Raw genomic sequence first — 115,343 nt, forward strand, 5'->3', positions numbered from 1 at the left:
GCGGTTGTCGGCGGCGGCGGTGGAGCCGCAGGCGTGGACGCGCTGGATCCAGCGGTCGAGCGTCGACTTGCCGAGGTCGTACTCGCGCATCACCTCCGCGCGGGGCTTTCCGGAGTCCACCAGGGCGACTATCTGCCGCCTGAACTCCTCGGTGAACTGCCTGGGGTGCTTGGGGTCCCGCATGGGGCCTCCTTTCCTCGAAGGGCCCTCAGACTCTCATCCGACTGTCCAATTTAGTATAGCCACATCAGACATGGCCTCGGCGCAGCTGGCCAGCGCGACCGACCTCGCCTCGGACTCGAACGCCCCGAAGCCGCCGGGCCCCTCCCTCAGCATGTCCAGGAACGCGGCCTCGAACGCCGCCACGGCGGCAGGTGCGGTAAGATTCATCTCGGGTCTCCTCTTCCTCGAATCTCGACAATCCGAAGGTAAGGGAGGCCCGCCCTCATTTCAAACCAACAATAACTTTATGCCGTCCTTCGAGGGCGGCGTCGACTTCCTGTTCGCCGAGCTCGCAGCAGACGCAGAAGGTTCCGAAGTCGTTTGCGTAGTCGCTCATGCCCGCGTACTCCCAGTCGATGAGGTAGTACTTGCCCGATGCGTCGATGAGAAAGTTGAGCATGAAGAAATCGTTGTGACAAAGACAGGCGGGGGGCGTTGTCTGCCCGGATGAAAGCTTCGAGTCGATCGACCTTTGCCGCCATCTCGTGGTATCCGGGGATATCGATCGGGCCCTTTTCGAGTAGTAGACGCTTGTATCGCTTGGCCTCATCGTAGAAGTCGAAAGTGCGCTCCACGGCCACATCGCTGTCGTGCAGGGCCCGTGCCATCTGCATGGCATGGGCTACTTGCGCGCAATTGCGGGGATCGAGCTGCGAGCAGTCGGGGATGAAGCGGCTGATCTTCCAGCCGCGGGTGGGGTCTTCGTAGATGAAGGTATCATCAAGGCCGAGTTTCTTGGCGACGGTTTGCGCGGCGGCCTCGCCTTCGCGACCGATGAGGAGCTCCGTTCCCACGCCTGGATGACGGTACACGTATTCACCGGCATCGGTTCTAAAGTGGCAGGACAGGTTGGTGAGACCCTGCTTGAGTGGGTACACGTCGCGTATTTCTGCCTTCGTGCAGCCAAGAACCTGCACGATGCTGTCGAAGATGTCAGTATCGACGTTCTCTATGAAGTGGGGGTCGAACGCGCGCAGCTCGTCAAGGGAGTCGAATTCGTTGATGGCGTCTGTGGGGTATCTGCGCATGGTCATGGAGAATTCTTTGATATGGTCGATATAGAGCTCCTCCCACAGTTTGTCTTTTGTTGCAGGTCGATTGTATTCGGCTTCGAGGATTTCGACGAAACGCTTCGAGAATGCGCGATCGAAATAGACGTGGCCCAGCATATACCATGCATTCGATCCGCCGATTGAGACGGATTTGATGACGTCTTGGGCACCGGTGGTCATGCACCACTCCTTCGTGGCCCCTTCGGCGAACTGAGCGGAATAATATGCTGCGTAAACGTAGGGCTTGAAGGGGTTGATGATGAAGTAGTCATCGCTTGAGCAAATATAGGTGTTGCCGAGGCGCTCGCGGACTTTCATCAGGGAAGCATGGTTGTTACGCGATGCGTATTCGTCGTTGATGACGGTCGAGACGCCGTACTTGCTTTCAAGGTAGAAGAAGTATTCCTTTTTATATCCCACGACGATGGTAATGTTGTTGATGCCCGCTTCGCGCAGTTGCTTGATCTGGCGCTCGATGAGGATCTCACCCCGAACGCGAAGCAAGCCTTTTGGCTTCTCGTAGGAGATTGGAGCGAAGCGGCTTGAGAGCCCCGCTGCCATAATAATGGCGTTATCAACTTTGAAGGGATGGAGGGCTTCGAACCCCGCAGGGGTCACCGTGCCATCCTTCGTCAGGCCTTCGTCTTCGAGTTCCTTCACGATGCGGTTGACGGTTCCTAGCGAGGCGCCCGTCGCTTGGGCGATGGCACGCTGACTGGGATTTTCTGCAGTTCTTAGGACGTTTAGAACTTCGAATTGCTTCTTTGATATATTCATCGATGCCTCTTCGTGGTCATTGGTGTCCCGCTGCCTTATGGTGTTCGTTTTAGTACAACAAACGAATGAAACTGAACACTTCACAGGGCTGTTCCAAGATGTAGCCGCAAGGTGCATGTTCAACGCGTTTGTTTGGGGGATGGCTTGGGTTCCGAGCTTTCTGTAAAAGCCAATATGGCCTGGAACTCCATCGGTTCGCTCTTCTATTCGGGCTGTCAGTGGCTCACGACGGTCCTGATCGTGCGCCTTACAACGGGATATGACGCGGCCGGCGTGCTGGCGCTCGCCATGGCCGTCTCGAACGTCTTTGCCCCCGTGGCTCTCTATAAGATTCGCTCGTATCAGGTTTCCGACATCCATGAGAAGACTTCCAGCGGAGAATACGTCGGTTTTCGCATTGTAACCATCGGGTTGGCAGCGCTGCTTACCATAGGCTATATGGTTGCCACCTGTCCTGCGAACGCCTATCTCGCCATCTGCCTGTATAGCGCGTTCAGATTCATCGATTTGTTCATCGATGTCCTTCACGGAATCGACCAGCAACATGCGCGTATGGACTACTGCGGTAAATCGATGCTTGCCCGCAGTATACTGTTCACCCTGTCGTTTGCGCTCGCGTTGTATTTCACCAACAACCTTGAAATCGCTATCGCCGCCATGATCGTCTCGACGCTCCCCGTCATGTCCTACGATCTTCGCCGCGCGGGAAGCCTATCGTCGGTGGTTCCCGTGTTCTCCGGGAACGGTGTGCGGCGCCTGCTCGTCGAATGCTTCCCCGCGGTGCTTGGTACTGTCGCTTGCTCACTGGTCGTGACCGTGGCCAGGCAATACCTCGGCATGACGGAGGGGGAGTCGGCCCTTGGCATCTACGCTACGGTGTGCACGCCCATCGTGCTGATCCAGGCATGCTCTTCCTATGTCTACGCCCCGCTTCTGGGCATTTTTGCCTCCAAGCTTGATCGAGGGGATTTGACGGGCTTCGTAAAGCTTCTGGTACGGGTGTTCTGCTCGTTTGCAGTTATCTTTATTGGCGGGGGTATCCTTTTTCTTCTGTTCGGTGACGCATTTTTGCGACTGGTCTTCGGTAGCGCAATCGCCGAATACGGATTCTTGATGTATGCGGGTTTGGCGAGCTCTGCCTTCGCGGCATGCATCGCGTTCGTGACGGACCTTTTGATTGCGATGAGGGATATGAGGGGGACGCTCATCGCCAATCTTGCAGGGTGCGCCATCTCGCTGCCTGCCTCGGTTGTGCTCGTAGATGCATGTGGAATGAACGGTGTGAGCTATTCCATCGCGTTTGCATACTGCGTCGCCGTCATACTCTCTTGCTGGCGGATCGCGCACGGTCTTCGCGAGCTGCGTCAACGTACGGTCGATGCATAAGGAGTAAGTGTGAATAAGGATGAAGCGCTGAAGAAGCTACAGCTCAACGAGCTTGAAATTCTCAAAACAATCGCCGCACTCTGCGATGAGCACGGTATCGCCTGGTTCATCGATGCGGGAACGCTACTGGGGGCCGCTCGGCATCAGGGCTTTATCCCGTGGGACGACGACATCGACATCGCGATGCTCCGATCTGATTTCGATCGCTTCATCGAGGTCGCACGGGGCCATCTTCCCGATGGGTACTCGCTTCATACGTTCGGCAACACCCCCGGTTTCGCGGGGATGTTTGCGAAGGTCTACCGCGATGGTACCGTGTTCGCGACAAGGGAGACCCAGGAGGCGGGCTGCGACCAGGGTATCTTCGTCGATATCTTTCCCTATGACTTTCTTGAGCCGGATGAGCGCATTGAGGCGAAGCAGCGTCGCACGGCGAAACTATGGCAGTCCGCTTCGTACCTTTGGCATTCGAAGACCATTGTCGTTCCGCATGGAGGGGGGTTAGGTCGCATCGAGGCAGTGGGCTGTCGCGCGGTTCATTACCTTGTAAAGGGCATCTTCTCTCGTGAGGGCATCAAGCGGCGATTCGATCGTGCCATCGTGAGGAGGGAGTTGCATCCAGACGATGTCGTGCTGGAGTTGGCATGGCCCAATGTTCAAGGGTATCGGGTGGGGGATTTACTTCCCGTCTCAACTCTTTCGTTTGAGGGGATTGATCTTCCGGTTCCGCGAGAATGGGAGCGCTATCTCGTTCAGATGTACGGTGATTGGAAAAAGCTGCCCGAACTTGAGAACCGTCGCACGCATCTCCCGCTGCTGCTGCGATTCCCGGATGGGACCAGCTGGTCGAGCGAGTAGCGGTTTTTCTTTGCTTTTCAGAGTCCGCTCGTCGGTCTGAGTTACATCGGGGTTCGACGCTTCCAGGCGTCGTGCCCCTGTTGCCATTGAGGGGGCGAGCCGGCATGACGAGTGGAGTGTCGTGATTCTTGCTCCATCCGAGTCAGCCATCACCTACGGTCTAGACTTTTGCCAGGCCTGTGAGCACCGTTTTTCCCGTGATGCCTGCGTTTAGCGCCGAAGGGGGCCGCGACCTCCACGTCGGCGACAAGTTGATTCGATCGACGGACGGGGCTTCGTCGTCTAGGCAAAGGCCGGGCGAGGACTGCCAAAGCTAGGAGGCGATTGCGATGATCCTACGCTCCCGTTTTGATAGCTGGGATCTTGTTCTGGCTGCTGCTCGGTTGGGTCATTACCGTCACTTGGTCTTCTTCCAGGATGCCTGGTGCTCGCTATCATGCTCCCGCAGCGCAATCTCCTGCGTGAGTGCCGTTACCTTGCGGCGCAGCCTAATGAGGTCGCTCTGCAGCCTGAAGTCTCTGATGAGTAGCAGGGCGATCATCGCGAGAAAGATGAAGTTCGATGGCGACTGGAACCCAAGCATGTTGGAGAAGAAGAATGCGATCTCGGGGAAGGCGGCGAGCACGACCAGACTGGAGCTCAAGACGAACCAATACAGTGCGTCAGCGGTCTCGAATGCCGATTTCTTGATCTGCTTCGCTACGAATAACAGGACAACGACGGCGTTTGCAAAAAGGAAGATTCTGAGGGCGAGAGACATGCTACCTCCTAAACCAGAGTGAGAGCAGGATGCTGGAGCAGGCGACGGACATATAGCTGATCGATTTGGACAGGGTGAGATAGCTCTCACCGGCATGTCTGTCACGCATGGAAACCTGGCGCTCGACCACGTCCATACCGCAGCGCTTGATAAGGAACGCAAGCGTATCGGGCTCGGGCGATAGGTCGTCGCGGCTGGCGAACAGCTCGATTACCGAGCGGTTGTAGATACGCATGCCCGAAGTGGGGTCCTTGATGAGCTTTCCGGTGGTAAGGCGTATGAGCGCAGAAATAAGGTTCGATCCCAGCATCCTGAGCGAGGCGGGCTTGTTCTGTGTGACGAATCGTGAGCCGATAACGACGTCGGCGCCCGTCTGCTCCATATCGCGGACGAGGTTCTCGATATAGACAGGGATGTGCTGGCCGTCCGCATCGAACTGGATCGCATGGTCGTAGCCGTGGCGGTGGGCGTATTTCATTCCCGTCTGGAAAGCGCCGGTTAGGCCGAGGTTTGCGGGAAGGTCAATGATGTCGTATCCGCGCGCGCGACACAGTTCGGAGGTCCGGTCGCGCGACCCGTCGTTGATGATCACGTAATCGTATTGGGGCGCTTGTTCACGAAGCTCTTCGACCGTGGCTATTATCGATTCCTCTTCGTTGTATGCGGGGATGATGACGAGCGTTGACATTCCTAATGCAATCCTTTTTTTAATATTCCGTAAAGCGCAGTATTATATGATACGGCAGAATGTCGATGTGCGGGTGTACCATATGCAAAAGCGCAGAAGCGTGCATCTCTTTATTCGCGAATCGTTTCAATTCACCGGAAATGGGGTCTCTTTGTCGGCTTTCTGCATATTCTCTGCACTGTATGCACCAAGCATGGGTGGTGTTGAGCGCTTTACGCAAAGTCTTGCGATGGAGCTTGCGCACAGGGGGCATCGGGTCGTCATCGTGACGAACGATACGGGCGACCTGGGCCCCCATGAGCTCATCGACGTGCGGGGCGTTGCTGCGGCCGATGGCCGTGAGGCTCTCGACGGAGCGCCGCCGGATGGTCGCACGGGCCATATTGAGGTATTTCGCTTCCCCTGTATGTCGCTTCTAGGTGGCCGTTATCCCGTCCCCATCAAGAATGCTTGCTTCAGGTCCATCGTCTCTGCACTCGATTCGATGGCGTTCGACGGCGTTCTCGTGAATACGCGATTTTACATCCACTCCCTTCTCGGTACCGCATTTGCGCGTCGTCGCGGTCTTCGCCCCATTGTCCTCGATCATGGCTCGGCCTACCTCACTTTGGGGAGCAGCTTTGCCGATGCCGTGATAGCGCGTTACGAGGATGCTGTTACGGCACTGCTCAAGCGTCAAGGTGTCGATTTTTACGGTATCTCTCGTAAGAGCTGCGATTGGCTGCGTCATTTCGGTATCGAGGCTAGGGGTATCATCAGCAACTCGATCGACGCGGATGCGTACCGTGCCCAGGCGTCCTCGCGCGACTTTCGTTCCGATTTCGCCATTCCGCGCGAATCCATGATGGCGGCGTTCACGGGGCGCCTGATACCCGAGAAAGGCATCTTCGTCTTGCTCGAGGCCTTCAAGCTTCTTCAGGACTACGCCGGTGTTTCAAAGGACGGCGACGACGGAATTCCTCATCTGGTCGTTGCCGGCGATGGCCCGCTGCGCTCGGAGGTGGAGGGGTGCGGGTTGGACAACGTTCACCTTGCCGGCCGTCTTGATAGCGGCGACATCGCTGCGCTTCTGCTCCAGTCCGACGTATTCTGTCTGCCGACCCGCTCTGAGGGTTTTTCAACCTCGCTACTCGAGGCATCGGCTTGTGGAACCCCGAGCGTAGTTACGGATGTGGGGGGTGCGTTTGAGGTGATACCCGACGAATCCTGCGGCCATATCCTCAGGAAAGCCGATGCGGCCGAGCTCGCCGAGACGCTTCGGGGCATGTCCGGCGCACGCTCCGAGCTCGCTTTGATGGGGGAGCGCACGTACGCTCATGTTCGCGTCTCCTGCTCATGGGCCTCGACAGCCGATCAGCTGCTCGCGGCGTTCCGGGCTTGCGAGCCTCCTGTTCTATAATTCTGCAACTTGTTCGTTTCGTTCTTCGTCTGTGTATCGTCTGTGTATGGTGATGGGTTTGTCCTGGTTCGCATTTTTTATGCTCGTTGCTTTCGATATCGCGGTGCTGCTGATCCCGATGCTGTCTTTGCGATCCTTCGGGTTTTCGACCCCGGTATCCATCGGTGTCGCCCCCTTGGTTTCCATCACGGTCCTGTGTGCCATTGGCATCTTCTACGATGTTCTCGGTGCTCGCGTTTCTGCCACCGTGATGGTTGCGTCACTTGCGGTGGTTTGCGCCGTTGCCGGTCTGGTTGCCGTCGCCTTTCGCTGTGTCCGCTCGCGCAAGGGGCCCGTAGCGACTACGGCGGCGCAGTCCCTTTCGGGGACCCATTTCGCGTCTGAAGGGTCTCAAGTCGACGCTCCCTGCGAATATAGCACGCTGCCACGCGCATACACTGTCTCGCGCTGTCTGTCCGCTGGCCTTGGCGGCCGCCTGCGCTCGTCTCTCACGAGTTCGCGCGTCGACCGCTGGGGAGCTCACTTGTCGGAATTACCGCTCTACGTCGTTATCGGCTTCCTGGTATCGACGGTCATCTTCGTCGTGCCGCTCGATGGCCCAGAATCCTTCGTTCAGTATTCCGATAATCTCGCGCACATGGGCCGTATCGAGACGATGGCTGTAGACGGGCAGTATTCCATTCTCAATACGGGATACTATCCGCTCGATCTCCCGATAGAGTCGTGTCCCACGCCGGATAACCGAGGTTTCTATCCCGCCGCGTTCACGCTTTTCGCCGCTTTGGGCGTCGATTTGTTCGATTATTCCGTCACCGCTGCTGAGAACGCGTCGCTCCTCGCCTTCATGGCGTTCGTATATCCTGTGGGATCGTATCTGCTGCATTCGGTATTGTTCCGGCAAAGGCGGGGCATCATTCTTGCAGGTGCGTTCACGTCAATGATGTTCGTAGCCTTTCCGTTTGGCTTGCTGCTCTACGGTCCACTCTATCCGAACATGGCTTCGATGTGTTGCGCCCCCCAGGTCGCGTTTCTGTTCATCTCGACCTGGTCCCCGGCAAGACCGGTTGGGCAACGGTTACTGTATGCCTTCCATTTCGTAGTCGCATCCATCGCTTTGGCCGCATTGCAGCCCAATACGGTCTTTTTGCTTGCGGTCTTCCTCGCTCCGTTCTGCTGCCACGCTCTCTTTGGGTTCGCCTCGCGCGCGGTCAAGGGCGGCGCGTTCGCATCTAAGGGGGCCGGTGTTGCCGCGGCCCTCGCCTTCGCCCTTTTCACCGTTGCCATTTGGATCGTCTGCTTCAAGCTGCCTGCGTTCGAATCGGTCGTCACCTTCAACTGGGAGAGTCTGTATTCTGTCCCGTACGGAATTTGGACTCTGCTGAGCCTCGCATTGCGCCGCGACCTGCCCCAGTATCTGGCCGCTGCGCTCGTCGCAGTAGGATTCCTGCTCGCTTTCAGGCGGGACGACCGTTGGTTAGCCGTGAGTTATGCCATCATGGGCGCAATCTACGTTGTGGGAATCACCATGGAAGGTCCGCTCAAGCAGTTGCTTGCCGGTTTTTGGTATACGGACCCCCATCGCACGGCGGCGTCGGTCGCCTTGCTGGCGGTTCCGTTGGCCTCGTTGGGGCTGGGTTCGCTGACCGATGCACTCTATCGTGCTCTTCCCGAAAGGGTTAAGGCACCTCGCGCCGCGCGTTTCAGCGTGGCGATCCTGTTCGGCGTTGCCGTATCATATGCGAACGTCATGTTTCCGAATTTCGGCTATCCCCAGGGAGCGTTCCATGAGGCGTATGCGGAGCTGACCGCTGAGAACAAGCAGACGAAAAACAAGCTGCTGACGTTTGATGAGAGCGCGTTTCTCAAGCGTGTTGCCGAGGTCACCGGCGATGACATTGTCTTCAACAACCCCTTCGATGGTTCGGTTTTCGGCTACTCCCTTTATGACGTCAACGTCTACTATAAATCGTTCATGCTGGACGATGAATCGAGCGACTCGATTGTGCTTCATAGCAAAATTCACCAGTACGGATCGAACTCTTGCGTCCAGGAAGCGGTAGCGCGCACTGGTGCGCGCTATGTCCTTGTGATGGGCACCTCGAACTTCAAACCGTTCCAGGAGCATACGTTGTGGTCTCCCTATACCCTATATCCCTTCGTGCATTGGACCACCTTCGATAAAATTGATCCGTCGGATCCGCATTTCAAGCTCGTGCTCGATGATGGGGAGAACAAGCTGTACGAGCTGATGTGATGATACGCGCGGGACAATCGCCTCGACGATCGCCCCGCCGAGTTATTGGGACGCCTCGAGTCTGGAGAGCATGATGGCGCGTCGAACAATCTATATGGATGTGCTGAGCATCTTATCCTGTATGGCGGTGGTCTATCTCCATTGCTCAACCGTTGTCTTTTTGAACGAGGGCAACCTTCTGTGGTTCCTGTCCGTTATCGTCCAGTCGCTGTTCAGTTTTGCCGTTCCTGTCTTCTTCATGATGAGCGGTGCGAATCTGCTCAGCTATCGCGAGAAGTACGACACGAAGACATTTTTGAAAAAGCGTCTGAAGCGTGTGGTCGTTCCACTGGTGGGGTTCAGCTTGCTCTATTACGTGCTTTCCTGCTGCGCGCCGGGCGCATTCGGCCTTTCGGCTCGCGAGCCAAGTGTCTCGGACTTCGTAAGTGAGCTGCTGATGAATCAGATCTGCGATATCTATTGGTTCATCTATTCGATTATAGGGCTCTATCTAGTGACCCCGCTGTTATCCTACGCCGCGCGGGATAAGCAGCTCCTCCGCTATCTGCTCACGCTCAGCTTCGTCTCGACAGCCGTCATTCCGTTGATCAACCGGTTCGCGCCGACGCATACGTTGCTGAGTCTCTTTGCCATTCCGTATCTTACAGGACCCATCTTCTTCTATCTACTTGGGTATTACGTCCAACATCATGTCGAGATCGATAGGAGGGCACGTGGCGTCTCGGCTCTCGTCATCGTTGGGTCGCTTGCCATCATGGTCGGCATGACCTTGAAGACCAATATCGGCCATACGGTTGCTTCGGGCGAATTTGCAGACTTTGACAACTTCTACCTGAATATCCAGCACGTGTTCTGCGCCTGCTATTCCTGCGCGGTCTTCGGGCTGCTGAAGGGCGCCGAGCCGTGGTTCCAGAAACGCGGTGTATTCCGCAGCGCAGGCTTTCGCTTGCTTTCCTCCGTCACGCTGTACGTATACCTGATCCATATGCTCGTCATCAACATGCTTGATGTCTATGTGCCCCATAGCGTTATATGGGATCTTGGCGTCAGGCCCCCGGTCGTCGTCCTGGTCTCTGTGATGTTCGGGCTTCTTCTGGTCGCTGTTAAGAGTGTCGCCAACGGGCTTTGTGCCCGTTTTGAACGCAATGGTTAGGTGAAAGATGAAAAAGCCACGCGTATCAGTTCTTGTGCCCATCTATAATGTCGAACGTTATTTGCCGAAATGCCTCGATAGTCTTGAAGCGCAGACGCTGAAGGATATCGAATTCATCTGCATAAACGATGGGTCGACCGATTCTTCACTCGAGATTGCTCAGCGGTATGCCGCACGCGACGACCGATTCCAGATTATAGACAAAAGGAACTCGGGCTATGGGGCGTCGATGAACTGTGGAATGCGCGCCGCGCGCGGCCAGTACATCGGTATCGTCGAGTCGGATGACTTCGTCTCTCCCGATGCATTCGAGGAGCTCGTCGCGCGCTCTCGGTTCGGGATGCTCGATATTGTGAAGGCTGATTACTTTGAATATGACGGTGCTGATGTCCGTTCGTTCCCGTTTGCATCGTTTCCACACGGATGCGTCATTGATCCCCGCCGCTATCCCCAGATTCTGCGGACGGTGCCCTCGATCTGGGCGGCAATCTACAAGCGCTCGATGCTCGAGGAGAACGGCATCAGCTTTATCGAGACGCCGGGGGCATCGTTTCAGGACACCTCGTTTACGCTGCGCTCCTGGATGGCCGCACGGCGTGTGCGCCTTGTCGATGCAGCGTATCTACACTACCGCGTTGACCGTGTCGAATCCTCGGTGAAGTCGGACAACAAGGTGTTCGAGGTTTGCGGTGAATTCGCGTGCGCTCTGGAGTTCTGTCGTGCCGATCCCGCTCGATCTGCTGCCTTCCTCTGTGACCTCTTTGGACAGCAGTTCAGTACATATCGGTGGAATTACGACCGTATTTTCGCAGCGCACCATCTAGAATTTGCCGAGCGTTGGGCCGATGAGTTCCGAATCCCCTTTGAAAACGGGGAGCTCGATGAATCTAGATTCGAGCCTGGTGACTGGGCTCTTATGCTCGAGCTGTTGCGTGATCCTGCTGCCTTTGCGGTTTCACGCGGATGACATCGCGATCCGCGTGAAAGGGGATGCGGGCGGGTCGATCGGCCCGCCCGCTCTTTGCTTTAGCGGCAGGGCTCCTTGATCGCGCCCAGCCAAACGTCGGTTGGGTTGAGGATCGCCTCTGGTACGACGGGATGGTTGCGCTGCTCATTGCTGGTTGCCACTATGGCGGTGACATCGATCTCGAGCTCCCTGTCTTCGATGGGATGATCCGGATAACGGCAGGTTTCCGCCAGATAGCGCATCGTGTTCGGATAATGTGCATAACTCGCTGCGCATGCGTAAGATCCTGGGATGCCCAAGATGCTCGCGATGAGTGCGGAATGACGTTTGCACGAGAGGTAGATATCTCAGCTTGTGAGCGCAGGCTTCGATAGGCCCGTCTCGCCGTCCGTGATTTCGATACGATCCGTCAGCGTGTCGTCTGCCGCTATCTGGTCGAGAAGTCCGTGGTGATAGCGATGTCCTTCATGGCGCAGTTTGATGCAGGGTGCGAGTTGGATGTGGTGGTCGGCGTCTGCACAGCATGGGTCGGTGAGAGCCGCGGGGTAGTGCCCGCGCGTGGATTCGATGCGGAGCGCGACGAAGTCGATCGCGATGAGGCGGCCACCTTCTCGTCCGTCCTTTTCTCGCCGGGATGCTGTTTGCATGCGGTCGGAGCGAAACTGCTACAGCCCGTTGCTCGCGTAGGCTAGATTGTAACAGGGCTCGACCTTATCCATGTAGACCCTGCGTTGTTTTAGTGTCTCGATGGGTAGGAGGCCACGCAGCGAAAGGTTTCGCATCCCGTGTTGACGACTTTGAGTTTCCGTGCGAATTTCGACTCACCGAGGTCCTCGCTCGTGCTCATTTACAAGGATCTCTCCCGAGCTCGAGGAACGCCTGCAACGTCGCAATTTCGAGGTTCACGTATTGGGCGTCGTGTTTTTCAAATTCAAACCGCGCTTTGGTTTCGTTGGCCGCTCAATGCGTGCCGGCAATCGCCGCACGCTTTTTCGATGCGAGATCCATGTTCATCCGGGTATCTTGTTTGAGTCGATGAATGTGCGCTTGAAATGATCAGCTGGTAGGGGTGGCTGCATGAGTCGGTTGATGAATTCCATGGCTCCTCTGAGTCGACGCTCGATTACTTTATTCGGTTCATGTGCGGAGAGGCGCAGTGGTTCACCGCGCATCTGTCAATTGTCAGCGGTCTAGTACAATGGCGATGTCATCATCTCGTTCTTCATCTTTATGAAGTCGTTCAGCCTGGAGGGTTTTCGTGCCCCGATTCTCTATCTGCATAGCTTCATACAACGACGGGGACTATCTCTCCGACTGCCTTTCAAGCTTGTTTTCTCAGGATTTCGAGGATTTCGAAGTCGTGATCGCCAACGACGGCAGCATCGATGCGACTGAGTCCATCTTGATGGACGCTTCTGTCCATGACCGGCGCGTGGTGCCTGTCATGTTGTCAGAAAACCAAGGGACTCATTGCGCCCGAGCTGCAGCCGTCGAGCGCGCTCGCGGTGACTACATCTTGTTTCTCGACTCTGATGACAAGTTGCTGCCGGGGACGTTGACGGCGCTGGACGAGCGCCTGGCTCGGACGAATTCTGATTACCTTCATTTCGGTATGGAAATCGTTGCGTCTTTTGCGATCGATGCCGCTGAGGTCACTGACATGGAATCGCAGGCGAACGCCCGGCTGCACGTCGCAGACCGTACCGATATCCTTTCGCTCGCGTATACGCTCGAGGGTGGGTATCAGCTTGATTGGCGTGTCACGCAGCGCGTTTTTGCCGCGTCCACCGTGAAACGGGCTTTTGAATCTCTTCCCCATGAGCGCATTGGTTTCGCAGAGGACGGCCTCGAGCACTTCGCAATAGCTTTGCACACCAGCCGCCCAGTGATCGCGAACGACATCAAGGGCTACCGTTATAACTATTGCACCGGGGCGACCGGGTGCAAATCGTTCTCGTTGCCATTGTGGTCGCGGGTCGCCGCCTCCTTTGGCCTGGTGTCCCGGGTCTCCCGCCAACTCGCCGAGCAGCTTGAAGGGCAGTGCGATTCGCTTCTCGCTCGTGTGGCGCTCGATGCGGCGGACGGGTTCTCTAGCCGTCTAGGAGAGCTCCTTTTTGCCCAGTGGGACGTTCGTGACGACCCTGTCCTTTCTCAGGAGGTCTTCGAGCGGGCGTCCAGCGCTTTCGGGGTCGTTCCCACAGCGGCGCAAGTTATGAGACTCGTTCGCGATGAGGCGTACGCCGTCTGGGATGCTGGGGGTGTTCCAGGTGACAACAGACGGTTTCTCGCGTGGTACGCATGGGCAGAGCATGCGGTTGAGGTAGCTGGTGTCACTGCGACATCGGACGCGGCGTATCGGCTGTATCAAGAGTATCGCGATGTTGCGGCGGGCCATATTCGCGATCTTGGGCTTCGTGAGCAAGAGCTTAAGGCAGAGTTTTTTCCTCAATCAAAGGCTGAGGGCGATGAATCGGAGACATTGCTGCATCACGTGCTCTGCCGTCTAGTCAAGAAGATTCGTTGAGCTCGCCTTCTGAAAGGTATTATTTAAGTAACAATGTCAGTAATGGGAGGCTTTTGTGCCACGTTTTTCTGTTTGCATCCCCTCGTATAACAACGCTTGCTATTTGGATGCCTGCGTTAAGAGTGTTTTGTCTCAGGATTTCCGCGATATCGAGCTCATCGTTATCAACGACGGTAGCACCGATGATACCTGCATGCTTCTGAATCGGATTGCTTCTAGTGATGCCCGTGTGATCGCTGTCAATCGCGCCGACAACCGCGGGCTGCACCGCACGCGCGCTGAGGGTGTTGAGCTTGCTACTGGCGACTACACCGTGTTTCTTGATTCAGATGATGAATTCCTTCCTGGCTTTCTTACGAAGCTGGATTCCGCCCTTCGGGCGAATCCTGTTGATTTGCTGCATTTTGGTATCAAGGTGGAGGACTGCGGCGTAGGGACTTCCGAGGCCAGTCAGTTCGAGAGCTACATTAACGCGCCTCTCGAGGAGTTGACTGGTGAGGGCATCATGCGCGCCGTCTTCTCTCCGGGCGCGGGAGGTTATCGACAGGATTGGCGTTTCACGCAACGTGCATTTGCGACGCCGCTGTTGAAGCGCGCGTTCGATTCCATGACCGGGGCTGATTTGGGCCGTGCCGAGGATGCGTATGAGAGCTTCGTAACGCTTGCCATGGCGACCCGTTCGGTCACGCGGAACGATATCGTTGGACTGCTCTACAACTATGGCCGCGGGGTCAATTCGGGCTCCTCGCTTTCTATCGAGGACTTTGCCGAGGATGCTCATGAGTTCTGGTCCTCCGTCTGCGCAATCAAAAATCATGCGGAGCGTATGGGCACGACCGTTGCCAAGGAATGCTCCGATGGTGCTCGTTGGAAGCTTTTCGACTTGCTGTTCAATGACTGGTCGAATCGTGTCGCGGACTGCGATAAGGTCGAAGCGGCGCGTGTGGCTGGCGTCCGCTCCTCGTATATCGCTTGCGCTGTCCAGTTGATGCGTCTCGCCCGCGATGCTGCGTACTCCGCATGGGAGGCGGATGAGTCCCTGGACGAGGGCGCGTCGTTCCTCGAGTGGTACGAGGCCGCTCGGGAGCTTGCGGGCAACGAGGCGGCGCATTCACGCCGGTATCAGGCGTTTTACAACGCCGCCCATGGGCATATCGACGATTTGCGCCGTCGCACCAGGCTACGCACTTTCGATGAACAAGACGTTCGCATCTTTGTTTCCACCCATAAGCGCGTCGACCTTTTCGATAGTAAAGTCCTGCAGCCGGTACAGGTCGGTTGCTCCATGCGCGACATGCGCTACGATTGGGCTCTGCATGATGACGAGGGTGAGAACATCTCCACGCTCAATTCCATGTATTGCGAGCTCACGACTCAGTATTGGGCGTGGAAGAACATCGATGCACCCTATATCGGTTTCTGCCATTACCGTCGCTACTTCGATTTCTCCCCCGAGCTCCATGAGCAGAATTCGTATGGCGAGATCATGGATGGCCGCATCGACCAGGTTTCCCAGGCAAAGTACCATTTGGATGACGCGTCGATCTACAAGGCGCTCGAGGGTGTCGACATCGCGACCACGGTGGTCCAAGATATTCGTTCCTACATGGGTCCCGAAGCGACGCTGCGTTCCCAGTATGATGCCGCCGACCATCTCTACGTCGAAGATCTCGACCGTGTCGTCGACATACTGGTAAGGCGTCACCCCGAGTACTCCCAGGACGCCCGCGCGTTCCTCTCCGGTCATACGGGCTGTTTCTGCAACATGTTTATCATGAGGCGCGATATCTTCCGCGCTTATTGCGAGTGGCTCTTCCCGCTTCTCGAAGAATTCGTGAACACCACCGATATGAGCAAGTACAGCCGTGAGGGCGTCCGCACCCCTGGCCATCTGTCTGAGCGGCTTCTCAACATCTACCTGCTCCATCAACAGCGCATGCATCCGGAATTGTCGATTAAACGCCTGCAGTGTGTCCATTTCCAGGAGCCTGATTATAAACCGGGACTCAAGATGCCCGTGCGCCTCGACGACCTTCGCCAGATCGTTCCCGTGGTCTTCGCATCGGATAACAACTACGTGCCGATGCTCACTACGACAATTTACTCGATGCTGTCGAACGCCTCGAACAACTATCGCTACGATATCACCGTCTTGCATCGTGACATCTCCGGTGCGAACCAGGCGATCATGCGCGAATTCTTCTCAAGTTACGACAACGTCAACCTTGGCTTCTGTGATGTCTCGCAGGTTATCGAGAAATATAACCTCACGACGAATAACCCGCACATCAGCGTCGAGACGTATTATCGCTTCTTGATTCAAGATCTGCTGCCGTATTACGACAAGGTTCTGTATCTCGATTCCGACTTGATCATCAGGGGGGATGTCTCCGAGCTCTTCGCTACCGATCTGGGCGATTCGCTGCTGGCCGCCGCGCACGATATCGATTTTGTCGCCAACGTTAATATGAAGCGTGGCGATCGCCTCGCCTATGCCAAGGAGATCCTTGGCATGAAAGACCCCTATAGCTATTTCCAGGCCGGAGTCCTCGTCTTGAACACGAGGGCCATGCGCTCGCGTCACACGATGGAGGAATGGCTTGAGTTCGCCTCCGACGACCGATTCATCTACAACGATCAGGACGTCTTGAACGCGCATTGTGAGGGAGAGGTCGTATATCTCGATTACAGCTGGAACGTCATGATCGACTGCTTTGGCCGTATCAATAAGGTTTTTACCTTTGCTCCAGCCTACATGTTTGATGCGTTCATTGAGTCCCGTTCCAACGAAAAGATCGTTCACTACGCTGGTTTCGAGAAACCTTGGAAGCTGGCGGGATGTGATCGTGGTGAGCTCTATTGGCGCTACGCACGCGAGACGCCATTTTATGAGTCCCTTCTCCAGCATTCGATTGCGGGTAATCGTTCTGGCCGCCTACCTGATTACCTCATACATGAGCCTGCCCTATCCCCCAGAAGTCCTCTTCGTAAGATTGTTGACCCTATCGCGCCGTTGGGATCAGCTCGTCGAGAGCTTGGTAAAAGTATTATTCGCGCGATTCGGGGTATCCGTTAAATTGCTTGAGGCGACCCAGTTCCCTTTGAGAGGCGTGGGTCGCCTTTTATGGATATATGGTTGAACATCGGGCTTCTCGATGTGATGCAAACTGCGTTGGTAATCGCTCTTTATCGATGCTGGTCCATGGACATCAAGAACGAATTGAGTCGACTGGAGCTCGCTAATCAGTCTTCGCCAAAAGCGCCAGCGAAGTAAAGAATATGTGGAGATCCCTGATTCAGTTGGGTGCGAGACTCTCAAATAGTTCGAGTATTTGGGTGGTGCTCGTTTTATCATAATGAGACCAATTGGACAGTATGTTCGCTCGATGCGAAGGCGGAAAGATGCAAGCGACTCAAGCCAATCAACTCGTCTCGGTCATTGTGCCGATTTACAACGCGGAGAAGTATCTCGATCAGTGCTTAAGCAGCATTAGGGAACAGGCATATAGCAATCTTGAGATTATCTGCATCAATGACGGAAGCGCCGACGACTCGCTTGCAATTGTTGCAAAGCACGCCGCCCTGGATGATCGTATTCGTATCATCGACAAGGAAAACGCTGGATACGGTGCCGGGTGCAACCGTGGCATGGACGAGGCTCACGGGGAGTGGCTCGCAATCGTGGAGCCTGACGACTGGATTGAACCGGGCATGTATGCCGACATGCTTTCTTTTGCCAGCACATATGACGAGGCGATCGATGTCATTAAGACCCCCTGGTGGAACATCAATGATTGGGATCGATCGGACTCTGAGCAAACGCGCACAAGGTGTCCGTTGACGGTGCGCATGGGGGCGTCTTTTGGTCCCTTCACCTTGTCGGAGCATACAGTGCTTATAGAACATCATCCTGCGATATGGTCAGCCATATATAGGATTGATTTCCTCCGCGAGCATCATATTCGCTTTCCTGAATACCCCGGGGCTGGCTGGGCGGACAACCCGTTTCTCATCGACACGTTATGTCAGGCCCAGTCGATCGTCTATTTAAATAAGGCCTACTACTGCTATCGAGCCGACCTGCCCGGCTCAACCCGCAACCATGCAACCAATGCGGCGATTCGCCTCCCGTTTGATCGTTGGCTCGACATGCTCGGCTGCATGCAGCGAATCGGCGTGCGCGACAGTGCGATTATCGAGTCCCACTATATCCGGGGATTCAGATATCTAGACGGCGCTATGTACGACGACGGCGCTGACAACCCGGTCGTGCTGGAAGGCATGCGATCCATGTTCTCCGCCATGGATAAAGACATAGTGCTATCGAGCGTTAAGATCTCTCCAAAGCACAAGTGCTTGTTCTGCGAGACGCTTGGGCTTGACGCTCGCGTCACGTCGTCATTGGCGCACACCGCATACGCCGCCCGTGAATTCTGGCTGTCGCTGCGCACGCTTGGCGCATGTGGCGTCGCCAAGCGCGCGCGGTTTAAGCTGACGGGCAGGCGTTAACGGGTCTGCCCGCCTCGCTTCTGCACCCTTGCCACGACAAGACATGCCGCCAGTGCGGCGATGCTCGCCGCGCACCCGACCGTAAAGCCGGGCGACTGAAAGCGCATCTCAATACGGTGAGAGCCCTCGGGAACCTGGATTTGCGACATTCCGCCGCCGAAGGCAGGGGAGAGCGCGACCTCCTTGCCGTCGATTATTGCGCTCCAGCCTTTGTCATACGGGATGGACAGCACAAGATCGGTCTGCTTTTCCGCGTTGTATACGCCCTCGACATGCCCGTCTTCAAACACGTCAGGGGTAAACTGTCGCGATTGCAGCCGCTCGATGCCCTCCTCAAACACGTCGATGTTCAGCGCATAGAGCAGGCATTGGCTCTTGGGGGGAAGCTGGGTCTCAGGAGAGCCCTGCACCATGCTGATTTCATGCTGGGTGCTCTCGTCGCCGGACTCCCCAAAGGCGCGAACGTTGTGCGAGAAGCGCGTCGCCTCGCTGCTGATCATCTCGCCGCCAACGATCAGGCCGACGCTTTGGGACCAGTCGGACTCAACGCCGGTTTGCGCGTAGGTGTAACCGATGGTGTGCGCGGGCAGCTTGACGGCCCAGGTGATGCTCGCATCCGATCTTGCCTGCTCGACACCCTGGAGCTGCGTGTACAGCGGCCTGTCGATTCCCGTCAGTTCCGCGAACAGGGCGTTTTGGCGCTCAAAGGGGTCGTCGCCCTGGAGCGTCGACTCGCTGTTTGTACCATTCGCGCACGGATAGCCCAGCGAGAGCGCGTGGGGATTGTAATACACGGGCGAGGTGACATTCGAATGGGGCAGCGTCGTCTCAGTCGATGCGACCGGTTTGCTCCACGTTCCTATATACCGCACGCCCAGCAGGCTGTCCATGACGAGGTTGGGGGCGGCGTAGACGCTCGAGAACTCCCCTTCGGAGCTGTAGCCCAGCGAGTTGAGAAACGCGACGGCCTGGGGGTTGTTTGCCGAGGAGTACGTCGACAGCTGGTTGAATCCGTGCGATATGCCCTCGTTGAACGCGGCGCCGGCACGGTTGTATGTCTTATCGACCCGGTAGAAGGCGTCCGCGTCGAGTTGCTTGAGCTCGCGTACCTGCGTGTCGGCATCGTTGACATACGTGTCATGCGTGTCTTGCGGGTAGTTGATGTAGAGCTGGTTCCAGCACACGTGGGCGTTGAAGCCGAGGTCCGCGAGGACGAGCACGAGCGTACCAAACGGTGCGAGCTTGCGCGCGATGGGGGCGGCGCATGCTGACCGCCCGCCCGCCTCGGTCCACGAGACGGTGCGGGTGTTCGAACCTTCGGCGCGGCAAGCGGCCCGTCTCATGAGAAGGAACGCCGCTGCCCAAATCTCCAAAAAGCTCAACAGGAAAGCGATGCGGCAGTAGAACCCGTTGGGCTGGCGGAAGCCGCACCAGACGTACATGAGCGGCCCTAGCACCGAGCTCACGACGAGGAACCCGGCGAACACGAGCGTCAGCGCGCGAAGCCTCTTGTCGATGCGCTTCTCAAACAGCATGGAGATCGCCAACACAAGGGGGATCAGGCCCGTGTAAAACTGGGGGACGTGGTCGAGGTTCCAAGCTCCTGGAAGGAAGCCTCGAAACAGGGCCGTGGGGTAGGTGTGGAAATGGCTGAAGGCCTTCGTCGCCTCGCCGCCCATCATGGCGAGGATCGTCGGGACGAACGTCCAGGCGGAAAGCCCGATTCCGAGCAAGATCGCGGCGGTGAATCTTGCCGCCCTACCCGCGATCCATTTCCCGCCGGGGCGCTCGCCCTCGTCAAATACCATCACCGCGAGCTCGAAGAGGACGAACAGGCAGCAGAAGAGCAGCGTGATGTAGGCCATGTACCAGCAGGTGATGACGTCGGCGGCAACAAGGAGCGCTAGGGGGACGATCGCCCCTTTGCGAAGCAGCTGACGGCATCCCCAGGCCATGAGCGGCAGCAGGATGAGGGCGTCGAGCCACAGGGGATTGCGCAGGTTGGTCGCGGTCCAGGTGGACCAGGTGTAGCACAGGGCGAGCGCGAGCGCCCAGGTGCGCTGCAGGGTGAAGCGGCGACGGAGATACCAGGCCATCGCGGTGTTCATGCACGCGAGCTTGAGGGCGACGATGACGTAAATCGCCAAGGTGAGGTGGGCTTCGTCGAACAGCAGGATGATCAGGTTGAACGGGCTCGCAAGGTAGTAGCTGTACAGTCCCCAGGTGTTGGATCCCATGCCCTGCGCGAAGGAGTAGAACACATTCGCCTCGCCGGTGAGCACATGGCGAAACCAGGTGAAGAAGTCGATGTACTGGTATTTGAGGTCCTCGGTGAGGAACGATTCCGGCCCAAAGGGATATACTCCGCCCCATATGGAGAGGACAACCAGGATCATAACGGGTAAAGCAAGGCAGGCTGCCCAAAAGAGAGCCGTTTTCAGCCGATTGCTGGAGGCTGGGCGATGTAAACCATTATTCATCGAGGTTGGACTCCCTCACGATGTAGAGCGGGCGGTTCTTAGTCTCAAGGTACGTCTTAGCAAGGTACTGACCCATAATTCCCAAGCACAGCAGCTGCACCCCTCCAATAAAGATGATGATTGAGGCAAGCGACGGCCATCCATCGACGGGGTCACCAAAGAGCAGGGCCCGAACGACAATGAAAATCAAGGCGAAGAACGCCACGATGCAAAAAAGCGTGCCCATGACCGAGGCGATGGATAGCGGCACGGTGGAGAATGCAACGATCCCATCGATTGAGTACAGCAAAAGTGAGAAGAAGCTCCACTTGGTCTCGCCGGCGACGCGGTTGACGTTGACGTACGGCAGCCATCGGGTCTTGAAGCCGACCCATCCGTAGATGCCCTTGGAAAAGCGGTTGTATTCGCGCATAGATAGGATGGCGTCGACCATCGGACGCTTCATGAGGCGAAAATCACGGGCTCCGTCCACGATGTCGGCTTTGGAGATCTTGTTGATGATGCGGTAGAACATACGCGCGAACCAGGAGCGAATCGGCGGTTCGCCCTCGCGCGTTGTGCGGCGCGTGGCGACGTTGTCGCAATTCTCATCCTGCAAGATTCGATACATTTCCGGTAACAGCGATGGGGGGTCTTGCATGTCGGCGTCCATCGTCGCTACTAGATTTCCTGTCGCGTGTTCCAGTCCTGCGTAGAGTGCAGCCTCTTTACCGAAGTTACGCGAAAATGACACCCATTTAATACAATAATCATTGCAGCAGACGTTTGTCTGCTCCTTCATGATGGCAAGAGTACTGTCGCTCGAGCCATCGTCCACGAGCACTACTTCAAATTCCAGTGGCTTGGCGGCTCTCATGCTACGGACAACTTGGGCCAGTTCGTTTAAAAACAAGGGGAGGCTGGCTTCTTCGTTGTAGCAAGGGACCACGATGGAAATGTCGGGCGTTTGATTTGGCATGTGTCACTCCGGTGCTTGGCAGTGCGATGGTTCACTGTGGTTAGTTTAGTAGAGTTTTGCGGGGTCAGGATGGCAGCTTAAGGCTTCGGCTAAAATACAGGGTCGAATGCGACTGACATTGAGGAGGATAATCCAGCATGTCTGATATGGATAACCAATCACGAGGCCGTCATTTTAAGACGGAAGAAGAGCGGCATCCGGAGCCACTTCAGCCTCGGAATCCTTATGTTCCCAGCAGCGTCCACGATGCTTATGATTCTTCTTATAAGCCGGTCTATGGTCTGTCCTCTTCCTCTCATGCTCAGAGCCCTCGGCGCAAGGATCGCAAGAAGGCTCCTTTTGTTCTGTTGGGTGCAATCCTTGTTCTGATCGTCGCAATATCCGGTGTGGGCGTGTCCGCGTTTTTCTCTGCCAAGAATCTCAAAGCAAAGGCCTCGGGCGCGATGTCCGCAATTTCTACCATTACCGATTCGGTTAAGGCGCAAGATTTTTCTTCCGCCTCCCAAGCGGCTCAAAGCCTCGCCGACCTTACAAGAGAAATGACTGACGGCCTTGATTCTCCGCTTTGGACGGTGGTCTCTCTCATGCCGGTCTATGGCCAAGATATTACATCTGCCCGCACGCTCGTCGGCTCCTTGGACAAGGTCGCCACCGATGCTCTTGTGCCCGTGCTCGATGCTCTCGAGGCGAATCCTCCTGCGGAACTCATTTCATCTGATAAGACAATTAACGTGGCAGCAGCAACCCAGCTGTTCGAGGCGGTGGGGGACGCCGCTCCGTCACTCGCGGAATGCGCTGAGACCGTCGAGTCTCTTCCGCAGTTCGCGTTGCCGCAGCTGGAGGAGATTATGGGTCCGGCTCGCCAAAAGCTTTCTGAAGTTAACGCGCTTGTTCAGGGGGCTGCGGATTTCTCCCCGCTTGCTGCGCCCGTTCTGGGAGCCGAAGGTAATCGAACGTACTTAATTGTTGCTCAAAATTCCGCCGAGATGCGTGCTTCGGGCGGTTTTCCCGGATCAATGGGAACCCTGCGCATTCAGGACGGCAAGATCGAGCTCGACGAGTTTTCCAAGGTGTATGACGTTATGGAGGAGGCCACTCCCGCCTCCATGGGCATCACCGATGCCGAGCGTGCATTGTTCGGTGGTTTTATGGACGTTGCGCGCGATGCGGGTATGGATCCCGATTTTCCGCGCGTTGCGGCGATTTGGGCTGCTGCATATGAAGAGAAGACCGGCGTTCAGCTAGATGGTGTTATCTCCGTGACTCCTGCCGTAGTTCAAGATTTGCTTGCCATTGCGGGCTCCATCACCCTTGAAGACGGAACGGTTGTCGACGGTTCGAATGCCACAAAGGTTCTCCAGCACGACCTGTACTGGAATTATCTGTCTAAGGAGACCTCCGCATCTGGTAATGGCGACCTAACGGATGCGCTGTTTGCCCAGGCTGCCGACCTTGCATTCGAGAAGTTTTTCTCGGGCCTCAACTCCGGTACCCTCATGCAGTTTGCAGAGCTTATGGCCAAGGGCGTCGACAATCGCTCTGTCATGTTCTGGCTCTCCGATGAGACCGAGCAGGATGCACTGAGCGCTCTCGATTGCTCGGGCTCAGTGCTGACCGATGCTTCAGAGCCTGCAGTGGGCACGTATTTCTCGTTGTGGATTGGCTCGAAGATGGGCTGGTACATCGATATCGACAATCAGGTGCTCTCCTCGAGCGATAATGCCGATGGATCACGTACATATCACGTGCAAACGACCTTTGCGAATACCGCTACGTCCGATATTATCGAGACCGCAGGGGACTATATTTCGGGCTATTTAGACGGCTTCGATCGAGACAATCTTTACCCCGAACTGTACATCTATGCTCCTTCTGGGGGTTCCATCTCGACTCTTGAGGCGTCGAATGGAGCAGAGTTTGTAGAGGCTGAGCATGAGGGTCTGCAGGTTTTTCATGCCTCTCGACCCAACTTGCGCGCAGGCGAGTCAATCGTATGCACCTATGAGGTGACAACTGCGCCTGGAGCTGCTGAACTCACCTTCATGAGCACCCCAACACTCACGAAGTATCGCGAGTAGGCCTCATTCGTTTATAATCATCCCTGCCGCGATGCGGTTCATATGACGCGCCATTAGCTCAGCTGGATAGAGCACCGGACTTCTAATCCGATGGTCGAGGGTTCGAATCCCCCATGGCGCACCCTTACATCCAATGCCCGGATGCCATCACGGCATCCGGGCTTTTATCGGGTATGTGCGGGGGATTCGAACCCATTAGGGTCGCGAGACTGAGAAAACGCGTGAGCGTTTTCCAGCGAGCGTGCGAGGGCGCGTAGCGCCCGGAGCTGCGGACGCCGTAGGCGGACGCGAATCCCCCATGGCGCACCCTTACATCCAATGCCCGGATGCCGTCACGGCATCCGGGCATTTTGCGCTCTGAGGTCAAGCCCCGACCATTCCGCCTCACGATAAATCGTTTCATTCCAAACCTACTCCCCAAACTTCCGTAAAGGGTATACAATGAGCGAGTCGTGTTTTTGTGCCGCGTGGATAGTCATGCCGCGCGAGCATCACTCAAAGGAGTCAGGTTATGGTTTCTGAGAAGGCTACCCTCGTCAACCCCCAGGGTCTCCACATGCGTCCTGCCGGCCTCTTCGCCTCCACCATGGGCAAGTTCGCCTCCGATGTCACCGTTGTCGCCCCCGACAAGGAGGTCAACGGTAAGTCCCCGATGGCCCTCATGGCTGCCGGCATCCCTTGTGGCACCGAGGTCGAGGTCAAGTGCGACGGTGCTGACGAGAAGGAGGCCCTCGCTGCCGCCATCGAGCTCATCAAGAGCGGTCTCGGCGAGTAGTTCGCGCCCGCGAGCATTGTCTTTGATGACAGACATCTAATCATATAGGTGTAATTGCAGGTGTCCGCGAACTCGTGGGCGCCTGCTTTTTGTTTCCCTCGCGCACGGGAGGGAAACGGGAGAGAGGAAACGTAATGTATCAGGGAGTTAACGCTTCGGAGGGCATCGGTATCGGCAGCGTCATGGTTGCCGTCGATCCCGACCTCACGTTTGAGCCCCACGAGGTCTCCGACGTCGCCGCCGAGAAGGAGCGCTACCAGGCCGCGCTGGCCGTCTTCTGCGAGAAGACCCAGGCCCAGGCGGACCACATGAAGGTCGCCGTGGGCGAGAACGAGGCCGAGATCATGGCCGGCCACATCATCCTGGCCCAGGATCCGGGCATGACGGATGCCATCAACGGCGCCATCGACGGCGGCGCTTGCGCCGAGCAGGCCCTCGTCGACGCCAGCACCATGTTCGAGAACATGTTCCTGTCCATGGACGACGAGATGTTCCGCCTGCGCGCCGCCGACATCGCCGACATTCGCACCGGCATCCTCGCCGAGCTTCTGGGCGTCGAGGTCGTCGACCTCTCCGTCCTCCCCGAGAACACCGTCGTGGTCGTGCACGACCTGACTCCGTCCATGACGGCCACCATCGACAAGGACCACGTCGCCGGCATCGTCACCGAGACCGGCGGCCGCACCTCCCACTCCGCGATTATCGCCCGCGCCCTCGAGATCCCCGCTGTTCTCTCCGTCGCCAACAGCTGCTCCGCCCTGCGCAACGGCATGACCGCCATCGTGGACGGCTCCAAGGGCGTCGTCATCGCTGAGCCCGAGGCCGAGGTCCTTTCCGACTACCAGGCCAAGGCCAAGGCCTTCGCCGAGGAGAAGGCCGCCCTCGAGGCGTTCCGCGGCCAGGAGACCGTCACCGCCGACGGCATCAAGAAGATCCTCGCCTGCAACATCGGCAGCCCCAACGACGTCGCCAACGCCCTTGAGCACGACGCCGAGGCCATCGGCCTGTTCCGTTCCGAGTTCCTGTTCATGGATGCCGCCGAGCTCCCGAGCGAGGAGGAGCAGTTCCAGGCTTACCGCAAGGTCGCCTCTGCCCTCAAGGGCGCGCCGGTCATCATCCGCACCCTCGATGTGGGCGGCGACAAGGAGATCCCCTACCTCCATATGGAGAAGGAGGAGAACCCCTTCATGGGCTTCCGCGCCGTGCGCTACTGCCTGGAGAACGCCGACCAGTACAAGGTGCAGCTCCGCGCCCTGCTGCGCGCCGGCGCCTTCGGCGACGTCAAGATCATGATCCCGCTCGTGACCTGCGTCGAGGAGGTCCGTGCCGTCAAGGCGCTCGTCGAGGAGTGCAAGGCCGAACTCGAGGCCGAGGGCCTGAAGTACGATGAGAACATCGAGGTCGGCGTCATGATGGAGACCCCCGCCGCCTCCCTCATCGCCGACAAGCTCGCCGAGGAGGCCGACTTCTTCTCCATTGGCACGAACGACCTCATCGGCTACACCATGTGCGCCGACCGCGGCAACGACCACATCTCCAACCTGTACCAGGTGTACTACCCGGCCGTCCTGCGCTCGATCAAGAACATCATCGAGAGCGGCGTCAAGGCCGGCATCATGGTCGGTATGTGCGGCGAGGCCGCTGCCGATCCGCTGCTGGAGCCGCTGCTGATCTCCTTCGGTCTGGAGGAGTTCTCCATGTCCGCGCCGTCCATCCTTCGCGCCCGCAAGACCATCTCCCAGTGGTCCAAGGCAGAGTGCGATGAGCTTGCCGAGAAGGCGCTTGCCTGCTCAACTGCTGAGGAAGTCAAGGCGCTGCTCGAGGCCGCCGCTCGCTAAACGCGAGCAAATTTGCCGGCTGCACGCTCCACCACCGCGGTACGGGCTGCAGCCGGCCATCGTATATTTGCCGATAAATCGATTTATCACCTATGTGGCCGATGTTCTGCTTTCATTTGCGCTACGCTATGGAGGTCAGTGCGTCTGATTAGGAGGCTGTATGTTTTACACTCTGACTGCCAATCCCGCCGTTGACATGACGGTCGCCGGCCCCGCGCTCGTTCCCGATGAGAACGTTCGTGCGAACTCCGCCAGCTATACCGCCAACGGCAAGGGTCTCGACGTGTCGTTCGCCCTCAAGAAGTTCGGCGTCGACTCCGTCGCCCTCGGTTTCTTTGGCGGCTTCACCGGCAAGTTCATCGTCGAGGAGACCATGAACCTCGGCTGCCTGTGCCGTCCGGTCTGGATTGACGGCGTGACGCGCATCTGCGCCTATATCAACGACGGCGAGCACGAGTACGGCGTCCTCAACCCCGGTGCCCCGCTTACCCCTCAGTACGAGCAGGAGCTCTACGACATCCTCGACACCAGTACCGGCATGGACTGCCTGATCGTCTCCGGTTCCGTTCCGCCCCGCGCCTCCAAGGACTTCCTCGATCAGGTCATGGAGCATGCCCAGGAGCGCGGCGCCGACGTGGTCCTCGACCTCTCCTCCGACAAGCTCAAGACGCTTGCCTCCAAGAAGCCGTTGCTCATCAAGCCGAACCATCACGAGATGCGTGAGATCTTCGGCGTTCCGGTGAACACCGACGACGAGGTCCGCGTCGCCATGAAGCTCGCCCATGAGGCCGGCGTCCAGAACGTGCTGCTCACCCGCGGTAGCCGCGGCGACGCCTACTTCTCCAACGGCGAGGACATCTGGTACGCCAAGCGCGAGTTCAACATCAAGCTCGTGTCCTCCGTCTGCGCCGGCGACTGCACCCTCGCCGCCTTCCTGCTCAAGTGGTACAAGGATCGCGACAATGTCGAGGAGGCCATGAAGCTCGCCATGGCCACCGGCGCCAACGTCGCCGAGAGCGTTGGTCTGGGTGACTTCGGCCGCGTTGACGAGTACTCCAAGCGCGTCACTGTTCGCAAGCTCGAGCGCAAGTAATTCTCGACCTTGATCTTGCCTCTTTTGGGCGCCGTCGGCCTCTCGCCGGTGGCGCCCTTTTGGTTCAACTGGTGCAATTGGGGTACGCCCCCAATTGCACCATTAGATTGAGGATAATGGGGTCTTATGCTTGGTATACTGGGGCGCAGGAGCAAGGAGGACCATGCAGCATTCCACGGACATGTCTTTTGCGGGGAGCGCCCTTAACAGCGCGGTGCCGAGCGATGCCGCGGTCATGGTCTTGCGCACGCTCGAGGCTTCCGGTCTCGAGGCGTGGATTGTTGGAGGTTGGGTTCGCGACGCGCTTATGGGCACGTCCGGTCACGATATCGACATCTGTTGCAGCGGTTCGTGGGGGGAGAGCGCGGCGGCTCTGCGAGGCGCGGGGATCTCAGTAATCGAGTCGGGCATCAAATTCGGGGGCATCACTGCCGTCGTCGGCGGAGAGCGCATTGAGGTCACGGCATACCGTTTGGACGGATTCTATACGGATGGCCGTCACCCCGAGGATGTGCAACGAGTCTCCTGCGTTGAAGACGACCTGGCGCGCAGGGACTTTACCGTCAATGCGATGGCATGGCATCCCGAGCGAGGGCTGCTCGACCGCTATGACGGTCGTGGTGATTTAGAGCGTAGGCAGATTCGCGCGGTGGGGGAGCCCCGTCGTCGTTTCGAGGAAGATGCGTTGCGTATGCTGCGTGCCGTGCGCTTTGCCTGCCGCCTTGACTTCTCCATGGATGCTGCCACGGCGATGGCACTGGCGTCTTGTGCTCCGTTGCTCGACCAGGTGGCACGTGAACGTGTGGGTATTGAGCTCGAGGGGATTCTCGTTACTCGCCGCGGGGGTGACGCCCTCGTGCGGTATCCCGAGGTCATGTGTGCGGCGATCCCTGAGCTCGCTGCCGCGCGCGGATTTGACCAGCACACCAAATATCATGCCTTCGACGTGTACGAGCACGTTGCGCGCGTTCTCACGGTTGCAGGGGAGTTGTCGAGTTTTCGCATTGACGGCGGGGACCCCAATACCCCCGTCTCAGCGTCGCTCATGTGGGCGGCTCTGCTGCACGACATCGCCAAACCCCAGACGTTTACCCTTGACGACCGGGGGCGTGGACATTTTTACGGCCACCCGGAGCGTGGCGAGGTCATGGCAAAGACGATTATGCGGCGCCTCTCATGCGGCAACGATTTGATTCGCGACGCGACCCTTCTCATCCGGTATCATGATCAGCCGCTCAGGCCGCAACGCGTTGACTTGTTGCGCATGATGCAACGCTTCTCGGCACCGGGGGTCGACACCGCTCGTCTTATGGGCGAGCTGTTCGACCTCAAGCGCGCCGACACCCTCGGCAAGGCCCCGAGTTGCTTTTACTACGTGGACGAGATTGAGCGCATGCGCGAGATGTGCCGCGAGCTCATGGCGAATCACGAGGCATTTAGCATCAAGACGCTCGCTTTGACGGGCGGGGACCTCATCGCGCGCGGCATGACGCCTGGGCCGCACGTCGGGGCGGCGCTCAAGCGCGCCTTGGAGGCAACGATCGTCGGGACCGTTGCCAACGACAAGGCCGCGCTCCTCGAATTTCTCGGTCTGTAGCGGGATTTGCTGGGCCGGGTCGTGGCGGTCGAGTCGATCGGGCGGCGGGTTGAGGTGGCACCTCGGGTCTGCGAGGCGGCGAGGCGCCTCTCCATCTTTTCTCTCGAGGACAATCCATCAGTGGTATCATGGCACTTGCCAGTATTACGAATATACATATGCGTAACACTATTGAGGAGCTATCGTGACCCACCGCGCTTTGATTACGCCCCCTGCCCGTCCCGAGTTTGCTGATGGACGATGTCCGGTATGCAGCCGTAGGGGGCTTCTCGCCGGTTCCGCCGCTGGAACGGCCTTTGCCGTGGCGTGCGTGCTCGCGGGGTGCTCATCGTCCGATGAGACTACGGGGAGCGGCCCGTCCACCGATTCCAGTGGGCACTCGCAGGTCGTCGTCGCCATGAACGCGACGAGCGAGCCTGCCGCGGGATTCGATCCGCTCGTCTCGTGGGGCTGCGGCGAGCACGTGCATGAGCCGCTTATTCAGTCGACGCTCGTGACAACCGATGAACAGCTCAACATCGTGAGCGATTTGGCTACCGAGTACCTGTGCTCGGACGATGGCCTTGTTTGGACGTTCACCATTCGCGACGATGTCTTGTTTACGGACGGCGAGCCTCTTACCGCTCGCGACGTCGCCTTTACGGTCAACGGCGTTATCCAAAGCTCGGCCTCGGAGGCAGATCTTTCCATGGTCGACACCGCCGTCGCCGTGAGCGATACGGTTGTCGAGCTTCACCTCAACAAACCGTATAATGCCCTGCTGTACACGCTTGCCGTTCTCGGTATCGTGCCGGAGCACGCATATGGCGAGGGGTACGGTGCGCAGCCCATTGGATCGGGCCGGTATGTCTTGGAGCGTTGGGACAAGGGGCAGCAGGTCGTGTTCGCCTCCAATCCCGATTACTACGGTACGACGCCGACTATGGAGCGCGTGGTCGTGGTGTTCATGGATGAGGATGCCGCGCTCGCCGCGGTGCAGAAGGGCGAGGTCGACATCGCCTATACGTACGCCACGCATGCCCATCAGTCCTTTGATGGATATGAGCTTGTGGCGTACGAGACGGTCGACTCGCGTGGTGTCTCGCTTCCGACGGTGCCTTCCGGCCAGACCAAGGTGCTCGAGGGCGACATTGCGTATGAGATGGGCAATGACGTGACCTGCGACCTTGCGATCCGTCGTGCCATCAACTGCGGTATAGACCGTGAGTCCATGATCGAGCAGGTGCTAGACGGGTACGGCAAGGTTGCGTATTCGGTCGGCGACGGCATGCCGTGGTCGAGCGACGACATGCAGGTCGATTTCGATCGCGAGCAGGCCAACCGTCTGCTCGAGGAGGCGGGTTGGCTCCGCGGCGAGGATGGTGTTCGGAGCCGTGATGGCGTGCGCGCCGCCTTCGACATATGGTATTCGTCCGACGACTCCGTGCGCCAGGCGCTGGCGAATGAATTCGCCAATCAGATGAGCGAACTCGGCCTTGAGGTGACGCCTCGAGGCGGGAGCTGGGACGAGATCTATCCTCGGCAATTTAGCCAACCCATCCTGTGGGGCTGGGGCTCGAACTCGCCGGTTGAGGTCTATGAACTGCATTATTCCACGGGCTGGGGCAATTACAGCTGCTATGAGAACGAGACTGTCGATGCGTACCTCGACCAAGCGCTCGCGCAGACGGATGTCGAGGCGTCGTATGAGTTCTGGAAAAAGGCGATGTGGGACGGAACTGAGGGCGTGGCACCCAAGGGCGCCGCGACGTGGGCATGGATCGCCAACGTCGACCATCTGTATTTCAAGCGCGAGGGGCTGGATGTCGCCCATCAAAAGCCGCACCCCCATGGGCACGGCTGGTCGCTGGTGAACAACGTGGACACGTGGAGTTGGGCATAACGTGAGGCATCTGGATGTGAGCCTTGCGGGGCGGTTCGCTTTGCGCGAGGTGCTGAGGTTCTGCGCGCTGATGATTGCCGTCAGCCTCGTCACGTTCGCGCTCGTGGCGGCGTCTCCCATCGATCCGGTTCAGGCGAACGTGGGACAGCAGGCGCTCTTGGGCATGAGTGCCGCCAAGCGGGCCCAGCTCGCCGCGCACTGGGGGTCGGGCGCGCCGTTCTGGGAGCGGTATGTCCTGTGGGCTCAAGGCGTGGTCGTGGGTGATTGGGGCACGAGTCTTCGGTATAACGCGCCGGTCATCCACGTGGTAGGGGAGCGTTTCGCAAGTTCGTTCGTGCTCATGGTGAGCGCATGGTTGCTGTCGGGTGTCCTTGGCGTGACCCTCGGCATTGCGGCGGGCGCGCATCGTGACGGCCCGGTTGATCGAGTGGTCCGCGGAGCGTGCATCGCGCTCTCGTCCACGCCCGCTTTTTGGGTGGGAATCGTCGCGCTTATGGTCTTTTCCGTCGCCCTCGGATGGTTTCCCATTGGTTTCTCGGCGCCCATCGGCGCAAGCGTTTCGGACATCTCCCTGTTCGAGCGCGTGCGTCATGTGGCCCTGCCGGCGCTCACCCTCTCGGTCACCGGACTTCCCACCATCGCCCTCCATACGCGTGAAAAGGTCGTTGACGTGCTGGAGAGCGATTACGTTCGCTTTGCGCGCGCTCGCGGTGAATCGAGTCGCGATATTCTGCTACGTCATGGTTTTCGTAATTTGATCCTCCCCGCCCTCACGCTTCAGTTCGCCTCTGTTGGGGAGATTTTTGGAGGCTCGGTATTGGTCGAACAGGTGTTTTCCTATCCTGGGTTGGGTCAGGCGGCGGTGACGGCGGGTTTGGGCGGTGACGCGCCCTTGCTCGTGGGCATCGCGCTTGGTAGCGCCGCATTCGTATTCGCGGGCAATGCGATTGCGAACGTGCTGTATGCCGTTGTCGATCCGCGCATGCGAGAGGGGAAGCCCCATGCCGCCCACTGATACCTTGCGCACGGAGGGCTCGGGGAGCTCCCATCGCGACGGTCCGACCGTGTTCCATCGTCCCGCTGCGCGCGTAATGGACAATCGCGTGCGTCTTGTGGCAGCGTGCACGCTGTGTATCTCCGTACTGCTCGTCGTCGCCATTGCGGGGGGAGTGGTGGCCGCCCGAGCCTCCGTCACCGATTTCGCGTCTAAGATGCTGCCTCCGTCATGCGCACATCCCTTTGGGACGGATCAGATGGGCAGGGATATGCTGCTGCGTACCCTCGCAGGCTTGTCAACGTCCCTGTTCGTCGGGCTGCTGGCATCGGCTGTCACGACCTGCATCTCGCTTGTCCTGGCCGTACTCGCCGCCTTTGGGGGGCGAGCGGCCGATGCGGCCGTCTCATGGCTCACGGACCTCGTAATGGGCGTTCCGCATATCGTGCTGCTGTTGCTCATAAGTTATGCGCTCGGACGTGGGTTTTGGGGCGTGACGATTGGCGTCGCGCTCACGCATTGGCCGAGTTTGACCCGATTGCTGCGGGCGGAGTTGCTGCAGGCAAAGCGTGAACCGTATCTTGAGGCGAGTGCTGCCCTGGGCGTCTCTTGGTCGCGCGTGGTCGTGCGTCACCTCATTCCGGCGATTGCCCCGCAGCTCATTGTTGGGGCGGTTTTGGCGTTTCCTCATGCGATCTTGCATGAGGCATCTATCACGTTTTTGGGATTTGGCCTCTCGCCCGACCAGCCCGCCATTGGCGTGATCTTGTCCGAGTCGATGGGATATCTCACGGCTGGCGCTTGGTGGCTTGCGGTCTTGCCGGGTGCGGCGCTGGTTGCCTGCGTCGCCTTGTTCGATATGCTCGGCTCAAGCTTGAGGCGTCTCATCGACGCACGCACGTCGCAGGAGTAAGGGGGAGAGATGACCGACCAATCTGCCGCTCCGTGCTTGCGTCGCTCCGCTTGTCGGGAGGGCGGGAATTCGCCGTGTGGCACAGGAGAGCATGGGGAGCGCCATGCCGACACTGAGCGGCACCACAACCATACGCACGCACCGTCATCTCATCATCCGGGCAGCCACCATCTTCTCACGGTCGAGGGGCTAACGGTTTCATTTGACCGGTACGCCGCCGCTTGCGTTGAGACGCGCGATTCACGCGGTGAGGCTCGCGCGGGCAACTCGGGGCCCTCGTCCCGCCTGAGCCGTATCTTTTCTCAGCGTTCGAGGGGCGAAGTCCTTCATGGTCTCACGCTTTCCGTTCACGAGGGGGAGATGGTGGCGGTCGTGGGCGCAAGCGGTTCGGGAAAAACCGTGCTCGCCGATGCGCTACTGGGGCTCTATGAGCCAAATTCCACGGTCTCGGGTGACATCTGGTTCGATGGCGAGCAAATGAATGCCCGCTCGCTTGCACGTTTGAGGGGCAGCGGTGTAAGCCTCGTTCCTCAGAGTGTGTCGCATCTCGACCCGCTCATGCGGGTGGGCAGGCAGGTTCAGGGCGCTCCGCGAGGCGTTACGCGTGCGGAGCGGCTGCGCGACCGTTGCCGCCGCGAGGTTCGTCAGCGGGAACTGTTCGAGCTGTATGGCCTGGCACCCGAGGTCGAGCAAATGTATCCCCATGAGCTCTCGGGCGGCATGGCGCGTCGCGTACTGCTCATGTGCGCCCTTATGGAGGAGCCGCGCCTTTTGATTGCCGATGAACCCACGCCTGGACTTGACGTCGAACTTTCCGTACGGGCTGTCGATGATCTTCGGGCATTTGCCGATACCGGTGCGGGCGTCATCCTCATCACGCACGATCTTGAGCTGGCGGTGCGTGTTGCGGACCGCATTGCGGTGTTCAAGGATGGGCGCGTGGTTGAGGAGACTGCGGCCCGCTGCTTCGCCAACCCGCATTTGCTCGAGGATCCGTTTTCGCAGGCCTTGTGTCGCGAGCTCATTGCCCTCCATGGGGTAGGTGGGGGAGTTGGTGACCCGGATGACGCCGTGGGGGCTTCGTTGCCACCTGGGAGCCCCGATGCGGCAGAGCCGGTGCTTCTGGAGGCTCACGGTCTCTCCTTCGCATACGCTGCGAAGGAGCCGCTCTTTGCCGACGTTGAGCTTACGGTTCGCGCCAACGAGCGCGTGGCGCTTCTGGGGGCATCTGGTGCAGGGAAAACGACCCTCTGCCGCGTGCTTGCGGGGTATATGGAGCCCTCAGCTGGATCGGTGCGTGTCGAGGGGGCATCTGCAGGGGAGAGGGGGCGTTCGCCGCGGCGCGTGCAGCTCATCTCCCAGCATCCCGAGAAGGCCTTCGATCCCCGTATGCGCATGGAGGCATCACTTGCCGAGGCGGGTGATTTCGATGCTCCGTGGACGCAAGAGCTTCTTGAGCGCTTTGGAATTCACAGGGGCTGGCTCGACCGTCTGCCTCATGAGCTCTCTGGTGGGGAACTCATGAGGTTCTGCCTTGTGCGCGCTTTCATGACGCGCCCGGCGATTTTGATATGCGACGAATCGACGGCGATGCTCGATCTGGTGACGCAGGCGGAGCTGTGGCGTCAGATCCTGCATCTGCAAGTTCAGATGAGGTTCGGCTTGATTTTCGTCTCGCATCACCCCGCGCTCGTTCGCCGGATAGCCACAAGGTCGTATTCTGAGCTGCTGCGTTCGTAATACGTCCACAAACTCAAAAAACTTTGCGTTTGGGGCTTGCGCGAAGAGAGACGATTCCGTATAGTATTTCCTCGCGCTGAGGCGTGACGCGCATCACCTTGGGATGTCGTCTAATGGCAGGACAGCGGATTCTGGTTCCGTCAATGGGGGTTCGACTCCCTCCATCCCAGCCATATGCGCTGCTTGCTTCTCGCTTTTGGCCCGTTCGTCTAGCGGTTCAGGACGCCGCCCTCTCAAGGCGGAGATCACCGGTTCGAATCCGGTACGGGCTACCATGAGTTCTCGGGGCACTCGTAAGCCCCTCTACATAACGGCCCGTTCGTCTAGCGGTTCAGGACGCCGCCCTCTCAAGGCGGAGATCACCGGTTCGAATCCGGTACGGGCTACCAAACTTTTCTTTTGGCGAACCATTCTTTTGGTTCGCCAAATTTTTATTCCAACAACTCGTGTCCAAGCGTTCATCACGACCGCTATCGATGAGATCGTTCGCTTTTTCGGTGCAGGGATGCTGCCCGCCAACTCAGATTACAAAAAACGACAATGTGTACCAAAATCGCCGTCAACTTGCAGCTCGGAGCACGATTCTTCTGCTCCGACGGGCTATGTCAACGCTGATTATCGAAAAATAATGAACAAATGTCCTTGAACAGGTTCGCCGGCGCGCATGGATCAAACGAAGACGGTACACATAGTCGATATTTGTATGTGTGGCCCAGAATGTCTCACATTCTGGGCCACACAGGGGCTGATCAAGGTTCAGTTGCCGCGGGTTCTACACTCCCGGGCGATGTCACTGATATCGCAGGCACTCGACGGGATCGAGTTTGGCCGCGCGCCGCGCTGGGTAGTAGCCGAATACCAGGCCAATAAGTATAGATATGCCGACGGCAAGTGCGATGGCACCGGGTTCCACTGCGGGGGTTAGCGCCGCTCCGGTCGAACCCATCCCCGTCATGCTTCCCAGGTCGAAGCCAAGGGCGCCGGCACCGATCGCAAGTCCCCAGGCGATTCCGTATCCGGCGAGTGTGCCCAAGATGCCGCCGGCAACGCATAGCGTCGCGCTCTCTGCCAAGAATTGCAGCGTGATATCGCGTCCGCGGGCGCCGAGTGCACGGCGGACGCCGATTTCGCGAATCCTCTCGGTCACGTTGGTGAGCATCATGTTCATGATGCCGATGCCACCCACAAGCAGGGAGATCCCCGCTACAGATCCCATCATGAGTTGGAAGGACATCATGAACGTATCAAGCTGGTCGATCGATGATTTCATGGACCATACGGAGACCATCGATTCGCGGTCCTCCTCGGGGATGTTCTTGAGCGTAGCGATCTGCTCGCCCGTCTGGGCTTGGATGGTCTCGATGTCAACACCTTCGCGCGCTAGGCCCACGACGCTCGAAAGATATTCCCAGTCTTGGGAAAAATCCTGTAAGACGGTGGCCTTGGGCATGTAAATGTTGCAGTAGTCCGTGCCCGTCATGCCGTCGTCGAGGATGCCGAGCACCGTGTAGCTCTTGTTGTTGAGCTGGATGGTCTTGCCAACCGCTTCGGCACCCGGGCTGCCGAAGAACGCCTCGACGCCGTTGCGCCCAATGAGGGCCACGCGGCTGCTCGCGTCTGCCTCTGCGGACGTGTAGATGCGTCCCTCGGCGAGCTTGGAGGAAGCACCGGTCATCTCGAGGAATGTTGGGCTGGCACCCGTGATGCCCGCGCTCACGGTTTTATCGCCCACCTGCACCTGCGTATAACTGTCGCACGTCCCCTCAATGGCCTCGTAGTCGGGCATAAGGCGCTTGAGGTCCTCTAGGTCGTCGTCGGTGAGCGGATGGCCGCAATTGATGTAGACGATGCGAGCCGCATTGAGGCCCATGCCGCTTATGAGGCTGTTGCGCACGCCTCCGATGAGCGATGTCATGGCGATGACGGCGGCGATGCCGATGACGATGCCGAGGATGGTGAGCAGGCTGCGGCCGCGGTTGGCTTCGAGTGAGCGTAACGCCTCGCGCGCAAGGTCGGTGAAACTCATCGTGCACCTCCGATCTGAAGTGAGGGGGAGGAAGGGCTGGGCGAGGGGATATAGGCACCCTTGAAGATGCGCCCATCGCGGATTTGCACGGCGCGGTCCGCCTCGGCCGCGATGCCGGCGTCGTGCGTGATGAGCACGATGGTTTTGCCGACTCGTTTGAGCGCATGGAAGGTGTTCATGACCTGCCGCCCGGTGGTGGAGTCTAGGTTTCCCGTCGGCTCGTCCGCTAGGATGATCGCCGGGTCGTTTACGAGCGCGCGGGCAATGGCGACGCGTTGCATCTGGCCGCCTGAGAGCTCGTTCGTGCGATGGTCGTAATGGTCCACCGGCAGCCCCACGGCGCGCAGTGCATGCACGGCGCGCATTTCACGCTCGCGGCGCGGCACATCGGTATAGGAGAGCGGTAGCATCACGTTGTCGAGCACGGTCATGCGCGGCAGCAGGTTGAAGCTCTGGAACACGAACCCGATGCGCAGTGCGCGGACCTCAGCAAGCTCATCGTCGGTGAGCTCCGCCACGTTGAGGCCCTCGAGCAGATAGCGTCCAGAGGTGGGTGTATCAAGGCAGCCCAGGATGTTCATGAGGGTCGACTTGCCGGAGCCCGAGGGGCCGGTGATCGCCACGAACTCGCCGGGCATCACGGAGAGCGAGATGTCGTGCAAGATGTGCGCCAGCCCTGCGTCGCTTTCGAAGATGCGGTGGATATGGCGTATATCAATGACGGGGCGGACGGCCATTAGAGCACCGCCATTCCGCCGCCGGACTCTACCCCGTCAGCCATGACCTCGGGCATGCTCCCGCCTGCTATTACGAGGACATCACTGTCCGAAAGGGGAGATTCGGGCATGTCGGGGTTCTGGTCTGCAGGCGCGTCGGCGGGTTTGCCGATCACGGCGAAGTCGTCGTTCTTGGCGATGACTTCGACGTCGAGACGCTCCATGGCGTGTGTCTCGGGGTCGGTCTCGACGTTGACGTAGTAGCTCTGCCCGTCATCGGTGAGAAGGGCCGTCACGGGTACCATCACGACGTTGTCGAGTTGCTGCGTGGTGAGTGAGACCTCGGCGGTCATTCCCGGCTTGAGGCGCGCGTCGGGAGCATCTATGAGGATATCGACGGCGAAGGTGGGGGAGCCGCCCATGTCATAGGACATCGTCGATGTGTCGCCCGAGGCGATGGAGGCGATTGCCGTGACGCGCCCGGTGAGCGTGAGGTCGGTGAAGGCGGGACAGGTGATGGTCGCGGTCTGGTCCACGGCGACGCTCGCGATATCCTGCTCATCAACCTGGATAGTGACCTTCATCTTGGAGAGGTCGGCGAGCTGCATGAGGGGTCCGCTCGTCCCGTTCGTCCCGCCCAGGCTCTCGGCGACGTCGGCTCCCACCTGTGCGTTGAGCGCGACGATGGAGCCGCCTGCGGGTGCCTTCACCGTGCGCAGCGCGGCTTTGGAGACCGCGTCGTCGTACGCTGCCTGCGCAGCCTCTACGGCAGATCGTGCGCTGTTGACGGCCGACTGCGTGCTCGAGGTGTCATCGACGGAGGCCGCATTCGGATCATTTGTGGGTGCCGCGGCGATCTGGCTGGCCTGGTTGAGCGTCTGTTGGGCAAGGTTTAAGTCGGACTTCGCCTGTTTGAGGTTTCGCTCCGCCTCGGCGACGGCGCGGTCGAGGTCCGGGTTCTTGATGGTCATGAGGACGTCGCCCTCGTTCACGTGCTGCCCGGCGACGACGTTGATGGACTCGATCTGTCCGGTCACCTCGGGCGTGATGACCGTCGAGGACATGGGCTGCAGAGTGCCCTTTGAATCGATGACCGTGGAGAACGTGCCCTGCGTCGCGATGTCGGTCACGGCTTCCATGACCTGCTCGGGCTGTTGGTTGAGCACGTTCACGGCAACGACGCCGCCGATGACGAGGGCACCCGCTATGCCGGCGATGATGGCGCGGTGGATGAGCTTCTTCTTGCGGCGCTCTGCGCGCTTGGCCTTGAGGGCCGCGTATGCCTCTGCATCGGAGCCCTCAAGCGGCGTCGCGTCGGCGTCCTCAGCGTAGGGCGAACCGTCGCCCGTCGGCGCACCGGTTGTACCGCCGTCACTGCTCGGTCCGCGGTGAATCACCGGTATGACCTCGGGGAGCTTGAGTTTCCGCGTGGGCTGCGGAGCGTCTTCGAGCGTGCTCAGGAACTCGTCGGTGGGGTTGGTGTTCTCGGGCGTGGAATCGGACACGGTCGATCCTTTCGTCGTGTTGATACGGTCGTGGGGCGAAGGAGGCGGGTGCAGCCTGCGCATCACTCACATTTGAGGATGCGCGTGGAATGCTCGGCGCGCCCACCCCCGGCGCATCCCTCGCTCATTAGATGGCGTCCTCGCGCAGGGTCTGCACGATGGACCTGACACTTGACTTCCGTAAAGCGTAAATGGTCGAGACCGCGAGCACGAGCACGACCACGCCAACGGCGGCGAATACCCAGCCAGCGGGCACCACGAAGTCAAGCCCCGCAAAGCTCATCATCATGGCCTGGTAGATGAAGAACGTCACGATGCCGCCGAGTGCGAGCCCGAGGGCAAGCCCGCGCCATGCGTAGGACAGGCACTCGAGTGCGATCATGCGCCAGAATGCGCGGTTGCCCATGCCGATGCTCTTGAGCATGGCGAACTCGCGTCGGCGCAGGATGATCGAGTTCGTGAGCGTGTTGAATACGTTGGCCACGGCGATGGCGCTGGTGATGAGGATGAAACAGGTGATGAACAGCTGCACGGTCTCGGCCATGAGACGGGAGGTTCGCACGTTCTCGGCATTGTTGGTGAGGTGCGTGGTGTACCACTCGGATCCGCTTAAGTCGCTGGCGACCATCGTGTTCATCTCGGTCTCGGCGGCGCGCGAGTCCTCCGCGTCGTAGGAGAGGTAGGCGTACATCGCATTGCCGTACGACCCTTGCGCCGAGTGGAACGCGAAGGGCGCGGCGAGGCTGCCGGTGTCGACGTCGGTCTTCACGTCCTCCGTGTCGGCTGCCAGCGCGGGCAGGGCGCTCACGGGCAGCACGAGGGTGGGCCAGATGGACGCGTAGGACTTGATGGAGTCGGGGAAGGTCTTGACGATCGCGCCTACGGGCAGGTCGTACGAATCGAGCAGAACCTCTTCGAGCGGGCGGGTCACGTTGCGGAAGATCGGGTTGCCGTCTTCGTCGTAGCGCGCCTCGTCGCCGCTGCCGTAGCCCTCGTAGCGCACGATGGGGGCACCATCTTCGACTCCAACCTCGACGAGCGAGGTGTCCTCCACGGTCGAGATGTTCGTGAAGATACGCGCTGAGCCCGTGCCCTCGAACAGGTCACGCACCGAATAGCGCCTGCCGTCGTTGGATTGCGTACCGTTGAGCGCTACGGCCACGGGGCTGTCGGGGTCGTCGTAGCGTGCCTCGTCGAGCCCGTTGGCCTCGAGGATCTCGCGCCAGGAGTCCTCGTCGACGAACAGGGCCGAGGTGGGCGCGTACACGGTGCCGTCCGCCGTCTGCCCACGGTCGGGCATATCGTACTGGTCGCTTTGGCTGGACAGCTCGTCGTAGTCGATCATGCCGGCGTCGAAGCTGGCGAAGAGCGAACTCATGATCATGTAGCCGTTGCCGGTAGCGGTCTTCGCGCCGCCGAGCTCTCGATACGCCTGGTCTATCGCGGCGACGCCGTCAGCGGTGGTCTCTTCGTCCGTCAGCATGCGGCTGAGGTTCACCTCGATATCGCCACCGCCGCTGTCGACCACTTGGGTGAGAAAGCCGAGGTAGTGCGAGATGCCACCGGAAATGATGATGAGCGCGACGGAGACTGCGAGCGAGGCGACGGCGACGCGTGCCTTGGAGCTGGCACGCGTGAGGTTGCGATGGGAGAGCAGCGCCGGCACGCCGCCCATGCGAAGGCGCAGGCCGTCGAGGGTGCGCGCGATGGGGTGTGCGTGAGCTCCGGTGCGTGCGGCTCGTCCCATGCCGCGTATGCCGCGGCGTTCACGGCGGGTGAGGCGCACATCGCGGCTCGCGCGGATGGCGTCCACGGCGGACACGCGGCTCGCGCGCCACGCCGGAATGGCGGCACTGACGAGCACCGTCACGAGTGCCAGCAGGGCGCAGACGGCCAGCACGATGGGGTTCACGGTGATGGAGGTGAGACCCGTGTCGGCGAAAGCCTCCTGGTCGATGAGCATGCCTATGCCCTCGCCCGCGACGTTGAACACCACGAAGGTGCCTGCGAGCCCGACGGCCAGGCCTATGGGGATGCCAATGCCGGCGAGCATGAGTGCCTCGGCGTAGACCGTGCGGCGCAACTGGCGCTTACTGGCTCCGAGCGAGGACAGCAGCCCGAACTGGCGGGTGCGCTCGGACACCGCGATGGCGAAGGAGCTGTAGATGAGCGATATGGAGGCGACGATCACCACGGTTGAGAGGATCGCGGCAAGCGTGTAGAGGGTTCCCCAGATGGAGCGGTCGTCCGTCATACCCTGGTAGCGCAGGAGGGAGTCATGCGAATACGCGACGGTCTGGCCAGTTACGGTCATGTTCTCGAGGTCGCCCCGATTGCCGCCGTTGAAGAGGGCGTGGTCGAGGCCGGTGTAATCCACGATGAACTTGTCGATCGCGGCGCGACTGGTAAGGTTGGTGGTGAGGTACACGCTCGTCTGACGCACCGGGAGGTCTGACGAGGAGACGAAGCCCAAATATCCAGGCAGGGAGTAGCCCCACACGTCCATGGCTTGCGCGTTCTTGGGTGCATAGAAGCCCACGACCTTGTACGTCCGAGCGGGTTCGATGTCGGCCAGGTACTCACTGATCACATCGCCCTTATCGGTCGTGGTGGTATAGAGCGACTCGTCGTAGAGGCAGGGAATCTCCGTGCCGCTCTCGGCGTCCACGAACATACGCTGGCCGAGTGCAAGCTCAATGGTGCTACCGATCTCGAGGGCACCGTCCCAGCTGGCACGCGGGGCGTCAGCGTCCTTAACGGTCGAGGGCAGGGCGTCGTAGAGTTGTCTGCCGTTCTCGACGGTCATGCCCTTGAGGTCGAGGTCGAGGACGATCTCGTCGGCGGCCTCGGGCGCGCGGCCCTCGGGGATGGTGGGGAGCGGCTTGAGATCTCCCACGGCGTCCGCCGTGGGCCATTCCTGTACGCTCAGGTAGCGGCCCCAGTACCCCTCAAAGCTCTTGGGCATGAGGGCATCGCCGTATGAGATGCGATCATAGCTTTCCTCCACGCGCGTGTCGGCATGCACGGTGTCGAGCTCGTCTTCGGGCACGTTCACCAGTTCGACCTGCCAAGTGCCGTCAGTGACGATCTCCGCTTTGAGCAATCCCCCGTACAGGGTGACGACGCTCGTGAAGATGGCCGTGATGAGGGCGCACGAGAGGGCGATGCCGATGATGGAGACGATGGAGCGTGTGCGGTTGAGCTTGAGTGAGCGTGCGGCGAAGTGCCGAAAAATACCGCTGCGGGAACCGAGCGGGGAGGTGCCACCCTCGTTCGAGGGGGCGCGGGGGGTACGTGGCGCGTTCATGTTATGCCCTCCGCTCATCACTCACGACGCGGCCGTCCTCGATGGCGATCACGCGGTCGGCCATAAGCGCGACATCCTCGCCGTGGGTGATGACGATGAGGGTCTGCTTGAATTGTTTGTTCGAGGCCCTCAACAAGTTCATGATCTCGGCGGAGTTTCTCGAATCGAGATTGCCGGTGGGCTCGTCGGCGAGAACAACGGAGGGGGCGTTCATGAGGGCTCGACCGATCGCGACGCGCTGCTGCTGGCCGCCGGAGAGCTGGTTAGGAAGGTAGTGCTCGCGACCGGTGAGGCCGAGCGCGCGCATGAGCGCCGAAAGCCGCTGCTCGTTGATGGTGCGTCCGTCCATGAGGACGGGAAGCGTCATGTTTTCGACTACATCGAGTACGGGAATGAGATTGTAGAACTGGTAGACCAGTCCCACCTCCCGACGACGGAATACGGCCAGCTGCTCATCGCTACGGGCGAAGATGTCCTGCCCCTGCAGCTTGACGGTGCCGGAGGTGGGGCGGTCGACGCCGCCCATGAGGTGCATGAGGGTCGATTTGCCCGACCCCGAGCTGCCGATGATCGCGATGAACTCGCCTGCTTCGACGGAGAAGCTCACATCGTCGAGGGCGGTCACGGCCGTGTCGCCCGATCCGTATACGCGGGTGAGATGCTCGACTTCGAGGATGTTCATGGCCGTCCTTTCGCCTGGTGGATGCTTGTCTACGATACTGGACGAGTGTCCTTTCCATGCCATGACCGCGGGGTGACAGATATGTCACGTGCGCAATGATCCCGTGGCGTTGGGGGGCGGTGGCAGCAGGCATTGGGCGGTGTTGCATGTCGCAAGGGCGGTTCTTGAGCGAAGCGGTCCGTGACACAAAGCGTGTGGATCCGCAATCGCTCGTTGCCCCCTACACGACTGTCTTGAAGAAGACGATGGTGAATGCGGCCCCCGTGACCGCGCCTGCCTCATCTCGAACGTTCTCGGCGGTGAGGGTGCCTCCTTGGGCCGTGACGAGGCTTTTGGCGAGCGAAAGTCCGATGCCGACTCCCGCCGGATTCACCTCGGTCGAGGGCTCGTCTTCGGCACGACCTCGTTCCCCGCGGTAGAAACGCTCGAAGATGTGGGGAAGGTCGGCCTCGGCGATGCCCGGGCCGGTGTCCTCCACGCGTATGCGACACGCCAGGACATCTTGCGTGACGCACAGGGTCACGCGTCCCCCTGCCGGCGTGTGCTCCATGCAGTTCTTGAGTATGTTGCCGAGCGCCTCGATGCTCCAGGACAAATCGCCCTCGTATCCGGATCCCTCCTGAACGGATGAGGAGAAATCCACACCAGCGATATCGAAGGCGATGGCGAGGGGCTCAAAGCTCTTGCGCACAAGCTCGGAGGCGTCGACCGGGCCGCTCACGAGTTTGACGACGCCGGCGTCGATCCGCGCGAGCTTGAGCAGAGCGGACACCAGGTCCTCAACGCGCCCTTGGAGCCTTTGCACCAGACGCAGGCGTTCGACCATGTCACGTGCGTCCCCGCGTTCGGCCAGACGGTCGCGGATGAGCTCGGTGCTGATGGCGATGGAGGTCAAGGGCGTTTTGAGCTGATGCGAGATATCGGCAAGCGCGTCCGAGAGGGCGAGCTTTTCTGCCTGCAGCTCATCGACGGTGAGGTGCAGGCGTGCGATGACCTTGCCGATCTCGCTGGAGAGAATGGCGAGCTCTCCCTCGTTCATGTCGCGTAGTTTTATGTCGCGTTCCCCGGCGAGAACACGGTCCAGATTCTGCGCCATGCGTGCGAGCTCACGGTACCGATGACGGGTGGTAATGATGAAGACACCGGTGACCAGTGACCCCGTGGCGAGGGTGCAAAGCCCCGCCACCATGGCGATGGCTCCGGCAGATGAGGTGAACGTGATTGCGTTCGTTGTGCTCTCTTGCACTATGCCCGTCATGACAAGATAAGACTGACTCTGAATCTGTTTAACCAGGTGCAGCGTTCCCAGATACGCTGCAATGCTTCCCGCTATCGTCACGGTGAGGCAGACAAGGAGGGCGCATCTGACCTCTCGATTCCTCAACAGCATCGGTTACCCTTCCGCCTTGTAGCCCATGCCGCGGACGGTTTGGATGAGCCTGGGGTGGCTGGGGTCGTCTTCAATCTTGTCGCGCAGGCGCTTGATGTAGACGGAGAGCGTGTTCTCCTCGATGTAGGTCCCTGCGCTGTCCCAAAGGGCGTCGCGTATCTTGTCGCGTGTCACGAGCTTGCCAGGATTGGTGGCGAAGAGCAACAGCAGGCGATATTCGAGTGCCGAGAGCGTGAGCTCCTTGCCCGCCCGTTCGACATACGCACGATCGGTGTCGATACGTATGGGCCCGAGGCCCACGATGCGTCTGCTTGGCTGCGAGCGCCTAATGGTCGCGGCGATGCGGGCGAGCAGCTCGCGTGGGCGAAAGGGCTTGGCAACGTAGTCGTCGGCACCCATTTGAAGCCCGGTGACCGTGTTGAACTCATCGTCGGATGCGGTGAGGAAGATCACGGGGACGTCCGGAGTGTTCTCCTTGATGGCTGCGCAGACTGCGAATCCGTTGCCCTGCCTGAGCGTGACGTCAAGGAGCACGAGCTGATAGGGATGCAATCCCGCTGCGGGCACGGCGAGTTCGATGGCACGCTGCTGCGTGTCCGCGGTGTCGACGTGATAGCCCGACTCGACGAGGAGCTCGGTGAGAGCCTCGATGATGAGGGGGTCGTCTTCGACCAGGAGGATGCGGGTTGACAAGATGTGCCTCCAAATCGCGTTTGATGCGAACGGTGCCGGTGATTTCGGGCATGTGTCTCCATTGTAAAATCGCGCGGCACTAACGTTATGTGACACTTCTGTAAGTGGGGTTTACGCAAGCGATACCTCGCCATTTGCGAGCGATTGGCCTCCAGTTGTCGGTGCTCGTCTAAGCTATAATGGCTGCGTTCAGACAACGATTACCATGAGAGCTGATCTTCAAGATGAACACGCCACTGCAGAACATGCCATCGCCCATGCAAGAGAAGACGACCGTCATGTCACCGGTGTCACTTTCCCATGGTGCGGACGGACGATCGTTCGAGGGCGGGCGCGGGCCAGCGCATTCAGGCGGGGGTCACTGGCGCGACAAGCCCGCAAGCACGCCGAACGGCTCTCGCGGGCGCCGTGTTCTCATCGCGCTCGGCGTCGTTCTCGCCGTGCTCGTCATCGCCTATGGAGGCGGCGTCGTCTTGTTCGGCAACGTGTGCTACCCCAACACGGTCATTGCCGACACCGATGTATCGCTTATGACCCGCGACACTGCGATTTCACGCGTCCGTTCGTCCGCGGAGGGCTATAGGCTCACGGTTGAGGGCGATGGCTTTACCTGGACGTTCGATCCGGAGTCCGCCAGTGAGGTGATTGACGCGGAGGCCGCGGTCGATCGCACCATCGGTGCGAACGATCCGTTCGAGTGGCCGGTCCGCCTGGTTGAGGCGCTCTCCAATACTGATTCCAATGATGCCGTCGAGTCGAGTGCCGATGGTGCTGAGGAGGTCTCACTCGACCAGATCGACCTGCCGCAAGGATTCGACCGCGATGCCTTCCTCGCCGATTTGGATGCTGCCCTCGATGCATTTAATGAGACGCGCACTGGTACGTTCGACGCCGCGGGAGCGTATGACGCCGATGCGGGCAAGTTCACGCTGGAAAAGGCGCGTTCCAATCAAAGGCTCGACAAGGAGGCCATTGAGGTCGCCGCGTTGCGGGCGATTTCGACCCTGAGTAAAAGCGTGACGCTCGATGAGGGGAGCTTTGTTCCGCTCGCGGGCGGGGCATCGGAGTCTGAGCTGCAGGCCGCGATAGATCAAGCCAATAGCTTGATTGGAACCGATGTCGATTTGAAGATGGGCGGATCGGTGGTCGCTACGCTCGACGGGGCCACGTTTGTCCAGTGGATGACGTTCGACGAGTCCCTCAAGCCCACATTGAGTACGGAACCCCTTGCCCAGTGGGTGCGTGATCTTGCGGAGACTAAGCTCGACACCATCGGTTGCCAGAGGACGTATACGCGTCCAGACGGCAAGGTCGTCACGGTTTCGGGTGGCACCTATGGTTGGAATAGCGACGAGCAACAGTTGGTGACGCTCCTGCAGGAGGCCGTCGCGAACAAGCAGGTAGGCGAGATCGACATCCCGACGCTCCAGAATGCCGCCGTTTGGACGGCCAAGGGCGAGAAGGACTGGGGTGCCTACTGCGATATCGACCTCACCGAGCAACATTGCCGCTATTACGATGCGTCGGGCAATATCCTGTGGGAGAGTGGCTGCGTGACGGGCAACCCGAATGAGGGGGACGCCACGCCCACCGGTGTGTACATCTTGAATGCCAAGCGTCAAAACGAGACGCTCATCGGCATGGATATGGATAAAGACGGTGAGCCTGACTACCGTTCGCCTGTTGCGTACTGGATGCCGTTTGTGGGCAATCTCATTGGTCTGCACGATGCGAGTTGGCAGTCGCCCTCCGTGTTCACGAATCCGACTGCATATCTATGGGCGGGTAGCCACGGTTGCATCAATCTTCCCACGGATAAAGCGGGGGAACTCTACAACCTCATTCAAGTGGGCGATTGCGTGATCGTGCACAACTAGGCCATGCACATGCCGCACCGGTCGCAGGCACGCAGGGCGGAGGGAGCCACGGCGATGCCTCCCTTGGCCGTTTCACGTAGCGACGAGGGGAGGGCGTGCCCCACATTGAGCATGACCTTTGCCATCTCGTCAAGCGGCACGAGGGCGTGCACGCCCGAGAGCACGAGCTGAGCCGAGGTGAATGCTGCCGCGACACCGATGGCATTACGGTTTTGACAGGGCACCTCGACGAGCCCGCCCACAGGGTCGCACACAAGGCCGAGAAGGTTGGAAAGGGTGATCGACGCCGCATCGAGCGCCTGTGCGGGCGTTCCCCCATGCATTTGGACCAACGCCGCCGCCGCCATGGCCGCTGCAGATCCGACTTCAGCCTGACAGCCGCCCTCCGCACCCGCCACGCAGGCGGACGTTGAGAGGATGAGCCCTACTGCCGCTGCGCAATACAAGGCTTCCTCGATCATCGTGTCGATTGCATCCCGGTCATGTGCCAGCTTAGGCGCCACTGCGAGCACGCATCCCGGCACGACACCCGCGGAGCCGGCGGTGGGGGCTGCGACGATGACGCCCATGGTTGCCGAGCGCTCGAGCACCGCCATCGCACGCGCGACCGCCTCGGTTTGTGTCGAGCCAAGGAGGCTTGGGGCATGCAGCGCGCTTCCGAGATGGACACGTTGTGCTTCGCCGTTGAGGAAGCCCCCAAGGGAGCGCTGCGGATCTACGAGGGGTTTGGTCGTTTCCTCGCGCATGACATTAATCACGCGCTCCATGCAGCGACGCGCGCGATCGGCGCCAACCATGCGCTCTTCGCGCATGCGCATGACGTGTCCGATGTTCGAATCGTGCTCTACGCACGCTTGGAGCAGCTGCGCCGCGTCATCGAATAGATCGGGTACGGAGATTCCGGGGCCCAGGGTAGCGACCGAGCCGGGGAGCTCGATGAAGGTCGCGTAGGTCACCAGGTCGAGCGAGCGGACGATGGGAAGCACGCCATGCTGTGGTGCGCCATCGGTCTCAAAGACCGAATACGCATGCCCGCCCTGCTCCGTGCGGTACGTGCGGCAGAAGGCGATATTCATGTGGGCTTTCGCGAGGGCGCCGGTGAGCGCGGCGAGGGCCCCCGGAGCATCAAGGTGAGCGACGAAGAGCGTCGTGTACAGCCCCGAGATCTCAACGTGGACGCCATTGATCGCGCTGATGCGCATCTTACCTCCGCCAAGGCTCTCGCCGCGCACATTGCACGACGATCCCTTCGAGCTTTCGAGTGCAATGTCAACCGTATTGGGATGGATCGAGGGGTCGTCTCCGCCTATGACGAACTTGTAGTCGAGTCCTTTTCCTTTTGCGAGCGAGAACGCATCACGGATGCGTTCGTCATCCGTATCAAGCCCGAGGACACCTGCCACGAGCGCGCGGTCGGTGCCGTGGCCGCGGTACGTATGGGCAAAGCTGTTCCACAGGGTAAAGGTGACGTGTGTGGGCTCGCCCTCGAGCAAGGTCGCGGCAACGCGAGCGCATCGTAGGGCACCGGCCGTGTGCGAGGACGAGGGGCCCACCATGATTGGCCCTAAGATCTCGAACGCAGAGGTGGTCGCAAACGAAAGCGGCTTGGTGGGCATGGTCTCTCCTTGTCGACGGGCGCGCATGGGGTTTACGCCCTGCGCTCAGCTTCGCTTTGCTCAGAAATCGCGCAGGGCGTAAACCCCATGCGCGCCCTGACCATCACGAATCCGAACATCCAGCGTTCAAATCACGCAACAACAAAATAAGTGTAGCGAATCGTCGGGGCGAGCTGCACCGGAGCGATCGCGCCCGTCCGATGGCTTCGAGTGGGTAAATGCAGGAACCCCACACATCTTGCCTCGAAGCGATTTCTGAGCAGCGCGAAGCTGAGCGCAGAGGCAAGATATGTGGGGTTCCGGACAGGTTGACGGACTAGAGCGCCATCGGGCGGGCGCGGTCGATACGGGCGAGGCAGTCGTCGCGGCCGATGAGCGCCATGGTCTCACCGAGCGGGGGGCTCACCATGTTGCCGCATTCTGCCACGCGCACGGCGCCGAACACCAGGCGCTTCTTCACATCGAGTACCTCGGGTAGAGGCTCGAGCGCGCCGTCGATGTTCTCGGCCGTCCAGTCGGTCACGGCCTCAAGTGCGGTACGCGCGGCGTCGAGCACCGCACCCATGCCCTCCTTGGCGAGGCCCTTGGACACGGATTTCTCGTCGTACGCGAGCGTCTCGGCGGTGGCGAAGACGGGCGCGGCAACGGTCGCGGCGTCGGCTGGCATCTTGGTGCGCGGGCGAACGATCTCGGCAAGGGCGTCGAGCCATGCCGCATCGGCTTCGAAACCCTCCTTAATCAGCCCGGCCTTGAGCAGCTCCGGCAGCATGATCTGATCGGCGAAGTCGGCGTTGGACATCGCGTTGATGTACTCGGCGTTCATCCAGTCGAGCTTCTTGGGATCGAAGGTCGCGGGGTTCTTGGAGATGCGCTCCAGGCTGAACTGGCTTGCGAGTACGTCGCGCGGGATGACCGTGGTCTCGCCATCGAGCGACCAGCCGAGCAGCGCCAGGTAGTTCACGAAGGCGTCGGACAGGTAGCCGGCGTCGCGGTACTCCTCCACGGAGGTGGCGCCGTGGCGCTTGGAGAGCTTCTTGCCGTCGGCACCCAAGATCATGGAGATATGGGCGAACACGGGTACCGGGGCGCCCATAGCCTCGTAGACCATGACCTGGCGGGGGGTGTTGGAGAGGTGGTCGTCGCCGCGGATGACGTGGGTGATGCCCATGAGCGCGTCGTCCACCACGGTGGCGAAGTTGTACGTGGGGGTTCCGTCGGAGCGGAAGATCACGAAGTCATCGAGCTCCTTGGCGTCGAAGGTGACCTCGCCGTGGACGGCGTCGTTGATCACGACGTTGCCGCGATCCTCCGGCACCTTGATGCGCAGGACGTAGGGCTCGCCGGCGTCGATGCGCGCCTGGGCCTCCTCCGGCGAGAGGTCGCGGCAGCGGCGCTGATAGCCCTGGAAGGGGTCCTTGCGGGCCTGGGCGGCCTCGCGGTCGGCGGCCAGCTGCTCGGGCGTGCAGAAGCAGGGGTAGGCTTTGCCCTCGGCGAGCAGGCGCTCGGCGGTCTGCTTGTAGAGGTTCAGGCGCTCGGTCTGCGAATAGGGGCCGAAGTCACCGCCGACCTCGGGGCCCTCGTCCCAGTCGAGTCCCAGCCAGCGCATGGCGCGCAGGATGATCTGGGTGTTCTCGTCGGTGGAGCGGGTTGGGTCGGTGTCGTCGATGCGCAGGATGAAGGTGCCGCCATTGGCGCGGGCGAAGGCCCAGTTGTAGATGGCGGTGCGGGCGCCGCCGATGTGCAGCTTGCCGGTGGGCGAGGGCGCAAAGCGGACGCGGACGGAATCGCTCATTCTCGTGCTCCTTGTGGTTGCAGAAGGCATACGTTCAAACAGAGCCATTATAGCGTTCGCATGTTGTTCGCTTGACGATGCGCGCGAAAAGCGCATGCGCGGTACAATCGTTCAGCTACATGCCCGGCGGAATGGTAACGGTCGCCGGGCGTCTAAATGAAAGGGGCATCCATGCCAACTGAGAATCGTTCCACCATGGAACCGGCTCGCGCCGCCGACTTCGGCGCAGATTCCTTCGTCTTCACCTCCGAGTCGGTCACTGAGGGTCACCCCGACAAAATCGCGGACCAGATCTCCGACGCCATTCTCGACGCCATCCTCGCGAAGGAGGCCGAGCTCGAGGCTAAGGGCTATATCGCACCCAGCGGCCAGCCGGCCAAGCTCGAGAACGTCCGCTGCGCATGCGAGACCTTCGTCACCACCGGCACCGTGATCGTTGCCGGCGAGATCCGCACGGAGGCCTACATCGATGTGCAGAATATCGCGCGCGAGGTCGTTCGTCGCATCGGGTACGACCGTGCCAAGTTCGGCTTCGACTGCGACACCTGCGGCGTGCTTAACCTTATCCACGAGCAGAGCCCCGATATCGCGCAGGGCGTGGACGAGTCCTTCGACGCCCAGGCCGGCCGCACCACCGACCCGCTCGACCTCATCGGCGCGGGTGACCAGGGTATGATGTTCGGCTACGCGTCCAACGAGACGCCTACGCTCATGCCGATGCCGCATTATCTGTCCAGCCGCCTGGCGGAGCGCCTCGCCGCGGTGCGCCACGACGGCACGCTGCCGTATCTGCGCCCCGACGGCAAGACCCAGGTCACCGTTCGCTACGAAGGCGGGCGCCCCGTCGCGGTGGAGACCATCGTCATCTCCACGCAGCATGCACCCGAGATCGAGGACATGTCCGTCATCGAGGCCGACATGCGCGAGCACGTGATCGCACCCGTCATGGAGGCCGCGGGCATCCCGTGGGAGGGTGCGACCCTCTACGTGAACCCCACTGGCCGCTTCGTGGTGGGCGGCCCCATGGGCGACACCGGCCTCACCGGCCGCAAGATCATCGTCGATACCTACGGCGGCATGGGCCGCCACGGTGGCGGTGCGTTCAGCGGTAAGGATTGCACCAAGGTCGACCGCTCCGCCGCGTACGCCGCGCGTTGGGTTGCCAAAAACGTGGTTGCCGCGGGTCTCGCCGACCGCTGCGAGATCGAGCTCGCCTACGCCATCGGCGTGAGTTACCCGCTGTCCATCATGGTTGATACGTTCGGCACGGGTGCGGTCGACGAAGTCACCATCACCGAGGCCGTCAAGCACGTGTTCGATCTGCGTCCTGGCGCGATCATCCGCGACCTGGACCTGCGTCGTCCCATCTACGAGAAGACGGCCGCCTACGGCCACTTCGGTCGCGAGGACGAGGACTTCACCTGGGAGTGCACCGACCGCGTGGCAGAGCTCCGCGCCGCGTGCGGGCTGGCCGAGTAGCGGTTTTCGCATGGCGGGCCAGGAATCGCTCTTTCCCGAATTGAATACGGCCGATCAGGGGGCGTCTGCGCAAGCGGGCGCCCTTCGCCCCCTAGGAGGGGCCGTACCCGGTGGAGACGTGGCGCGGGCGGCCTCGGAGCCCGTGTTGGGCTATGTCTCCGTGGTGATCGACATCCCGGCACGAGCGCTGTCCGAGCCCTTCGCCTACGCAGTGCCTTCCGCGCTGGATGGTGGCTGCCGGGTGGGCACCACGGTGCTCGTGCCGTTTGGGCGCCGCGTTGAGGCGGGGTATGTGGTTGCGCGCGCGGGCACCCTGGGGGAGCTCCCGGGCGCGGAGGGCCTCGACCCCGCGCGCATCAAGCCGGTTCGTGACGTCGTTGCCGCTCCGGCGTTCTCCACCGCCTCCGCCGAGCTCGCGTTTTGGATGAGCCGCGAATACGTGGCGCCGCTCTCCGAGTGCCTGCGCCTGCTGCTGCCCCCGGGTGGCGCCGGCAAGGTCGTGCGTCAGGAGGACGGATCGTATGCGTATGAACCGCCGGCGGTGACGCCCGTCACGGCCCGCTGGGTGAGCCTCACCGAGGAGGGGCGTTCGTTCGAGCCGGCGGAGCGCGCCGTGCGTCAGCGCCAGCTCATCGAGGCGCTCTCCTGCGGACCCGTCACTACGCGTGAACTCAATCTCATGAACGGCGACCTGTCCGCCACGATCCGCGCGCTCGAGAAGCGCGGTGTGGTGACGGTGGAGGAGCGCCGCAGCTGGCGCGGGTGCGAGGGCTCGACCACGCTGTCTTCCGCGAACGCCGCGGCGCCCAAAGAGCTCACGGCGGGGCAGCGAAGTGCCCTCAACGCGATCGCGCGCGCGACCGAGACCGCATCCGGCGATGTGGTCCTGGTGGACGGCGTCACCGGTTCGGGTAAGACCGAGGTCTACCTCGCCGCCATCGAGCGCGTCCTCGCCCAGGGCTGCTCCGCCTGCGTGCTCGTGCCTGAGATCTCGCTCACGGCCCAGACCGTGGGCCGCTTCCGATCACGTTTCGGCGACGCGGTCGCGGTGTTCCACTCGCGCCTCTCTGCGGGAGAGCGCTTGGATCAATGGGACATGGTGCGCTCCGGTGCCGCCCGTGTGGTGGTGGGCGCGCGTTCGGCGCTCTTCTGCCCGCTTGCCGACCTCGGACTCATCGTCATCGACGAGGAGCACGAGCAGAGCTACAAGCAGGGGAGCAGCCCTCGTTACCATGCGCGCGAGGTTGCCGCCAGGTTGGCGCGGCTCCACGGGTGCGCCCTGGTGCTGGGGTCCGCCACGCCGTCGGCCGAGGCGCTTGCGCGATGCGAGGCGGGCACGTTCGGAGGCGCCCGCTGGACCCGGGTCGAGATGCCCGAGCGCCCCGGCACCGCGTGCCTGCCCGAGGTCATCGTTGCCGACCTGCGCCGCGAGTTCGCCTCCGGCAGCCGCTCCATCTTCTCAAAGCCTTTGCTCGACGCGCTCGATGAGGTTGTGGAGAAGCGCCAGAAGGCCGTGCTGCTCCACAACCGCCGTGGGTTCGCGAGCTTCCTCATGTGCCGTGAGTGCGGGTGCGTTCCCACGTGCAAGCACTGCTCCACGGCGCTCACCTATCATGAGCGCACGCACACGCTCGAGTGCCATACCTGCGGTTCCTCCTATCGCGTGCGGCCATACCCCGAGTACGGCAGCGCCTGTCCCAAATGTGGGAGCCGCTACCTCGCCAAAATGGGGCTGGGCACCCAGCAGGTCGAGGACGCCCTGCGCGCGCTGCTGCCCGGGGATGTGGCGGTAATCCGCATGGACGCCGATTCCACGCGCACCAAGGGCGCGCATCAAAAGCTACTTGAGCAGTTCGATGCAGCCGAATGCGCGGTGCTGCTCGGCACGCAGATGATCGCCAAGGGCCTGGACTTTCCCGAGGTGACGCTCGTGGGTGTGATCAATGCCGACTACGCCCTCAAGATGCCCGACTTCCGCGCGGGGGAGCGCGCGTTCGACCTCCTCGAGCAGGTCGCGGGTCGCGCCGGTCGCGGTGAGGACCCGGGTCGCGTGATCATCCAGACCTACCTGCCCGACGAACCCGTTATCCGTGCTGTCAAATTGCATAATCGGTCCTTGTTTACCGAGCATGACCTGGGCATGCGTCGTGAGGCCCTGTATCCGCCGTACGTGCGGCTCGCCAACGTGCTGGTGTGGGGAAGGGAGGAATGCGCCACTCGTGGCCTGGTCGTGCGTATCGCGGAGGAGCTCCGCGCCGAGTTCGGATTGGACGAGGCTCCCATGTTGCACCCGGCGGTCGAGATCGGCAGCGCCAACGGAGAGTTTTCGTCTCGCGAGCTATTGGGTCGTCCGCAGATCTTGGGACCCACACCGTGTGTGATCGAGCGGGCCAAGGACCGGTATCGTTTCCATATCATCGTCAAGGCGCCGCTTGGCTGTGATTTGTCCGGAGCCCTGAGCGCATCGGTCTCGCGCGCCGGCACGCGTCCCGGTGTGAGCATCGCCGTCGACGTCGATGCCTTCGACCTTATGTAGTGGGTCTCAATTGGGGACAGGTGCAAATTGAGACGTACGCGCCGGTGGAGATGCTTCGTGCGCACATATCGCCCATCACCTCGCAAGGCAATGCGGGTACTATAGAACACGGTGAATACGTGCGGGTTTGAGCCCGCGTACGAAAGGAAGACCATGGAGATCAACGGTATCGTGCTGTCGCCGGACCCGCGTCTGCGCCAGGAGTGCGCCGAGGTCGAGGAAATCAACTCCGACCTGCGCGCCCTCGTGGAGCGCATGAAGGTCCAGATGTTCGAGAACGGCGGCTGCGGCCTGGCCGCCCCGCAGGTGGGCGAGGCCATCCAGCTCGCCATCGTGGACACCGAGTATACCTCCGAGAAGGATTACGACCCCTACGTCCTCATCAATCCGGTGATCGTGGAGCAGTCCGACAACCTCGTGCCTTACAACGAGGGCTGCCTGTCCATACCGGGCATTAATTGCGAGATCAGCCGTCCCGATCACGTGGTGGTCGAGGCCTATAACCTCGAGGGCGAGTGCATTCGCTACGAGGCCGCCGGCGACCTGTTCTGTGTGTGCCTTCAGCACGAGATCGATCACCTGCACGGCAAGACGATGTTCGAGCGCCTGCTCCCCAAGCAGCGCATGCATGCTATGAAGCAGTATCAAGAGGCGCTTGCTCGTGGCGCAAAGCCGGGCGAGACGGAGTAGCCATGCGCGTCGTCTTTATGGGTACGCCCGCCTTCGCCGTGCCTTCGCTTCGCAAGCTCGCCGCCGCCCACGATGTCGCCTTGGTGCTCACGCGTCCGGACGCCGTGCGCTCGCGCGGCAAGAAGCTCGAGCCGTCGCCGGTCAAGGAGGCCGCGCTTGGGCTTGGCTTGCCCGTGATGGAGGCCAATCGCATGACGCCCGAGGTGCTCGACGCCCTGCGCGCTGCCGAGGCCGACATTTTTTGCGTTGCCGCCTACGGCTGCATCCTGCCCGATGAGGTGCTCACCATGGCCCCTCACGGCTGCGTGAACGTTCACGCCTCGCTGCTTCCGCGTTGGCGCGGTGCGGCTCCCATCCAGCGTTCCATCCTGGAGGGTGATGCCGAGACCGGCGTGTCCATCATGCGTATCGGCCACGGCGTGGACACGGGCGCGTATTGCGCTCAGGCGAGCTGCCCGGTCCCGGGCAAGTCCGCTGATGAGTTGACGGCCGAGTTGGCCGAGCTCGGCGGCGAACTGCTGGTGAGCACGCTTCCCGCCATCGCGGACGGTTCGGCCGTCTGGACCGAGCAGGATGAGTCGCTCGTGACGCATGCCGCAAAGATCGTCAAGGCGGAGTTGCGCCTCGATCCCACTGTGAGCGCCCAGAGTAACGAGCGTCGTGTGCTGGCATCTTCCGATGCGGCACCCGCACGCTGCATCGTTGCCGGTAAGCCGGTGCGCATCATGCGTGCCGCCGTCGCGAGCCACGCGCCCTGCCTGACAGGAGGCGTGTGTTTCATGAGCGATAAGCGCTTATCGCTCGCATGTGCCGACGACGTTCTCGAGGTCACCTCCATCAAGCCCGACGGCAAGCGCGAAATGGACGCTGCGTCTTTCTGCGCGGGCATACGAGAGGAGACCGCCGAATGGAGCAAGCTCGCCTAGGCGGTTTACGGGGTGTGTTAGGGGGGCGTGCCCCAATGGCGCGCGAAATTGACACAGTTGGGGACGTACCCCAATTGCACCATTGGGGTTGGAGATAAGGAGGAGAGATGGCACGGCTGTCACCGGCGCGACGCGTTGCGCTGACCGTATTGAGCGAAGCCGAGCGAACGGGTCGCTACGCCCGCGAGCTCCTGCCGCATGCCGCCGAGTCCGCGGCACCCGACCCTCGCGACGCCGCGTTCGCTTTGCGCCTTGCTTTGGGGGCAACGGCCACCGCCGGATGTCTTGACGATGCCCTTGCCCCTCATATCGCGAAACCAAAAGCGCTCGAGTCTTCTGTCCGCATGGCTCTGCGCATCTCCGCCTTCGAGTCCCTGTATCTCAATACCGCGCCCGAGGTCGTGGTAAGCCAGGGTGTCGAGCTCGTTCGGAGCGTCTCGCGCGGAGCCGCCGGACTCGCCAACGCCGTGTTGAGACGCGTGTGCGAGAACCGGCTCACTTTTCTGAGCGCCGAGGACGTTGCCGAGAGCCATCGCGAGACGGTTGCCCGCGCGCGCCGTGCCGGACTGCCCGTGTGGCTCGTGCGCAGGATCGTGGACTCCCTGGGTGAAGCTGACGCGCAGGATGTGCTGAATACCCAGCTTGAGTCGGCGCCCATATCCGTACACGTGAACCCGCTGCGCACCGATGCCGTGGCGGAAGCGCTTGGGGAGGACGGTGCCACCGCGCTGGGCCTTCCTGGTGCCATGTGCGTCGACCGTGTGGGAGCGCTTGTTCGTGCCGGCGCCTTTGAGCGGGGTGACCTGGTAGCCTCTGACTACCACGCACAGCTGATCGCGGCCGCCGCCACCCGTGAGGGAACATGTTTGGAGATCGGTGCGGGGCGTGGCACCAAGACCTTCATGATGATGGCTCATGCCAAACGGCGTGACTTGGACCATGATCACCTCGCGCTCGACTTGTACGAGGGCAAATGCCAGGCGAACGCCCAGCGCGTGGACCGCTCTGGTCTAGGTGAGATACGTTTTGTCGCCGGCGATGCGACCGATTTGGATGCCTGTTTGGCCGTGTTGGACAAAGAGTATCGCCATGCTGCTAGATTCGACACCGTGTTCGTCGACGCGCCGTGCTCGGGTACCGGCACCATGCGTCGCCATGACGAGATTCCCTGGCGCCTCACGCCGCAGGAGTGTGATCGCGACCTGCCTAAGCTGCAGCTCGCCATGCTCCGCGCCGCCGCAGACCGCGTGGCGCCCCACGGGGAGCTTATCTACGCCACTTGCTCGGTGCTGCGGGCCGAGAACGTCGGGGTCGTGACCGCGTTTTTGGCCTCGCCGGAAGGGGAGGGCTTTGTACCCATCTCGGTGTCCGATGCCCTGCGCGACGCGGGAAGTGCGTACGTAGCGGCAGCGCACGATCTCGCCGTATGCGAAAATGCTGACGGGCTATTCCAGAGCCATCCCACTCGCGATGGATTCGATGGCCACTTCTGTGCGCGCTTTGTCCGGAAGTAGCCCTGGCAACCTCAATTACGTATCTGTACTTAATTGAGGTCAACTTTCGCGTCTTGTCTTACGCGTGCGGGCAATTCTCGCAGGCGCAGCCGGAGGAGCTGGGCTCTGGCGCGCTCGTGGCCGGAGTTACCGACCCGCCGTTGCGTTGGTCGGTGTTGTAGAAGCCCGACCCTTCGAACTTGATGCCGCTTGCGCTGAAGACCTTGTCGGCCATGCCGCCGCATGCGGGACAGGCGACCGCGGGATGTTCGGTCATGCCGTGCTCAACCTCGAATACATTGCCACATGCGCTGCAGCGATAGTCGTAACGTGCCATTATTCTCACCCAAATCTCTCAAAGGCGCCCGCCGGTCTAAGCCTGGCGGGCGCAAAACGTGTACGCGGGATACTTTACCCCATCATGCCCACGATGTCCGAGTCTGCAGTTCAAGACATCCATAAATCGCACGCGCACGATATGCCAAAGGAGGGTCGAGGCGCATACCAGCGGTGTGAAGAGCGTGCCGAGGGCGGGCTCTAGATACCCCCCCTGGCCAAATGCGCATCCGAAGCGGCGCGGCGCAGGATCACCCGGCAAAGCGCCCCGTCTCGTTCATGACGATGGCCATGGGTTGCTCGTTTTCTACGAGGTCCGCCTCATCTGCCTGCCAGCTCCAGTTGCCCTCGGCGGTGCCGGGTACGTTCATGCGAGCCTCGTCGCCCAACCGCAGCACGTCCTGGATCTGCATCATAACCACGTCGGCATTGCTGCCGAGCGCTTGGTTCAAGATCTCGGTGGCGATGTAGCGCGAACCCTCCACGCTTCCGTCCGAGCAGAACGAGCGTCGGCAGAAGCCCACGAGGGTCGAAGTGTCATGCGTGGAGATGTAGAGCACCTTCTCCTTGTGCGGGTGAATACCCTGGCGCACGTCGTAGTCGGCGAACTCGAGCACGTCCATGCCGGGGAAGCCCGTGCTTGCCAGAAGGCCGCGCACGCCGGGTGTGAGGATGCCCAAATCCTCGGCGATGAGCGGCAATGGCCCCATTTCCTCGTAAGCGCGCTCGAACAGGTCGATGCCGGGACCGGGCATCCACTGGCCGTCCGCGCCGGTACCGCCGGCGGGGATGCCGAAGTAATTGTGGAAGCCAACGAAGTGGTCCAGACGCACGCGGTCATACAGCTTGAAGCTGCGACGCAGGCGCGCGAGCCACCATACGTAGCCGTCGGCCTTCATGGCGTCCCAGTGGTAGGTGGGGTTGCCCCACACTTGTCCGGTGGCGGAGAAGCGGTCGGGTGGGACGCCGGCGATCTCGTAGGGCATCCCGTCCTTGCCTAGACTGAACATATCGGGTTCGCTCCAGGCGTCGGCTGAGTCGTCGGCCACGTACATGGGGATATCGCCGATGATCTGGATGCCGTGCTCGTTGGCATACGTGCGCATCTCGGCCCACTCGCGCTCAAATCGGAATTGGGCGAAGGCGTGGAAGCGAGCGCGATCGGAGAAGCGCTGATCGGCGAAGATGGAAACGTTGTAGCGCCTCAGCTCGGCCGGCCATGTATGCCAGGAGGTGCCGCCCAGCGCATCTTTGACGGCCATGAAGGCGCAGTACGGATCGAGCCAGCTCTCGTTCTCCAAGGCGAAGTCAAAGAACTTCCTGCTCGTGAATCCGCCTTGAGATTTGAACTGCTTGTAGGCATGAGCGAGCTCGACGGCGGACTCCTCCAGCAGGTTCGCGTTGCCCGCGAAGGCCGAGGGGCCGGCGTAGGGCGAACCGAAGGCGTCGGTGGGGTTTACCGGCAGGACCTGCCAATAGCGCATGCCCATGGCCGAGAGGTGGTCGATGAAGCGCCGCGCGGGGGCACCCAGCGTGCCGGAACGTCCGCCCGTGTTGGGAATCGAGGTGATGTGCGCCACCACGCCTGCGCCGCGGTCGAGCGGCTTTTGCAGGCGTTGCGTGCGGTGCGCATACACCAAGGAGCTGCCGAGCGGCCACAAGCGCACCTCGGCGCAGCCGTCTTGCCCGCGCTCGAGGTCCGCGCCCGAGATGAGGTCCACGGCGCCGTCGTTTTCCACCGGCACGCGCACCGAGCGCGAATTGGAAAGGCTATGGTTGATGAGTAGCGAGACCACCTGGCCGTCGGCGCCGCGGCGCTTCACACACAGCACGTCATCGTTGAGAGCGAAGCTCTCGAGCGTACCGTCGATCAAAAACGGCAGCGCGCGACGGAGCATCGAAGTGTTGCGCACCATGGTGAGCATGTCGCGATCGCGCGCATCCTCGGGCGTGGGCAGCGTGCGGCGATTGCCGGGGTCGGAGAGGCCCTCAAGGCCGTATTCGTCGCCGTAGTAGATGGAGGGGACACCGGGAAACGTCATCTGCATGAGCGTGGCAAGCCAGAAGCGCCCTTTGGCGAGACCCATCGAGTTCTCGTCCAAGCGGAAGCGCCCACGCTCCTCCTCGGGCAGTTGAGACTCGTTGGGGCCGCCGCCCAGCACGGAGGCGATGCGCGGCTTGTCGTGGCTGCCGAGCAGGTTGAGGCAGCAGGAGAGCGCCTCAGGCGGGTAGTTCTCGCGGAGGGTCTCCAGACGCTCGGCGCATTGATGCGCGGTCTCGCCTCCCACAAGGAAGCCAAGGATGGCGTCGCGCAGTGGGTAGTTCATGGCCGAGTCGAGCTCATCGCCCAACAAGTAGCGGCGCAGCTCGCTGTAGCTCACCTTGTTCGAGGCGTCCTCCCACACCTCGCCCAGCAGCAGGCCATCGGGGCGCTCTTCGAGCACTGCGCTCTTAATCTCCGCGATGAGTTCATCGGACAGTTCGTCGGCAACGTCGAGGCGCCAGCCGCGCGCGCCGGCGCGTAGCCATGTGCGAATCACGCCGTCCTTGCCGAGCAAGAGATTGCGCACGTGTTCGGATTTCTCGTTGAGGGCGGGCATATTATCGATGCCCCACCATGAGTCGTATGTGCCATCCTCGTGCCAGCAGTAGGCGTCGCGCCAGGGCGAATCCTCGCTTTGCCACGCGCCCGTGCCGGGGTAGTTTCCAAAACGGTTGAAGTAGATGGAATCGTCGCCCGTGTGGTTGAACACGCCATCGAGGATGAGCGAGATGCCCATGGCGGCCGCGTCATCGGCAAGGCGGCGGAAATCTTCCTCCGTGCCGAGCATCGGGTCGATGCTGAGGTAATCGCCCGTGTCGTAGCGGTGGTTGCTCAGCGCTTCGAATATCGGGTTGAGGTAGATGGCAGTGATGCCCATGCCCTTAAGGCGCGGCAGGTCTTCCCTGATGCCTTCAAGGGAGCCGCCGTAAAAGTCCCAGCTGCGAATCGACTTGTCCTCGTTGCGGTCATAGACGGGAGGCTCCTCCCAGCGTTCGACCAGATGCTTGCCAGGTCCTTTGCGCGGTTTGGCAACGACTGCCTGCGCGCGCTCGCGCCACTTGGCGTCGCGGCGGTAGCGATCGGGGAAGATCTGATATACCATGCCCCGTTCGTACCACGAGGGGCGGTGCTCGCGGTGCTTGTATACGGTGATTTGGAAGGACGGAACGTCATTGCGGTCGGTGTACATCACGCCTTGACCGCCCGTTGAACCATCGCGCGCGCCCACGCGCACCTGGGCGCCATCGGAGGTGGTGACGATGAAGCTGTACCAGATGAGGCACGGCTCATGGCAGGGAATATCGGCGACGAGTGTGTTGTTGTCGCCGAGAGTCATGGGGATGAGCGCTTCGCCTCGGCCATCGACCCAGGTGCGGACTTCACCCTTGAGGAAGCTCGCATCTGCCTCCTCGACGCTGAGGGAGATGTGGACGGTCGTACCGACGCAAACGGCACCGAAGGGAACGCGGTGCTCTGAGCGGCGGGAGTTGTGAATCAGCTTCATGAGGGTAACCGTTGGGGATTCGGGAATAATGCGCGTACATTATACAGGTAGGAGGGGTCGTCTGGAATTGCGAGCGGCGCGGTCGGCGTGTGCTGGGCGCAAGGCCAGGGGCATTGGACGGGGGCGTTGTTGTGCCGGTGATGCCGCGAATGGGACGCGCGGCGAAGCAATAAATAGTGAGCCGGATGAAATCCGGCTCACTTGCTCGTGGAGTTGCAAGGGGGGGCATTAAGGCTACTTCTTGCTCCCACGGCGCGTCGCCTTGGGAACGGTCTTCATGGTCGGCTGGGAGGCCGGTTTTGCCGTGGTGGCAGCTGCGGCGGGTTTGGTCGCAGCAGTGGTTGTTGCCGGCTTGGCGGTGGTTGCCTTAGTCACAGTGGCGGCTGCGGCGGACGTGGTAGTGGCAGGCTTGGCCGCAGGGGCTGCCGCAGCCGACTTGGCCGCCGTCTTGGTCGCAGTGACCTTTGGGGCCGCGGATGTGGTGGCGCTGGCCTTCGAGGTGGCAGGCTTTGCTGCTGCCGCCTTTGTCGAAGCGGTCTTGGGGGTTGCTGCCCTCGTCTTGGCAGTCTTGGCAGCTGTTGCTTTGGCGACAGGTGCCTTCGTTTCGGCCGTCTTGGTGTTTGCCGTCGTCTTTGCAGCGGCGGTCGCCTTGGCAGTCGGGGTCTTGGTCGCCGGTGCCTTTGCGGGGGTGGTCGTCTTGGCGGCGGCGCTCGCTTTGGCAGCAGCGGCCTTGGTCGTCGTGGTCTTCTTGGTCGCTGTGGACTTGGTCGCGGCGGTCTTGGACGCGGCCGGCTTAGCGGCGGCCTTGCGTGTGGTGGCCTTCTTCGCCGGAGCGGGTTTCTCGGCAGACTCCTTCTTCACTTCCGTCTTGGGTTCAGCATCGGTCTCGACGGCGGGGGAGAGCTCCTGCTTGGGCTTTTCGACAACTTCGGACTGTGGCTGCGGCATCGGGATCTCGGGATGCAGGTTGTGATAGAGGGTGATGTAGGCGTCGGCGGAGCGCTTCCAGCTAAAGTCCGCCTTCATGGCGTTTTCGACCAAGCCGTTGAAGGCATCACGGTTATCCCAGAACAGGTGGGCGGCACGGAAGACGGCGTCAGCCATTTCGTCACCGTTGAAGTGGGTAAACGAGAAGCCGGTGCCCTCCCCGGTGTACTGGTTGTACGGGATGACCGTGTCTTTGAGGCCACCCGTCTCGCGTACGATGGGAAGCGTGCCGTAGCGCATGGCGATCATCTGCGATAAGCCACAGGGCTCGAACAGCGACGGCATGAGGAAGAGGTCGGCTCCGGCGTACATGCGCTGCGAGAGCGCGGGGTCGAATTGGATGCGCACCGCCATAGTGCCGGGGTACTTGCCCTCAAAATAGCGCAGGGCGTTCTCGTACTCGGTGTCGCCGGTGCCCAGAACCGCGACCTGGACGCCGCCAGAGAGGATACGATCGAGAGCGTAGGTTACGAGGTCCATGCCCTTCTGGCGCGTGAGACGCGTGACCATGACCATGAGCGGACGGTCGTCGCGTACCTCAAGGCCGAGCTCCTGCTGTAGGCGTGCCTTGCACTCCGCCTTGCCGGCACGGTCCTGAACGGAGTAGTTCGCGGCGATGCGCGGATCGGTCGTGGGATCGAAGGCGGTGGTGTCGATGCCGTTGACAATGCCCTGCAGGATGGGGGCGCGGCGGCGCAGGATGCCGTCGAGGTGCTCGCCGAAATCAGGAGTCTTGATCTCCTCGGCGTAGGTGGGGGAGACCGTGGTGATGGCGTCGGTGTAGTTGAGCGCACCCTGCATGTAGTTGACTGCGTCCGGCCCGCAGGTGAGCTGGAAGGCGGCGGCGGGGATGTGTGCGAGGCCGAGGATGTCGTTCAGGACCTTGGCGCTGTACTGGCCCTGGAAAGCGATGTTGTGGATGGAGAAGACGGTCTTTACGTTCTGGTACAGGGGCAGCGCCTGGTAGAACTCGCGCAGGAACACGGGAGCCATGGCGGTATGCCAGTCATTGCAGTGCAGCACGTCGCAGGTGAAGTTGTCGAGTGTGTGCGGAAGGTATTGCAGCGCCTCGACGATCGCCTTGGAGAAGTAGGCAAAGCGCTCTCCGTCGTCAAAGAAGCCGTAGGGGTAGCCGCGGCTGAAATAGCGCTCGTTGTCGACGAACAAGTAGTCGACGCCCTCGTGATTGAGGCGTTCGAGGCCACAGTACTCGTTGCGCCATCCCAAGGGCACGTAGAAATCGCACAGGTGCTCCATGCGGTCCTTGTATTCCTGGGCGATCGTGTCGTACCTGGGGACGAAGACGACGACGTCGGCGCCGGCGGCTTTGAGGGCATGGGGCAGGGAGCCCGCGACATCGCCCAGGCCGCCCGTCTTCACGAAGGGCGCCGCCTCGGCGCTGGCGAAGGCGATGTGCAGCTTGGATGGGGTGGTATCGGACATGGGGTAACCAATCTCCTTGATGTGTGCTAGCGCGGGGTCAAAGGCGCCCGTGCGGATACGCCGCCCGGGGGTGAATCCTCAAGGCGGCGTATCCATGGTAACGCTTCTGTGCGCTCAGCGCGTGTTGCGCGTTTTGCGGGGTTGTTAATTCTCGAGTGCGACCTTGGGAACTACGAGGACGTTGTCGGGAGTGCCGGTCATGACGGTACCCGCCTCGATGACGTTGTTCTTGTCCACGATCGCGTTCTCCACGCGGGCGCCGCGTTTGATGACGCAGCCCTGCATGATGATCGAGTTGGCCACGTAGGCACCACTCTCCACCACGACGTCACGGGAGAGGGTGGAGCCGCGCACGGTGCCGTCGATGCGGCAACCGGCGGAGATGAAGGAGTTCGTGGCGTTGGACCCGGAGCTGTACTTTGCCGGCGGGGTGTCGTGCGCCTTGGTCATGACCGGACGGCTGTGGGTGAACAGCTGGTGCATGACGTCGGGGTTGAGCATCTCCATGCTGCGACGGTAGTAGGTCTCCTCGTTGAACATGCCGACGGCGAGACCCTTGAACTCATAGGTGCACACGTCGATGCGACTGAAGTCCGGGCGGATGGCGTCGAACAGGTCGAGGTAGTCGAGCGTCTCATACTCCTCGCAGACCTGCAGGAGCAGATCGCGGTTGATGATGAAGCAGTCGAGGAACTCGTTCTCGCCGTAGGCGCAGCCAGAGCAGAGGTCGGTCACGCGGCCGTTGTTGTCGATATCGAGCTTCATGACATCGCCGAGCTGGCGGTCCGCCTTCTTATAGATCATGGTCACGCCCGAGCCGCTACGTTCATGTGCGTCGATGACATCGGAGAGATCCATGTTGAAGACGATGTTCGTGGCACTCATGACCACATAGGGCTCGGAGGCACGCTGGAACAGCATCTTGTTGGTGTTGATGTCGCGCAGGAGGAAGCGAATGCCCTTCTTTGCGGTGCCGTAGGCGCTGCCCTGCAGCAGGAACAAGCCACCCTTCTTGCGATCGAGCTCCCACTCGCGACCGCTTCCAAGGTGGTCGACGAGGCTGCGGTAGTTGCCGGGCAGCACGACGCCCACGGTGCGGATACCCGCGTTCATCATGTTGGAGAGCGGGAAGTCGATAAGACGATAGCGGCCCATGAACGGGACGGATGCGAGCGGGCGGCTCTCGAGCAGGGCGCTGTGCTGCTTGCTCGTATAGTTGGCAGTGATATAGCCGATGGCCTTACGGTTGATCATCGGATCATTCCCCCCTTCCGATGACGACGTCGTTTCCAACGACGGCGGTGTCCTTAGTCATGTCGACGCTTCCGAGCTTGACGCCCTCTTCCACGACGGCGTTCTCGCCCAAGATGGCACGCACCACATGCGCCCCGTCCTTCACGACGGCGCCGGGCAGCAGCACCGAGTCTTCGACGATGGCGCGCTCGCCGACGATGCAGTCGGTGGAAAGGATCGAGTGGCGCGCAGTGCCGTAGACGCGGCATCCGTTTGAAACGAGGCAGTCGTCCACGCGACCGTCGGGGCCGATGAAGTGCGGCGGACGAGTGGAGTCGTTGCTCATGACCGGGAAAGTCTTGTCGAATAGGTCGAACTCGGGATTCTCGCCGAGCAAGTCCATCGAGGTCTCGTGGAAGCTCGCGATCGTGCCGACGTCTTTCCAGAATCCGTGGAACTCATAGGTGTACAGGCGCTTGCCTTCGGCGAGCAGCTTCGGGATGATGTCGTTACCAAAGTCATGGCTGGAGCGCTGGTCGACGGCGTCCTCCTCGAGGGCCTTCACCAGAACGTCCGTCGAGAAGATGTAGATGCCCATGGAGGCGAGGTTCGAGTCGGGCACCTCGGGCTTCTCAGTGAACTTCTCGATGCGCCCATCGTCCGGGTTGGCGGTGATGATGCCGAAACGACTGGCCTCCTCCCACGGGACGGGCATGACCGAGACGGTGAGGTCGGCGCCATGCTCGATATGGCTCTCGAGCATCTTGCGGTAGTCCATGCGATACAGGTGGTCGCCTGAGAGGATGAGCACGTACTTGGGGTCATGACCCTTGATGTAGTCGAGGTTCTGCGTGATCGCGTCTGCTGTTCCAGCGTACCACGCACCGCCGTCCTGGGTGGCGTAGGGGGGCAGGATCGAAACGCCCGCTCCATGTTCCGCCAGATCCCACGCGCGCCCGGAGCCCACATACTCATGCAGCTGATAGGGGCGATACTGCGTGAGGACGCCGACGGTGTCGATGCCAGAGTTGGCGCAGTTCGACAAAGAGAAGTCGATAATGCGGAACTTGCCACCGAAGCTGACGGCGGGTTTGGCGATCTTCGAGGTGAGCGCCATCAACCTGCTGCCCTGTCCTCCTGCGAGGAGCATCGCGATGCATTCTTTACTTGCCATCAATCTCTCCCTTAAAGTCCGATGGGATGTATAGATGTCTAAGCGGGAAATCGGGACCGCTGGCGGCTTTCCCGTGCTCGCCGCCACCGTTGCATTCCTGGAATTCCGGCTGCGTTCCGGTGCGACCTGCCTCCTTTACGCGTGCCAGATCTCGTCACGATACTCGCGAATGGTGCGATCGGACGAGAACCAGCCGGACATCGCAGTATTGTGCAGGGCTCTCCTGTTCCAATCCTGCGCATTGGGATACGTAGCGGTGAGGGCCTCCCAAGTATCCACGTAGGAGTGGAAGTCCTTGAGCACCAGGTCGTAGTCGTTGTTGAACATGAGCTCGTGATGGATGCTCTCGAAGTTGCCCGAGAGGCCCGCGAAGGTGCCGTCGACGAACTGGTCGATGATGCGTCCCAGGCGGGCGCGATCGGAGTTGACGATGTCCCAGGCGAAGTATTGACCGGAGGCGCGCAGCTCCTCGACCTCGGGTGTGGTGAGTCCAAAGATCGCCTCGTTTTCGCGCCCGGCGAGGTCGACGATCTCGATATTGGCGCCGTCCATGGTCCCGAGGGTGATGGCGCCGTTCATCATGAGCTTCATGTTCGAGGTGCCCGAAGCCTCCTTGCCCGCCGTGGAGATCTGCTCGGAGATCTCGGCGGCAGGGTAGATAAGCTGAGCGTTGGATACGCGGAAGTTGGGGATGAAGCAGACCTTCATGATGTCGTTGACGCGGGGATCGTTGTTCACCACGTTGGCGACCCCGTTGATGAGGCGGATGACCTCCTTGGCGAAGGTATAGCTCGACGCCGCCTTACCGGAGAAGATGAAGGTGGTGGGTTGGATCTTGAAGTTGGGATCCGCCAGACGGCGGTTATAGAGATCCATCACCTTCATGATGTTCAACAGCTGGCGCTTGTAGGCGTGGAAGCGCTTGACCTGGACATCGAAGATGGTGTTCGGGTCAATGACGAGCCCGCACTCGCGCTTGACGTACTCCGCGAGACGAATCTTGTTTGCGCGCTTGGAGGCGCCGACACGCTCGAGGAAGGAGTCATCGCCTTCGAAGGCGGTGAGCTTTTCAAGTTCGGAGGCGTCATCGAGCCAGGCATCGCCAATCGCCTCGCTGACGAGCTTCGCGTAGGTGGGGTTTGCCTCGGCGAAGAAGCGGCGGTGGCAGATGCCATTGGTCTTGTTGTTGAACATCGCGGGCTTGAGGGCGGCAAAATCCTTGAGCGTGCTCGCCTTGAGGATATCGGTGTGGATCTTCGCCACGCCGTTGACCGAGTGGCTGCAGATGACCGAAAGGTTGGCCATACGCACCTCTCCGTCCCACAGGACGGCGGTGGCACGCAGACGCTCTGCGCTTTCAGGCTGAGACATGTCAAAACCTTCGCGCCAACGACGATTGATCTCATCGATGATCTGGTAGACGCGCGGCAGCAGAGCGGAGAACGTGGAGATGGGCCACTTCTCAAGTGCCTCGGGAAGGATCGTGTGGTTGGTGTAGGACACCGTGTTGGTCACGATATCCCATGCCTCATCCCAGCTGAGGCCCTTTTCATCCATGAGGATGCGCATGAGCTCGGGGCCGCACATGGCGGGGTGCGTGTCGTTGGTGTGGATAGCGACGTAGCGGGGCAGTTCATCCCAAACGTCACCATGCTCGCGCTCAAAGGTGTCGAGAAGCGTGCGGATACCAGCCGCGACAAACAGGTATTCCTGCTTGAGGCGAAGTAGGCGGCCATGCTCGCCGGCATCGTTGGGGTACAAAATGGCGGAAATTGCCTCGGCGTTGGCGCGGTCGCGGTCGGCACCCGTGTAATCGCCGGCGTTGAACGCGTCAAGATCGAAGTGCTCGTCGATGGGCTCTGCGCTCCAGCAGCGCAGTTTGTTCACCGTCTTGCCGCCGTAACCGACGATCGGGATATCGTAGGGGACGGCAAGGACGTCCTGGGTGTCCTCAACGGAATAAATCAGACGGTCACCTTCTTGACGGGAGACGACGTGCCCGCCAAAGCCGATGCGAACCGCCTTGTCTGGGCGCTTGACCTCCCATGGATAGCCCTTGGAGAGCCACTCATCGGCAACCTCCACCTGGCGTCCGTCAACGATCTCCTGCTTGAACAGGCCGTAGCGGTAACGCATGCCGTTACCGTAGCCCGCGATGCCCTCGTGTGCCATGGAATCGAGGAAGCAGGCGGCGAGACGGCCGAGGCCGCCGTTGCCGAGCGCCGGGTCGGGTTCCTGGCGCTCGATCTCATCGAGGTCGCCGCCCATGTCAGCGATCGCCTCGGCGACGAGGTCGCGGATGCCAAGGTTGAGCAGGTAGTTGTCGAGAAGGCGGCCGATGAGGAACTCGATCGAGAAATAATAGACGCGCTTCTTCCCTTCTACGCGATTGCGCTCGTCGGTCTGGGCGGCGATGACGCGCGAATCGCCCGCGATCATCTTGGCGAGAGCGGTGAACCGATCGATATCGCTCGTGTCCTCAAATTCCTTGCCAGAAAGAGCGCGCACATGCTGGCGATACTGCTCGGCGAACTCTTCTTTGCTTTGGTAGATCTTATCCATGGTTTCCTTTCGGGTTCGGGTTGGGTACGGGTATCCATTCCGCGCGGTCGACCCGGTGCGTGGAAGGCTATTCACGCGGGCTTCTAGTCGGGTTATTTGCTGGTCTTCGCACGCGATGACGCCGGCTTTTTAGTTCCACGTGTTTGTTTCTTTGTAGTTTTGGGCGTAGCCTTTAGCGGTTTGGGCGGCTTGTAGGAAGAAGTGCGACGGCGGCGGTACACCAATCCGGCAAGACCGGGGACACCGATCTCAATCGACGTGTCGCGCATGTTCCATGGTTCGGGCTTGGACGATGCCATCTCGATGACCGGGAATCCGGAGCCACCGTATGCGGGGTCGTCGGTGTTGAACACGAGCTCCCAATCGCCCTCGCGTGGGGTGCCGACGCGATACGTTTCATAGGAGGCGGGGTCGAAATTGATAAGCACGAGTAGGTCGTCGGCGGGTTTGTCACCATGGCGGACGAAGCTCACGATGGATTGATCCGAGTTGTTAGCATCGATCCATTCGAAGCCCTGCTCACTGTAGGCGTTCTGCCATAGGCCACGCTGCGACGTGTACAGGTGGTTGAGAGCCTCAATAAAGCGCTGCTGAGCACCGTGAGTAGCGTCGAAGTCCTTAGCGAGGAACCATTCGATGGCCTCGTAGTAGCGCCATTCGATTTGCTGGCCGATCTCGTTGCCCATGAAGTTGAGCTTGGCACCGGGATGGGTCATCTGATAGAAGGCAAGCGTACGCAGCCCGGCGAAGCGGCGCCAGTCGTCACCGGGCATGCGGCCTATCAACGAACATTTCCCGTTTACCACCTCGTCGTGGGAAAGGGGCAGTACGAAGTTCTCGGAGAAGGCGTACATGATGGAGAACGTGAGCAGGCTGTGGTTGCCCGGACGCCACGGGAAATCGCACTGCATGTAGTGCAGCGTGTCGTTCATCCAACCCATGTCCCACTTGAGGTGGAATCCCAATCCGCCGTCTTCGGCGGGGTACGTGACGAGGGGCCATGCGGTGGACTCTTCGGCGATCATCATGACGTCGGGGAACTCCCTGCCCACCGCGCAGTTGACTTGGCGGATGAAGGCGGAGGCGTCGAGGTCCTCCTCGGTGCCGTACTTGTTGAACTTTTTGTCTGCTGGGTTGTCCACGCCGAAGTTGAGGTACAGCATGCTCGAGACGCCATCCATGCGGATGCCGTCGACATGGAACTGTTCGATCCAGAACAGGACGTTCGACACGAGGAAACTGCGCACCTCGGGGCGGCCGAAATCGAACTTGTGGGTTCCCCAATTAGGGTGGACCTCACGTTCAAAGAGCATGTGGCCGTTAAACGTCGCAAGACCTTCGGCGTTTGCGCAGAAACCGCCCGGTACCCAATCAAGAATGACACCGATGCCCGCCTTGTGGCAGGCGTCGACGAAGTGCATCAGCTGCTGCGGCGTGCCGTAGCGCGACGTGGCGGCGAAGTATCCGGTCGCCTGATAGCCCCAAGACCCGTCGAAGGGATGCTCCATGAGGGGCATGACCTCGACGTGCGTGTAGCCCATCTTCTTGACGTACGCCACCAGCTCATCGGAGAGGTCGTCGTACGTGTAGTAGGTGCCGCGCTGGGCGGGGAACGGATCGCCGGGGCCCGGCCAGGTGCCGTCCTCGCGCGGCTCTCCCTGAGGTTCGTTTCCGTGGCGCTTCCAACTGCCCAGGTGCACCTCGTAGATGTTGAGGGGGCTCTTCATGATGTCGCGCTCCGCGCGGCGACGCAGCCAGGTAGCATCCTTCCAGGCGTAGCCGGAGATGTCCCATAGCCTAGAAGCCGTTCCGGGGCAGGTTTCTGCAAAGAACCCGAAGGGGTCGGCCTTCCACAGAAGTTCGCCCTCGTCGGACTTGATAGCATATTTGTAGAGGTCACCGAGCTGGAGACCGGGAACGAAAGCCTCCCAGATGTCGCTGTTGTCGGCGCGGGTGAGTGGCGTTGAGAGGGGATCCCAGCCATTGAAATCGCCTACGAGATGTACGCTTACGACCTGCGGTGCCCATACACGGAACATCCAGCCTTCCGTGCCATTCTGGACATCCCTGTGCGCACCCATTTTCTCCCAAGCGCGTTGCCACATACCGTTCGAGAAAAGATATATGTCATCGTTCGTGAGCATGAGGGAAGGTCGTTCGTCCTTGGTGCTCGAGGGGCGTGCTTTGCAGGGGGCATTCAATTTGGTTTTCGAGGGTGTCGATGATGCAGCCATCTGAACCTCTCCATCGTATGTATGGCGTTCTGCCATGGACCAACGATAACGTCTCGGGCTCTCGGCAAACGCAGGTCGATAGATGAGGACGCAGATGGCTCTGCGTTCGTCCACACACTGCGGCGCATGTGGAACCGGTGACGTACCTACCGTACCACTTGCACATCATAAAGTGTACAAAAATACCGTCACTGGCATGATTCGACCCCTAGATGAAATGAGTAAAATCATCCTTGACAGACGCCGTTGGAGCGTGAATGAAATGATGGGTTATATAATGTATCGATTTGTCGCCCTTTGGGCGCCGGGAGGTGAGCGTGCTCAATGGGAGTGCGGTTTGCGTCAAAGATTACCGAGGATTCGCTTTCGTACACGCTGATTGTTGGCGGTTCTCCGGAGGCAACAGGGGCTGAAATGCTGACAAGTCTCGCGCAGTCATGCGCGCACGTCGTCGCTGTCGACCGTGGCCTCGATTCCCTCATCTCAGCTCATGTCCCCTGCGACCTGTTTTGCGGCGATGCCGACTCGGTGTCCTCGTTTGGACGAGATCAAGTACAGGCGGCTTTGTCAGGCGCTGAAAGTCTGGTTGGCGAAGTCGAACGGTATGACCCGTATAAGGACTATACCGACTTGTCCCTCGCCCTTCGCGCTGTAGAGGGTCGTTGGGGTTCCGCCCCCATTCTCTGCACGTGCCTGTCTGGTGGCCGGACTGATCACGCGCTCGCGGCCCTTGGCTGTGTTGCCAGGTGGAAAGCGCCTATCGCTTGGATAGAAGATGCGTATTCCGCTCGCTTGCTCAAGGCGGGCGATTCTTGGGCTTTAGACGAATGCGAGGGCTCTACGTTTTCATTCGTGCCCCTGAGCCCCTCTGCGGTCGTCTCGGAAGAGGGGATGGAGTGGACACTGGACCATCGTCGTGTACAGCTCCTTGAGGATATTGGAATATCAAATGTTCTTCACGCAGGGGCTCGCATCATCTGCCACGAGGGCCTTATAGCCGCCTACCTCATCCGCTGACGTTGGATGACGTTTTTGGGTTGGTTTCGTCGACATCGACATAGGCAAAAGGGTCCCCGAGCAAGCTCGAGGACCCTTGGCCTGACGCCGTATGCGAAGGTGGTTGGGCTTTAGCCCTGGTAATCCACAACGTCGATCCAGCTCATGAGGAACTCGTCGTTGACATCGGTGCGCTTGCGAGAGAGCTCGGCTGCGGCAACGATGGACATCCACTGGCGGACGACCTGCATCGGGACGTCGGCGCGATCGCAGTAGAGCTCGAGGTAGGCATCGGCCTGCTGCTTGTCGGTGAGCGCGAAGAGCAGGTAGGTCATTGCGGCATCGGCTGCAGGAGAGCCCTGGGTGGCATGGGCCCAGTCGCAGACATAGAGCTGACCGTCCTCAGCCACGATCACGTTGCTGGGGTTGAAGTCGCCGTGGCAGATCTGGAACTCCTTCTTCATGCCATCGAGGCGCTCCATGAGGTTGTAGCGCGTGGTGGCGTTGATGTGGGGAAGGCCGTTGATCATGCGGGCGTACTTGTCGCGCTGGCGGTTGAGCAGCGGGGAGCGGTTGCTGTGGATCTCGACTTGAAGATCGACGAACTGCTCCAGATATTCGTAGAACTTGGAGGGCTCGGCGGCCATCTTGTCGGCAAGCGTGACGCCGGGGACCTTCTCAGTGAGCAGTGCCCAACCGGTGCCCTCGACCTCGGAAACTTCGAGAGGTTTGGGGGTGCGGATGCCAGACTCGGAGATGCGGGCGAGGTTCAGGGCCTCGTTGAAGACATCGGATGCGGGCTTGTTGGTGTTGAACACCTTGGCGATCTTGTCGCCGAGGTCGTAGACCTTCTTGTTGGAGTGCTCGACGAGCACGGTCTTGGACTCGGGAAGAATCATGGCGCTACCGTCCTTTCTCTTAGGTCTTGCACCATCGTAGAACGCCCGGGGCGCCGCTCGGCCGAGAATGGCGCGAGCGGCGTATATTGGGCGGGAAACGGGCGTGCCTACAGGACGGCGTAGTCCTGGGGCTCGCGACCGTAGAAGGCGTCAAGGTAGAGCTCCTTGATTTCGCTCATGAGCGGGTAGCGCGGGTTGGCGCCGGTGCACTGGTCGTTGAACGCCTGCTCGACCATATCGTCGAGGGTCTCGAGGAAGTAGGCCTCGTCGACGCCGTAGTCGGCGATGGTCTTCTTGACGCCGATGAAATCCTTGAGCTCCTCGAGCTTGACGATGAAGTTCTCGAAGACCTCCTTGTCGTCCTTGCCCTCGACGCCGCAGTAGCGGGCCATCTCGGCGTATGCGGCGAGCGCGTTGGGGTAGGGGTACTGGGAGAAGGTGCCCATCTTGACCGGGGCCTCGGCGGCGTTGTAGCGCATGACGCGGGTCAGGATGACGGCGTTGGCGATGCCGTGGGGCAGGTGGTGGAAGGCGCCGAGCTTGTGGGCCATGGAGTGGTTGAGGCCCAGGAAGGCGTTGGCGAAGGCCATGCCGGCCATGCAGGAGGCGTTGTGCATCTCCTCGCGGGCATGCGGATCCTTGGCGCCGTTCTCATACGAGCTGGGGAGGTTCTCAAAGACGAGCTTAGCCGCCTTCATGGAGAGACCCTTCGTGTAGTCGGAGGCCATGATGGAGACGTAGGACTCGATGGCGTGGGTCATGACGTCGATGCCGGAGGCAGCGGTCAGGCCGCGCGGGGCGGTCATGCAGTTGTCGGCGTCGACGATAGCCATGTTCGGCAGCAGCGCGTAGTCGGCGAGCGGCCATTTGATGCCGGTGTCCTTGTCGGTGATGATGGCGAACGGCGTGCACTCGGAGCCGGTACCCGAGGAGGTCGGGACGGCGACGAAGTAGGCCTTCTTGCCCATCTCGGGGAAGGTGAAGATACGCTTGCGAATGTCCATGAAGTCCATGGCCATGTCCTCAAACTTGCACTCGGGGTGCTCGTACATCATCCACATGATCTTGCCGGCGTCCATAGCGGAGCCACCGCCGACGGCGATGATGACGTCCGGCTCAAAGAGAGCCATCTGCTTGGCGCCACGACGTGCGCACTGCAGCGACGGATCGGGCTCGACGTCATAGAAGCAGTCGTGGGCGATGCCCATCTCGTCGAGCTTGGCCTCGATGGCGCGGGTGTTGCCGTTCTTGAAGAGGAACTGGTCGGTGACGATGAAGGCGCGCTTCTTGCCCATCACGGTGCCGAGCTCGTCGAGCGCGACCGGCGTGGAGCCCTTCTTGAAGTACACCTTCTCGGGAGCACGGAACCACAGCATGTTCTCGCGGCGCTCTGCCACGGTCTTGACGTTCAGCAAGTGCTTCACCCCAACATTCTCGGAGACGGAGTTGCCACCCCAGGAGCCGCAGCCCAGCGTGAGGGACGGCTTCATGCCGAAGTTGTACAGGTCACCGATGCCACCCTGGGAGGACGGGGTGTTGATGACGATGCGGCAGGCCTTCATGGTGTCCTCGAACAGGGCGATCTTCTCGGCCTGCGCAGGGTGCACGTAGAGGGAGGCTGTGTGGCCGGGACCACCGGCGAGCACGAGGTGCTCGGCCTTGTCGACGGCCTCCTGGAAGGACTTGGCCTTGTACATGGCGAGGACGGGGGAGAGCTTCTCGTGAGAGAACTCCTCCTTCTCGGGGTCGGTGGAGGTGACCTCGGCGATCAGAATCTTGGTCTTGGCGGGAACCTCGATGCCGGCGAGCTCGGCGATCTTGGCGGCGGGCATGCCGGGGATGCGGTGGTCGAGCGCGCCGTTCTTGAACATTGCGCCACGCAGGGCCTCCATCTCGGCGCCCTTCTTGACGAAGTAGCAGCCGCGACGGGCAAACTCGTCCTTGACCTCCTTGTAGACGGACTCAAGAACGGTCACGGACTGCTCGGAAGCACAGATCATGCCGTTGTCGAAGGTCTTGGAGTGAATGATGGAGTTGACGGCGAGCTTGATGTCGGCAGTGTCGTCGATGATGACGGGGGTGTTGCCGGCGCCGACGCCGAGGGCGGGCTTGCCGGAGGAGTACGCGGCCTTGACCATACCAGGGCCGCCGGTAGCCAGGATGATGTCGACATCTGCCATGACCTTATTGGTAAGGTCGATGGAGGGGACGTCGACCCAGCCGATGATGCCCTCGGGCGCGCCGGCCTTGACTGCGGCCTCCAGGACGAGCTTGGCTGCGGCGATGGTGCACTTGGCGGCCGCCGGGTGCGGGGAGATGATGATGGCGTTGCGGGTCTTCAGGCAGATAAGGCACTTGAAGATCGCGGTGGACGTGGGGTTGGTGGTGGGGATGACCGCACCCACGATGCCGATGGGCTCGGCAATCTTGGTGATGCCGTAGGCATCGTCGCGCTCGATGACGCCGCAGGTCTTGGTGTCCTTGTACGCGTTGTAGATGTACTCGGCGGCGTAGTGGTTCTTGATGACCTTGTCCTCGAGAACACCGCGGCCAGTCTCCTCGACGGCCATCTTGGCCAGCGGGATGCGGGCCTTGTTGGCTGCCATCGCGGCCTCGTAGAAGATCTTGTCTACCTGCTCCTGGGAGTAGGTAGCAAAAATCCCCTGGGCCTCGCGCATAAGCTCGAGCTTGGCCTCAAGGGATTCGATCGAATCTACGACTTCGGGGGCGGCGGCAACGGTAGGTTTCTTCGCCATACTGCTCTCTCCTTTACGAGAAGCGGGTTTACCCAACGACTTGTACTGTAGCGTAATGAAGCGTTCCAATAACGTGAATGGTAGAAATTGAGCCGTAAACGGTCGAATGAAACGCTTCAATTGCGGTGGAAGACAAGATTTGTGGTGAGCACGTGTCAGAATTGTGATGATCGAAACGCTTCAAATAGTATGATGCACTTCAACATGTGCACGGAAGGTGCGACGTAGGAGGAAGCGACTTCTCGTGAGAAAGAAAGGCGCCCCGGGATTCCGGAGCGCCTGATGCTTGCAAGCAAACGTTTGTCCAAAGAGGGGAGTGCTTAGGAGCGAGCCACCTTCTGGGCCTTGAGGCAGCTGGTGCACACGTTCATCTTGCGACGCACGCCGTTGACGACAACGTAGACGCGCTGGATGTTGGGACGGAACTTACGATTGGAGACGCGGTGGGAGTGGCTGATGGAGCGACCAGCAACAGGGTGCTTACCGCAGATTTCGCAAACTTTGGACATGTCAGTGACCCTTCTTAGGCGACCCGATTCGAGGTCGCGTGAACAAACAGCAATGAACTATACCATAGGAGGCGTCTTATGTGGGAAATCTTCACATAGGACAAATTCTGCGCCGCTATTACGACTCCGCAACCGGTCGATGGCATCTTAGCGGCAATGACTGACTCCTAATCGGTGCACTTACGAGTGCAATCTCTAATACACGATCCATTGCTCCATGCCTTGTCTTCGTCTAAGGATTGCCCAGTTGTGAGTGCGCATCAACTTGGCAATCAAACAGTCTCCTGCACGTAACAGAGTCATTTGTTATAGGTTACACGGGAATTGGCAATCTTTTCGTACGGCATATAAGTTCTACCGTCTAGCGATATGAAGATCAGCCCATCTTCATTGCTGGTATATGCAACATGGACTGTCGCATAAGGTTCACCGTCGTCGCTAGTCAACAGGTATATGTTCGGGTCACCAGTATTTGAAGTAACACCTTTTGTATAGCTGTCTTCTTCCGTTCGAGCCGCCCATGTTGTGAATTCCGTGTTATCGCTTCTTTCGAAGTATATGGATTGGCTCAAAGAGGATTCGTAAGCAAATGTTCCGGTTATATCAAAGCCTTCTTCCATTCTGTGGCACAGTTGACTTCTGGCATGCTTTTCGCCAATATACAACACCATTCCAATGGTCAGACATACCACGAGCGCTACAACGATGATTTGGAGAACGTGCTTTCTCATGCCGGGCTCCATTTCTGAAGGTGACATGATTTACGCGTTAACTACTTTGAAGTCACGTCCAGTGACTTCAGGATACGAGTGCAGGTGCGCGTAGACGCTTCTATTTCCATAGGCATCGATATAGTACGTGGTGTATGGTGTTGATGCATATTCAATATTTGCTTTTACCTTTTTTCGTCCCCCAGCAGGGATATTAACGATTATGCCAGGTGAACTTACGGCGCGAGCAAACGACATTGACACCCCAACAGCTCCGCCAAATGACAAGGGGAAGCTAAATGAGACTCCAACTGATGGCCCTCCTGTGAGTTCGACGTAGATGGAGCCTCCATTAGAGAAACTGTATCCATTCGCGGGTTGCCCACCTACAAATTGATACCCACTATTTGCATAGGTTACCGGGCCGTAAACATTCTCGTAGTAGGGGCGTCCACGGGCTGCTTTCGAATTACCAATGCTTTCGTTAAGCGACTGAATTAACTTATCCCCTTCCTTTTTTGCCTGCTCAAATATAACGGCCTCAAGTTCAGACCTAGCCAGATTGGCATGACCCTTAACGACAGCCAAACGACGGGAGTTGTTCGATGCCGAAGGAAGCGGAGCGTCCGATGCGTAGAGCGTGTCTGGAATAAGCATTGAGCCTGAAATGAGCCCCGCCGCCGCCAGCACCGATCTCCGTGTCAAGCTTGCTTCCCGAACGTTGACGTTCATAGTTACTCCCTTCCATTCCGAAGCAATTGGGCGCGCCTCTCTTATTACAAAACTACCCACTAAAAATGCGGCCTAACTACTCGATTTCGCCAATCGGCGAATGGAGGGTAGCTCGGGGCAATCGGCATACTCCATCTCTGTACAAATATCGTCGTTCACCCGCTTGCAGTAATTATGTTTCGACCGTACGCGGTGGGAAGAGATATACAATATTCCGATATGAATGCTCAGACCGCCTCTCTTGGAGTGCGTGCGGAAGGAGAATCCCATGACTGAACCGATCGCCGGGACCTTGAACGTCTCGAACGAGGTTATTGCCGATATCGCCGGCTACGCCGCCATGTCTTGCTACGGTGTGGTGGGTATGGCCGAGCAGCTGCAAGGCGCCGAAAGCGTGCGTCTGCTTGCCGGTCAACGCCTGCGCAAGGGTGTGTTGGTCACCGCCTCCGAGGATGGGCTCACGGTCGACCTCCATGTGGTCATCGAGGCCGGAGTCAACATGCGTTCCGTCAGCGAGAACCTCGCGAGTTCGGTCTCGTTCACTCTATCGGAGATCGCGCAGATCGATCCGGCCCAGCTCAAGATCGCCATCCACATCGACGGGATGAAATCCCGCCTCTAAGGTGCGCATTGTTCGCACAGACCTGCATTCACGAGACGAAAGTACCAGTAGAGATGATTGCAAAGACCATTCGCACCTGTTTTCCCATCGCGGTCGCGGCTGTCGCCGACAAGGCCGAGGAGATCAATAAGCTCAACGTGTTTCCCGTGCCCGACGGCGATACGGGCACCAATATGTCCCTTACGCTCCAATCTGTCGTTAAGGAGCTCGCGGCGCTTCCGGTCGACGCCGATATGGAGGTCATCGCCGGTGCCATCACCCATGGCTCCCTGATGGGGGCCCGCGGCAATTCCGGTGTCATTACTTCGCAGATTCTTCGCGGTGTCGCTGAGGGACTACACGATGCCGGAGAGCCCGTCGATGCTTCTGACATCGCCTCCGCATTCCGTCGTGCCGTCAAGGTTGCCTTCCAGGCCGTGCGCAAGCCTATTGAGGGCACGATCCTGACCGTCCTGCGGGATGTCTCCACTAAGGCGGACGAGTGCGAGAAGCGTCGTCTGTCCGTTGAAGAGACCCTCGATGCTCTGGTGGTCGAGGCCTATCAATCCGTCGCCCGTACGCCTGACCTGCTGCCCGTGCTCAAGGAGAACGGCGTGGTGGACTCGGGTGCGTTCGGCTTCGCGATCTTCCTCGAGAATTTCGTTGCCGCCGCCCTTGGGCGTACATCTAAAATCGAGGATTTTTCCGCGACCTTCGATGCTGATTCCGCCCGCGCCGGCGCCCTCGATCGCGTGAAGATCGAGGCGAACGACGACTGGGAGGGCTCCGAGTTCCGGTATTGCAACGAATTCCTCTTCAAGGCCGAGAAGCCCTTTGATGAGGATGAGGCTCTCAAGTTCCTCGGCTCCATGGGCGATTGCGAGCTCCTGGTGGGTGCCTATCCCGACTACAAGGTCCATGTCCATTCCAACACTCCGAACCTCGTGCTCGAGCACATGCTCCAGTTTGGCCAGATCTACGAGGTCTTCATCCATAACATGGACCTTGAGGTCGCCGAACGCACGGCGAAGATTCACGCCGACCAGGACGGTGCCGCCGAGCCCGCAAAGCCCCTTGGCTTCGTTGCCGTCGCCGCCGGGTCCGGCGAGGCGGAGATCCTCGAGTCCCTCGGCGTGGATGTCGTCGTTTCCGGTGGGCAGACGATGAACCCCTCCACCGCGGATCTGCTTGATGCCGTGGCGCGCGTGAATGCCGAGGCGGTCATCATCCTTCCTAACAACGGCAACATCCGCATGGCGGCGGAAGCTGCTGCAAGTGCGTGTGCGGACAAGAAGGTCTACGTCGTTCCCACCAAGACCGTTCCCCAGGCGTTCTCTGCGCTGTTCGCCGTCATGCCCGACGCTCCGGTCGAGGAGGTCGTCGAGGCCATGACCGAGGCTAAGTCCGAGGTTCGAGACGGTGAGGTCACCCGCGCGGTTCGCGACAGCCAGGCATCTGACGGTACGCCCATCCAAGACGGTGACGTCATGGGCATCATCTGCGATTCCATCGACATCGTCGGGTCTGACGTCAAGCAGGTCACGCTCGATTGCATCAACCGTATGATGGACGATGAAGAGGGCGACGCCCTGACCATCCTTGCCGGCGAGGAGCTTGACGACGAGGCCTTCCAAGAGATTATCGATGCCATTGAGGAGGCCCAACCCGACCTCGAGATCGACGCCCATCGCGGCGAGCAGCCGTTGTATCCGATCATCTTCTCCATCGAGTAGGCTTCATAGGAGATGGCAGACGTTTGCACCGTGTCGCGGGTCTCGGCCCGTCTTGCACGGACCTGTTCTGTGTCTGAGGACATCTCACGTTTGAAATATGTCTCGGGTGCGAGAGAGGAGGCCCTTCGCAGGCTCGGTATCGAGCGGGTGGGGGACCTCCTTCTACATATTCCGTTCAGGTATCTCGATTTCACTCATGCATTGTCCATTGAGATGGCACCGATCGGTGAGGTCTCCACGATTGTGGGCACCGTGGATTCCGTCGCCAACCGCCCCACTTCCAAGCGCGGTATGATCGTGACGGAGGTGTTCCTCGTCGATGCCTCGGGCGTCCTTAAGATCGCGTTTTTCAAACAACCTTGGATCGCGCGGGAGTTTGCGGTGGGGGATCGTGTGGCGGTTATCGGCAAAGTCGAGTTCGCCTATGGATTCAAGCAGATGACGTCGCCGCAGTACGAGCGGATTGAGGACGGGGGCGCGCAGGGTGCCATCCTCCCTGTGCATCGTGTTTGCGACGGCGTCTCTCAAGCCTGGATGCGCCGCTTGACATCGGTGGCCTTGGAGCGTGTCGGCGTCTTTTGCGATCCGGTTCCCGTTGGGTTGCGTGCGCGGCGTCGCCTGATGTCGCTCTCGCGCGCGGTGCGCTGCGCCCATTTTCCTCGCATCGTGCCGGAAGTCGACCTCGCTCGTCGCAGGTTTTCCTACGATGAGCTGCTCTATTTACAGTTGGCCCTGCGTCTGCGCAACGATACCAACCTTTTGGGCGTCCGCTCCATTCCGCATCTTGTGGGCGAGCATGTCGCGGCCGTGCGCGCAGCGCTTCCCTTTGAGCTTTCGAGTGAGCAAGACGTGGCGGTCAACGAGATCTTGGACGATATGGCGCGGGGCGATCGCGTGATGAATCGGCTCTTGCTCGGCGATGTGGGAACGGGCAAGACCGCCGTTGCGTGCTGTGCGCTCGGAGCCGTTGCCGACTCGGGCACCCAGGCGTGCGTCATGGCGCCCACGAGCGTCCTCGCTCGTCAATATGCCGTCAAGAGCGGACCTATCTTGGAGCGCGCTGGAATATCGTGGGGCCTCCTTACCGGCTCCACGCCCGCCGATGAGAGATCGGTTTTGTTGGACCGTCTGCGTCAGGGGGAAATCACGGTTTTATTCGGCACGCATGCGGTGCTCGGGGACGACGTGACGTTCAAACGGCTCAGCCTTGTCGTCATAGACGAGCAGCATCGGTTCGGCGTGGGTCAACGCAATACGCTGAGGGCAAAGGGGCCTGGGGCAGATTTGCTGGTGATGACGGCAACTCCTATTCCCCGTACCCTCGCGCTCTCGGTGTACGGCGATTTGGACACGAGTGTCATCAGGCATCGTCCCGTCCCGGGGGCAGGCGTATCCACGCAGGTGCTGGAGAGCTCCAGCCGCGATCTTGCGTACGGCGCGCTCCGCGACAGCCTTGCGCGGGGCAGGCAAGCGTATGTGATCTGCCCGATGGTGTCGCCGCAAGAGGGGGCTGATGAACTCGAGGACGTGCCCGGACTTGAGATCGATGAACACGGGCGCGCCCGTCAGGCAGTGACGCTGCATGATGTTGAGTCCGAATGCAAGAACATGCGAAGGCTGTTGCCAGATGTGCGTGTGGAGATGCTCCATGGCCATATGCCCGCTCGCCGCAAAGAGGAGGTCATCGATGCGTTCCGATCGGGCGATATCGATGTGCTCGTTGCCACGACCGTCGTTGAAGTGGGCGTTGATGTTCCGAACGCCACGATGATGATCGTCGAGAACGGGGAGCGGTTCGGCTTGGCGACGCTTCATCAGCTGCGCGGTCGCGTGGGCCGTGGCCCTATTCCCGGCAACTGCATGGTGCTCACGGAGGTCCGGTCAAAGCGCGGCGTCCGGTCGCCCGCGCTCGAACGACTCGAGGCGCTTGCTCGCACTTCTGACGGCTTCGAACTTGCCGAGATGGACTTGCGTCTTCGTCATGAGGGCGAGATCCTCGGCCTGAGGCAGCACGGCGGGGTCTCACTTCGTTTTGTCGATTTAGACGCCGATGTCGATCTGGTCGAGTACGCTCATGATGACGCGGAGGAGCTCCTCCGGTATTCGCGAGATCTTACCGCTAAGGCGACGATGCCGTTGCGCCATGAGGTCATTGCGCGATACGGAGATGTTTTCAAGGAGGTCAGTGGAGGATGAGAATCGTCGGAGGAGAGTGGCGCGGACGGCCCATCGAGTCGCCCCGTGGGCGTGACATCAGCCGCCCCACGACCGATCGCGTGCGCGAGGCTATCGCCTCAATGCTGGAAAGCGCCCTTGATGGGGGCGTCGAGGGCTCCCGCGTCCTCGATGCTTTTGCCGGGTCCGGAGCCCTGGGGCTGGAACTCCTCTCACGCGGGGCGTCTCAAGTGACGTTCTTCGACCTCGATCGGGGTGCATCGGCGCTCGTGCAGCGCAATCTCGCCAAGCTTGGATGCGAGCGTGAGCGGGCGCGCGTTGTCGCCGGCGACGTGATTACGGCAGCGCGACGTGGCCGTATGCCCGGGGCTCCCTTCGACGCGGTGCTCATCGACCCGCCCTATGCACTGGGCACGAGCCCAGCGGAGAACCTCGTGAGCGCGCTCGCCTCCCGTGGCTTGCTGGCACACGGGGCGATCGTGCTCTTTGAAAGGATCTCGTCCACTCCTGCGCTTGTCCTCGAGGGCTTCGACACTCTTCGGGAAAAGCGTTACGGCCAGACCTGTATCGACCTCTTGAGATACCAGTGAGGAACCCATGACCAACACAATCCATCACGTGCTGGTGCCCGGCACCTTCGACCCCATAACGTACGGGCACATCGATGTCGTGCGGCGTGCCCTGAGGATCTGCCCCAAGGTGACGGTCGCCGTCGCCGAAAGCCTGGGCAAGAATGGGGTGGGGACCACCTTCACCCTTGCAGAACGCGTGGAGCTCGCGCGAACCGCCTTGCAGGGTCTCGAGGGCGTGGACGTCCTGCCGTTCACGGGCCTCCTGGTCGATTTCGCGGCTCAAGTGGGTGCCGGTGCCGTGGTCAAGGGCCTGCGTGCCATGACCGACTTCGAGTATGAGCTGCAGCAGGCGGATCTCAATTACCGTCTCGATTCCGACCTCGAGTCCATTTTCGTGATGAGCTCTCCTGAATACGGTTATCTTTCGAGTTCGGTCGTGCGCCAGATCGCTTCGTTTGGCGGGGACGTATCGGAGTTCGTTCCTCCCTGCGTCGCCAGTGCGCTGAAAGGGCGTTTTTCATAAACTACCTGCCGCAATAGTTGAAACGTGCATATGTGGTACCATAACGCGTTAGAGTGAAACAGCAGAAAGGAGCCCTTCATGCCGGTCGAGAACCTCCCGGGTGAGCGCATCGAGAGCCTTGTCGATGAGCTCGAGGGCATCATCGAGGAAGCGCGTCCTCCGTTCGGCAAGGGCGCCCAGCAAAAGATTATCGAGACCGATGTCTTCTTCAACATCCTCGATGAGATTCGCATGAGCTATCCCGAGGAGTGGCAGAAATCCCGTCGCATCCTTAAAGAGCGCGAGGAGTTGCTCGCCAGTGCCGCCGCTCAGGCTGATTCCATCATCGCCGATGCGCAGCAGCAGGCGCTCACCATCGCCTCTGAGCAGGAGATTGTGCGTTTGGCCCAGCAGCAGGCGGACGACATTCGCGATCGTGCCAACCAGTACGAGCGCGAGACCCGCTATGCTGCGGAAGATTACGCTGAGCAGGTGTTCACGCACCTTGAGGAGAATCTTAAGTCCCTCACCGGTACGGTCGCCCGTTGCCGCCAGCAGATAAACGACAGCGCTGCCCAGAACCAGAACCAGGGCTGGTAACATGAGCTGCCTTGGTTCGGTTATGGTCGATTTGTCGGACAAGCTCGAGAATCCCGGTGAGTCCTATTCGTTTGCCGGTCATATCGACGCCGCTAGTTATTCGGTGGGAGACAAGGACCTTGCCTTGCCGCATGGCGCGTCGTTTGACGTTGTGTTCACGAACGCGGGCGACGGTATCCTGGTCACTGGCATGGTGCGAGCTGAGGTGACGGGCGCGTGCGATCGCTGTCTCGAGCCCGCATCCTTTGAGGTCGCCGGTGAGATCGAGGAATACTACCTGTTCGAGGAGCCCGAGGATCCCGAGGACTATGAGGACGGCTTTGAGCTTATCGGTCATGATCGAGTCGTCGATCTTGGCGATGCCATCTCTGATGCCGTGGTCATGGATACGCCGTTCGTCGTCTTGTGCCGCGAGGATTGCCGGGGGTTGTGCCCCACATGCGGTGCGAACCTGAACGAAGGCGACTGTGGATGTGCAGATGCTGCTCAAGAAGCCTGGGTTGCATCGGACGAGAATCCCTTCGCCGCGTTAAAGAATCTCAAGCTCGATTAGTCGCCTATTCGTTTTTTGATGTTTTGTGTAACTCGGTGAATTCTGTTATTATCGTTGCTTGCGCGTAATCGCCGCCAGTTATGAGTTGTAAGGAAGGTCAACATGCCAGTACCTAAGCAAAAAAAGGGTCGCGCTAAGACGCACTCTCGTCGTTCGACGAACATGAAGATCAACGCTGCTTCCCAGTCCACCTGCCCTCGTTGCGGTGCTGTGAAGCTCCCGCATCATGTCTGCGGCAACTGCGGTTTCTATAAGGACCGCGAGGTCATCGTCGTCGAGTAAACTCGACTGGCGGTTACGTTGAGTTCATTATGGCCGGCTCCTAGAGTCGGCCATTTCTCTATCGGGGGGAACATCATGGATAAGGTTCGCGTGTGTGTTGATGCCGTCGGAGGCGACGAGAAGCCCGAGGTTGTGCTTGCCGGCATCGAGGCCGCGCTTGAGGCCGATGCGGACCTCGAGGTGCTCGTTGCAGGTCCCGAGGAGGTTGTTACGGGGTTCTGCTCTGCGCATGATCGAGCGGAGGCTCTCGTCGCGCCGGAGGTCATCACCATGGAGGATGACCCCATACAGGCAGTCATGACTCGTCGTAGGTCCTCAATCGTTCTTGGTTGTCGTGCGGTGAAAAAGGGGCAGGCGGACGGCTTTTTCTCCGCAGGATCGACGGGTGCCGTCACTGCTGCCGGCACGGCATACGTCGCCCCTTTTAAGGTTGAGCTCGATGGTAGGCGCTCGGCGATTCGGCCCTGCCTTACCAACGCCTTGCCCAATCGAGCCGGCGGCCTTACCGTCTTGTGCGATATGGGGGCAAATCCTGATGTCGCGCCCATGGATGTCGTTCGTTTCGCTCAAATGGGCGCAGCGTATGCGTCTTGTGTGTTGGGTATCGATAGGCCGCGCGTTGGTCTCCTTTCCAACGGTACCGAGGATCATAAAGGGAGCGCGTTCACGCAGTCGTGTTTTCCCCTTATGGCCGAGAACGTCGTAGGCTTCGCGGGCAACTGCGAGGGGACTGACCTCACGAGTGGGCATTTCGATGTCGTCGTTTGCGATGGCTTTGCCGGCAATGTCGCCCTTAAGTCCATTGAGGGCGCGGCTAAGTTCATGATGCAGGAGCTCAAGAGCGGCCTCATGTCCTCGGTTCGGGGGAAGGTCGCCGCGCTTCTCATGAAGCCTGTTTTGCGTGGCCTCAAACGCAAGCTGAGTGGTGATGCGAAGGGCGGTGCGGTGCTCTTGGGCCTTCGCGGTGTGGTGATGATCGGTCATGGCGCCACGAGCGTCGAGGCGGTTAAGAACGGCACGCTTGCCTGTGCCGCCGCGGCGCGCCAAGGGCTCGTCGATCGCGTGGCCGATTCCATGGGGGCGGTGGCCTAACAATATCCCTTCGCCGTGCTCCCATGGCACGCAAAGCAGATGATCACTGGATCAAGGCGCCTCCGCTGACGGCGAGGGCGCGGCTTTGCTGTGTGTGCCGCCTTCGCTTAGGGTAAAATCATTTCCATATGTGGATGGACGACACCCGTGTGTCGTCCGAAGAGAAAGGGGCAGTGCCATGGCACTCGATCGCGCCGAGATCTTCGATAAAGTTTGCGATATCGCCGCCGACGTCCTCGGCGTCGAGGCCGGTGAGCTTTCCGAGGCCACCACGTTCGACGACCTCGATGCCAACTCCCTCGATCGTCTCCAGCTCGTGACCGCCATGGAAGACGAGTTCGACATTGAGATCGATGACGATAAGCTCATGGCCATCAACTCCGTCGCCGAGGCGATCGATGCCATCGAGCAGACCTTGGAGGCCTAGATCTTGTCCATTCGCGAGAAGCTCGATCGCGCGCAGGAGATCTGCGGGCATCAATTCAACGACATCTCGCTGCTGCGCAGCGCGGTCACGCATCCCTCAGCCGTTGAGGGGGAGCCCGTCTCGGCCTCGTATGAACGACTCGAGTTCCTAGGTGACTCCATTTTGGGCGCCGTTGTCGCCGTTTCCCTCTTTCAGACCTATACGGACTTTGACGAGGGCAAGCTCACGCGACTCAAGGTGTCCCTCGTCTCAGGCGCAACGCTTTCCGATGTGGGTCTTGAGCTCGGCATCGACAAGGTGATCATCCTGGGAGCCTCTGAACAGGGGACTGGCGCCCGCGGTATGCATTCCGCGCTCGAGAACGTCTACGAGGCCTTGGTGGGGGCACTGTACCTCGATGGCGGTTGGAGTGTGGCGGAAACATTCATCATGCGTACGCTCAAACCACACCTGGCGACCGAGCGCGCTGAGCACCCCACCAATCCCAAGAGCTTTTTGCAGGAGTGCGTGCAGTCCGATCACATGGAGACGCCGTCTTATAAGGTTGTTGGAGAAGAGGGGCCCGCGCATGAGCCCACGTTCACCGCAATCGCCTTGGTCGATGGTATCCGTCGTGGCCGCGGCACCGGTTCCTCGAAGAAAGAAGCGGAAGCTGCCGCAGCCCTCGATGCGCTTGATCGCATGGGATACACCACAAATGGCGTTATCCTCAAGAAGAAGCTCGGATAGCGAGGCCCCGTGTACCTTAAGTCGCTCACCCTCAAGGGTTTCAAATCGTTTGCCGATCGCGCTCAGATGACCTTCGAACCTGGGCTCACGGTTATCGTTGGTCCCAATGGTTCGGGCAAATCGAACGTCTCTGATGCCATCTTGTGGGTTCTGGGCGAGCAGAGCGCCAAGCAGCTGCGCGGGCAGGCCATGGAGGACGTTATCTTCTCGGGCTCGTCTGCGCGTAAACCGGTGGGTGTTGCCGAGGTGACGCTCGTGCTCGATAATTCCGATCACGTGCTTCCCGTCGATTTCAACGAGGTCGCCATCACGCGGCGCATGTACCGCTCGGGTGAGAGCGAGTACCTCATCAATTCCAGTCCGTGTCGCCTGATGGACATTCAGGATATCTTGCATGACTCCGGCTTAGGCAAGGACACGCACTCCATCATCTCCCAGGGCAAGCTTGATGCGATTTTGCAGAGCCGCCCCGAGGAGCGGCGGAGCCTTATCGAAGAGGCCGCCGGTATTTCCAAGCACAAACGCCGCAAGGAACGCGCCCTGCGCAAGATCAAGAGCATGGATGAACATCTCACGCGTGCGCGCGACATAAACCGTGAGATCTCCCGTCAACTCAAGCCGCTCGAGCGGCAGGTTGATCGCGCTCGAAAATACAAGGACCTCTCGAGCAGGGCGACCGAGCTCACACAGGTCCTTGCCGTCGACGAGCTTCGTCAGCTCCAGGCCCAATGGGCGGATCTCGAGTCGTCCTCGCGCGAGAGCGCTGCGGCCCTCGAGCTCGCCCGCTACCGCCTAGGCGAAAAGGAGCGCGAGCTCGAGAAGCTCCAGGTCATGCTCGAGGAAAAAGGGCTGTTCGTTGGTGACCTTGGTGAACAGCGCCGTCATATGCAGGATATCGTCGGGCGAATCGGTTCTGATATGCGTTTGCTCGAGGAGAAGGGGCGTAATATGGTCGCGCGCCTCTCCGAGATGCGTGGCACCCTTTCCGGCTCCGAACACCAACGGCGACGAACGGTGGAGGAGCTTTCCGACATCAACCGGCAACTTGATGAGGAGCGTGCGACGGCCACCGTGGCTGCAGAGGACGTTGCCGCCCTTGAGCCTGCCGCCGATGAGCTCCACGCGCGACGAATCGAGCTTGGTGAGGTTATCACCGCGCTCACGCGGGAGCAGCGTGAGGTCCAGCGAACGTCTGATGGTGCCGCCCTCGAACTCGTCAAGGTTAAGGAGACGCTTTCCAACGCCGAGCTCGAGGATGATATGTATGCCCGTCGCCTTGAACAGGTCGATGACGAGGCCGATGAGCTGCGTGCTTCTCTGGCCCATCGCCGCGATCGTGCCGACGAGCTCGTCGCGGAGCTGGATGACGCCCGCACGGCACGACAGGAGGCTAAAGACGCCCTTGACGCGGCAATCGCCGCTCTCGCGGATTTGCGGGAAAAAGAGGCTCAGACGCGTGAGAAGCTCGCCGACGTCCGTTCTGAGCTTTCGGGACTCAGGAAGGTCGATGCGAGCCTGAGTGACTCCTCGCCCCTTGCCGCTCGTGTGGTGAGCAACCACCCCGAGTCCATTGCGGGGCGTTTGGGTGATGTCATCGAAGCCCCCGTCGAGCTTGAGCCCCTCGTCGAGCAGTTGCTTGCGGGGGACATCGATGCGCTCGTCTGCATGGACGGCGATGCGCTTGCCCGTGCTGCGTCGTTCGCCCTTGGCCAGAAGGATGCATCTGGTGAGGCTCTTCTGCTTGCGCGAGATGTTACTGCTTCGGACCGGCACCAGGGTGCCGCAGGTTATCGCTTGGTCGAGCGCCTTCAGGTGCGCGAGGGCTACGCTCCCGCCGTCGCCGCTTTGCTCGGTCACGTCTATGTGGTCGATTCCCTTGACGATGCGCTGTCGGCTCCCATCGTTTCCGGCGTGCTTTACGTGACGCCCGACGGCGCTCGCGTGCGTGATGGGGGTGTGGTTCGCTTGGGCGCCACGAGCGGGGGTGCCGCCGGCTCACTTGAGCGCAAGCGCCGCATTCGCGAACTCGAGGGATTCGAGCCTGATTTGCTTGCCGTCTTCGACCATGCCGTTGAGCGCGTTGGTGAGGCCACCGAGGCTATTGAGGAGGCCCGCACGGTCGAGGGTAACGCCGCGGGAACGATTTCGCGCCTCGAAGGAGAGCATGCCTCGCTCTTGTCTGAGATCGGGCGTATGGAACATTCTCTTTCGGTCAAGCTCGGCGAGCGTGCTAATCTCGCCAAGCGCCGCGAGGAGGCGGCGGTCGCCGTGCGCGATGCGCAACCGCGGGTCGACGAGCTCACGACGGTTCGCGATGATTCGCTTGCGCGCCTGGATGAGCTTTCGCGGCAGATCGACGAGGCACAAGACGACCTCGAGCGCGTACGCCGAGATGACGCCGAGGCCGGTTCGAAGCTCGCAGACGCCAAGGTGCGTTTGGCCCGCGCAAACGAGCGCGTGAAGAGCCTCTCGGCACGTGCTCCCGAACTCGAGCGTAGACTTGAGGGTATAGACCGTCGTATTCGCGGCACCGAGCAGTCTGCCCGCTCCCTTGAGGTTCTCCGTTTGCGCGTCGATCCCCTGCATGACCGGTATCAAGCGCTTTCAGAGCGTGCCATGGACTGGGCGGCGCGCCTGCGAGACCGTGCATCGCTGGAGGAGGCCGATTCGGCGTCGCTCAAGCGCACGATCGAAGATGCCAAGTGCGAGGTCTCGCGCGCGAAGGTCGAAGTCGATTTGGCCACCGCCGCGGTGAATGAGGCGAAGGTGTCTCGTGGCAAGCTCGAGGTGCAAGTCGAGGCGGCCGTACGTGCCATCACCGCCGATGGCACCACGGTCTTGGAGGAGGCGTTGCAGCTCCCCGCGCCCGATGACCGTGCCGCCGCCGAGCGCGAGCTCAACGACCTTGTTCGCCAGATCAACAACCTCGGTCCGGTCAATCAGGTCGCGATGGAGGAGTACGAGACGCTCAAGACGCGCGCCGACTACATCGCCCGTCAACTCGAGGATCTTGAGGGTGCCCGCAAGGCGCTCACCAAGATCACGGCGGCAATCGATCGCAAAATGCGCACGAGCTTCCTCACCACCTTCGAGAAGGTCGACGAGAACTTCCGCGAGGTATTCGAAATGCTCTTCCCGGGTGGACAGGCTCATCTGGAGATGACCGATCCCGAGCACCCTGCCGAGACCGGTATCGAAGTCGTCGCGCAGCCACGGGGTAAGCGCATCACGAAGATGATGCTCATGAGCGGCGGCGAGAAGTCGTTGACTGCGCTTGCGCTCCTCTTTGCCGTCTACCGCACTCGTACGGTGCCGTTCTACGTTCTTGACGAGGTCGAGGCCGCCTTGGACGATTCGAATCTCTCCAAGCTCATCGGTGCCATCGACTACCTGCGTACGTCGACGCAGCTGCTCGTCATCTCGCATCAACGTCGCACCATGGAGGACGCCGACGTGTTGTATGGTGTCTCCATGCAGGCCGACGGCGTAAGCCGTGTGGTCAGCCAGAAACTCGATCGAGAAACCGGAAAGGTCGTGAATGCATAATGGGTCTCTTCGATTCCCTCAAGCGCGGTCTCGAGCGTAGCCGCGAGGCCTTGAATGAGGTCTTTTATTTCGGCGGCGAGGTGGACGAGAGCTTTTGGGAGGAGCTTGAGGACACCCTCGTCATGGGTGACATGGGTGGCGAGATTGCGATGCGCGTCACGGATGATTTGCGCGAGACCGCTGCTCGGAAGAATTTGAAGACCGCCGAGCAACTCCGTGGGGCGCTCGCTGAGCGGCTCAGCGAGTTTTTCGTCGAGCCCGCGTTTGATATCTTTGACGATACCCCCAGCTGCGTCCTATTTGTCGGCATCAACGGCGCCGGCAAGACCACGACGGTCGGGAAAATCGCGAGCGCGGAGGCGCATGCCGGCAAAAATGTGGTTATTGGCAGCGCCGACACGTTCCGAGCAGCCGCCATCGAGCAGCTCGATGTGTGGGGGCAGCGCGCAGGGGTTCCGGTTATCAAGCGCGATCGCGGCTCCGATCCCGCGAGTGTGTGCTACGACGTTCTCGATGAGGCCGACAAGCGCGGCAGTGACCTGGTGCTCATCGACACCGCCGGCCGTTTGCACTCGAGCCCCGAGCTCATGCGCGAGCTCGCCAAGGTCGTGAAAGTGACCCGCAAGCGCGCCGAGGCGTGCAGCTCTGGCCCCATGCCCGTCCATGTGGTGCTTGTAATCGATTCCGCTACCGGCCAAAACGGCCTTTCCCAGGCCCAGGAATTCAACGAGTCGCTCGGGCTGGACGGTATCATCATGACCAAGCTTGACGGCACGGCGAAGGGCGGCATCGCATTGGCCGTTGCCGAGCAGCTCAAGCTTCCCATCTACCGCATCGGCGTGGGCGAACAAGTCGAGGACCTCCAGCGCTTCGACGCGCGCGCCTTCTGTCGCGCCCTGGTGGGACTGGAAGATTAGGTTAACGAATCCCCGCGTCTTCCCCTGATGGGCACCTTGCCGCTCAGCTGCGAGCTTACGTACGTTAGTACGCTGCGCTCTTGCTTCGTGGCAATCTGCTCCATCAGGAAAAGACGTCTCAGTACTTGTTAGAGCTAGAAAGAGAGAGATACATGGCTGCATTTGGTTCGTTGTCCGACCGCCTCGCCGATACATTCGACCGCTTGCGCGGTAAGGGCAAACTCACTGAGGCCGATATCAACGTGGCCATGCGTGAAATTCGCATGGCACTGCTCGAGGCGGACGTCAACTACCGCGTGGTGAAGGACTTCGTCACGCGCACGAAGGAGCGCTGCCTCACTGCCGAGGTCATGGAGTCGCTCACGCCTGCGCAGAACGTCGTCAAGATCGTGCTCGATGAGCTCACCGAGCTGCTGGGCGGCACCGAGAGCAAACTCGTGCTCTCCAGCCGCATTCCGAACGTGATTATGCTCGTCGGACTTCAGGGTTCCGGTAAGACCACGGCGGCCGTTAAACTCGCCTACATGCTTAAAAAGCAGGGCAAGAGCCCTCTGCTCGCCGCGTGCGACGTCTATCGTCCCGCCGCCGCCGACCAGCTGGCGACCCTCGGCGGTGAAATCGGCGTGCCCGTCTTCCGTGGGGACGGTGTTCATCCCGTCGAGATCGCCCGTGCTTCCATTCGCGAGGCGGTCGACACCATGCGCGATGTGGTCATCGTCGACACCGCCGGTCGCCTGCAAATCGACGAGCAGATGATGCAGGAAGCCGTCGACATCAAGCGTGCGGTCAAGCCCGACCAGGTTCTCATGGTGGTCGACGCCATGACCGGCCAGGACATCGTCAACGTGGTCTCCACCTTCGCGGAGCGCACTGACTTCGACGGTGTCATTATCTCCAAGCTCGACGGTGACGCCCGCGGCGGTGGAGCCCTCTCCGTGCGTGAGGTGACTGGCAAGCCCATCAAGTTCGTCTCCATGGGCGAGAAGCCTGATTCCCTCGAGGTGTTCAACCCCGAGCGCATGGCAAAGCGCATCCTCGGCATGGGCGACGTCATTGGAATTATCGAGAAGGCTCAGGAGGCCGCAACGGCCGAGCAGCTCGCATCTGCGGAGCGCATGCTTCGTGACGGCTTCACCATGGATGACATGCTCGAGCAGATGAAGGCCGTCAAGAAGATGGGCGGCATGAAGGGTATCCTCGGCATGCTCCCCGGCGGCCAGCGCGCCCTCAACCAGATGGGCGGCGACCTCGACGAGAAGGTCTTCGACCGTAACGAGGCCATCATCCTGTCCATGACGGCAGAGGAGCGCCGTCGCCCCTCCATCATCAACGGCCAGCGTCGCGCCCGCATCGCCCGCGGTTGCGGTCTTACACCCACCGACGTCAACGCCCTCATGAAGCAGTGGGGCGAGATGAACAAGATGATGGGAAAGGTGCGCGCCATGGCGCAACAGCAAGGCGTCGGCAAGAAGGGCAAGAAGGGGAAAAAGGGCAAAAAGATGCGTATGCCCGGCGTCCCCGGCATGGGTGGCATGAACATGAACCAGCTCATGAATCAAATGGGCGGCATGCCCGGCATGGGCGGCGGCATGTCCGACATGGAGAAGCTCATGCAGATGAACGAGCAGTTCAGGCGGAAGTAACATCCTTTTCGTCAATTCGATCTGCGCCCGGCCTTATATACGCTACGGAGTGTGGTTGCGCTTCGCTCCACAAAAACACTCCTTCGGTATATAAGGCCGGGCTTCTGTTACCTTGTATGGATGTGTTCAATTGTGTGTGGAAGGAGCGAGCCGTGAGCAAGGCAGACAAGCTATTTGTGAGCATGTGCCGGGATATCCTGGATCATGGCACCACCACGGAAGGGGAGAAGGTACGCCCGGTCTGGGAGGACGGCACTCCCGCGTACACCATCAAGAACTTCGGTGTCACCAACCGCTATGACCTGCGTGAGGAGTTCCCTGCGCTTACGCTGCGCCGTACGGCGCTCAAGTCCGCGATGGACGAGGTCCTGTGGATCTACCAGAAAAAATCCAATAACATCAACGACCTCAAGTCCCACATTTGGGACCAGTGGGCCGATGAGACCGGTTCGATCGGCAAGGCATACGGCTACCAGATCGCGCAGAAGTCGCACTACGAGGAAGGCGACTTCGATCAGATGGACCGCGTGCTGTACGACCTCACGCATACGCCGTACTCGCGTCGCATCATGACGAATATGTATACGTTTGCCGATCTGTCCGAGATGCACTTGTATCCGTGCGCGTATTCTGTGACGTACAACGTGACGGCTGAGCCTGGCTGCGACAAGCCGGTGCTCAACATGGTGCTCATGCAGCGTAGCCAGGATATCCTTGCTGCCAACAACTGGAACGTGTGTCAGTACGCCATCTTGCTCATGATGGTCGCGCGCCATTGCGATATGATCGCAGGCGAGCTGTTGCACGTGATCGTTGACGCGCACATTTACGACCGGCACGTGGATATCGTGCGTGAGCTCATCGAGCGGCCGCAGTTCCCGGCGCCCAAGGTCTCGCTCAATCCTGAAGTCACGAATTTCTACGACTTTACAACTGATGACCTCATTGTTGAGGATTATGAGACGGGGCCGCAGGTCAAGGGGATTCCCATCGCGGTCTAAATCCGTTTCGCCCGCCCCGCCCCGGAGCATATCACCCCGTGCTCAAACAGCGCTACGCGAACTGCGCGCGGGACGATATGCTCCGGGGCGGGGCTACGGTATCATCGGTTTAAAAGTGGATTGTGCCCCTGATGTACAAGAGGAGAGTTGCATGATGACATGTGAGCTTAAGGCCATCGTCGCTGTGTGCGATGACTGGGGGATTGGACGGGATGGCGATATGGTGGTGGCCAATCGTGCCGACATGCGCCATTTTGTCAATAAGACCAAGGGCCATCCCGTCGTTATGGGACGTAAGACCCTTGAGAGCTTTCCCGGCGGGCGTCCGCTCAAGGACCGTCGCAACATTGTTCTCACGCGTGATCCCGCGTTTGAACGCGAGGGTATCGAGGTTGTTCATTCGGTTGAGGAAGCGCTCGCTGCCGTCGCGGATGAGGACGTTGCCTGGGTCATCGGCGGGGGAGCAGTGTACGAGCAGTTCCTGCCTCATTGCATCGAGGCGGAGGTCACGCGCGACCACGTGATACGCGATGTCGATACGTATTTCCCCAACCTCGATGTAGATTCCGCCTGGTCGGTCGTCGACTGTTCCGAGGTTTTTCGTATTGAGGAGGGCGCCGGCGACGCCGACGTCACCTTCGAGTTCATGACATACCGCAGATCGTAGGGGCCCGCGCCCCGTGGGAGCCTGTGGTTCGTACCGTCTGGCATATACCGTCAACCATCTTGTACGAAGGAGCAACCATGCACTTCAAGATGTCTCACACAGAAATCCACGTCCTCGATCTGGATGCGTCCCTCGCGTTCTACGAGAAGGCACTCGGCTTGACGCCGGTGCGCGAGGAGGGACCCGAGGACGGTTCCTGGAAGCTCGTGTTCCTCGGCAATGAGGCGAGTCCCTGCCAGCTCGAGCTCACGTGGAACAAGGGCCGTGTCGAGCCGTACAACCAGGGCGGGCATGACATTCATCTGGCTTTCGAGGTCGCGGACATGGGTGCCGCCCATGATCTTCACGCTTCCATGGGTTGCATCGTGAAGGAGAACCCCTCCATGGGCATCTACTTCATCGAGGATCCTGATGGTTTCTACATCGAGATCGTGCCGGTACGTTAAGATGCCTGGGGTTGAAATCGCTCATATTGACTCATTGGACGATCCTCGTCTTGAGGCGTACACGAAGCTGACTGAACGTCAGCTGCGTTCAGTGCTCGAGCCCGAGAAGGGCATCTTCATCGCGGAGAGTGGCAAAGTCATCGAGCGCGCGGTCGAGGCCGGCCTTGTGCCTGTGAGCTTCCTTTTGGGTGAGCGTTGGCTTGATCAGCTCACCCCGCTGCTCGAGAAGGTCGCTACCGACTTCCCCGAAATCGATATTCCCGTCTTTGTTGGCGAGATGGCTCTGCTTGAGCAGCTTACCGGCTTTTCGGTGACCCGTGGTGCACTTGCGGCGTTTCACCGGCCGCCGCTCGCGGATGCGGGTGCCTTCCTAGAAGGATTGGTTGAGCGCGCCTCTGGGCGCCCGATTCGCGCGTGCGTGCTCGAGGGCATCGTTGACCATTCGAATGTGGGCGCGATCTTCCGGTCCGCGGCGGCGCTCAACGTTGACGGCATTCTCGTGAGTCCGACCTGTGTGGATCCGCTCTATCGCCGTTCTGCGCGCGTGTCCATGGGCACCGTCTTCCAGGTACCTTGGACGAGGATTGGCACCGAGGCCCGCACGTGGCCCCGTGATGGCCTCGAGGTCCTGCACGATGCCGGCTTCACGTGTGCCGCCATGGCGCTCTCCGACGACTCGATTTCCTTGGACGACCCTCGACTTCAGGGCATAGAACGGCTCGCGATATTCATGGGAACCGAGGGCGCCGGGCTACAGAGACGCACGATTGACGGCTGCGACACGACGGTTCGCATTCCCATGGCGCACGGCGTTGACTCCTTGAATGTCGCCGCTGCGAGCGCCGTCGCGTTTTGGCAGCTCTGTCCCCACGTCGACAATGGGTACCAATATCGTCCGGGCATGTTTGCGTGATTGATGGCAGGTCTCTCCGTATCGTGACGGAGGGGCGTTCTTGATTCGCGCGTTTAACGGGCCGCGCTCGGGGGTATCCTCAGAGCATTACTGAACGTACGGACGGAGTTTCCTTATGGAAATGGATGATCATAAGCGTAGGCGGAATCTCATCCTCTACATGCTCATTGCCTTTGCGGTGTACCTGGTCTTGAGCAGCGTGCTGTTCCCCAATTTCAAGAACGGCGGGCTCGAGGTCGAGGATGTCACGTATTCCCAGCTTTTGAGCGATCTCGAGGACAAAAAGGTCGATGAGGTCAGCTACACCACCGATGATGCCCAAGCGGTCTACACGCTCAAGGGCGAAGAGGGCAAGGCGTATCGCACCACCACCATGCCCACGGACGTGGATCTCACTAATCGCATCGAAGAGGCTGGTGCAACTCTCAAGGTGACGATTCCCAAGCAGGATTCCGGCATGTGGACCTATCTGTTCATCACGGTGTTCGCTCCCATGCTCATCTTCTTTCTGCTCGGTTGGTGGCTCAATCGCCGTATGAAGAAGGCCATGGGTGACGACAATCCCTCGATGGATTTCTCCGGCGGCGGCTTTGGCGGCTTTGGCGGCGGCAACCTTGGCAAGTCCGGCGCTCGTATCGTCGCTTCCAAGGATGTCGGCGTCACGTTCAAGGACGTCGCTGGTCAGGAAGAGGCCAAGGAGTCCCTCAAGGAAGTCGTCGATTTCCTCGAGAATCCCAAGCGTTATGAGGAGATCGGCGCCAAGCTGCCGCGTGGTGCCCTGCTCGTGGGCCCTCCCGGTACCGGCAAGACGCTGCTCGCGAAGGCTGTCGCCGGCGAGGCGGGCGTTCCCTTCTTCAGCATTTCCGGATCTGAGTTTGTCGAGATGTTCGTCGGTCGCGGTGCCGCCAAGGTGCGCGATCTGTTCAAGCAGGCTAAGGAGAAAGCTCCCTGTATCGTCTTCATCGATGAGATTGACACCATCGGCAAGAAGCGCGATGGCGGCGGCTTCTCTGGCAATGACGAACGTGAGCAGACGTTAAATCAGCTTCTCACGGAAATGGACGGCTTTGACAACCAAAAGGGCATCGTGGTTCTCGCCGCGACGAACCGCCCCGATTCCCTAGACGCCGCGCTCCTGCGCCCGGGCCGCTTCGATCGCCGCGTGCCGGTCGAGTTGCCCGACCTCTCCGGGCGCAAGGCGATTCTCGAGCTCCACTCCAAAGATGTGAAGACCGAGCCGGGCATAGACCTCACTGCCATCGCCCGCGCGACGCCCGGTGCCTCCGGTGCCGATCTTGCTAATATCATCAACGAGGGAGCCCTGCGCGCTGTTCGTCTTGGTCGCAAGCGTGCGACCCAGGAAGACTTTGAGGAAAGCGTCGAGGTTGTCATCGCCGGTCAACAGCGCAAGTCCACGGTGCTTTCCGATCATGAGAAGCAGGTAGTTGCGTATCATGAGATTGGCCACGCCATCGTCGCCGCACGTCAAAAGGGGTCGGCGCCGGTAACCAAGATCACCATCGTGCCTCGTACAAGCGGCGCACTCGGCTATACCATGCAGGTTGAGGAGGACGAGCGCTTCCTTACCACGAAGCAGGAGGTGCTCGATAAGCTCGCCGTGTACTGCGGTGGTCGTGCCGCGGAAGAGTTGATCTTCGGCGAGATGACCACGGGCGCCGCAAACGATATCGAGCAGGCGACCAAGCTTGCCCGCAATATGATCACACGATTCGGCATGTCCGAGGAGTTTGGCATGATGGCGCTCGGTACCGTGCAAAACGCCTACCTCAACCAGGATACCTCTCTCACGTGCGCACCCGGTACGGCGGAGCGCGTCGACGCGGCGGTCCAAAAGCTCATCGCCGAGGCGCACGGACGCGCCCTCCAGATGCTCAAGGAGAACAAGTTCAAGCTCCATGAGCTCGCTCATTACCTGTATAAGAAGGAGACCATCACGGGTGAGGAGTTCATGAGTCTTCTTACGCGGGAGAACCCGCTCATGCCCAAGAGCCCTCAGGCGTAATGGTGGCTCATACCCTCATATGACATACGGCCCTGTCCGTCTTTTTGCGCGGGCGGGGCCGTTGCATGTACATGCAACTCGAAGGGATGTTATGTTCGAAAGCACTTCAGAGCTCCGTTTTGCCGTCCTGATCGACGCCGACAACGTGAGCGAAAAATATATCAAGGTCATCCTCGACGAGATCTCGAACGCCGGCGTCGCTACGTACAAGCGTATCTACGGTGACTGGACGAGCCCGCGTCTGGCGAGTTGGAAGAGTTGTCTACTCGACCATTCGATTATCCCGATGCAGCAATACAGCTACACGTATGGCAAGAATGCCACGGACTCGGCGATGATCATCGATGCCATGGACATCCTGTATTCGGGTACGGTCGACGGATTCGCCATCGTCAGCTCTGATTCCGACTTCACGCGTCTCGTGGCGCGCTTGCGCGAGAGCGGTATGGTGGTGATCGGCATGGGCGAGCAAAAGACTCCCAAGCCGTTCATCTCCGCTTGCAACCAGTTCAAGTATCTCGACCTGCTGTACGCTCGACAGCAGCTGGAAGAGGCCGATGATGCCGGTGATTCCCGCGAGGACGATGTTTCGGCCCCTGTCGGCAAGCCCGCGCCTCGCCGACGGCGCCGCCGCCCCGGCGATGCCGGCGGGTCCGCATCTGAACCGAGCAACTGCGCATGTGATGAGGCGGAGGACGAGATCGAGGGAGAGGTCGCTTTCGGCGAGATGAGCCGAGCGGACAAGCGCCGCCATCTTCGGGCGATCCGTTGCGCCATTAACGCCGTCATCGATTCCTTCGGCGATGAGGACGGTTGGATTTCCTTGGGGCTGCTCGGCGACCAGCTCGGAAAGCGCCTTCCCGATTTCGACGTTCGCAACTATGGATATAAACGGCTCCGCCCGTTCCTCAAGTCGCTCGGTGTCTACGAGTTCGACGAGCCCGCGGGCGAGCAGGGCAAGCGCCAGATCAACCTCCGTCAACGAGATCTCTAGAGCGCCTTGTACACGGGACGCGTTGTAGCCGTGTCTCGGTGCGTACGCTACGGGGCGTGCGGATAATCGCGTGGAGGACTTGAGGTTTTCCTTGGTATAGCACTGCTTCTTGTGTATACTTGCTGCTGTTTGTTCAACCTATGTGCCGGCGTACGCGTGCGGCACCTCTAGAAGAGTAAGGAATCTGTCATGGATTACATCCGCGCAATCGAGCGTCAGCAGATCCGCGAGGACATGCCTCGCATCCTGGTCGGCGACAACGTCAAGGTCCACTACCGTATCAAGGAAGGCGACCGCGAGCGTGTCCAGGTCTTCCAGGGCGATGTCATTCGCCTGCAGGGTGCCGGTTCCCGTGAGACCTTCACCGTTCGTAAGATCTCCTACGGCGTGGGCGTTGAGCGTACCTTCCCGGTTCATTCCCCGAAGATCGCCAAGCTCGAGGTTGTTCGCCACGGTAAGGTCCGTCGCGCCAAGCTGTACTACCTGCGCGACAAGGTGGGCAAGGCTGCCCGCATTCCCGAGAAGCGCTAAGCACGGTTTTAGGGTTTACAGATCCGTACGGAAAGCGGGCCGCTCATTTGGGCGGCCCGCTTTCATAGAGAGGGTCGTGCGCCGCGCGGCGCATTGATTCTTATAAGGGGGATATCGTGGCGAATATGACGAGTTCGGCCTCTGCCGCCCAAGTTGCGGCAGAACTTGCGAGCGCATCGTTCGAGGAAATCGAGGCCCTTGTCGAAAGGTATGCCGAAGATCCCCGCCTCCAAGTCCAGAAGGCATGCGAGCGCGCGCGGCGCCGATTGGACAAGGAACGCACCGAGCGCGACCGCGTGGATGCCATGTACGCAACCATGCGCGAGCTTGGTGGTCCCGGCGTCGTTGTCGGCGTCGATGAGGTCGGCAGGGGTTCGGTCGCCGGACCACTGACCGTGTGTGCCGTGTGCCTGCCCGATGAGCCGCGCATCTGGGGTATCAACGATTCGAAGCAGCTCACTCCTGCCAAGCGTGAGATCCTTGCCGTCCAGATAGCAGAATGTGCGCGGGCGATCGGCATCTGCCATATCCCTCCCGTGCGTATCGATGAGATCGGCATGGCCCGTGCGCTGCGTGAGGCGGTGGCAGGCGCGGTTGCCGATACCGGGTTAGAGCCCGATTGCGTCCTCATGGACGGCAATCCTCTCGGTGCCGTCAAACATGAGTGCGATGTCGTAAAGGGTGATGCCACGGTGGCTTGTATTGCGGCGGCCTCGATTGTCGCAAAGGTCACGCGTGATGAGATGATGGTCGAATATGACGCCGAATACCCTGATTATCACTTTGCACAATCAAAGGGCTATGCCTCTGCAGAGCACATACAAGCAATCAAGGAATACGGTCTTTGCCCCATACATCGCGTGAGTTTTTGCGGAAACTTTTTGGAGACTGCACGACTTTTCTAGCTCCTCGATGATCCTTGCGCCTTACAGGTAAGGCCTCTTCCTTCACGTCGCCTGGCTGTGTCAGGTGCTGCCAGATTCCGCGTATGCTTTTGCGGGGCGTTTTTGAGACGGCTATGGGATAGCAGGTCCGATACTTCCCTCACCGGATGTGAAGGGAGTGCATATGGGCGCGAACAAGAATAGAGAGCGGGCGCAGGCGATCCTGAGGCGTGCCATTGACGAAGGGGAGTGCGTCTTCGATGGTCAGTACCTAAGCGGGATGTCGAACAAGCTCATCGGAACACTGGGGGAGGAGCTCGCGGCGTGTTATCTCGAGGGCCGGGGATACGAGATTGTCGAACGCAATTACCGCTGCCCAGAAGGTGAGGCTGACATAATCGCCCACGATTGCGACTCCGAAGAAGTCGTCCTCGTGGAGGTCAAGACACGGCGCAGCACTGCGGTCGATTCATATCCCGAAGAAGCCGTGACACCGTCCAAGATCAAGCGCTATCGCCGCATCGCCTATCAATTCATCGCCGAACACTTCCCGTGCCAGTCGGTCCGTTTCGACGTTATCGCGGTCACGCTCGCCTCGAAGGGCGCATGTGAGATCCGCCACCTGTATGGCGTGTTCGACTGGGAGGCGGACCAATGAGCGCAACGCCTCAAACATTTGCCGTTCATGCGGCTTGTATACGAGGGGTGGAGGCGTTTGAGGTTACCGTTGAGATCTCGTCGTCGGGAACCATTCCGGGTATGACCATAGTCGGCATGGCGGATGCCGCCGTCATGGACGCGCGCAGCCGAATCCGATGCGCGTTGCGTTCGAGTGGTTTCATGGTTCCGCGGTGCACGCTTACGGTGAGCCTTGCGCCCGGGGATGTCCGTAAGACCGGATCGGGGCTCGATTTGCCTATCGCCGTGGCGATTCTTGCCCTCTCGGGCCAAATCCCCCTGGAGGGTCTCGATGATTGCCTCTTCGTTGGGGAGCTCGCCCTCGATGGGACCGTCTGCTCCGTCAAGGGCGAGGTGGCCTATCAGTTGCTCGCACGTGATCTCGGTGTTTCCTTTGTTGGGGGATTTAACTCCGAGCATGTGCCCATCGGCGAGGTGCAAGCAAGTTATCTGGAGCGTCTCAGTTGCCTGAGCGTCGGTATCGGTCGAGGTAAAAAGCCGTTTTGCGTCAATCCGTCCCATCGTGCTGTTCATGGGTCAGCGCTTGATTACGGCGATGTCGTGGGTCAGGAAATCGCGAAGCGGGGATTGGCGATTGCGGCAACGGGAGGCCTGGGCCTGATGATGATCGGGGCCCCGGGATCCGGCAAGACCATGCTCGCCAAGCGTATGACGGGCATCCTTCCTCCCATAGATGAGATTGAGCTTCAAGAGGCGCTCTGTATCCATTCGGTCGTTGGCGAGCGCACCGAGTCCTTGTTGAGGGGCTCGCGACCGTACCGAAACCCACATCACAGTATTTCCTCGGCAGGACTCATAGGCGGCGGGCGTCCGGTCCGTCCCGGTGAGATCAGCTTGGCGCATGGTGGCGTGCTCTACCTGGACGAACTCGGCGAGTTTTCATCGAATACCCTCCAAATGCTACGACAACCGATGGAAGACGGCGCCGTTCGAATCGTCCGTGTCGATGGAGCCTACACGTTTCCGGCGCGATTCCAACTCATCGCTGCGAGCAACCCCTGTCCCTGCGGGTACTTGGGGGACCGTGATGTTCCGTGCCGGTGCTCCGACGCCGCAATCGAACGGTATCGAGCAAAGCTTGGCGGTCCGTTGGCCGATCGTATCGATATCATCCTTCACGTAGCACGCCCGGATCCTGACCTCGTCATCGAAGGAGCCGAGGGACTGACGACGGACGTGCTGCGCGATCAGGTCGAAAAGGGCAGGGCGTTTTGCGCATGGCGCGAATCGCGAATTGCAGATACGGACGAATGCGGCTGCAGCGCTTCGCTCGATGCCGAGGTTCGTTCCTTCGGTCTGGACGCTGCGGGACGCGAAACGCTCCTTGAATTCTCGAAGCGTTCGCATTTGACGGGCAGGGGCGTCGTCGGTCTCTGCCGTATTTCGCGCACTATCGCCGATATGGCGGAGTCTGAATTCATCCAGGCGGCACATGTATTGGAGGCAGCGCAGTATCAAGGGAGGTATGGAGATGGGGGCGTGTAGGGACGGATTCGAGATTCGTCGGGGAGACTCAGGCTATCCTCGATGTGTGGCCGAGCTTCCCCAGGTGCCTCCCGTGCTGTACGTACGGGGTGATGCCACGGTGCTTGATCTTCCCTCGTTGTCCATCGTCGGCTCTCGCCGTGCATCGCCTTACGGTTCGGCTATCTGCGAACTTGCGGCGGGAATCGCCGTCGAGTCGGGCATACCCGTCGTATCGGGCGGTGCGCGCGGATGCGACCAGGTCGCTGGGTGGGCTACGCTCAATGCTGGCGGCAGGCACATCGTGGTACTGGGGACGGGGGCCGATGTCGTCTACCCCTCCACGGCGAAAGCCCTCGTTGACCGGGTCATCGAAACCGGTGGTTGCGTGATTTCCATAGAGCCCTGGGGAACGCCCCCACAGAGATGGGCGTTTCCCAAGCGAAACCGCGTCATAGCGGCGCTCTCATCCGCGACGTTCGTCGCGGAGGCGGGGCTGCCGTCGGGAACCTTTTCGACGGCGGAGGCGGCCAATGAGTTGGGCAGAGAGGTCCTCGCCGCCCCAGGTTCGATCTTTTCCCCCGAGTCACGTGGCTCTAATTACCTGATCGCGAATGGAGCATGTTGTATCGCCGACGAGGAGGCGCTTGAGGTCGCGATTTCCCGGATTTATGGAACGCTTCGCTTTTGCAGGAAGGATGCTCGTGGGTATGGGGGCCTTAAGGGGAACGAGCAGCGTGCACTCGATATGATAGTTGCAAGCCCGCTACGCGTAGATGAGCTTGCGTCCCATCTCGACATCGATGGGGTGACGTGCTTGACCTTGGTGAGCTCTCTCGAGATTCAAGGCTTGGCCGTGCGGCTTCCGGATGGGAGGATCTCACCGAGCAAGTCCGCCCTTCACGCCTTGACGCGCTTAGGGCACAATGGATGAATTGACGCTAACGCAAAGGAGCCCTATATGACATACGAGCGCGTGACGGTGGTGGGTGGTGGCCTTGCCGGCTGCGAGTGCGCATGCCAACTCGCTGACCGTGACATTCCCGTGGTATTGCATGAGATGCGCCCCTGCGTCTCCTCTCCGGCACATCGCACGGACGGCCTGGCTGAGCTTGTGTGCTCCAATTCGCTTAAGTCGACGCGTATCGACTCGGCAGCCGGCCTTCTTAAAGAGGAACTCCGTCGCATGGGGTCGGTGCTGTTGTCGTGCGCGGAACGCGCTTCCGTTCCCGCGGGTGGTGCCCTCGCTGTCGACCGTGATTTGTTTTCCGCCCTCGTCGCTCAGGAGATCGATTCGCGTCCCCTTATTCATGTGGTGCGCGGCGAGGTCACTGAGATTCCCGAAGGACCCTGTGTGATTGCGGCGGGTCCGCTGTGCTCGCCAGCCCTCTCTGATCGCGTTCTTAATTTAGTCGGTGGTGATGCCCTTTCGTTTTTCGATGCAGCGGCGCCGATCGTCGACGCCAGCACGATCGACAGGTCCATCGTGTTCTCGCAATCCCGCTACGATGATCAGGCGGACGGGGATTACCTGAACGCCCCATTCACCAAGGATGAATACAATACGTTCATCGACGAGTTGGTAGGGGCGGAGCGCGTGGTGCTCAAGGATTTTGAGCGACGCGATCTTTTCCAAGCATGCCAGCCCGCCGAGGAAGTTGCCCGTACCGGCCACGACGCGATCAGGTACGGAGCCATGAAGCCCGTGGGGCTGACCGATCCCCGTACGGGTCGAAGGCCTTGGGCAGCCGTGCAGCTCCGGGCGGAAAACGCTGCATGCACGGCATACAATCTCGTCGGATTTCAGACCAACCTTACATTTGGCGAGCAGAAACGCGTTTTCCGCATGATTCCCGGCTTGGAGAACGCCGAGTTTTTCAGGTACGGCGTCATGCATCGGAATACGTTCGTCGACGCCCCCCACGTCCTCGACGTCACCTTTGCGGTTCCTGGAACTCAGGTGCGTCTTGCTGGTCAGATAACCGGTACGGAAGGGTACACCGAGGCGATTGCGTCCGGTCTTCTCGCCGCTTTGAATACGTTTGCCGACATGGCGGCGCTGCCGTCCGTCTCTTTGCCGCGCACCGGTGCCTTTGGCTCGCTGGTGGCATATGCCACCAATCCGGAGACTGTCGATTATCAACCCATGCATGTCAACTTTGGCGTCGTGCCTCCCTTGGAGGACGGCAAGAGACGCAGCAAGCGCGATCGCTACGCCGCGTATTCCGCCCGTGCCTTGTCGGACCTCGAAGCGTTCCTCGTTTCCCGCGGTGATTTGTTTTCCGCACGAGGGTAGGTTTCGGTTCGCTGGAGTCCATTTTGGTTGCGGATGGGGGAGTGAGTGTGAGCGCGTCCGAGTGCGATTTGCTGGCGTACGTCGATGATTACATAGCTCATATCGCTCGGTATGAGGGTGCGTCGCCCGAGACGGTGCGTGCATACACCCAACACCTCGAAGCGTATGTGCGCTGGTGTGCGCGCAGTGGGGTGAACGGATTGTCGCCGAATCCACGAGACCTACGCTTGTACCTATCGGACTTTGCCTCTGCGGGCTACGCCCCTCGCACCACGTCCGCCCACCTATCCGCTCTTCGGTCCTTCTTCACATGGCTTGTCGAGGAGGGCATCGTTACGTCAGAGGTGGTTTCTGCGCTTTCGAGCCCCAAGCTCGACAAGCCACTTCCCCATACGCTTACCTTGGAGCAGCTCGAGCGTCTCATGAAGGCGCCTGACCCCGCAACGCCTCGAGGGCTGCGTGATGCCGCCATGTTGGAGCTCTTCATCGCCACGGGGGCGCGTATCTCGGAGCTCGCATCGCTTGAGGTGTCCTCCATCGACCTTGCGGCGATGTCCGTTCGCTTGTTCGGCAAGGGCTCTAAGGAGCGTATCGTGCCCCTGTACGATCGGGCGTGCCTTGCTTGCGCTCATTATCTTGATAACGGTAGAGGCGAGTTGCTCAGGGGTCATCCGCAGGCAAATACCGTCACTCGTTTTTTCATATCAAATCGCGGAAAACCCATGGATGCCGCAGCACTCAGGTATCGCTTCAACGCGCTCAAGACCGCTTCTGGTGTGCCCGATGACATTACGCCCCATGCCATTCGTCATACATTCGCCACTGAGCTCTTACGCGGTGGTGCCGACCTTCGCAGCGTGCAAGAGCTTCTCGGGCATGTGAGTCTCTCGACGACTCAAATCTACACGCATTTGACGCCCGACCGACTCAAAACCGCCGTGCACAGCGCGCACCCCCGTGCATAGTCCACGCGATTACTTTGTGAAGCCTTGGCAATGAGTGCTCCACCTGCTATTATTCATCAAGTTGCGAATTTGCAACGTTCCATCACACACGCACGGCTACGCGCCGGCCGCGGTGCCCGAGCTTTGGTAGCTCATGCTCGGGTGGTCGACGCGGACGACACCGTGCGAAAGACAAACCGGGAGGTAAACATGGCTACCAAGATCAACATCCGCACCCTGCTCGAGGCTGGCTGCCACTTTGGCCACCAGACCCGTCGTTGGAACCCCAAGATGAAGCCGTTCATCTTCGGCGAGCGCAACAACATCTACATCCTCGACCTCAAGCAGACCATCGTCGAGGCCGATAAGGCGTACACCTTCCTCAAGGAGACCGCGGCCAAGGGTGGTAAGGTCCTCTTCGTCGGCACCAAGAAGCAGGCCCAGGAGGCCGTGAAGTCCGCTGCCGAGCGCGCCAACATGCCTTACATCAACCAGCGTTGGCTCGGCGGTATGCTCACCAACTTCGTGACCATCCGTTCCCGCATGAACCGCCTCGAGGAGCTCGAGGGCATGGTCGCCGATGGCTCCATGGCTCTGCGTGGCAAGAAGGAGCAGGCCGTCCTGGGCAAGGAGCTCGCCAAGCTGCAGGCCAACCTTGGTGGCGCCCGTGAGCTCAAGAGCACCCCTGCCGCGCTCTTCGTCATCGACACCAAGCGCGAGGAGAACGCCATTAAGGAGGCCAAGCGTCTTGGCATCCCCGTGGTCGCCCTCATCGACACCAACTCCGATCCCGACGTCGTCGATTACGGCATCCCCTGCAACGATGACGCCATCTCCGCGATCCAGCTCATGAGCGAGCTCTTCGCCGACGCCTGCCTCGCCGGTTCCGGCAAGGAGCAGATCTCCGAGGCCGAGATGGCCGCCGAGGCTCCTGCTACCGAGGCTGTCGCCGAGTAGCACCCACCTCATCTCATTCGTCAATTCCCTTTGAAAGGAATGAACATGGCTCAGATCACCGCCGCTATGGTCAAGCAGCTCCGCGAGATGACCGACTCCCCGATGATGGAGTGCAAGAAGGCTCTCGTCGAGGCTGACGGCGATATGGACGCCGCCGTCGACGTCCTCCGCAAGAACGGTCTCGCCGCCGCCGCCAAGAAGGCTGGTCGCGACACCAACGAGGGCGCTGTCGCTGCGTATATTTCCGAGGACGGCACCATGGGTGCCCTCGCCGAGGTCGCCTGCGAGACTGACTTCGTTGCCTCCAACCCCAAGTTCACCGGTTTTGCCGCCGAGGTCGCCAAGGTCGTTTGCGACAACGAGCCTGCCGATGTCGAGGCTCTGCTCGCCTGCGATATGAACGGTGAGACCGTCGAGGCTGCCCTCACCGAGATGATTCACGTCATCGGTGAGAACATGAAGATCTCCCGTACCGCCGTGCGCAAGCCCGCTGCCGGTGGCGTTGCCTCCTACATCCACATGGGTGGCAAGATCGGCGTTCTCGTCGAGTTCTCCTTCGAGAAGCCCGAGACCGCTTCTGCTGAGGCCTTTAAGACCTTCGCCCATGATGTTGCCATGCAGGTCGCTGCCACTGCACCGATCGCCGCTGTGCGCGAGGACGTCGCTCAGGATGTCATCGATCACGAGGTTGAGATTTACAAGGCTCAGGCTGCCGAGTCCGGCAAGCCCGAGGCCATCCAGGAGAAGATGGCCATTGGTCGTCTTGAGAAGTTCTTCAAGGGTATCGTCTTGAATGAGCAGGAGTTCATCAAGGACTCCAGCATGACCATCAAGGCCTACGCCGAGAAGGTCTCCAAGGAGCTTGGCGACACCGTCAAGGTCGTTGCTTTCGATCGTCTGGTCTGCGGCGAGTAAATTGACGCTTTAACGTGAAGGCAGGTCGTGGGGTAACGCTCACGGCCTGCTTTTTCATGGGTCGAGTTCATTTGCTGCGAGTATCGTCCATCCCTGCTAAAATGGGAGAAATTGCGTTATAAGGAGGATTCCTTGTCCGAGTACCAATACAAGCGCGTCCTGTTGAAGATTTCCGGTGAGGCGCTTATGGGTAACGCCGATTACGGTATCGACCCCAATGTGGTGGAGCGCATGGCCGTTCAGGTCAAGCAGCTTCACGACGAGGGGATCGAGGTCGCGGTCGTTGTCGGAGGCGGCAACATCTTCCGCGGTGTCGCCGGCTCTGCCAAGGGTATGGAGCGCGCCCAGGCCGATTACATGGGCATGCTTGCCACGGTTATGAATGCTCTCGCCCTGCAGGATGCCATCGAGCGGATCGATTGCCCCTGCCGCGTTATGAGTGGTATCCAGATGAACGAGGTTTGCGAGCCGTATATCCGTCGCCGCGCTATGCGAAGCCTTGAGAAGGGCGATGTCGTCATCTTCGCCGCCGGATCCGGCAACCCGTATTTCACCACCGACACCGCCGCTGCGCTGCGTGCCTGCGAGATCGGCGCCGATTGCTTGCTCAAGGCCACCAAGGTCGACGGCGTCTACGACATGGATCCGGTTAAGAACGAGGATGCCGTTCGTTTTGACAGCATCAGCTATCATGAGGTCTTGGTCCGTGGTCTCCAGGTCATGGATTCGACCGCGACCGCGCTGTGCCAGGACAACCACATGCCGATCATCGTTCTCAACATCGACGGGGACGACAATATCAAGCGTGCACTTGCCGGTGAGCCGGTGGGCACCGTCGTTATGGAAGAGGAGTAGGGAATGTCTGATATCCGCGAAAGCATGGATAAGGCCCTTGAGAGCTTGAAGCACAATTTCTCCAAGGTCCGCACCGGTCGTGCCAACGCCAACATCCTGTCTGACATCACCGTCGATTACTACGGCGTCGCGACACCTATCACGCAGGTGGCGGCCGTCAAGGTGCCTGAAGCTCATATGCTCGTCATCGAGCCTTGGGACAAAGCCCTGGTGAATGCCATCGTCAAGGCGGTAACCGCTTCGGATTTGGGTATCACGCCCAATTCCGACGGCATTGTGGTTCGTCTCCCGTTCCCCGCGCCTACCGAGGAGCGCCGTCGCGAACTCGTCAAGGAATGCCGCGAGCTCGCCGAGCACGCAAAGATCGCCATCCGTAATGCACGCCGCGATGCGAACAACAAGCTCGAGCGTGACGAGGAACTCACCGAGGACGAGGTTCGCCGCGAGCAGGCCAAAGTCCAGAAGGCCACCGATGAGTTCGTCGCCAAGGTGGATGAGATGCTCAAGGCCAAAGAAGCAGAGGTCATGGAGATCTAGCTGATGCATTACGACGTCGATAAGTTCAACGAGTACTTCGCGAACCATCCCGACGACATTTCCATTGATGACATCGACATGGCGCGCATTCCGCGCCATGTTTCTTGCATCATGGATGGCAACGGTAGATGGGCGACGAGTCGAGGTCTCGGGCGCGGAGAGGGCCATAAGGCCGGAATCGTCGCGTTGCAGGAGGTTATCACCGCATGTGTGCGCATGGGCGTCGACGTACTTTCGGCGTATGCGTTCTCCACTGAGAATTGGAATCGCCCTCAGGCCGAGGTCAATCTTCTCATGCACCTGTTCGCAAAGACCTTCGTTGATGAGCTTCCGCTCCTCAAGCGCGAAAACGTCCGTGTTGAGTTTCTCGGGGACATTTCCGCGCTTCCCAAGAAGACGCGCGATGTCTTTGAGTATGGGCTTGCGGAGACTCGTAACCACACGGGGATGACCCTCGCACTGGCCGTCAACTACGGTGCCCGTGCGGAGCTTGCCCGTGCCACGCGCCTCATCGCCGAGGATGTCCGCGCCGGCGTGCTCGATCCCTCGGACATCACCGAGGAGACCGTCGCTTCCCGTCTGTACACGGCCGACATGCCCGACCCCGAGCTGGTCATTCGCACATCCGGTGAGATGCGCGTCTCCAATTATCTGCTTTGGCAGATCGCATATTCAGAGTTCTATATCACGGACACCTATTGGCCCGATTTCGATCGTTGGGGGCTCGTGCGCGCGATCGCATCCTTCCAAGGTCGCGATCGCCGCTTTGGGGGTCTGACGAGTGCCTAGCGCCTCGTCCCGTGAAGGAGTTTTTACATTGGCTTCCAATACCAACAGCGCCGCATCAGAGCCGAGCGCATCGAAGGACGGTCGTTTGCATTCGTTTATCGTACGCGCCGGTGCAGGAATCGTGTACGCCGTCGTCTTCATTGGCTCGCTCATCTTGGGCGTCCTTCCCACGGCGGTTTTCACGTCGGTCATGTCATGGCTTTGCTGCTACGAGTTCTATCGCATGGCTCGCATCGACGGTAAGGTTCCTAATGAGTTCATTGGACTGTCGGCGGCCGTTCTGTTTCCCTTGTCCGCCCTCGTCGACCCTGTTTGGCTGACGGTCATCAACTTCCTACTCGTGCTCTCGCTCGGTCTGTGGTATGTCCAGAACCCGCGCACCCGCATCGCGGACGTTGCCGTTACGGTCTTTGGCCCTATCTATACCGGATACATGCTTTCCGCCATCGTGTTGCTGCGCGAAGCGGTTCCCGGCTGGGAGGGCGCGCTGCTCTCGGTCGGCGTCTGCGCATCGCTCTGGCTCTCCGATTCGTTTGCCTATATGGTCGGCAGCCGCTTTGGCAAGCATAAGATGGCCCCAAAGATCTCACCCAAGAAGAGTTGGGAAGGCTTTTTCGGCGGTCTTGCGGGCTCAATCGTCGTGTGGCTCATCCTGTGGTCCACCGATCTGTACGATCTGGATATCTGGTTTGCCATCATGTGCGGAATCGTCGTTTCGATCATGGGCGTTTTCGGCGACCTCATCGAAAGCCGCATTAAGCGCGGCGCGGGAGTCAAGGATTCCGGCAATCTCATTCCCGGCCATGGTGGTATGCTCGATCGCTCTGATTCGCTTATCATCGGCGTCATTACCGCCTATCTGATGCTTCATTTGGGAGGTGTCCTGTAATGACGTCAATTCAGGGGGAGGGCCGTCGCACCCGTGTTGCGATCCTCGGTTGCACTGGGTCGATTGGAACCCAGGCGCTTGATGTGTGCCGTCAGCACGCCGACAAGCTCCAGGTTGTCGCTCTTTCCGCGCATAGCCGTACGTCAGACCTCGTTCGGTATGCGCGTGAGTTCAAAGTCTCCTACGTCGGCGTGACCGACGAGTCCCATACCGATGACCCAGTGCTTCAGGAGCTTCCCCAGGGCTGCGAGCTGGTGAGCGGTCCGCACGCGGCTGTTGAGCTTGCGCGTATGGATGCCTGCGATGTCGTCCTCGTCGCGATTGTCGGGGCCGCCGGTCTCGAGGCGAGTCATGCCGTCCTTTCGGGCGATAGACGGTTGGCTCTCGCCAACAAGGAATCCCTGGTTGTTGGTGGAGACCTGCTCATGCCGCTTGCCGCGCCTGGGCAGCTCCTTCCGGTTGATTCCGAGCATGGGGCGATCTTCCAATGTCTGACGGGGGAGGACCCTCGTGAGGCGCATTGTATCTGGCTTACATGCTCAGGCGGCCCGTTCTTTGGCCGGACCGCGAAGGAGCTCGAGTGCGTCACGCGCCACGACGCACTGGCCCACCCCACGTGGAATATGGGTGCCAAGATCACCATCGATTCCGCAACGCTTATGAACAAAGGGCTCGAACGCATCGAGGCCATGCATCTGTTTGGTATGGGACTCGACCGGATCAACGTCCTCATCCAACGCGAATCAAAGATTCACTCCATGGTGGAGTTCGTTGATGGTTCGGTGATCGCTCACCTGGGCGCCTCCGATATGCGTATTCCCATTCAGTATGCATTCTCGTATCCTGAGCGTTGGGATACGCCTGCTCCGCGTGTTGATTTTCGTAAGCTCGGAAAGCTTTCGTTCGATGCGCCCGATATGGAGGCATTCCGCTGCCTCAAGCTTGCCGAAATCGCCGGTGAGTTGCGGGGTACGATGCCTTGTGTCTTGAACGCCGCCAATGAGGTCGCCGTCGACGCCTTCCTCCATGACCGTCTCGGTTTCAACGGCATTGCCGCCGTTGTCCAAACGTGCATGGACGCTCACGATCGTTGCGATGTGGTTTCGCTTGAACAGCTTCGCGATGTCGATGCATGGGCGCGGGAACGCGCGGAGCGTGCGATTTGCTTAATGGCATAACGTAGATTTGGATTCCATGGATACGTTGTTTGGTATTATCGGCCCCATCTTTTGGGGCCTTCTTCTCTTGTCTGCACTCGTGTTCGTCCACGAAGGCGGTCATTTTCTCGCGGCGCGCGCCTGCGGGGTCCGCGTCCTTGAGTTCTTCTTGGGCATGCCTTGCCGCTTCAATGTCCATCATGTCTCCAAGCGAATCGGCACCAAGTTCGGCGTCACGCCTCTCCTCCTTGGAGGATATGCCGAGATCTGCGGCATGGATCCCACCGAGGTCGACTGCGCGCCCCAGGTGCTCGCCGCTATTCACCGCCATGGAACGGTGCGCGTTGACTTGCTCGCTCAAGAGCTCGATCTTAAGGTGAGCGACGTCGAAGAGGCGTGTTCTTTGCTCTACGGATGGGGTTCCATCGTCCCGTCTGACGAGGCGTCCGATCATGATGCCGACGACGAGGTCTCCTCTCGCGATTTTCCCCTCGCCTTTGCCGCTGCGGCTCGCGATGCGCAGGGCAATACGATCTACGACGGTCGTTCGTTTGACCGCAGCTCCGCAACCAAGGTGGGCGAACCTTGGGATCCCCCTATGGACGACCGCGCGTTCTTTGAGCTCGAGCGTTCTCACACGTATGTGGGGAAGGGCTTTTGGAAGCGCGCGTTCATGCTCGTCGCGGGCATTGCAGTGAATATCCTCACGGGTTTCCTGCTCGTGATCGCCGTGTACTCGGTGCTGGGGGTTTTGATGCCCATCGATGCCAATGTACTTGGCGAGATCGTCGCCGATTCGCCTGCCGAGGCTGCCGGCCTCAAGCAGGGCGATTGCGTCATCGCCGTGAACGGTGAGCGCGTCGATTCCTGGCTTGAACTGCTCGATGCCTTTGACGCGGCTGACCATGAGGGCGAGGTCGAGCTCGATCTGTGGCGCCCCAATAACGTTGACATGGCGTTCGACCACTTGCCCATCGACGACTCCTTCGATTCCGGGTCATGGGCACACGAGAACGGGACCTTCCTCACGGTAGGCGTGTCCTTCGACGATGACGGTTTGCTCGGAATCAGCGCCCCCACCCAGGTTGTCCGCCTCAACCCGCTGCAGTCCTGCCAGATCGCTATCGATAACATCGTCGCGACCGCCCAATCCGTTGGCAGCCTGCTTAACCCCCGCCACACCATGGAGGTGCTCGACAACTCAACCTCCGTCGTGGGAATTTCCGTGATGTCGGCTCAGGCGGCTGCTGAGGGCCCCGCAACGTTCCTCAACCTCGCGGCGCTTATCTCGTTCTCGCTAGGCTTCATGAATCTACTGCCCATCCCGCCGCTCGACGGCGGCAAGCTCGTGATCGAGGCTATCCAAGCAGTTACACGCCGCAAAGTGCCAATCAAGGTTCAGACCGCCATCTCCATGGTTGGCATCGGTCTGTTTGGACTGTTGTTCATCTATATGCTGGGTTCCGACATCGTCCGCTTCTTCTAGCGGACATCACGAAAGGGGAGTGCCATGCAGGGGCTTGCTCGAGAGCGCACACGCCAGGTGATGGTGGGTTCCGTGCCTATTGGCGGTGGCGCCCCCGTTGTCGTGCAGTCCATGACGTGCACGCCCACCATCGATGCCGATGCGACCCTGGCTCAGGTGCGCGCGCTCGTGGACGCCGGGTGCGACCTTGTGCGCGTCACGGTCCCTTCTGCCGATGCGCTCGAGTCCTTCGGGCGGATCTGCGCCGAGTCTCCCGTGCCGATCGTCGCCGACATTCACTTTGACTATCGACTCGCTATCGGGGCTGTCCGCTCCGGCGCTGCCAAACTGCGCATCAACCCCGGAAACATCGGTGATTGGGACCGCGTGGACGCCGTAATCGATGCCGCGGGTGAGGCGGGAGCCGCGATCCGCATCGGTGTCAACGCCGGATCGCTTGATCGTCGCATTGCCGAGCGCGAGGACCTCACGCAGCCCGAAAAGCTCGTTGCGTCTTCGCTTGAGTTCGTCGAGCACTTCGAGAAGCGTGGGTTCGAGAACATCGTCCTATCTGCCAAGGCCCACAGCGTGCCCACCACGATTGAGACGTACCGTGCCCTCTCGCGCGAACTGCCCCAGGTGCCGCTGCATCTTGGTGTCACGGAGGCGGGCACGGTGCAGCAGGGCACCATCAAGAGCGCGGTCGGCCTCGGCGTGTTGCTGGCCGAAGGCATTGGCGACACCATGCGCGTGTCTTTGACCGCCGATCCCGTCGAAGAGCCGCCGGTATGCTGGGGTATCCTTTCGGCCCTCGGTCTGCGGCGGCGTGGCCCCGAGCTCGTGAGCTGCCCGACGTGCGGACGCACGCAGGTCGACCTGATCGGTCTTGCCGAGGAAGTGGGGGAGCGGCTCAAGTCCTGCACGAAGCCCATTTCCGTCGCCGTCATGGGGTGTGTGGTGAACGGCCCGGGCGAGGCGAGCGATGCCGATGTGGGTGTTGCCTGCGGACGCGGTGTGGGCATGGTGTTCCGCCGCGGTGAGATCATCCGCAAGGTGCCCGAGGCCCAAATCGTCGACGCCCTCATGGAGGAGATCGAGAAACTCTAACGTATCCTACCGCTCCGCCCCTTGCGTATATCATCCCGTGCTCAAACAGCGCTGCGCGAACTGCGCGCGGGACGATATACGCAAGGGGCGGAGCTTGTCAATGTAGTAGATTTGGCTCCGTGAGTCAGACCGTATTGTTGATTGCGTGATCTTTACGTTCGCCCCTCCGGCGCGGGCCCATCACGTCCGCCGCGAGTTCCGCACGAGCCGGAGGGCCCACTGGGCCCTCCGTGCGAGCAGGACTGTTCGAGCGCCGGATGTGATGGGCCCGCGCCGGAGGGGCGTGTAGATTCGTTACCTGCTATCATGTTCAAGTTGCATTTGTTTACTCAAGGAGGTCGTCGTGTCTAAGACTCGCGCCATGAAGATGTCTCATCTGTATGCCCCCACGCTCAAGGAGGACCCGGCAGAGGCTGAACTCGCCAGTCATCGCCTGATGCTGCGTGCCGGCATGATCCGCAAGCAGGCCGCGGGCCTCTACAGCTATCTGCCGCTCGCGTGGCGCTCGCTGCGCAAGATCGAGGACATCGTCCGCGACGAGATGGACGCCGCGGGTGCCCAGGAACTGCTCATGCCCATCATGGTCGATGCCCAGGTGTGGCACGAGTCCGGCCGCTACAACGCGTACGGCCCCGAGCTCATGCGCATCTCCGACCGTCATGACCGCGAGTTCGTGCTCGGTCCCACGCATGAG

The 115,343-nt window shown here is 60.3% G+C and carries 93 protein-coding genes, 4 tRNA genes and 1 pseudogene (1 of these 98 running past the window's edge); 66 read left to right on the forward strand and 32 right to left on the reverse strand.

Translation table 11 applies throughout. The features are described 5' to 3' along the window. From DWV48_RS09380 to DWV48_RS09390, 4 genes and pseudogenes are all read right to left on the reverse strand, one after another. On the reverse strand, positions 1–183 hold a 183-nt coding region (locus DWV48_RS09380), incomplete at its 3' end, for a helix-turn-helix domain-containing protein (RefSeq protein ID WP_233546164.1). A 33-nt stretch (positions 184–216) separates the two neighbouring features. Further along, entirely contained in the window at positions 217–390 is a 174-nt protein-coding gene (locus DWV48_RS09180; RefSeq protein ID WP_158574823.1) for a hypothetical protein, read from the reverse strand. Positions 391–445: 55 nt separating this feature from the next. Then, a complete protein-coding gene (locus tag DWV48_RS09510) occupies positions 446–841 on the reverse strand; it encodes a phosphotransferase (protein ID WP_369834831.1) in 396 nt (131 codons plus the stop codon). 721 nt (positions 842–1,562) lie between these two features. Then, positions 1,563–2,168 (reverse strand): annotated as a pseudogene (locus DWV48_RS09390) (NTP transferase domain-containing protein); the annotation flags it as partial. A 57-nt stretch (positions 2,169–2,225) separates the two neighbouring features. On the opposite strand from DWV48_RS09390, the gene DWV48_RS05075 reads away from it, so the two are divergent. Next, complete coding sequence (locus DWV48_RS05075; RefSeq protein WP_118653755.1) at positions 2,226–3,437, forward strand: lipopolysaccharide biosynthesis protein; 1,212 nt, start codon at positions 2,226–2,228, stop codon at positions 3,435–3,437. 9 nt (positions 3,438–3,446) lie between these two features. Next, positions 3,447–4,295 (forward strand): phosphorylcholine transferase LicD, encoded by an 849-nt coding sequence (locus DWV48_RS05080; RefSeq protein ID WP_118653756.1) that lies wholly within the window; start codon positions 3,447–3,449, stop codon positions 4,293–4,295. Between the two features lie 397 nt (positions 4,296–4,692). On the opposite strand, the gene DWV48_RS05085 is transcribed toward DWV48_RS05080, so the two are convergent. Both DWV48_RS05085 and DWV48_RS05090 read right to left on the reverse strand, forming a co-directional pair. Beyond that, the gene (locus tag DWV48_RS05085) at positions 4,693–5,055 is read right to left on the reverse strand and encodes a DUF2304 domain-containing protein (RefSeq protein ID WP_158574824.1); all 363 of its coding nucleotides are present in this window, start codon (positions 5,053–5,055) and stop codon (positions 4,693–4,695) included. Position 5,056: 1 nt separating this feature from the next. Beyond that, the gene (locus DWV48_RS05090) at positions 5,057–5,743 is read right to left on the reverse strand and encodes a glycosyltransferase family 2 protein (protein ID WP_118653831.1); all 687 of its coding nucleotides are present in this window, start codon (positions 5,741–5,743) and stop codon (positions 5,057–5,059) included. Between the two features lie 193 nt (positions 5,744–5,936). Here DWV48_RS05090 and DWV48_RS05095 point away from each other — a divergent pair, with 193 nt between their 5' ends. After that, a complete protein-coding gene (locus tag DWV48_RS05095; protein ID WP_158574825.1) occupies positions 5,937–7,142 on the forward strand; it encodes a glycosyltransferase family 4 protein in 1,206 nt (401 codons plus the stop codon). On the opposite strand, the gene DWV48_RS09185 is transcribed toward DWV48_RS05095, so the two are convergent. After that, positions 7,137–7,346, reverse strand: a complete 210-nt coding sequence (locus DWV48_RS09185; protein ID WP_158574826.1) for a hypothetical protein — start codon at positions 7,344–7,346, stop codon at positions 7,137–7,139. The two genes, DWV48_RS05095 and DWV48_RS09185, sit on opposite strands and share 6 nt — an antisense overlap. Between DWV48_RS09185 and DWV48_RS05100 the strand changes: the two genes are divergently transcribed. From DWV48_RS05100 to DWV48_RS05110, 3 genes are all read left to right on the forward strand, one after another. Next, positions 7,261–9,396, forward strand: a complete 2,136-nt coding sequence (locus tag DWV48_RS05100) for a DUF6541 family protein (RefSeq protein WP_369834832.1) — start codon at positions 7,261–7,263, stop codon at positions 9,394–9,396. The two genes, DWV48_RS09185 and DWV48_RS05100, sit on opposite strands and share 86 nt — an antisense overlap. Before the next feature lie 94 nt (positions 9,397–9,490). Beyond that, positions 9,491–10,549 (forward strand): acyltransferase, encoded by a 1,059-nt coding sequence (locus tag DWV48_RS05105; protein WP_255413659.1) that lies wholly within the window; start codon positions 9,491–9,493, stop codon positions 10,547–10,549. Positions 10,550–10,556: 7 nt separating this feature from the next. Further along, entirely contained in the window at positions 10,557–11,516 is a 960-nt protein-coding gene (locus DWV48_RS05110) for a glycosyltransferase (RefSeq protein WP_118653761.1), read from the forward strand. Positions 11,517–11,575: 59 nt separating this feature from the next. Here DWV48_RS05110 and DWV48_RS05115 read toward each other — a convergent pair whose 3' ends face one another. Next, positions 11,576–11,758, reverse strand: coding sequence for a hypothetical protein (locus DWV48_RS05115; RefSeq protein WP_118653762.1), 183 nt, complete (start codon positions 11,756–11,758; stop codon positions 11,576–11,578). Positions 11,759–11,863: 105 nt separating this feature from the next. Next, complete coding sequence (locus tag DWV48_RS09090; protein WP_147352844.1) at positions 11,864–12,163, reverse strand: hypothetical protein; 300 nt, start codon at positions 12,161–12,163, stop codon at positions 11,864–11,866. 611 nt (positions 12,164–12,774) lie between these two features. Between DWV48_RS09090 and DWV48_RS05125 the strand changes: the two genes are divergently transcribed. The 3 genes from DWV48_RS05125 (at position 12,775) to DWV48_RS05135 (ending at position 18,549) form a co-directional block, all read left to right on the forward strand. Next, positions 12,775–14,040 (forward strand): glycosyltransferase family A protein, encoded by a 1,266-nt coding sequence (locus DWV48_RS05125; RefSeq protein ID WP_118653764.1) that lies wholly within the window; start codon positions 12,775–12,777, stop codon positions 14,038–14,040. A 55-nt stretch (positions 14,041–14,095) separates the two neighbouring features. Continuing rightward, positions 14,096–17,116 carry a DUF4422 domain-containing protein gene (locus tag DWV48_RS05130; protein ID WP_118653765.1) on the forward strand — a complete coding sequence of 1,007 codons (3,021 nt, stop codon included), beginning with the start codon at positions 14,096–14,098 and terminating at the stop codon, positions 17,114–17,116. Between the two features lie 299 nt (positions 17,117–17,415). Beyond that, positions 17,416–18,549, forward strand: coding sequence for a glycosyltransferase (locus DWV48_RS05135; RefSeq protein ID WP_118653832.1), 1,134 nt, complete (start codon positions 17,416–17,418; stop codon positions 18,547–18,549). On the opposite strand, the gene DWV48_RS05140 is transcribed toward DWV48_RS05135, so the two are convergent. After that, on the reverse strand, positions 18,546–20,945 hold the full coding sequence (locus DWV48_RS05140; RefSeq protein ID WP_118653766.1) for a YfhO family protein: 2,400 nt from the start codon (positions 20,943–20,945) through the stop codon (positions 18,546–18,548). The genes DWV48_RS05135 and DWV48_RS05140 overlap by 4 nt on opposite strands. Before the next feature lie 76 nt (positions 20,946–21,021). Beyond that, entirely contained in the window at positions 21,022–21,987 is a 966-nt protein-coding gene (locus DWV48_RS05145) for a glycosyltransferase family 2 protein (RefSeq protein WP_118653767.1), read from the reverse strand. Between the two features lie 443 nt (positions 21,988–22,430). On the opposite strand from DWV48_RS05145, the gene DWV48_RS05150 reads away from it, so the two are divergent. The 13 genes from DWV48_RS05150 to DWV48_RS05210 all read left to right on the forward strand — a co-directional run bounded on the left by DWV48_RS05150 (position 22,431) and on the right by DWV48_RS05210 (position 35,286). Beyond that, the gene (locus DWV48_RS05150) at positions 22,431–24,065 is read left to right on the forward strand and encodes a DUF4012 domain-containing protein (protein WP_233546168.1); all 1,635 of its coding nucleotides are present in this window, start codon (positions 22,431–22,433) and stop codon (positions 24,063–24,065) included. A gap of 47 nt (positions 24,066–24,112) precedes the next feature. Continuing rightward, a tRNA-Arg gene (locus DWV48_RS05155) sits at positions 24,113–24,186 on the forward strand. Positions 24,187–24,576: 390 nt separating this feature from the next. Next, positions 24,577–24,840, forward strand: coding sequence for an HPr family phosphocarrier protein (locus DWV48_RS05160; RefSeq protein WP_118653769.1), 264 nt, complete (start codon positions 24,577–24,579; stop codon positions 24,838–24,840). Between the two features lie 134 nt (positions 24,841–24,974). Next, a complete protein-coding gene (gene ptsP / locus DWV48_RS05165) occupies positions 24,975–26,678 on the forward strand; it encodes a phosphoenolpyruvate--protein phosphotransferase (RefSeq protein ID WP_118653770.1) in 1,704 nt (567 codons plus the stop codon). 160 nt (positions 26,679–26,838) lie between these two features. Beyond that, complete coding sequence (locus tag DWV48_RS05170) at positions 26,839–27,771, forward strand: 1-phosphofructokinase family hexose kinase (RefSeq protein WP_118653771.1); 933 nt, start codon at positions 26,839–26,841, stop codon at positions 27,769–27,771. 163 nt (positions 27,772–27,934) lie between these two features. Beyond that, positions 27,935–29,368 (forward strand): CCA tRNA nucleotidyltransferase, encoded by a 1,434-nt coding sequence (locus DWV48_RS05175; protein WP_118653772.1) that lies wholly within the window; start codon positions 27,935–27,937, stop codon positions 29,366–29,368. Between the two features lie 184 nt (positions 29,369–29,552). Next, positions 29,553–31,250 (forward strand): ABC transporter substrate-binding protein, encoded by a 1,698-nt coding sequence (locus DWV48_RS05180; RefSeq protein WP_233546171.1) that lies wholly within the window; start codon positions 29,553–29,555, stop codon positions 31,248–31,250. Between the two features lies 1 nt (position 31,251). Next, a complete protein-coding gene (locus DWV48_RS05185) occupies positions 31,252–32,265 on the forward strand; it encodes an ABC transporter permease (protein WP_233546172.1) in 1,014 nt (337 codons plus the stop codon). Continuing rightward, positions 32,252–33,157, forward strand: coding sequence for an ABC transporter permease (locus DWV48_RS05190; RefSeq protein WP_199588903.1), 906 nt, complete (start codon positions 32,252–32,254; stop codon positions 33,155–33,157). Before DWV48_RS05185 ends, DWV48_RS05190 begins: the two co-directional genes overlap by 14 nt. Positions 33,158–33,166: 9 nt before the next feature. After that, positions 33,167–34,897, forward strand: coding sequence for an ABC transporter ATP-binding protein (locus DWV48_RS09395; protein ID WP_158574830.1), 1,731 nt, complete (start codon positions 33,167–33,169; stop codon positions 34,895–34,897). 99 nt (positions 34,898–34,996) lie between these two features. Continuing rightward, positions 34,997–35,070: transfer RNA gene (locus DWV48_RS05200), tRNA-Gln, on the forward strand. Between the two features lie 25 nt (positions 35,071–35,095). Next, positions 35,096–35,172 (forward strand) — tRNA-Glu (locus tag DWV48_RS05205). A gap of 37 nt (positions 35,173–35,209) precedes the next feature. Continuing rightward, positions 35,210–35,286, forward strand: a tRNA-Glu gene (locus tag DWV48_RS05210). 401 nt (positions 35,287–35,687) lie between these two features. Here DWV48_RS05210 and DWV48_RS05215 read toward each other — a convergent pair. From DWV48_RS05215 to DWV48_RS05245, 7 genes are all read right to left on the reverse strand, one after another. Then, entirely contained in the window at positions 35,688–36,923 is a 1,236-nt protein-coding gene (locus DWV48_RS05215; RefSeq protein WP_118653774.1) for an ABC transporter permease, read from the reverse strand. Further along, positions 36,920–37,660, reverse strand: a complete 741-nt coding sequence (locus DWV48_RS05220; RefSeq protein ID WP_118653775.1) for an ABC transporter ATP-binding protein — start codon at positions 37,658–37,660, stop codon at positions 36,920–36,922. The genes DWV48_RS05215 and DWV48_RS05220 overlap by 4 nt, the downstream gene beginning before the upstream one ends. Continuing rightward, entirely contained in the window at positions 37,660–39,144 is a 1,485-nt protein-coding gene (locus DWV48_RS05225; protein WP_158574831.1) for an efflux RND transporter periplasmic adaptor subunit, read from the reverse strand. The genes DWV48_RS05220 and DWV48_RS05225 overlap by 1 nt, the downstream gene beginning before the upstream one ends. A gap of 127 nt (positions 39,145–39,271) precedes the next feature. After that, positions 39,272–42,451, reverse strand: coding sequence for an ABC transporter permease (locus DWV48_RS05230; protein WP_158574832.1), 3,180 nt, complete (start codon positions 42,449–42,451; stop codon positions 39,272–39,274). 1 nt (position 42,452) lies between these two features. Then, the gene (locus DWV48_RS05235) at positions 42,453–43,133 is read right to left on the reverse strand and encodes an ABC transporter ATP-binding protein (protein ID WP_118653778.1); all 681 of its coding nucleotides are present in this window, start codon (positions 43,131–43,133) and stop codon (positions 42,453–42,455) included. A 220-nt stretch (positions 43,134–43,353) separates the two neighbouring features. After that, positions 43,354–44,379, reverse strand: coding sequence for a sensor histidine kinase KdpD (locus tag DWV48_RS05240; protein ID WP_233546174.1), 1,026 nt, complete (start codon positions 44,377–44,379; stop codon positions 43,354–43,356). A gap of 147 nt (positions 44,380–44,526) precedes the next feature. Further along, on the reverse strand, positions 44,527–45,216 hold the full coding sequence (locus tag DWV48_RS05245) for a response regulator transcription factor (protein ID WP_118653780.1): 690 nt from the start codon (positions 45,214–45,216) through the stop codon (positions 44,527–44,529). A gap of 257 nt (positions 45,217–45,473) precedes the next feature. Here DWV48_RS05245 and DWV48_RS05250 point away from each other — a divergent pair, with 257 nt between their 5' ends. Then, a complete protein-coding gene (locus DWV48_RS05250; RefSeq protein WP_233546176.1) occupies positions 45,474–47,093 on the forward strand; it encodes a L,D-transpeptidase in 1,620 nt (539 codons plus the stop codon). On the opposite strand, the gene sdaAA is transcribed toward DWV48_RS05250, so the two are convergent. Beyond that, positions 47,090–48,709: an L-serine ammonia-lyase, iron-sulfur-dependent, subunit alpha gene (gene sdaAA / locus DWV48_RS05255; RefSeq protein ID WP_118653781.1), complete on the reverse strand. Its 1,620-nt coding sequence runs from the start codon at positions 48,707–48,709 to the stop codon at positions 47,090–47,092. The two genes, DWV48_RS05250 and sdaAA, sit on opposite strands and share 4 nt — an antisense overlap. Positions 48,710–49,025: 316 nt before the next feature. Next, complete coding sequence (gene gltX, locus DWV48_RS05260; protein ID WP_118653782.1) at positions 49,026–50,501, reverse strand: glutamate--tRNA ligase; 1,476 nt, start codon at positions 50,499–50,501, stop codon at positions 49,026–49,028. Positions 50,502–50,672: 171 nt separating this feature from the next. Here gltX and metK point away from each other — a divergent pair, with 171 nt between their 5' ends. From metK to DWV48_RS05285, 5 genes are all read left to right on the forward strand, one after another. Next, positions 50,673–51,980: a methionine adenosyltransferase gene (gene metK, locus DWV48_RS05265; protein ID WP_233546178.1), complete on the forward strand. Its 1,308-nt coding sequence runs from the start codon at positions 50,673–50,675 to the stop codon at positions 51,978–51,980. A 10-nt stretch (positions 51,981–51,990) separates the two neighbouring features. Next, positions 51,991–54,516, forward strand: a complete 2,526-nt coding sequence (gene priA, locus DWV48_RS05270) for a primosomal protein N' (RefSeq protein WP_118653783.1) — start codon at positions 51,991–51,993, stop codon at positions 54,514–54,516. A gap of 153 nt (positions 54,517–54,669) precedes the next feature. Then, a complete protein-coding gene (def, locus tag DWV48_RS05275) occupies positions 54,670–55,206 on the forward strand; it encodes a peptide deformylase (RefSeq protein ID WP_118653784.1) in 537 nt (178 codons plus the stop codon). Positions 55,207–55,208: 2 nt separating this feature from the next. Beyond that, a complete protein-coding gene (gene fmt, locus DWV48_RS05280; RefSeq protein WP_118653785.1) occupies positions 55,209–56,132 on the forward strand; it encodes a methionyl-tRNA formyltransferase in 924 nt (307 codons plus the stop codon). Between the two features lie 107 nt (positions 56,133–56,239). Then, the gene (locus DWV48_RS05285) at positions 56,240–57,646 is read left to right on the forward strand and encodes an RsmB/NOP family class I SAM-dependent RNA methyltransferase (RefSeq protein ID WP_118653786.1); all 1,407 of its coding nucleotides are present in this window, start codon (positions 56,240–56,242) and stop codon (positions 57,644–57,646) included. A gap of 58 nt (positions 57,647–57,704) precedes the next feature. Here DWV48_RS05285 and DWV48_RS05290 read toward each other — a convergent pair whose 3' ends face one another. The 7 genes from DWV48_RS05290 to glgB form a co-directional block, all read right to left on the reverse strand. After that, positions 57,705–57,962: an FmdB family zinc ribbon protein gene (locus DWV48_RS05290; RefSeq protein ID WP_118653787.1), complete on the reverse strand. Its 258-nt coding sequence runs from the start codon at positions 57,960–57,962 to the stop codon at positions 57,705–57,707. 250 nt (positions 57,963–58,212) lie between these two features. Beyond that, positions 58,213–61,509 carry a 4-alpha-glucanotransferase gene (locus DWV48_RS05295; RefSeq protein ID WP_118653788.1) on the reverse strand — a complete coding sequence of 1,099 codons (3,297 nt, stop codon included), beginning with the start codon at positions 61,507–61,509 and terminating at the stop codon, positions 58,213–58,215. A 234-nt stretch (positions 61,510–61,743) separates the two neighbouring features. Further along, complete coding sequence (gene glgA, locus DWV48_RS05300) at positions 61,744–63,939, reverse strand: glycogen synthase GlgA (RefSeq protein WP_118653789.1); 2,196 nt, start codon at positions 63,937–63,939, stop codon at positions 61,744–61,746. 144 nt (positions 63,940–64,083) lie between these two features. After that, positions 64,084–65,193: a glucose-1-phosphate adenylyltransferase subunit GlgD gene (glgD, locus tag DWV48_RS05305; RefSeq protein ID WP_118653790.1), complete on the reverse strand. Its 1,110-nt coding sequence runs from the start codon at positions 65,191–65,193 to the stop codon at positions 64,084–64,086. Positions 65,194–65,197: 4 nt separating this feature from the next. Continuing rightward, complete coding sequence (locus DWV48_RS05310) at positions 65,198–66,346, reverse strand: glucose-1-phosphate adenylyltransferase (protein ID WP_118653791.1); 1,149 nt, start codon at positions 66,344–66,346, stop codon at positions 65,198–65,200. Positions 66,347–66,481: 135 nt separating this feature from the next. Further along, complete coding sequence (locus DWV48_RS05315; protein WP_118653792.1) at positions 66,482–68,908, reverse strand: glycogen/starch/alpha-glucan phosphorylase; 2,427 nt, start codon at positions 68,906–68,908, stop codon at positions 66,482–66,484. 92 nt (positions 68,909–69,000) lie between these two features. Next, complete coding sequence (glgB, locus tag DWV48_RS05320) at positions 69,001–71,052, reverse strand: 1,4-alpha-glucan branching protein GlgB (RefSeq protein ID WP_118653793.1); 2,052 nt, start codon at positions 71,050–71,052, stop codon at positions 69,001–69,003. A 504-nt stretch (positions 71,053–71,556) separates the two neighbouring features. Here glgB and DWV48_RS05325 point away from each other — a divergent pair. Further along, positions 71,557–72,159: a thiamine diphosphokinase gene (locus DWV48_RS05325; RefSeq protein ID WP_233546180.1), complete on the forward strand. Its 603-nt coding sequence runs from the start codon at positions 71,557–71,559 to the stop codon at positions 72,157–72,159. A gap of 110 nt (positions 72,160–72,269) precedes the next feature. On the opposite strand, the gene DWV48_RS05330 is transcribed toward DWV48_RS05325, so the two are convergent. From DWV48_RS05330 to DWV48_RS09095, 5 genes are all read right to left on the reverse strand, one after another. Beyond that, entirely contained in the window at positions 72,270–73,037 is a 768-nt protein-coding gene (locus DWV48_RS05330) for a phosphotransferase family protein (RefSeq protein ID WP_118653795.1), read from the reverse strand. 107 nt (positions 73,038–73,144) lie between these two features. Next, on the reverse strand, positions 73,145–75,793 hold the full coding sequence (adhE, locus tag DWV48_RS05335) for a bifunctional acetaldehyde-CoA/alcohol dehydrogenase (RefSeq protein ID WP_118653796.1): 2,649 nt from the start codon (positions 75,791–75,793) through the stop codon (positions 73,145–73,147). A 320-nt stretch (positions 75,794–76,113) separates the two neighbouring features. Further along, positions 76,114–76,302: a 50S ribosomal protein L28 gene (gene rpmB / locus DWV48_RS05340; protein ID WP_006721280.1), complete on the reverse strand. Its 189-nt coding sequence runs from the start codon at positions 76,300–76,302 to the stop codon at positions 76,114–76,116. Between the two features lie 299 nt (positions 76,303–76,601). Next, positions 76,602–77,033 carry a hypothetical protein gene (locus tag DWV48_RS05345; RefSeq protein ID WP_118653797.1) on the reverse strand — a complete coding sequence of 144 codons (432 nt, stop codon included), beginning with the start codon at positions 77,031–77,033 and terminating at the stop codon, positions 76,602–76,604. Positions 77,034–77,063: 30 nt separating this feature from the next. Next, on the reverse strand, positions 77,064–77,744 hold the full coding sequence (locus DWV48_RS09095; protein WP_147352845.1) for a hypothetical protein: 681 nt from the start codon (positions 77,742–77,744) through the stop codon (positions 77,064–77,066). Between the two features lie 268 nt (positions 77,745–78,012). Between DWV48_RS09095 and DWV48_RS05350 the strand changes: the two genes are divergently transcribed. The 37 genes from DWV48_RS05350 to DWV48_RS05530 form a co-directional block, all read left to right on the forward strand. Continuing rightward, complete coding sequence (locus DWV48_RS05350; RefSeq protein ID WP_199588904.1) at positions 78,013–78,366, forward strand: Asp23/Gls24 family envelope stress response protein; 354 nt, start codon at positions 78,013–78,015, stop codon at positions 78,364–78,366. 53 nt (positions 78,367–78,419) lie between these two features. Next, complete coding sequence (locus DWV48_RS05355; RefSeq protein ID WP_118653798.1) at positions 78,420–80,078, forward strand: DAK2 domain-containing protein; 1,659 nt, start codon at positions 78,420–78,422, stop codon at positions 80,076–80,078. 12 nt (positions 80,079–80,090) lie between these two features. Continuing rightward, positions 80,091–82,274 carry an ATP-dependent DNA helicase RecG gene (locus tag DWV48_RS05360; protein WP_118653799.1) on the forward strand — a complete coding sequence of 728 codons (2,184 nt, stop codon included), beginning with the start codon at positions 80,091–80,093 and terminating at the stop codon, positions 82,272–82,274. Beyond that, a complete protein-coding gene (gene rsmD / locus DWV48_RS05365; protein WP_118653800.1) occupies positions 82,271–82,843 on the forward strand; it encodes a 16S rRNA (guanine(966)-N(2))-methyltransferase RsmD in 573 nt (190 codons plus the stop codon). Before DWV48_RS05360 ends, rsmD begins: the two co-directional genes overlap by 4 nt. Positions 82,844–82,850: 7 nt before the next feature. Beyond that, complete coding sequence (gene coaD / locus DWV48_RS05370; RefSeq protein WP_118653801.1) at positions 82,851–83,348, forward strand: pantetheine-phosphate adenylyltransferase; 498 nt, start codon at positions 82,851–82,853, stop codon at positions 83,346–83,348. A gap of 78 nt (positions 83,349–83,426) precedes the next feature. Then, a complete protein-coding gene (locus DWV48_RS05375) occupies positions 83,427–83,927 on the forward strand; it encodes an ATPase (protein WP_118653802.1) in 501 nt (166 codons plus the stop codon). A gap of 1 nt (position 83,928) precedes the next feature. Further along, positions 83,929–84,480, forward strand: coding sequence for a DUF177 domain-containing protein (locus DWV48_RS05380; RefSeq protein ID WP_118653803.1), 552 nt, complete (start codon positions 83,929–83,931; stop codon positions 84,478–84,480). Positions 84,481–84,582: 102 nt separating this feature from the next. Further along, positions 84,583–84,762, forward strand: coding sequence for a 50S ribosomal protein L32 (rpmF, locus tag DWV48_RS05385; RefSeq protein ID WP_039910269.1), 180 nt, complete (start codon positions 84,583–84,585; stop codon positions 84,760–84,762). Between the two features lie 75 nt (positions 84,763–84,837). Beyond that, entirely contained in the window at positions 84,838–85,854 is a 1,017-nt protein-coding gene (gene plsX / locus DWV48_RS05390) for a phosphate acyltransferase PlsX (RefSeq protein ID WP_118653804.1), read from the forward strand. A 178-nt stretch (positions 85,855–86,032) separates the two neighbouring features. Continuing rightward, positions 86,033–86,281, forward strand: a complete 249-nt coding sequence (locus DWV48_RS05395; RefSeq protein ID WP_118653805.1) for a phosphopantetheine-binding protein — start codon at positions 86,033–86,035, stop codon at positions 86,279–86,281. A gap of 3 nt (positions 86,282–86,284) precedes the next feature. Continuing rightward, complete coding sequence (gene rnc, locus DWV48_RS05400; RefSeq protein ID WP_118653806.1) at positions 86,285–87,010, forward strand: ribonuclease III; 726 nt, start codon at positions 86,285–86,287, stop codon at positions 87,008–87,010. A 9-nt stretch (positions 87,011–87,019) separates the two neighbouring features. Further along, on the forward strand, positions 87,020–90,556 hold the full coding sequence (gene smc / locus DWV48_RS05405; protein ID WP_118653807.1) for a chromosome segregation protein SMC: 3,537 nt from the start codon (positions 87,020–87,022) through the stop codon (positions 90,554–90,556). Next, a complete protein-coding gene (ftsY, locus tag DWV48_RS05410; RefSeq protein ID WP_118653808.1) occupies positions 90,556–91,473 on the forward strand; it encodes a signal recognition particle-docking protein FtsY in 918 nt (305 codons plus the stop codon). The genes smc and ftsY overlap by 1 nt, the downstream gene beginning before the upstream one ends. 152 nt (positions 91,474–91,625) lie before the next feature. Further along, on the forward strand, positions 91,626–93,116 hold the full coding sequence (gene ffh / locus DWV48_RS05415; RefSeq protein ID WP_118653809.1) for a signal recognition particle protein: 1,491 nt from the start codon (positions 91,626–91,628) through the stop codon (positions 93,114–93,116). 152 nt (positions 93,117–93,268) lie between these two features. Then, entirely contained in the window at positions 93,269–94,117 is an 849-nt protein-coding gene (gene thyA, locus DWV48_RS05420; protein ID WP_118653810.1) for a thymidylate synthase, read from the forward strand. Between the two features lie 154 nt (positions 94,118–94,271). Continuing rightward, positions 94,272–94,784 carry a dihydrofolate reductase gene (locus DWV48_RS05425; protein WP_118653838.1) on the forward strand — a complete coding sequence of 171 codons (513 nt, stop codon included), beginning with the start codon at positions 94,272–94,274 and terminating at the stop codon, positions 94,782–94,784. A gap of 77 nt (positions 94,785–94,861) precedes the next feature. Next, entirely contained in the window at positions 94,862–95,230 is a 369-nt protein-coding gene (locus DWV48_RS05430; RefSeq protein ID WP_118653811.1) for a VOC family protein, read from the forward strand. Between the two features lies 1 nt (position 95,231). After that, positions 95,232–96,143 (forward strand): RNA methyltransferase, encoded by a 912-nt coding sequence (locus tag DWV48_RS05435; RefSeq protein ID WP_118653812.1) that lies wholly within the window; start codon positions 95,232–95,234, stop codon positions 96,141–96,143. Between the two features lie 115 nt (positions 96,144–96,258). Next, complete coding sequence (ftsH, locus tag DWV48_RS05440) at positions 96,259–98,166, forward strand: ATP-dependent zinc metalloprotease FtsH (protein ID WP_118653813.1); 1,908 nt, start codon at positions 96,259–96,261, stop codon at positions 98,164–98,166. 91 nt (positions 98,167–98,257) lie between these two features. Continuing rightward, positions 98,258–99,160: an NYN domain-containing protein gene (locus DWV48_RS05445; protein ID WP_118653814.1), complete on the forward strand. Its 903-nt coding sequence runs from the start codon at positions 98,258–98,260 to the stop codon at positions 99,158–99,160. A 189-nt stretch (positions 99,161–99,349) separates the two neighbouring features. Next, positions 99,350–99,691: a 50S ribosomal protein L19 gene (gene rplS, locus DWV48_RS05450; RefSeq protein WP_118653815.1), complete on the forward strand. Its 342-nt coding sequence runs from the start codon at positions 99,350–99,352 to the stop codon at positions 99,689–99,691. 116 nt (positions 99,692–99,807) lie between these two features. After that, on the forward strand, positions 99,808–100,596 hold the full coding sequence (locus DWV48_RS05455) for a ribonuclease HII (RefSeq protein WP_118653816.1): 789 nt from the start codon (positions 99,808–99,810) through the stop codon (positions 100,594–100,596). 163 nt (positions 100,597–100,759) lie between these two features. Further along, positions 100,760–101,233: a YraN family protein gene (locus DWV48_RS05460; protein ID WP_118653817.1), complete on the forward strand. Its 474-nt coding sequence runs from the start codon at positions 100,760–100,762 to the stop codon at positions 101,231–101,233. Continuing rightward, positions 101,230–102,759, forward strand: a complete 1,530-nt coding sequence (locus DWV48_RS05465) for a YifB family Mg chelatase-like AAA ATPase (RefSeq protein ID WP_118653818.1) — start codon at positions 101,230–101,232, stop codon at positions 102,757–102,759. The genes DWV48_RS05460 and DWV48_RS05465 overlap by 4 nt, the downstream gene beginning before the upstream one ends. Further along, positions 102,746–103,672, forward strand: coding sequence for a DNA-processing protein DprA (locus DWV48_RS05470; protein ID WP_118653839.1), 927 nt, complete (start codon positions 102,746–102,748; stop codon positions 103,670–103,672). Before DWV48_RS05465 ends, DWV48_RS05470 begins: the two co-directional genes overlap by 14 nt. Before the next feature lie 27 nt (positions 103,673–103,699). Beyond that, complete coding sequence (gene trmFO, locus DWV48_RS05475; RefSeq protein ID WP_118653819.1) at positions 103,700–105,034, forward strand: methylenetetrahydrofolate--tRNA-(uracil(54)-C(5))-methyltransferase (FADH(2)-oxidizing) TrmFO; 1,335 nt, start codon at positions 103,700–103,702, stop codon at positions 105,032–105,034. Between the two features lie 47 nt (positions 105,035–105,081). Beyond that, positions 105,082–105,999, forward strand: coding sequence for a tyrosine recombinase XerC (locus tag DWV48_RS05480; RefSeq protein ID WP_255413660.1), 918 nt, complete (start codon positions 105,082–105,084; stop codon positions 105,997–105,999). Positions 106,000–106,188: 189 nt separating this feature from the next. Further along, positions 106,189–106,935 (forward strand): 30S ribosomal protein S2, encoded by a 747-nt coding sequence (gene rpsB, locus DWV48_RS05485; protein ID WP_118653821.1) that lies wholly within the window; start codon positions 106,189–106,191, stop codon positions 106,933–106,935. Between the two features lie 45 nt (positions 106,936–106,980). After that, on the forward strand, positions 106,981–107,850 hold the full coding sequence (gene tsf / locus DWV48_RS05490) for a translation elongation factor Ts (RefSeq protein ID WP_118653822.1): 870 nt from the start codon (positions 106,981–106,983) through the stop codon (positions 107,848–107,850). 132 nt (positions 107,851–107,982) lie between these two features. Further along, positions 107,983–108,705: a UMP kinase gene (gene pyrH / locus DWV48_RS05495; RefSeq protein WP_118653823.1), complete on the forward strand. Its 723-nt coding sequence runs from the start codon at positions 107,983–107,985 to the stop codon at positions 108,703–108,705. Between the two features lie 3 nt (positions 108,706–108,708). Then, complete coding sequence (gene frr / locus DWV48_RS05500) at positions 108,709–109,242, forward strand: ribosome recycling factor (RefSeq protein ID WP_118653824.1); 534 nt, start codon at positions 108,709–108,711, stop codon at positions 109,240–109,242. A 3-nt stretch (positions 109,243–109,245) separates the two neighbouring features. Further along, positions 109,246–110,031: an isoprenyl transferase gene (locus DWV48_RS05505; RefSeq protein WP_118653825.1), complete on the forward strand. Its 786-nt coding sequence runs from the start codon at positions 109,246–109,248 to the stop codon at positions 110,029–110,031. A 28-nt stretch (positions 110,032–110,059) separates the two neighbouring features. Continuing rightward, positions 110,060–110,920: a phosphatidate cytidylyltransferase gene (locus DWV48_RS05510; RefSeq protein ID WP_317440031.1), complete on the forward strand. Its 861-nt coding sequence runs from the start codon at positions 110,060–110,062 to the stop codon at positions 110,918–110,920. Further along, positions 110,920–112,098, forward strand: a complete 1,179-nt coding sequence (gene dxr / locus DWV48_RS05515) for a 1-deoxy-D-xylulose-5-phosphate reductoisomerase (RefSeq protein ID WP_118653826.1) — start codon at positions 110,920–110,922, stop codon at positions 112,096–112,098. The genes DWV48_RS05510 and dxr overlap by 1 nt, the downstream gene beginning before the upstream one ends. 16 nt (positions 112,099–112,114) lie before the next feature. Beyond that, complete coding sequence (locus DWV48_RS05520; RefSeq protein WP_118653827.1) at positions 112,115–113,563, forward strand: RIP metalloprotease; 1,449 nt, start codon at positions 112,115–112,117, stop codon at positions 113,561–113,563. 24 nt (positions 113,564–113,587) lie between these two features. After that, a complete protein-coding gene (ispG, locus tag DWV48_RS05525) occupies positions 113,588–114,649 on the forward strand; it encodes a flavodoxin-dependent (E)-4-hydroxy-3-methylbut-2-enyl-diphosphate synthase (protein WP_118653828.1) in 1,062 nt (353 codons plus the stop codon). A 361-nt stretch (positions 114,650–115,010) separates the two neighbouring features. Further along, a protein-coding gene (locus DWV48_RS05530; RefSeq protein WP_118653829.1) for a proline--tRNA ligase crosses the window boundary here: on the forward strand, positions 115,011–115,343 show its 5' portion. It continues 1,377 nt past the right edge of the window; 333 of the gene's 1,710 nt are visible here — the first part of the coding sequence; its start codon is at positions 115,011–115,013; its stop codon lies off the right edge, out of view.

The organism is Collinsella sp. AF08-23 (assembly GCF_003479805.1).
GTDB lineage: Bacteria > Actinomycetota > Coriobacteriia > Coriobacteriales > Coriobacteriaceae > Collinsella.

Bases quoted from the DNA above. Each gene is read 5' to 3' on its own strand.
- glgD (WP_118653790.1), bottom strand. From the start codon at position 65,193: ATGATCAACCGTAAGGCCATCGGCTATATCACTGCCAACTATACGAGC.
- DWV48_RS05465 (WP_118653818.1), top strand. From the start codon at position 101,230: ATGAGCGCAACGCCTCAAACATTTGCCGTTCATGCGGCTTGTATACGA.
- DWV48_RS05250 (WP_233546176.1), top strand. From the start codon at position 45,474: ATGCAAGAGAAGACGACCGTCATGTCACCGGTGTCACTTTCCCATGGT.
- dxr (WP_118653826.1), top strand. From the start codon at position 110,920: ATGACGTCAATTCAGGGGGAGGGCCGTCGCACCCGTGTTGCGATCCTC.
- tsf (WP_118653822.1), top strand. From the start codon at position 106,981: ATGGCTCAGATCACCGCCGCTATGGTCAAGCAGCTCCGCGAGATGACC.
- frr (WP_118653824.1), top strand. From the start codon at position 108,709: ATGTCTGATATCCGCGAAAGCATGGATAAGGCCCTTGAGAGCTTGAAG.
- DWV48_RS09180 (WP_158574823.1), bottom strand. From the start codon at position 390: ATGAATCTTACCGCACCTGCCGCCGTGGCGGCGTTCGAGGCCGCGTTC.
- DWV48_RS05100 (WP_369834832.1), top strand. From the start codon at position 7,261: ATGCTGTCTTTGCGATCCTTCGGGTTTTCGACCCCGGTATCCATCGGT.
- DWV48_RS05375 (WP_118653802.1), top strand. From the start codon at position 83,427: ATGCCGGTCGAGAACCTCCCGGGTGAGCGCATCGAGAGCCTTGTCGAT.
- DWV48_RS05290 (WP_118653787.1), bottom strand. From the start codon at position 57,962: ATGGCACGTTACGACTATCGCTGCAGCGCATGTGGCAATGTATTCGAG.
- DWV48_RS05110 (WP_118653761.1), top strand. From the start codon at position 10,557: ATGAAAAAGCCACGCGTATCAGTTCTTGTGCCCATCTATAATGTCGAA.
- DWV48_RS05160 (WP_118653769.1), top strand. From the start codon at position 24,577: ATGGTTTCTGAGAAGGCTACCCTCGTCAACCCCCAGGGTCTCCACATG.
- glgB (WP_118653793.1), bottom strand. From the start codon at position 71,052: ATGCTCACGAACGATGACATATATCTTTTCTCGAACGGTATGTGGCAA.
- ftsY (WP_118653808.1), top strand. From the start codon at position 90,556: ATGGGTCTCTTCGATTCCCTCAAGCGCGGTCTCGAGCGTAGCCGCGAG.
- rpmB (WP_006721280.1), bottom strand. From the start codon at position 76,302: ATGTCCAAAGTTTGCGAAATCTGCGGTAAGCACCCTGTTGCTGGTCGC.
- DWV48_RS09395 (WP_158574830.1), top strand. From the start codon at position 33,167: ATGACCGACCAATCTGCCGCTCCGTGCTTGCGTCGCTCCGCTTGTCGG.
- DWV48_RS05105 (WP_255413659.1), top strand. From the start codon at position 9,491: ATGGATGTGCTGAGCATCTTATCCTGTATGGCGGTGGTCTATCTCCAT.
- ispG (WP_118653828.1), top strand. From the start codon at position 113,588: ATGCAGGGGCTTGCTCGAGAGCGCACACGCCAGGTGATGGTGGGTTCC.
- ptsP (WP_118653770.1), top strand. From the start codon at position 24,975: ATGTATCAGGGAGTTAACGCTTCGGAGGGCATCGGTATCGGCAGCGTC.
- DWV48_RS05470 (WP_118653839.1), top strand. From the start codon at position 102,746: ATGGGGGCGTGTAGGGACGGATTCGAGATTCGTCGGGGAGACTCAGGC.
- DWV48_RS05295 (WP_118653788.1), bottom strand. From the start codon at position 61,509: ATGAAGCTGATTCACAACTCCCGCCGCTCAGAGCACCGCGTTCCCTTC.
- DWV48_RS05145 (WP_118653767.1), bottom strand. From the start codon at position 21,987: ATGCCAAATCAAACGCCCGACATTTCCATCGTGGTCCCTTGCTACAAC.
- DWV48_RS05315 (WP_118653792.1), bottom strand. From the start codon at position 68,908: ATGGATAAGATCTACCAAAGCAAAGAAGAGTTCGCCGAGCAGTATCGC.
- DWV48_RS05150 (WP_233546168.1), top strand. From the start codon at position 22,431: ATGTCCGCAATTTCTACCATTACCGATTCGGTTAAGGCGCAAGATTTT.
- coaD (WP_118653801.1), top strand. From the start codon at position 82,851: ATGACCAACACAATCCATCACGTGCTGGTGCCCGGCACCTTCGACCCC.
- rpsB (WP_118653821.1), top strand. From the start codon at position 106,189: ATGGCTACCAAGATCAACATCCGCACCCTGCTCGAGGCTGGCTGCCAC.
- sdaAA (WP_118653781.1), bottom strand. From the start codon at position 48,709: ATGCCCACCAAGCCGCTTTCGTTTGCGACCACCTCTGCGTTCGAGATC.
- rplS (WP_118653815.1), top strand. From the start codon at position 99,350: ATGGATTACATCCGCGCAATCGAGCGTCAGCAGATCCGCGAGGACATG.
- DWV48_RS05175 (WP_118653772.1), top strand. From the start codon at position 27,935: ATGCAGCATTCCACGGACATGTCTTTTGCGGGGAGCGCCCTTAACAGC.
- DWV48_RS05435 (WP_118653812.1), top strand. From the start codon at position 95,232: ATGCCTGGGGTTGAAATCGCTCATATTGACTCATTGGACGATCCTCGT.
- DWV48_RS05235 (WP_118653778.1), bottom strand. From the start codon at position 43,133: ATGAACATCCTCGAAGTCGAGCATCTCACCCGCGTATACGGATCGGGC.
- metK (WP_233546178.1), top strand. From the start codon at position 50,673: ATGCCAACTGAGAATCGTTCCACCATGGAACCGGCTCGCGCCGCCGAC.
- DWV48_RS05190 (WP_199588903.1), top strand. From the start codon at position 32,252: ATGCCGCCCACTGATACCTTGCGCACGGAGGGCTCGGGGAGCTCCCAT.
- DWV48_RS05325 (WP_233546180.1), top strand. From the start codon at position 71,557: ATGCTGACAAGTCTCGCGCAGTCATGCGCGCACGTCGTCGCTGTCGAC.
- DWV48_RS05445 (WP_118653814.1), top strand. From the start codon at position 98,258: ATGTTCGAAAGCACTTCAGAGCTCCGTTTTGCCGTCCTGATCGACGCC.
- rsmD (WP_118653800.1), top strand. From the start codon at position 82,271: ATGAGAATCGTCGGAGGAGAGTGGCGCGGACGGCCCATCGAGTCGCCC.
- DWV48_RS05140 (WP_118653766.1), bottom strand. From the start codon at position 20,945: ATGATCCTGGTTGTCCTCTCCATATGGGGCGGAGTATATCCCTTTGGG.
- gltX (WP_118653782.1), bottom strand. From the start codon at position 50,501: ATGAGCGATTCCGTCCGCGTCCGCTTTGCGCCCTCGCCCACCGGCAAG.
- DWV48_RS05460 (WP_118653817.1), top strand. From the start codon at position 100,760: ATGGGCGCGAACAAGAATAGAGAGCGGGCGCAGGCGATCCTGAGGCGT.
- DWV48_RS05090 (WP_118653831.1), bottom strand. From the start codon at position 5,743: ATGTCAACGCTCGTCATCATCCCCGCATACAACGAAGAGGAATCGATA.
- DWV48_RS05135 (WP_118653832.1), top strand. From the start codon at position 17,416: ATGTTCGCTCGATGCGAAGGCGGAAAGATGCAAGCGACTCAAGCCAAT.
- DWV48_RS05230 (WP_158574832.1), bottom strand. From the start codon at position 42,451: ATGAACGCGCCACGTACCCCCCGCGCCCCCTCGAACGAGGGTGGCACC.
- DWV48_RS05360 (WP_118653799.1), top strand. From the start codon at position 80,091: ATGGCAGACGTTTGCACCGTGTCGCGGGTCTCGGCCCGTCTTGCACGG.
- DWV48_RS05310 (WP_118653791.1), bottom strand. From the start codon at position 66,346: ATGGCAAGTAAAGAATGCATCGCGATGCTCCTCGCAGGAGGACAGGGC.
- DWV48_RS05220 (WP_118653775.1), bottom strand. From the start codon at position 37,660: ATGGCCGTCCGCCCCGTCATTGATATACGCCATATCCACCGCATCTTC.
- ftsH (WP_118653813.1), top strand. From the start codon at position 96,259: ATGGAAATGGATGATCATAAGCGTAGGCGGAATCTCATCCTCTACATG.
- priA (WP_118653783.1), top strand. From the start codon at position 51,991: ATGGCGGGCCAGGAATCGCTCTTTCCCGAATTGAATACGGCCGATCAG.
- rpmF (WP_039910269.1), top strand. From the start codon at position 84,583: ATGCCAGTACCTAAGCAAAAAAAGGGTCGCGCTAAGACGCACTCTCGT.
- ffh (WP_118653809.1), top strand. From the start codon at position 91,626: ATGGCTGCATTTGGTTCGTTGTCCGACCGCCTCGCCGATACATTCGAC.
- DWV48_RS05425 (WP_118653838.1), top strand. From the start codon at position 94,272: ATGACATGTGAGCTTAAGGCCATCGTCGCTGTGTGCGATGACTGGGGG.
- DWV48_RS05350 (WP_199588904.1), top strand. From the start codon at position 78,013: ATGACTGAACCGATCGCCGGGACCTTGAACGTCTCGAACGAGGTTATT.
- DWV48_RS05095 (WP_158574825.1), top strand. From the start codon at position 5,937: ATGGGTGGTGTTGAGCGCTTTACGCAAAGTCTTGCGATGGAGCTTGCG.
- DWV48_RS05345 (WP_118653797.1), bottom strand. From the start codon at position 77,033: ATGAGAAAGCACGTTCTCCAAATCATCGTTGTAGCGCTCGTGGTATGT.
- DWV48_RS05285 (WP_118653786.1), top strand. From the start codon at position 56,240: ATGGCACGGCTGTCACCGGCGCGACGCGTTGCGCTGACCGTATTGAGC.
- DWV48_RS09510 (WP_369834831.1), bottom strand. From the start codon at position 841: ATGCCATGCAGATGGCACGGGCCCTGCACGACAGCGATGTGGCCGTGG.
- DWV48_RS09185 (WP_158574826.1), bottom strand. From the start codon at position 7,346: ATGGCACACAGGACCGTGATGGAAACCAAGGGGGCGACACCGATGGAT.
- adhE (WP_118653796.1), bottom strand. From the start codon at position 75,793: ATGGCGAAGAAACCTACCGTTGCCGCCGCCCCCGAAGTCGTAGATTCG.
- DWV48_RS05075 (WP_118653755.1), top strand. From the start codon at position 2,226: ATGGCCTGGAACTCCATCGGTTCGCTCTTCTATTCGGGCTGTCAGTGG.
- DWV48_RS05505 (WP_118653825.1), top strand. From the start codon at position 109,246: ATGCATTACGACGTCGATAAGTTCAACGAGTACTTCGCGAACCATCCC.
- DWV48_RS05380 (WP_118653803.1), top strand. From the start codon at position 83,929: ATGAGCTGCCTTGGTTCGGTTATGGTCGATTTGTCGGACAAGCTCGAG.
- glgA (WP_118653789.1), bottom strand. From the start codon at position 63,939: ATGTCCGATACCACCCCATCCAAGCTGCACATCGCCTTCGCCAGCGCC.
- DWV48_RS05170 (WP_118653771.1), top strand. From the start codon at position 26,839: ATGTTTTACACTCTGACTGCCAATCCCGCCGTTGACATGACGGTCGCC.
- DWV48_RS05355 (WP_118653798.1), top strand. From the start codon at position 78,420: ATGATTGCAAAGACCATTCGCACCTGTTTTCCCATCGCGGTCGCGGCT.
- DWV48_RS05085 (WP_158574824.1), bottom strand. From the start codon at position 5,055: ATGTCTCTCGCCCTCAGAATCTTCCTTTTTGCAAACGCCGTCGTTGTC.
- plsX (WP_118653804.1), top strand. From the start codon at position 84,838: ATGGATAAGGTTCGCGTGTGTGTTGATGCCGTCGGAGGCGACGAGAAG.
- DWV48_RS05430 (WP_118653811.1), top strand. From the start codon at position 94,862: ATGCACTTCAAGATGTCTCACACAGAAATCCACGTCCTCGATCTGGAT.
- DWV48_RS09090 (WP_147352844.1), bottom strand. From the start codon at position 12,163: ATGCAAACAGCATCCCGGCGAGAAAAGGACGGACGAGAAGGTGGCCGC.
- DWV48_RS05215 (WP_118653774.1), bottom strand. From the start codon at position 36,923: ATGAGTTTCACCGACCTTGCGCGCGAGGCGTTACGCTCACTCGAAGCC.
- trmFO (WP_118653819.1), top strand. From the start codon at position 103,700: ATGACATACGAGCGCGTGACGGTGGTGGGTGGTGGCCTTGCCGGCTGC.
- fmt (WP_118653785.1), top strand. From the start codon at position 55,209: ATGCGCGTCGTCTTTATGGGTACGCCCGCCTTCGCCGTGCCTTCGCTT.
- DWV48_RS05330 (WP_118653795.1), bottom strand. From the start codon at position 73,037: ATGATTCTTCCCGAGTCCAAGACCGTGCTCGTCGAGCACTCCAACAAG.
- def (WP_118653784.1), top strand. From the start codon at position 54,670: ATGGAGATCAACGGTATCGTGCTGTCGCCGGACCCGCGTCTGCGCCAG.
- DWV48_RS05115 (WP_118653762.1), bottom strand. From the start codon at position 11,758: ATGCGCTATCTGGCGGAAACCTGCCGTTATCCGGATCATCCCATCGAA.
- DWV48_RS05520 (WP_118653827.1), top strand. From the start codon at position 112,115: ATGGATACGTTGTTTGGTATTATCGGCCCCATCTTTTGGGGCCTTCTT.
- DWV48_RS05395 (WP_118653805.1), top strand. From the start codon at position 86,033: ATGGCACTCGATCGCGCCGAGATCTTCGATAAAGTTTGCGATATCGCC.
- DWV48_RS09095 (WP_147352845.1), bottom strand. From the start codon at position 77,744: ATGAACGTCAACGTTCGGGAAGCAAGCTTGACACGGAGATCGGTGCTG.